Genomic DNA, 115,343 nt, shown 5'->3' with positions numbered 1-115,343 from the left:
TAACTTTTTTAAAAGTGATGAATCTTGGTGCTTACAGTCAAGAGGCAGGGCGTAAACAGCTGATGTACTGATACAGCTCAAAATGAGACCAGACAAGAGTGTTTTAATTTGATTAAATTCTGTATTCAACAGCATGATCGCTTATACTTTCACAATGTTTGCATACGTACTATAGCGAAAGAGAAAGTACGAATACAAGATTTTTAAATTTTAAAAACTGCAAAAGGAGCTAAGAATGATCATACCGATTCGTATTGGGCAGGGAATGGATGTACATGCTTTTGAAGAAGGTGATTTTGTAACTTTGGCAGGCGTTCAAATTCCACATACGCATGGTTTAAAAGCACATTCTGATGGTGATGTCGTGTTACACGCATTATGTGATGCTTTATTGGGTGCATTGGCTTTAGGGGATATTGGACAGCATTTCCCAGACACAGATGCTGAATTTAAAGGTGCGGATAGCCGTAAACTTTTAAAACATGTTTATCAATTAATTTTAGACCGTGGTTATAAATTAAATAATGCCGATATTACTGTGGCATGTGAACGGCCTAAATTAGCCAAACACAATTTGGAAATGCGTCAAAGTATTGCAGATGTGTTAGATGTTGATGTGACTCAAATTAGTGTTAAAGCAACAACCACAGAGAAATTGGGTTTTACTGGTCGTCAGGAAGGTATTTTATCCACTGCAACAGTCTTAATTTCACATTTAGCAAAGTAATTATTTTTATATTTTAGATCTCTTACTTATCTATCTACTGAGAAATAATGATGAAGTGGTAGATAAGTTTTGATGTTTTCTGATTTTAATGCGCTATAGTCAAATTTTAGCTACAAAAAAAGCCCTTTAAAGGGCTCTTTTCATATGCAAAAATTAGTTAGCTAACGCTTTAACTTGTGCATTCAAGCGGCTCTTGTGACGAGCAGCTTTGTTTTTATGGATGATACCTTTATCCGCCATACGGTCAATAACTGGAACTGCAGCTTTATAAGCTTCAGTTGCAGCAGCATATTCACCAGTAGCGATAGCAGCGATTGTGCGTTTGATATAAGTACGTACCATTGAACGCAAGCTTGCGTTGTGTTTACGTGCTTTAACGTTTTGACGAGCACGTTTTTTTGCTTGAGCAGAGTTTGCCACTCGTGCACTCCTTGAATTAGATGGGTCTGGGCGGGCTGAAACCACATCTGAAAACCACATCAGAGGATTATCACCAGCCCGTAAACAAGTGCCATATTGTGATTAAAGAGGCCAGTAAAGTCAAGTGTTGACATGCTTTGACAACATTTTTGTTGAAGAAAAATTTGAAATAAAACGTTAGATTAGTAATAAATCTAGGAGATTGTTTAAAAAATGACTAATTCGATAAAAAATGCGATTGTGATTGGAGCAACAGGCTTAGTGGGGCAACGTCTCATTGAACAGCTCAATTTATTGGCTGATTGTGAAAAAATTACAGTTGTTGTACGACGAGAAAATCCTGACTTTTTAAAATTTAAAAAAGTTGAACAATTTGTATTGGATGACTTCCTTCTACTCAATGATCAAGATGTCAGCGGTTACACCCATGCATTCAGTTGTTTGGGAACGACTATTAAAAAGGCAGGTTCTAAAGAAGCTTTCTATAATATTGATTTTGAGATCAATGCACATTTTGCAGATTTATTTGAAATGACTGAAACCCATTTACTTTTAGTCAGTGCGATGGGGGCAAAAGCCAGCTCACCAATTTTTTATAATCAAGTGAAAGGTGAACTTGAGGACTATATACAAAAGTTGAATTTATATCGTTTTTCAATTATTCGCCCATCGTTACTCCTTGGTGATCGAAATGAAAAGCGATTCTTGGAAGATGTAACGCAAAAGCTGTATGGTAAATTTTCGCATTTGGTACCCAATTCTTTTAAATATAAGCCAGTGACAGCACAACAAGTGGCTCATACTATGGTCGAGGCTGCTCAAACACAAACTCAAAAAATTGAAATTTATGATAATTTGCGTATACAAAATAGCAAATAATGGAGTGATAACGTGACTACAGTACCTTTTGTAACTTGTGATTTATTAGATGATCACCCAGACCAAGACATTCAAACCTTGATCCCATCTCTAGATGGCAAATTTTTTAGAAGTTATGGGGCTCGTAAAACCTTTGGCGGTCAAATCGTGACAGTCAAGTGTTTTGAAGATAATTCACGAGTGAAAGAGTTACTTGCTACAGATGGAACAGGCAAGGTTTTGGTTGTCGATGGTGGAGCATCCATGCGTTGTGCCCTGATGGGTGACATGATTGCAGAGTCAGCGGTTAAGCATCACTGGAATGGTGTGGTGATTTACGGTTGTGTACGTGATGTAGATGCGCTAGTTGAACTTGATCTAGGTGTCCATGCATTGGCTTCAATTCCACAAAAAAGCAATCGTAAAGGCATAGGTGAGGTCGATATTCCTGTGTATTTTGGTAGTGTCACTTTCAATTCTGGTGAATATATCTATGCAGATAACAATGGAATTGTGGTTTCAAAAGAAAAAATAGTGGATTTATAAAAAGCTTTATTTAAGCGAAAACAATCGTCTAGGGGGTATACAATGGTGCATCATCAAATTAAAGTTGTACAAGCTTTGGCTTCATCACTGACTGAGGGAGGCCGTGGTGTAACAGGAACTCCGTTTCCAAACCAGCCAGAAAAGGCTTTAAAGTTATATGAGTTTGAGGGTTCACCATTTTGCCGCCGTGTACGAGAAGTAATGACCTTGCTCAATTTGGATTATGAAGTCTATCCATGCCCTAAAGGTGGGACCAAATATCGTCAGGTTGTAAAAGAAAAAGGTGGAAAATTGCGTTTTCCGTATTTCATTGATGAAAACACGGGAACAGCAATGTACGAATCGCAAAAGATTGTTGATTACTTATTTAAGCATTATGGTAAAACAGGCAAAACACCAAAGAAATATTCTCATTATCCTAAATACCCAACGGTCGCTATGGTGGGAACCATTATTAATGGTGCACGCGGGGTTTGGGTTAATAAAAAAATTGTTGATCGTGCAAGTCCAGCGCAATTATTGGAATTATGGGGGTTTGAAGCCAGCCCCTATACACGTGTTGTGCGTGGTGTGTTAACTGAATTAGAAATTCCATTTATCTTTCATAATGTGGCTAAAGAGTGTTGGCAAGATCTAGGCCCAGCAGTTTTACGTTTAAAACCGGGTAAATATGTTCCTTTGGTGGGTGGCAAACGTGAAAAAATTATTCCAGTTATGGATCGCGCAAAGCAAGACATTCAAGTGCCTTATTTAGAAGATCCAAATACAGGTGAAAAACTCTTTGAGTCAGCAGCAATCGTACGTTATTTACAGAAACAATATGGTTAACTCTATGTGTCAAAAGCACCGAACATAGGTGCTTTTAATTGAAGGATAAATGTGGATTTACAAGAAAATTATCTTGAATATCGAAATCATATAAATACTTTAAAGACTGACCAAGGCTATATAAAGTATATTTTGAAAATTCAGCAGATCATGCATCAACGGCAGTTGGTATCTTGTATGAGTGATTCAAAATGGCTCAAACTTCTGCATGCAATGACAGACTTGGATTTTCCACCTGCATTTATTGTCAAATTGGTGACTGAAAATAGAGATCTACAAGCTGAAGATCAATTTGTGAAGAAAATTCCGTGGTATTTGGGTGATTGGCATCCTTTCTATCACGATGCTATGCCTGTATTTATTGGAATTGAATATTTAATTGTAAAGCCTATGCTAAGCAAGCCGAGGGGAAGATTGATCGATGATTTGATTTTAGATCAAACAGATCAATTTCGTACTTTATTGCAGCGTTTGAATATTGTGTTTGATGAAAAAAATAGTTGTTTTAAAATTTATGCTTATCACTCAAAGTAATTTTAAAAATAATGACAATAAATGTGTCTGAATAAAAAAGTCAAAACTTATTGCTTTAATCATTTTTCGCAACATTTCTATCCATATAAATATTGTGAATTAGTGGATTGTTAACGATAAAAACTTAAGCTTTAAAACAGCCTATGTTAGATTGTAACCAATAGAATATTTTGAGATAAATTATGACTTCAACTCGAATTCAACCTGTTATGAATCGTCCAGGGGAAAATGCCTTATTTATTGTTTTAGGATTAAGGCTTGGGGCTGAAGTAATAGATACAGTAATCGATTTTGCAGCAAATTTTTCAGCATTAACACGTAGTTTAACCAACCGTTATCCAGATGCACAATTTAGTGCAGTCATGGGATTTGGGGCAAATGCGTGGGAACGTTTATTTCCTGATCAGGCTAAACCACAAGAATTAGAACAGTTTAAAGAAATTAAAGGGCCAAAATATACGGCTGTTTCAACAGAAGGCGATTTGTTTTTCCATATTCGTGCTGATCGCCAAGCGTTGTGTTTTGAAATGGCAGATATGATCAATACGCAATTAAAAGCCGTAAGTTATCCAGTGGATGAAGTGAATGGTTTTCGATATTTTGACGGTAGAGCGATTATTGGCTTTGTCGATGGGACAGAAAACCCAGAGCCTGAAATTGCAGCTGAATATGCGCTGGTGGGTGATGAAGATCCAGACTTTAAAGGTGGCAGTTATGCATTTATTCAAAAATATATGCATGATATGGATAAGTGGCGTGCGCTCAGTGATGAAGAACAAGAAAAAGTCATCGGACGTAAAAAGTTTAATGATGTTGAGTTGAGTGATGATGTAAAGCCGAAAACAGCACACAATGTAGTGAGTAAGGCGCATGATGCAGATGGCAATGAAATTAAAATCATGCGTGCAAATATGCCGTTTTCAAATCCATCTAAAAATGAATATGGCACCTTCTTTATTGGTTATGCACGCAAATTTAGTGTCACTCGACAAATGTTAGAGCATATGTTTCAAGGTGATGAAGAAGGTAATTTAGATCGTTTATTAGATTTTAGTACAGCAGTGACAGGAACCTTATTCTTTGTGCCTACTGTCGATTTCTTAGATGATTTAGGCGACGAATAACGCTGATGGTTTATGTTCAGGTAATGGGTCGTTTTAAAACGGCCTTTTACTGCGAACTTTTGTCATCTTTGTTATGATGAATCTTTGATTTAATTGAGTTTTAATGATGTTTGATAAAATTGCAGCATTATTTAAGGGCAATAAAAACGGTCCTGAACAAGTTTTTCTACAAGAAAATAATATTCAAATTGATGCTGAGCATGGTTTTATTGTAGATGGTATTGTTTTAAATCGTGAGTTATCTGAACGGCTGGAATACTTTTCTAACCGAAAACTCAATAATTTTGATGATTTAAAGGCTTTGTTCTATAAAACAATTTTGATCAATGAAAAGATTGATTTAGAAATCGCGACAAACAACTATGTGCAAAGACTTGGCAATACAGAAGAAAATTTAAAACAATTCAAACAAATTATTCAAAAACTCAATGATTATTATAAAACGTTTAAACGAGAAAAATAAATCAACTTAAGGCATGGATAACATTTGGTGGAATCGGAATATTTCACCAAAGAATGATGTGTGATGTTGCTTAGATTTTTAATTGTTATTAAATGGCTATTCTCAATTCATTTGCAAGAGCTTCCACAGGTCTATGATCCTGTGAGTATGTCTTGAGGCTGATGTGAATTCTATCCTGATGAAGAAATGCTGTTGTTGAGTCACTGCGCAGATAAATAGAATAAACAAAATCACTCAACTGAATAAAGTCATCATGTTAAACTATTGCTCATGTCTTTTAGACCCTATGCGATTATGTTTAAACAAGAAATCTCTGACCTCAATTTAAAACAACTGAAAGCAGGCGAAAAACGCTGGATTGGCACAATGCTCGGTTCATCTGCAGCCTTATTGTTTAAGGAGATCGCAGAGAAATCGGATCAGCTCTTTGTATTGGTTGCAAAAAATAATCAGCACTTGGGACAGTTGGAAAGTGAATTAGAATTTTATGGGGTAAAACCAACAATATTTCCAGACTGGGAGATATTGCCATATGATCGTTTATCTCCGCACCAAGATATTGTCTCTGAAAGACTGTCGATACTTTCCAATATGCCACAAAAAGGTATTTTATTAATCTCTGCAACCACCTTGGCACAACGTGTTGCCCCTACATCATGGGTATTGGGTGAGCATTTTGATATCCGCGTTGGTCAGAAATTCGCATTAGAACAACAAAAATTAAAACTGGTTCAGGCAGGTTATCATCTGGTTGATACAGTTTATGATCATGGGGAGTTTGCGGTACGTGGTAGCATCATGGACATTTATGCCTCTGGGCAAAATGCGCCTATTCGTATTGATTTATTTGATGATGAAATAGACAGTTTAAAATTCTTTGACCCAGAAACCCAAAGAACAACAACAAAGTTAGAGCGTTTTACCGTACTTCCTGCAAAAGAATTTCCGTTAAAAGAAGCGCGTTCAACATTTCGTGATCGTTATGCAGAAAGTTTTCCAACTGCAAATCCCAAGAAAAACCCAATTTATCAAGATGTGTTAGAAGGCATTGCTTCTCCAGGATTAGATTTCTATTTCCCATTATTCTTTTCACAGCAAGCCATGCAAACACAAAGTTGTTTGGTATCGTACTTACCAAGCAATGCGATTGTCATTACAGATAAACACATTGATGAAGGATTGTTGATTTTTTGGACAGATGTGATGCGTCGTTACGAAGACCGACGCCATAATGCTGATCAACCGCTATTACCACCTGAAGAAATTTTTATACAACCGAATCAACTATTCGAATATTTAAATCAGTTTTCAAGAATTATTGCCTCAACAGAAGCAATTGAATTAAAAGCAGGCTGTATCAATTTGTCGGTTGAATTGCCGCCACGATTGCCTGTAGATCCTAAACAAGACCAGCCATTTAAAGCCGTTAAACAATATGTGGATGAGGCCAATCATCCAGTGTTACTGGTGGCTGAAAGTGCTGGACGTCGTGAAACTTTAAAAGATGCTTTACGTGCAAGTTTAGGTGAAATTCCAGTTGTTGAAAGTTTTGCTGTATTTCAACAATCTAATTTCTCTGTCGCGATTACCAATGCGCCTTTGGATCGTGGATTGGTCATCAGCAATGATCTATCGGTTATTTCTGAAAACCAACTGTATGAACACCGTGTAGTACAGCGCCGTAGAAAACGTCAACAAGAGGTTTCAGAAGAGTTTCTGATCCGAAGTCTGACGGAACTCAATATTGGTGCGCCAGTGGTGCATATTGATCATGGTGTCGGGCGTTATGCAGGCTTAGTCACCTTAAATATTGATGAACAAGACTATGAGTTTCTACAATTAAACTATGCAGATGATGCAAAAGTGTATGTTCCTGTCACCAATTTACACCTGATTAGCCGTTTTAGTGGTGGTGATCCTGATTTAGCACCTTTACATAAATTGGGTACAGATGCATGGAATAAAGCAAAACGTAAAGCACTTGAACAGATTCATGATGTGGCAGCTGAATTGTTACATATTCAAGCACGTCGTCAGTCTAAACCGGGGATTAGCTTTGAGTTGGATCAAAGTGCATATATGCAATTTTCCAGTGGCTTTGCTTATGAGGAAACATTGGATCAGGCCAATGCCATCGAAGCGACTCTATATGATATGCAACAAGCCAAACCAATGGATCGACTGGTTTGTGGTGATGTTGGCTTTGGTAAAACGGAAGTGGCGATGCGCGCGGCATTTGTTGCTGTTCAAAATAATAGGCAAGTGGCTGTCTTAGTACCTACCACCTTATTGGCACAACAGCATTTTGAATCATTTAAAGATCGCTTTGCCGATTGGCCAATTCGTATAGAGGTACTTTCGCGTTTTGGAACCAATAAAAGTCATACCAAAATTATTGAAGATTTAATCGATGGTAAAGTCGATATTGTCATCGGCACACATAAAATTCTTCAGGAAAATGTGCAGTTTAAAAACTTAGGTTTAATGATTGTCGATGAAGAACATCGTTTTGGGGTACGTGATAAAGAGCGTATCAAAGCCATGCGTGCAGATGTTGATATGTTAACCTTAACTGCAACACCAATTCCTCGTACATTGAATATGGCTTTTGGTGGGATGCGTGATCTTTCAATTATTGCCACACCACCCGCACGTCGTTTAGCTGTTAAAACTTTTGTCAATGAACAAACTAATGAAACCATGAAAGAGGCAATTCTGCGAGAATTGTTACGTGGTGGTCAGGTTTATATCTTGCACAATGAAGTAGATACCATAGAACGCGCTGCGGAAAATATTCGTCAACTTGTACCAGAGGCACGTGTCGCGGTTGCGCATGGTCAAATGCGTGAACGTGAACTTGAGCAAATCATGCAACAGTTCTATCACAAAGAATTTAACGTGCTGGTCTGTTCAACGATTATTGAAACGGGAATTGATGTTCCCAATGCCAATACGATTATTATTGAACGTGCAGACAAACTTGGCCTAGCCCAATTACATCAATTACGTGGTCGTGTTGGACGTTCACATCATCAAGCCTATGCATATTTGATGGTGCCATCGATTAAAGGCCTTAAAGGTGATGCCGAAAAACGTTTAGATGCCATTCAGAGAGCTTCAAATCTTGGCGCTGGCTTTATGTTGGCTACAGAAGACTTAGAGATCCGTGGTGCAGGTGAATTACTGGGTGAACAACAAAGCGGTTCAATGAATGCAATTGGTTATAGCCTATATATGGAAATGTTGGCCAAAGCGACCAAAGCAATTCAACAGGGCAAGACACCTAATTTTGATACACCACTTTCACTTACCTCTGAAATTACCCTGCATATGCCTGCTTTGATTCCCGATGAATATTTGGGCGATGTACATCATCGCCTTATGTTCTATAAACGTATTAGTAATACCGATACTCAGGATAAACTTGACAATATCCGTATGGAGCTGATTGATCGCTTTGGTGTACCGCCATTGCCGGTAAAACAACTGTTTAGTGTTCATCAAATTCGGGTTAAGGCTGAAGCCTTAGAAATTACCAAAATTGATATTGGGGCCAATGGTGGGGTGATCGAATTTTCACCTGATACACCTGTGCAAGCGATCAGTATTATTCAGCTAATGCAGAAGCATCCAACTTGGTTCCGTATGGAAGGTGGGCAACGTTTAAAAGTGATGGTGATGCTTGAAGAAAATGACAAGCGAATTCAGTTTATTCAGGATTTGTTAAACAATTTACTGACAGAATTAAAGCGTTAATTTATCAGGATTTTGAGCTTAAAAAATGCTCAATTTGAGATTAAAAGTGCTTATGAATTTTTTCTAGTAAATCACTTGAAAAAATTCTGTGATTCTTTAAAGTGTAATTGTGATCAGGTTCAAAACAAACTGTGTTTATTTGTACCAAAACACAAGATAACCAATATTCACACGAAAACCGATGTGTTAGTATTAGCCATCCTTTTAATTTTGCGTCATTTATAAAGATATGTTTAGTTTGCATCCACAACTTGCTCAAGATACTTTTTTTGTAGGCGATTTTCCGCTTTCAACATGTCGTTTAATGAATGATATGCAATTTCCGTGGCTGATTCTTATTCCACGTGTTCCTGGTATCACTGAGTTATATGAACTAAGTCAAGCTGACCAAGAGCAGTTTTTACGTGAATCAAGCTGGTTGTCTAGTCAGCTTTCTCGTGTTTTTCGTGCAGATAAAATGAATGTCGCTGCACTTGGAAATATGGTTCCGCAATTACATTTTCATCATGTAGTTCGTTATCAGAATGATGTAGCTTGGCCTAAACCTGTATTTGGCCTGCAAGCAGTTCCTTATAGCAATGAAGTATTAGCACACATGCGTCAAACACTGATGTTGGCGTTACGTGGTCAAGGTGAGATGCCATTCGATTGGCGTATGGATTAAGTGTAAACAGCACAAGGGAAGTGTTTAATAAAATGACATCCGAGGTAAAATATTTTGCCATTTGAACGTATGTTAGATAAAGAGCCAAAGCAATTTGAAATATTCCAGCGATTTATGGGGTATTTGATTATTGCTTTGGTGGTCATGGTTTATTATTTCACCTCCCCAATTGCAAATTATCAATTTTATGTTCCTTTTTTTATTGGCTTTATTTTTATTGTTAGCCCTAAATTATCGCGTTGGCTAGAATATTCATATGGCTCTAAGATTCGGAAGAATATTTATTTTTTAATTGATGTCATCGTTGTTTCTACCGCATTGGCTGCTGTACATTTAAGCCTCGTGGTAACTTTTGTATTGTTATTTGCACTGATCTATACAGCGATTAACAACAAAATTTCTTTTATGATGGGCTCTTTGGCAATTTTAGTTGCCTTTGTTGTGTTTTATACCAATATTATTTTTATCTTTGGTTTTTATGATTATTTTCAGCAAACCAGCCCTGAGCTATCAGTCCTGTCTTTTATTAGTATTATCTTGTTTGTAAACATCGGAAATTATTATCAAAATCGCCGTATCAAAAGTGTAGAAACCAAGAAAAACACCTATTTCAATGAAATGAATCGTTATATTGAGTTGTCAAATCAACTCAGTCGTTATGCGCCATTACAGCTTTGGCAGGCGATTATGCGTGGCGATACAGAAGCCAAGATTGAATATAAACGTAAAAAAATGACGGTTTTCTTTTCTGATATTCAAGGATTTACAGAATTATCAGAAACTTTGATTCCAGATGATTTGGCCTTTGTATTAAATGACTATTTAAGTCATATGACTGAAATTGCCAAACAATATGGTGCAACCATTGATAAATTTATGGGTGATGCAATCCTGATTTTCTTTGGTGATCCAGACTCACAAGGTGTGGAGCAGGATGCGAAAAACTGTATTGATATGTCGATTGCAATGCGCCAGCAGATGAAATTTCTCCGTGAACGTTGGGTGAAAATGGGCTATGCACCTTTACATATTCGTATGGGGGTAAGTACCGGTTATTGCCACGTTGGAAACTATGGTGCTGTACATCGTATGGCGTATACCATTGTGGGTCGTGATGCCAATTTAGCAGCGCGTTTGCAATATGCTGCAGATATCGATGAAATTTTGGTTTCAGATGAAACCTATAAGCTGATTAAAAACGATTATCTTTGTGCACCAAAAACCCCGATTGAACTGAAAGGGATTCAAGGTAAGGTACGCACTTGGCAAGTGATGGAAAAATACTCTGCAACCAAGAATGAAAATCAGCAATGGTTTGATTATGAGTATAAAGGCTTCCACTTGGTGCTGAATTTAGAAGAAGTGCAAAACTTTGAATATCCAGAGTTGGTGGAAGTATTAGAAAAAATGGTAGAACGGATTAAGGTTCAGCAAAAACTTACCAACTCTCAAGGCGTTGCAAAGCTTAATATTGAAGATGAAGTCAACTCAAATTATTTGTAAAATCATTAAATATTAAATTAAATACCTAAGCCATTAAAAATTGCCAAGACATTAAAAAACCACTCATAAAGAGTGGTTTTTGCCTATATGAAAAGCAACTTAGTGGTTTTCAGAAGCATGGTTAATTGTATACTTTGGAATTTCAACTTCCATATCTTCGTCTGTGATTTTGACTTGGCAAGACAGACGTGAATCGGGTTCTAAGCCCCAAGCGCGATCGAGTAAATCGGCTTCAATATCATCCATCTCTTCAAGCTCATCAAAGCCTTTACGTACAATCACATGGCATGTAGTACATGCTTTAGACATGTCACAGGCATGTTCGATTTTAATACCATTATCGAGTAAGCTTTGACACAGGTTCGCGTTTGGTTCAACTTCAAACTCAGCACCATTTGGACAAATTGTTGCATGAGGTAGTACTTTAATACGTGGCATAGTCGTTACCTTAAATTAGTTTGAGTTAGACCAATCATCAAGTTTGGTGCCTTTGAGTGCATGATCAATGTGTTGATTCATGCGTTCTGCTGCAAAGGCATCGCTATAAGTTTTTAACTGTTCAACAGCATGCTCAATCGATTTGATATCGTTTGTTTCAAGCTGGGCTTTTAAAGCTTCAGCGGCTTGGTTGAGCGCAGTCAGTTGTTCAGTACTGAGCAGGTTGGAGTCGACCTTTAACGCCTGTGTTAAGGCTTCAAGTTCACGCTGTGCTTCAACTTTAGTTTCATTGAGATGGCGAAGATTTTTATCTTCTTCAGCGAATTTATAACCTTCTAAAAGCAAGCGTTCAGTATCGGTCTCAGACAATCCATAAGAAGGTTTAATGTCGATTTGCGCATTGACCCCTGATGTGGTTTCTTTGGCTGAAACAGTAAGCAGGCCATCTGCATCGACCTGAAAAGTGACTTCAATACGTGCCTGACCCGCGGTCATTGGTGGGATACCATGTAATACAAAACGACCTAAGCTGCGGCAATGCTCAACTAAGTCGCGTTCGCCTTGCAAGACATGGATCAACATGGCCGTTTGACCATCTTGATAGGTGGTGAACTCTTGACGGCGTGCAACAGGAATGGCTGTATTACGTGAAATTAAACGTTCAACCAAACCGCCCATGGTTTCTAGACCAAGTGATAGCGGGGTAACATCTAACAGTAATGAACCATCTTTAGAATTTCCAATGAGTTGATTCGCAGTGATCGCAGCGCCAATCGCCACAACTTCATCAGGATTGATGGTACAAAGCGGCTCTTGCTTAAATACTTCACGAACCACTTTCTGTACAGCATAAGAGCGGGTTGAGCCACCAACAAGAACTACATTTTGAATATCATCGAGTTCAAGTTTTGCATCACGCATGACACGTTTACACACATTGATCGTCTTATCTAATGCCACTTGAATAATTTCTTCAAATGTCGTGCGATCTAGCGTGAGGTGATGTGTCAGAACTTTAATATCAACAGAGGTAGCATCACTGAGTGCTTCTTTGGCTTTACGCGCAGAAACGATAAAGTGCGCATATTCTGCATCATCTAAAGTTTCAATATTCAGTTGTTTTTTTGCCCATTTAACAATAAGGCGATCTAAGTCATCGCCACCCAGTGCGGTATGACCACCTGTAGCTAAAACTTCAAACACACCTTGAGAAAAGCGTAAAATAGACACATCAAATGTACCGCCACCTAAATCATAAATGACATAGTTGCGATCTGTTGTTAGATTGCTCTCTTGATCTAAGCCATATGCAACAGCTGCAGCGGTAGGTTCATTGAGTAAGCGTAATATATTTAAACCTGCGAGTTCAGCTGCATCACGTGTAGCTTGGCGTTGCGCTTCATCAAAGTAGGCTGGAACCGTAATAACAGCGCCATTCACCGGATTGCTTAAACTTTGTTCAGCGCGATCTTTCAGTTGTTTTAAAATTTCTGCAGAGATTTCTACAGGTGTTTTACGACCTTGAGCTGTTTCAAATGCTGGCATTTCATTATCAGCACCTGCAAGCTTGTAAGGGTGTTGAAATTTAACATCTGCTTTAGAACGGCCCATAAAGCGCTTAACAGAAACAATGGTATTTTTAGGGTCAGCAGTAATAAACGGTTTTGCTGCGTCGCCATATTCGGTCGAATTTTTAGAATAATGTACAATAGAAGGAAGTAACACGCGACCTTGCTCATCGTTCAGTACTTTGGCTTTGCCTGATAATACCGTAGCAACAAGAGAATGGGTTGTCCCTAAGTCGATACCAATCGCAATACGGTGTTCATGTGGCGCACTTGATTGTCCTGGTTCAGCAATTTGCAAGAGTGCCATTTGTCACATCCTTAAAATAAAAACTAAAAACAAATTCGGGTAAAACATATAATGAAAGTTAAAATTTAGAAATCATCATCTAAACTAAAATCTTCATCATCTAAAAGCTGATCTTCGGCTTTATCAATATCATTCATGACTTTTTGAAAGAATCGTAACTTGCGCACAGTGTCGCGTGCTTCAGCCCAATCTTCATCCTCAAAATCAATTTTGAATTCACGAACTAAGCCATCAATCCATTGTTGGACTTCTTTTTTTAAAGAATGCAATTGTTCAGTATTGGTTGCTTCATCAAGCTGCTCACGAATTTCTAAAGCAGATTGTAAGAACTCAAAATCACTAATTGATTGATCTAAGTGATGATCTTGCTTTTTGAGTGACAGTAGATAAGCAGCACGACTGTCTACATTGGATAAAGCTTTATATGCCTGATTAATTTCACTTGATTTAATCAAAGCTTTGTCTTTATCTTCAGCTTTATCAGGATGATATTGCTGTTGTAGTTTTAGGAAATTAGCTTTTAATGTCGCTAAATCAATATCGAGTGCTTCCGGGAGATCGAACAACTCAAAATGACTCATGGGAGATACTCATCCACGATGTTTTACAGGAAAACGGTGTAATTAAATGTGATTAAAACAGTGCAAGACACTGTTTTAACATGAGAAAAAGCAGGGCAGATTATACAGTGAAAGATTCACCACAGCCACATTCACCTTTTTTATTTGGGTTATTAAACTCGAAGCCTTCATTTAGACCATTTTTAACATAGTCCATTTCCATACCATCGAGATAAACCAAACTTTTTGGATCTACAAAAACTTTTACACCAAACTGCTCGAACATTTGATCATGAGTGTCGATATCATCAACAAACTCAAGTACATAAGCTAAGCCAGAACAGCCTGAAGTTTTCACACCAAGACGAATACCTTCACCCTTACCGCGATTCTTTAAGTAATTGCTGATATGAGTTGCAGCATTTTCAGTTAGATTGATCATGAAAACTCCGTTAAAAAATCATCTGCTAAATTTGACGAACAGATATTAGGCTTTAGTTTTCTTGCTACGGTAATCTTCAACAGCAGCTTTAATTGCATCTTCTGCAAGTACAGAACAGTGTACTTTTACAGGAGGAAGTGCAAGTTCAGTTGCGATGTCGATATTCTTAATCGCCTGTGCTTCGTCAAGCGTTTTACCTTTTAACCATTCGGTTACGAGTGAACTAGACGCAATTGCAGAGCCACAGCCATAAGTCTTAAAGCGAGCTTCTTCAATTACACCACTGTCATTCACTTGGATTTGTAAACGCATTACATCGCCACATGCAGGTGCACCCACCATACCTGTACCAACATTTTCTGCATTTTTATCCAACACACCAACATTACGAGGGTTTTCGTAATGATCTATTACTTTTTCGCTATAAGCCATGTTGCTTCTCCAAACCTCGGGGTCAGCGTTGATAATATGTATTTCTACAATCTAATTTGGTGGCATTTTACTGATTTTCAATAAAATGCCGCGTTTTGATTTCAAGGAACTTAGTGTTCAGCCCATTCAACTGAATTTAAGTCGATCCCTTCTTTGTACATATCCCAAAGCGGAGAAAGCTCACGCAATTTCTCAACAGCAGCTTTAGTAATCTTAATTACATGATCAATGTCTTCTTCAGTCGTATAGTGACCAAAGCTAAAACGAATTGAACTATGTGCTAACTCGTCAGAAAGACCGAGGGCACGAAGTACGTAAGAAGGTTCAAGTGTTGCAGATGTACATGCTGAACCAGAAGATACAGCAGCATCTTTTAACGCCATCATCAATGATTCACCTTCAACAAAGTTGAAGCTAACATTTAAGTAGTTTGCAACATTGTATACAGGGTGGCCATTTAAGAAGACTTGTTCTAAATCTTGTAAACCGTTCCAGAGTTTGTCACGGAGTACACGTAAACGTGTTTGTTCAGCTTGTAAAGATTTGCCAGCAAGCTCAAATGCTTCACCCATACCGACAATTTGATGGGTTGCAAGTGTACCTGAGCGCATACCACGTTCATGACCACCGCCATGAATTTGTGCTTTGATACGAACACGTGGGCTACGGCGTACAAATAAAGCACCAATGCCTTTAGGTCCATAAACTTTATGACCTGAGAAGCTCATCAAATCAACTTTCATGGTAGAAAGATCGATTTCAACTTTACCCGCAGCTTGTGCAGCATCTACATGGAAATAGGTTTTATTGGCACGTGTTAACTCACCAATTGCAGCAACATCTGTCACAGTACCAATTTCATTGTTAACCATCATCAATGAAACAAGTAGCGTATCTGGACGAAGTTCAGCTTGAACCATTTCTGGGGTAATTAAACCAGTTTTAGGTTCAGGTTCAAGATAGGTAATCTCAAAACCTTCTTCTTCTAATTCACGACAAGTATCTAAAATTGCTTTATGTTCAATTTTACTTGTGATGATGTGTTTGCGTTTAGAACCGTAAAACTGAGCAACACCTTTAAGGGCAAGGTTATCAGATTCAGTAGCACCAGAAGTCCAGACAATTTCGCGTGGATCAGCTTTTACTAAATTTGCGACTTGTTCACGTGCATATTCAACTTTTTCTTCAGCTTGCCATCCATAAGCATGTGAGCGAGAAGCAGCATTACCGAATGTACCATCAAAGGTTAAACACTCCATCATGCGTTCTGCTACTTGAGGATCAACAGGCGTAGTTGCTGCATAGTCAAGATAAATCGGACGTTTCATGTCAAATACCTGTAACCGATAAAAGGGCTGAATCAAGAGGTGCTGAATTTTGGCGAACCGCAACGGTTTGTACGTTGTCACGAGCTACTAAATCCGCAAGGGTGATTTTAGCTAAATAATCGGCAATATGGAGAGAGAGTTCTTGCCATAAATCGTGAGTTAAACACATTGCACCATTTTGGCAGTTGCCTTTGTGGTCACAACGAGTCGCATCAACAGTTTCATTTACAGCTTCAATAATTTCTAAGACAGTAATTTCTTCAGCATGGCGCGCTAAGTGATAACCGCCATTTGCTCCACGAACACTTGAAACTAAGCCATGACGTTTAAGTTTAGCGAACAATTGTTCAAGATAAGCGACAGATATCGTTTGGCGGGTTGCAATTTCTGCAAGCGTAATCGTTTGTTCAGGTGGCTGCAATGCTAAGTCAAGTAGTGCAGTCACTGCATAGCGACCGCGAGTAGTTAGGCGCATGATTCGATACACATGTTTTAGACTAGATGTATGAATTTTATGAATCCTGACTAAAATAGTCAAGTATTTTTAAGTTTAATTCTGACTAATTTAGTCAGAATTTATTACTTGAACAAAAATTACAGGAAAAATTCAATTTTTGTTCAAGTTTTATGAAAATATTTGCCAAAGATTATACACGACTAATGCCATAAATAGAAAGCCCAATACGCCTAAAGCCGTATATAAACGTTGTTGATTGAGCTGCAAGCGTTTAACACGATTTTGATATTGTTTCACTTCAACTTGGAGTGTGTTGATCTTAGAGCGTTGCTGATCAATCTTTTCAAGCAAAGGGGCAATGCGTTTTTTTGATGCTTTAGTCTGGCTGTCATCATCTGGATTGGTTAACCATTGCTTCCAGTCTGAAAGCAATTTAGGTGCAGTTAAGTGTACAACCAGATCACGAAACTGTTCCTTGAGCAGGTTATCGCCCTCCAGACGCATTTTTTTCATGCTACGACGATTAGCAAAGACAAAAATTTGGATGAAATCGATGAGTGTGCTACTCACAGAAAGGTCAATAGCTTTTTCTGGAGGCTGTAAATCAAAAAGAATACCACGATCTGTAAATTGAACATAAAAGTCAAAATAAGGAATATAACTATTCATTTTAATTGTAATCTGCTGTCCGACGAATTTTTTTGCCTGTAAGCGAACAACACGATCATGTTTTAATACGAAAGAATAAATGGTTTCCAATATAATCATGACAATGTTTAGCAACAAACGAGAATGACCTTGCTTTTGTTGCGATTCATTCATAAAAAATTCCTATAGCAAAACAGAGAGTCCGATCTCTAAATAAATTTGAAACAATCTCATCCATGACTTGAAACACAATATTTCCACAATGATATAAAAATTATCTTAATAACCATTGTCGAATTGCCAAGTGTTCCTTAACATTAAAACAATTACTTTGCTTTGTAGAACAGTTTAGCAAAAGGTTCAATAGTTTTATTTGATAATATAGCAATATTTTCTACATAATTTGGTCATATAGGTCATTACACGCTGGAGTTTGGGGTAAATGGAGCAAGATATGAAAAAGAGCAACAAAGAACAAACGGATCTTTATGAAGATCAAAATGAATTTGATGAATCTCAAATAAAGCCTAGAAATCATAAAAAGTCAGCATTAGATTTCAGAAAATATACAAAACAAATCTGGTTGGCAGGGTTGGGAGCGTTCTCCAGAGCCGAAGAAGAAGGCAATAAACTCTTTGATTCTCTAGTCAAGGTGGGTGAGGAGCTTGAATCCAAGACAGTTGAAGTCACAGATCAGACAGTCAATAAAGTCACTGAAAAAACCAAAGAGTCAGTTGCAGAAACCAAAGACAAGGTTGAAAAGCTTTTAGATCAGCGTGTAAATCATTCATTAAACAGAATTGGTTTAGTGACTGCTAAAGATCTTCAGCATTTGGAAAACTTGATCCTGCAACTCCACAATAAGGTCGATGCATTGGCTGAAGAGAACCAAAACTTACGCGACCAATTGCTAAAAAAAATGAAATAATTACCATTAATCCAAAAAAATCGTAAATTTTAGTCGTAATTTTTGTGAAAAGCGTGTTTGGAGTCTTGCGTTTCCCCCCAAAGCATTGCTATAAAGTCGTCATGGCCTTTGATCTACAGCCTTGGAACTTAAACAAACGATATAAGAGGACGTAATCTTCATGAATAAATCAGAATTAATCGATGCGATTGCAGAAAAAGGGGGATTGTCAAAGTCCGATGCTGGTAAAGCATTAGATGCGACTATTGCTTCAATTGGTGAAGCGCTTAAAAAAGGCGACACAGTGACTTTAGTCGGCTTTGGCACATTCAGTGTTAAAGACCGTGCTGCTCGTACTGGTCGTAACCCTAAAACTGGTGAAGAGCTTCAGATTAAAGCAAGCAAAGTACCTAGCTTTAAAGCTGGTAAAGGCTTAAAAGACTCAGTAGCTTAATCTGAGCTTGTTAAAAGCGCGCCTTTGTGGCGCGTTTTTTATGAAATATATTAAATTATCAGTGATTGCTCGTTCATTCATTTCACAATTTCAGTTAGAATCCTTACGAAATATAATATTGGAATACTCATGGAATCGTTTCGCACTCTCATAAGGGGCTGGTTTGGTAAAGTTCTCCTTGTGTTATTTTTAGCGCCATTTGCTGTGGTTGGTATTGAAGGCTATTTCAGCGGTGGGCAAAAAGCAGACGTAGCTAAAACTGTTAATGGTCAAGATATTTCTAAAAAAGAGTTAGAAACGGTTACAAAAGGCTATACAGATCAATTATTGGCAAATCCTGCTATACATGGGGATGAGTCTTTATTGAACAAAGAATTTATTGCAAATAAAGCACTTGATTACCTAATTAGCCAAAGTCTTTTAAGACAACAAGCTGATAAGTTAGGTGTGACTTTGAGCGATGCTCAAATTGAACAGAAAATTGCACAAATTCCTGCTTTTCAGGAAAATGGTAAATTTTCAAATACACTATATGCAAATTATTTACGTTCACAGGGTTTAACTAGCCAAGCATTTATCCAAAATATTCGCCAAGATTTTGCCTTAAGCATTTTGAGCTCTACAATTTCGGATAATGCACTGATCAGTAAATTGGATATCCAGCAAATTGCCAACCTGCAATCTGAACAACGTGAATTATTCTTATCAAGCGTTAAACTTGATGACTATAAAGCCAATGTTAAAGTGACCAATCAGGAAATTACGGATTATTACAACAAGCATCAAAATAAGTTTAAACAAGTTGCTTCAGTAGATGTGGACTATGTCGTGCTCAGCCCAGCGACATTGACACAGCCAAATGCGGCAGTGACTGATGCTGAATTACAACAAGCTTATACTCAGTTTGTAGAAAAATATAAGCAAAGTTTGAAGCGTGATGTTAAACATATTCTGATCACGACTGATTCTCGTACGCCTGAGCAAGCTGCTACACTTGCAAATGAAGTGTATGCAAAAATTCAGGCAGGTACGTCATTTGCTCAAGCTGCTGCGCAATATTCAGAAGACCCTGATTCTAAAGCGAAAGGTGGTGCACTTGCTGCCTATGCGCCAGGTGCCTTTGGTGATGATTTTGATAAAGCTGTGAACTCAACAAGTAATGGTCAAGTGTCTAAGCCTGTTAAAACTCAATTCGGTTATCATTTGATTGAAGTGAATACACCAGTAGATTCAGTACCATCGTTTGAGTCGAAAAAAGCTGAATTGACTGCTGAAGTTTTAAAGAATAAATCAGCCAACTATTTCTCAGACACTGTAAATAGTTTAAATGAGCAAGTGGTCAACAGTGATGCATTGGATGTGGTTTCACAAGCAGTGAAGACTGTTCAAGTCCAATCTGCAAATAATGTGAATTTAACGACAACCAATCCAGTTCTTGCTGATCCTGCTGTTAAATCTAAACTGTTTAATGATGATGTGAAAAGTGGAAATACGACGGCATCAAGTAATATCCAAACTGCCAATGGTGATGTTGTCTGGGTTAAAGTTCGTAAGTATCATCCAGCCGGCGTACAGCCTTTAGCGCAAGCAACTGCACGTGTAAAAGCACAATTGATTGAACAAAAAGCGTTTGATGCTGCGCATGCAAAATTAAATGCCATGATTGCGGATTTCAAAAAATTGCCGGCTCAAGAGGTTACTGCGAAATATCAGTCTAATTTTGTCCATGCTGGAACATTCACACGTTCAAAAGGCCTTAAGCGTGAGATTGAGCGCGTTGCCTTTAGCCAGCCAGTACCTAAAGCAGGCATGTGGTCTGTCAGCACTGCCAAGCTGCCAAATGAGTTAGTTGTTGTGGCTGTAGCGAATGTGAAAAAAGTAGATACTGCTCAGATGGATCCTGCTGAAGTTCAGCAACTTACGCAAATGTATCAGAAGTTCCGTGGTGAACAATTATTAGATGATTATTCGCGTTATTTAAAAGCACAAGCAAAAATTAAATAATTGATCTTCTCGGATTAAAAAAAGCGCCTCGGCGCTTTTTTTATGTGAAATGGAATATAGCGTGAGTACAGGAACTATATAACTAAGATGTGATTAGCGGCTGTCTCTAATCTTTTTTAGATCTGATTGCGATATTGGCTTGGGCTAAGTTCAAATTGTTTCTTAAATGCCTGGCTAAATGCAGTTTCAGATGAATATCCCACTTGGTGTGCAATCTGCTGAATAGGCAGTTGTCCCTGTTTGATTAGCTGGCTGGCAAGACGTAAGCGATGTTGTTGCAAGTAGGCTAAAGGTGTTTCCCCAATAATTTGATTAAATAAACTGGCAAATTTAGAACGCGACATACAACAGGTTTCAGCTAAGCTTTCTACGGTCCAGCTTTGTTCTGGACGGCTGTGAATGGCTGCAAGTGCATTTGAAAGTTCAGGATGTACCAGAGCATTTAACCAGTTATTGTGATCTTGCATTTGCTCAATATAGTCACGTACACACTCAATCATCAAAATACTGACGACGTGGTCCATAATTTTATTTTTACCTGCCATGGTTCTACGGGTTTCAGCAGAAACAAAATATAATCCAATTTTAAGCCATTCAGGTGCCTCATCACTCAAGGCATTTTGTATATGCAAATATGGTGGCAGTGCATTGATCAATGGACGAGCCATGATTGCATTCATATGGCATCGTACAGAAAGGATCAGGGTCTTTTCTGAGCTTCCTTGACCAAATTCAATTGCGTCTTGTCTTAATCCATCAAATAGTGATTCTATATTGAGGCTTTCAACTAACTGCGTGTCTAAATGATTTTTTACCGTGTGTGCTAATCCTGCTGGGATTAAAAACATATCGCCGGTTTGTAGTGCAACAGTCATTTTGGGTGAAAATTCTAAATAAGCATTTCCATACAGAACAATATGCGCGATCACGGCATCTTGTTTTGGGCTCTGAAACGACCAATCACCTTGAGCTTGAAGGTAAATATATTCTGAATGGTTGAGATGAATATCATCAAAAATTTTACTTAAAGCATCCATAGATTCAGTTCAAATTTCCTGTTCTCAAATAATAAAAATGTTTCATGCTATTAAAACATGTGCGCAAAGGACAAACTCTATGTTGAAGATGCCAAAGACTTTTTCATAGGTTTTATGGACGCTTACAACTGTCTTTAAGTTGAATTTTACATAAATATATAACTAAGTAGAAAGATAGGGAAGATATAGCCATGAATGCACCAGTTCAACTGACAGAGCAGCAATTGCAAGAATTAAAACCAAAGTCAGGTTTGGCACTTGATAAAAAGCGTTATCTTTGGATGATTAGCCCATCACTTCCAGTGATTGGCTTAGGAATTTTAGCGGGATATCATGTTGCACCTAAGCCACTGAAAAAAGTTTTTGCATTGGGTGGGCCACTGGTACTGCATGTGATTATTCCAGCCATTGATTCATTGATTGGTAAGGATAAAAACAATCCGACCAGTGAAGATGTAAAATTACTTGAGCAAGATCCGTATTATTCACGTTTGGTCAAATCCTTTATTCCGATTCAATATGTCGCCAATGTATATGCTTGTTATTTGGTGGGACGTAAACAAACATCACTTTTAGATAAGATTTTGCTTGGTGTTTCAATGGGTGCAATTAATGGTATTGCCATTAACACAGCACATGAGTTAAGCCATAAGCATGACCGTATGGACCATATTTTATCGCATTTGGCATTGGTTCCATCAGGTTATAACCATTTCCGTATCGAACATCCTTATGGACACCATAAACGCGCTGCGACGCCTGAAGATCCAGCTTCATCGCAAATGGGTGAAACCCTCTATGAGTTTTTACCACGTACCGTCATTGGCTCATTTAAATCAGCGATTGAAATTGAAACCAACCGTCTTAAACGTAAGGGCCTTGGATTCTGGTCTAAAGATAATGAGTTATTGCAAGGCTGGACAATGACCGCAGCATTCCATTCATCTATGGTCGGGTTATTTGGTAAAGGTATTTTGCCTTATTTGGCAACTCAGTCAGCTTATAGTATTACGTTGTTTGAGATCATTAATTATATTGAGCATTATGGTTTGTTGCGCCAAAAAGATGAAAATGGCAAATATGAACGCACAATGCCTGAGCATAGTTGGAACAATAACAACATCGTAACTAATTTATTCTTATATCAGTTACAACGTCATTCAGATCATCATGCCTTTCCGACACGCCCATTCCAAGCGTTACGTCACTTTGATGAAGCACCTGAATTACCAAGCGGTTATGCAAGTATGCTGTTGCCAGCGATGATCCCATCGTGGTGGTTTAAAATTATGGATAAGCGTGTATTTGATCATTACAAGGGTGATTTAAATAAGGCCAGTATTTATCCTAAACGCCGAGCAAGTATTTTCAAAAAATTTGGTGTCGTGGACAAATTGTTGAATAAGTAAAATTTAATTTTAAGATAAAAGCCCAGAATTGGGCTTTTATTGTTTTTGAGCATTAAAAATATCCCAGCATTTTTAAATGTTGACTAACGCTACTTTTAGTTGTGAGTCATCCTTGTTAAAGCATAAGCACTTGTCGCTCAATTTTAATGAATGTAAAAAAAAATCCCTGAAATACTATCTTTCTTTTTCTGTTTATTTCATAGTATTCAGCAATGGTATTTTAAATTTACAAATGTAATTTGGAACTTCGTATGAAATGGGAAGAAATAGGCAATCAACCGTGTTCAATTGCGCGTACATTATCTGTATTGGGTGATCGATGGACCATGCTTATTTTACGTAATGCTTTTATGGGTTTACGTCGTTTTGATGATTTTCAAGAAAATTTAGGTGTGACAAGACATGTATTGTCTGAACGGCTAAAACGTTTGGTTGAGCATGAAATATTGGTTAAAGTGGCTTATGTCGATCGACAAGAGCGTTATGAATATCGCTTAACTGAAAAGGGTTTAGATCTATATCCTATTTTATTAACCATGGTGGTATGGGCGGATAAATGGATGGATGAGGGTCTGGGAGCGCCTATGGTGTATCAACATACCGTCTGTGGTCATGAGTTTACTCCGATATTGGTTTGCTCAGAATGTCAGCAGGCGGTGAATGCGAGACAGGTGAAGCCAATCGTTACCTCTGCGTTTTTCCAATACTTAGCGCAGAAAAAATTAGCTTGATTGCTATTCCCTAGATGATTTTTCAATATTTATCATGAATTAATTTTAGATTAAGTTGTTGGTAAATTTCATAAAAATCTAAAGGCAGGGGCACTCATTATCTTTAGTGTTTGTGAAAATGTTTAGATGAAGCGTTGCAAGTAATTTGAACTTTTAATTACTGATATTGTTTTTGATTTTTGTTAACAAGATATAAAATATGTGATTGTTCAATTTTAAAAAGATATAATTTAAATTAATAAGTAAAAGTATGAAAAACAGTAACTGTAATCTTAGTTTAGAAAATAAGGTTTATTGCTTGATAAAGAATTTAGAGTTTTTTTTAACAGATAACTTTGATCAAGTCATTCACTTTTATATACTTATTTAACTGATGCAAAATTTTAATAATTTATAAAATATTTAATATGGAGTAATCGAATGGGAATTGGTTCAAGCCCAACAGTCGGAAGTACCTGTGATACGTGCCTACAGAAGTTTACGATTTATTTTCGAAGATGTGAAGATAACATATATGATGGAACTTATGGTTTTGATTGGTACAGACCAGAATACTTTAAAAAATTAACCAACTATAGACCGAATGCAACAACAAAATTTGGAAACAAAGTTGCTTTAGTCAGTGGTTCGATACAATCATTAAAAGCGACATATACCCAAGACCAAATTACCAAAATTAGCCCATTTGGCACAGAATATATCCCTGCATGGTTAGCAATGTACCCAAGCTCACAGGAGGATAGCAATAGTTCTAATCCTGTCAATCAAGGGGTTAGGCTTAATTTAGAGTTGAGACTATTAGATTCAGAAAATAATTTTTCATTAAAAAATGATGGAACAAAGATTAAGTTTGAAGTTTCAAATCCGAATATTATTATTGAACCAGCAGAGTTCAGTGTCGAAGATTTTATTTACGCCAAAAAAATGACCCGAGATTTAGGCGAAGATACTAAAAGAGAAGAAGAGATTTATTATCTAGCTTCAGAAATAGTGAATATTAAGTGCACAAGTGCTTTGCAAAAACATGAAGAAATCATTGTAACAGCAATAAAAGGAGAGACCCAAGAGAAAGTTGGGAAGCTAATGCTTTATCATAATGCTGTGATTCCTACTATATCAGTTATCTTTGTAGACGTTATAACTGATGGAAAAAAACCAAGCCGTTCACATGATTATGAAAATTTTTTAAAGCATAACTCATTTAACCAAGCTTTAATTAATGTAGAAATAAAAAATGCCCCAACATTTGATTTAAACAAATATCGTAGCAAAGACGATGATGTTAATATATCTTTGAATAAATTAAATATAAATGACACGGGTTATTTTTTAAGTGACTTAACTAAGTTTTATAAAAAATATCAAGATAAAAACTTAGCGACTAAAAATTATGTTTTCGTCACAACTGTAGAAATAAAGAATGCAGTTGGTGCTGGTGGTGACAGCGTTACTTTATTTAACTGTCCTCAAAATATATTTAATCAAGTCGTGGTACATGAATTAGGGCATCGTTTTGGATTAGATCATTTGTTTGAATCACAGAAAATTACATCCAAAGGATCGAGCTTTCAATTTATACAGGGTACTACAGCTAATTTTTTAGATTATGATCATTCGGATGGCGTAAATTTAAAAAATAAAACTGCAGTCAATCCAAATCAAACACTAAAATATTTTTTCAAATACCAATGGGATTTGCTCAGGAAGAAAGTGAAATAATTTATGCTATCGCCAGTTTAGATATTTACTCGCTATATTGATGGGTTTGATCTCATATTGAATTAAACGAATCAATTTTTATGGAGTGATCACAAACAATTTGCAGGTTTAGGGATACCTGCCAAACGGCTTAAATGGCGGGCAACCAGTCCTGTATTAAACTTGTCTTGTAGAACAGCATTATCAATTGCTGGGTTGATCGTTTTCATTAAAAATTTAATTAGTGGACGAGTTGCAGGTGAGTGGCCAAACTGGGTATAAAATTGACGTACTGCATGCAACACTTCAAAATGCCATGGGGTCAGTTGTAGATCTAAACTTTGTGCTAACTCTTGGGCAACCTGTTCATTCCAAATGGTGTAATCTACTAAATGACCATCTTGGTCTAACTCAAAGCTCATAAAACCACCTAAACAAAACAACTGAAACAATGTAACTTTTGATCAACAAAACATCAAAGATTGATTTTTAAAAAATCGAAGATAATTGACAACCTAGCCCACTATTTTAAACTGATACAGCGGTTAAAGTCTAAAACCAACTGAGCAAATTGTGGGTAAGAAATTGATTTAAAATTTTCAGGAATGGATTCAGATAAAATCTCAGCATCATTTTTAAGAAGATAAAGATTCTGTTTGTTTGTTAAACGCTGATCTGCTGCAAACAGTACCGCATCACCCATTAAAACAATGTGATCATGAGAACCATACAGTTGATCCAACTGATTCAAGATATGGTCTGTATGTATAAAAGAAGATTGAATTAAATAAAGTGTTTTATCTGACATTTGAACTTTCCATCCACAGCTTACCAATACAACACATGATCAAAAGACTGAATAAATTCAGCATTCAATTCTACAAATTCCAACTCTTGTTGTGATTGAGTAACAAAAGGCGAGGATTTATTCATATTTTCTACTAAAACTGGTGTTAAATCATAGAATTCAAAGCTATCGACCAGATTTGAAGCAAGCTTAAATACGTGATTTAATTGGCTAAAAGCCATTTCTGATTTAAGTAGGCTTAATCCAGCGTCTTTAAGTAACACTTTGACTTTACAGCCAAAAGTTGCAAGAACCATGGTTGCTGACAAACTTTCATGTACCTGCAATGTATTTAAATTTGCTTGGGTTATCACAACGAGCACAGTATTCACACAAATTACCTTTTAAATGCAACACGCTAATGGGATGATCAACTTAGAAATGAATGATACGATCTGTAGATTGAACGGCATCTGCAAGTTCGCCTAAACCCACAAGCTCAAAGCCTTTTGCAAGATTATCGGCTGGAATTTGGTGACGTTTGGCATTCTCTTGATCTGTTATCCCCCGCGCTAATGCAGCACTCACACAGACAGGAAGTCGAATTGAGAGTTTTTGCCATTCTACAGATAAATTACGTTGATCGTCAGGAACCCATTGCAAGTTGTTCGCAACTTGTACACCATCTTGATAAAAGAAAACACGAAATTCTTGATCTTCAGCTTGCAGTGCCTGCGCTAAACCCAATGCATGCCATGCATGAATTGAAGTCGGTGCTGCGGTGATTAGTAATAAAGTACTCATTTGATGGCGATTCACTTGGAGAATGGACAGTTTGCAACATTCAAACTTGATAATGATAGGTAGTATACAATGATTTTAGTGACTGGTGGTTTAGGCTTTATAGGCTCGCATGTGGTTTTAAGTTTGCTAGCTCAAGGGCAAGCGGTCGTCATTGTGGATAATCTAGCCAATGCCAATCTGCAATGCTTAGAGCGCTTAGAATTTATTACAGGAATGTATATTCCCTTTGTCAAAATTGATATTCGTAATACTCCCGCTTTAAATAAAGTATTTGAACAATATTCAATAGATACCGTTGTGCATTGTGCGGGATTTAAGTCCATTGAAGAGTCAAATCTAAAACCACTTGAATATTATAATGACAATCTCAGTTGTATTATGAGTTTATTACGCGCGATGCAGCGTACCGGTGTCAGAAATTTGGTACATCTTTCTAGCCTTATGGTTTATGCGCAATCAAGTTTAGAGCTGAATGAACAAACCGCATTTAATTATAGTTACCCTAATCCTTATATAAAATCTCAGCAAATGATTGAAGAAATCATTAAAGACACATTCAAAACTGATGAAGAATGGAAAATTGCCATTTTAAGGGTTTCAAATGTCGTCGGTGCATTTGAGCATGGTGTCTTGGGTGAGTTTGTTGCACCACTACCTAAAAATGTTGTTCCTTTGGCTTTACAAGTTGCGGCTCAACAACGTGATCTAATTGAAGTACAACGTAATTCAGAGACTGAGGATAAAACGACTGAGCGTAGCTTTGTGCATGTTCTTGACGTATGTGAAGCAATTAAATCAACTATTCTTTGGCTACATGAGCAGGGTAATGTTTATCAAAGTTTTGATATTGCAGGTCCTGTCTGTTCGATACAAAACCTGATCCACTTGATCGAAGAGGTTACGGCGAGTCAAATCCATCAAATTGATGCGGTGTATAAATTAGATGAACTGGATCAGGTTGCATCTACCAGCCAAAAAGCATTTGAGCTTTTAAAATGGAAAGCACAGCGCTCGCTTAAACAAATGATTGAAGATGAATGGCGTTTTTATCAAAATACCTTAAACAACCGATAAAAATCCAGAATAGATGATTATTGTAAATAATTATCATTTACATGTTTGGTTGATTTGTTTAGCATAATCGCTTCGCTGAAGCTGGTGTTTTTACGCAGATGTTGTCAAAACAAGCTTTAACTTGAAAATAAGATATGGATAAAGAAGAGGTTGAAAATGCAAACACGTATTGAACATGACACAATGGGCGATGTTGAAGTCCCAAGCGAAGCAATGTGGGGCGCACAAACTCAGCGAAGCGTAGAAAATTTTAAAATTGGTACAGAACATATGCCACGCCCGATGATTCGAGCGATGGGTCTGGTTAAAAAAGCAGCGGTAATAACCAATGCCAGCTTAAACCAAATTCCGCATGATCTGTCACAGTATATTGTCGATGCTGCCGATGAAGTAATTTCAGGCAAATGGGATTCACAATTTCCTTTGGTGGTTTGGCAAACAGGTTCAGGTACGCAAAGTAATATGAACTGTAATGAAGTCATTGCCAATATTGCCAATCAAAAATTAGGTAATCCATTAGGTTCGCAAAAGCCGGTGCATCCGAATGATCATGTCAATCGTGCGCAATCTACCAATGATTCATTTCCAACAGCGATTCATGTGGCTGCTGCGGTACAAATCAATGAGTTGCTTATTCCAGCAGTAAAACGTTTACGAGACACTTTACATCGCAAATCTGAAGCGTTTGACGATATTGTTAAGATTGGTCGGACTCATTTACAGGATGCAACACCGCTTACATTAGGTCAGGAATTCAGTGGCTATGTTTCACAGCTGGATCATGGACTAAAACGTTTACAACAGGCTTTGGTGTGGCTCTATGAGTTACCACTTGGTGGTACAGCTGTTGGTACAGGTTTAAATGCGCATCCTGAATATGCAGACAAAGCAGCGGAAGAATTAGCCAAACTGACGGGGTTACCATTTATAAGTAATCCCAATAAGTTTGAAGCACTTGCTGGTCGTGATGCTGCTGTATTTGCTTCTGGTTCATTGAAAACCTTAGCTGCGAGTTTAAATAAAATTGCCAATGATATACGTTGGTTAGCAAGTGGACCACGTTGTGGCTTGGGCGAGTTGCGTATTCCTGAGAATGAACCTGGTTCAAGCATCATGCCTGGTAAAGTCAACCCAACCCAATGTGAAGCAATGACCATGGTGGTTGCGCAAGTGATGGGGAATGACACCACGATTAACTTTGCAGGTGCAGCGGGGAATTTTGAACTGAATGTTTATATGCCTGTGATTGCATATAATCTTGTTCAGTCGATTCAATTGCTTGGCGATGCATGTAACAGCTTCGATGAACACTGTGCTGTAGGTATTGAACCAAATCGTGAAAAAATTGATTACTTCTTACATAATTCATTGATGTTGGTAACAGCACTGAATCCTGTGATTGGTTATGAAAATGCCGCTAAAGTTGCCAAAACGGCTTATAAAGAAGATAAGACTTTAAAAGAAGTCGCGATAGAACTTGGCTTTGTCACGGCTGAACAGTTTGATGAAGTGGTACAACCTGAAAAAATGGTACGTCCAAACGCGAAATAATGAGTTGTAAGCGACTATACTATTGATGATTTATTGAGAAAGCATCAGTCGTTTAAAAAAGCACCTTAAGGTGCTTTTTTATTTTGAATTTGGAGGAGTTATAGGACTCGCATTAACCATGTTTCTTCCGAGCTTTATGGTCACTTTTATTATGTGATGACCCTCTAATTGAGCGCCGTTTTCTCAAAATACTGAACAGCAGGTGAACGTGACATATAGGCTAAAGCCTGTTCTGTATCACCTTCATGAAGCGGATTAAACTTTGGAGAGGTCCAACGTAGAGTGGCTTTCCATAGGTATTTAATGGTCGGTAGGTGATCTGTTTTGGTTGCAGTTTTTTCAAACTCTCGAATAAAAGCAAAGAATCCACGGCGCATTAATTTTTGGATTTGTTGATGTTCAGTATCTTGTTGGCCCAGACTACGAGCAAAATCAACGAGGAAGTAAATAAAAAGCGGAAAAATTCCCATCATAATGATTTGTCTGGAAACATAAAAACCTAGCTTTTGTTGTAATAAATGCTCAAACAAATCATAAGCGACACAACGATGTTCAACTTCTTCCGCAAGATGCCAGCGGAATAAATCAGCCATAGCTGGATCTGCTTTATTCCAAGATTTGCTATCAAGCGTCCATTGCCCAATTGTACCTGTAAAGTGCTCGATCGCTGCAATAACACCTACACGAAAGATTAACCAATATTCGTCAAATTTTTTCCCTTTTAAAAAAGGAATTCCTAATGGTTTGTCACCTAATAAAATGTTGAAAACAAGATGGGCACGATTTAATGGTTCTTGTATGTCATAGCCATTTTCTCTTAAAAAGTCTTGTACTTTTTCATGTGCGCGTGCATGTGCAGCTTCTTGACGGACAAAGCCAATAACTTCTTGTTTTAATTTTTCATCTGTAATATGTGGGAGGGTTTTATTAAATACCCGACAAAACCAAAACTCACCCGCAGGCAAAAGCATATTGATACCATTGGCAATATGTGAACATAGTGGATCATCTGGCATCCAACATACAGAAGACTCAGAAAAATCGAAATATACTTTTCTTGCTTTAATTTGATGACTTTCCGTGATCATTGTGGTTATCCAACATGAAACTGTTAAGCGATTAAAAGTTTTTACCATTTAGAATAATTAGCGACCATATCCTTTGAGGACACTTTTTTTGTGATTTTTACTCTTTTGAATAGAAAATATTGCTTTATAAATTTGACGTTATTTATTTAAATTATTGATATTTTTATTTTTTATTTTAAAAATTCAGGAAATAAAGTTGTGAAAATCAATGTGGATAAGATGATATAAAAATAATTTTAATGTATTGAATCAGCTATAGAAATATCAAATTTCTATATTGGAATACTGAAATTTAAACTCAGCGATTATTCAACAAAAAGAAGGATAATTCACGAATTATTAATTGGTTTAGGTTGATGATTTTACTAAGTTTTATTTCATAAGCTCTGCATTGTTTTGGGGGTGTAATATTTGTTTTTTATTTATATATCATATATTTATAATTTAATTTAACCTGGGGTTGCTGTTAGTTTTATCGATTTTATTAACAATTTTTAATTTTATTTTTCAATAAAAATTAATTTATAGTGTCAGCTCAACTTTATAATATTGACTCAGGTATAACATGAATAAAAGAAAAGTTATTACAGTCTTCATTACAAGTGGCATGGTCACTTTTGCCATAGCCGCAACCACACTATCACCAAACCAGAATAACCAGAGTGGAATCATCCCAACAGGCTATGATGATCTGATATTTAGTGTATCTAATGGCAATTGGGTGAAGAATATTTCCTTACCGAATGTAGCAAAAGAAGGTGCCTTAATTACAATTCAATCAACTGCGGGTTATGACAGTGATATTGATTTAAGTAATGTAAATATTGAAAAAAAAGGCGTTCTCACGCTAAAGTCTGGAAACAGTTATCGTTTTAAATTTAGTAATGGAAAATGGGAGTTTTATGCGCCTGAAACTGCCAATTTTACGCCTGAAAAAAATGGCAATACTATTCCAGTATTTCAACAATCACAGGCTCAATATGTTGTAAGTGATGCTGCTTGGACTGATACAATTCATTTACCTCAAACAGGTCAGAATGGCCAGATTCTTGTGGTTAAGTCCAATGCGCTTAAATCCTCAAAAATTAATTCACAAAATGCTTTATTTCCGAGTACATTGGTTGTCAATAAAAATGATGCATATATCTTTCAATATAATCAAGAACTGAGTAAATGGGTTCCACTGTCTGTTCCGACACGTATTATCAACGTGATCAATGGTAATACTGCGGCATTAAATACCGCTTTGCAAAATTTAACTGCACCTAAAACAGAAATTCGTTTTGCTGATGGGGCGTGGGTGTCTTCATTAAAATTACCGCAAACAGCAAACGACCGAGATCGTATCATTGTTAGCTCAACTGCAAGCTGGCAATCAGTGATTGAAAATGAAAATACCAATACCACCGCAACCCTAAAAATCAACAAGGGCAATCGTTATGAGTTCATTTATATTGCAGATAAATCGTATTGGGTGTTGGCTTCGTCTCCTAAAACTGTATTCACTGCAAACACCGCTGCACAAGGTTTTACATTTAAAACCCCTGTTGTTGAAATAACCGCTGATAATGCACAATGGGCACCTGTTGTAAATTTGCCAGCGGCTCAGTCGGGTGACAAGGTCATCGTATCTAATTCTGCGGATACAGCGTTTACAGTTTCAGGTAGCAACATTAGTGCAAGTTTGAAAAAAGGCGATAAAATCCGTTTGATATTCAACAATGGGGTTTGGAACACCGATAGCTATCAGATTGATCTATTGCTTGTGAATAGCCCGGTAGTCAATGACAAACTCGGTGTAACTGCTGCAAAAATTCAAGCCCGTGAAGCACTTAGATTAACCAATGAAGCGCTTGAAAACTCGCAAGCAAAAGCCTACTACAAAGAAGTCGGATACTTGGATTATCGAATCCCTGGAACGACACTCGGTGATGCGATTAATTTAGGACGTTCAGATGCCACCGTACAAGCGGAAAGAACCAGAACAGGTGCTGATGCGATATATACCATTACAGATCATTCTGGTTGCGGTCTCGCCTATGTAAATAGCACACCTAGCAAGTACAACATGATCGGATCACATAACTATGGTTGTGGTATCACTGCAATGCGGCATGAGTTAGGGCATAACATGGGGCTAGGACATAGTTTTGATCGAACCACAGGTTATAACTGGGGATTTGGTCATCCTTTAGGTAGTACCATTATGGGTGGAAATCAAATTGGCTTATATTCAAGCCCAGATATCTATAGTCCTGAATATGGCGTGCGTTTAGGTGAAACTGACAAATTTGATGGCTTAAGAAAAATTAATGAGAATGTTGAAGCTATTTCAAAATTTTTAGTTGCGGTTAATCCATAATGAATAAACGGATATATCTCATTATTTCCGTTGTTTTAACTGTTTTGGTGGTTTCTTTGTTGGCTTGGTTCATCTCAGGTCAACAGGAGACAGCTGATACAGCTAAAGCGATTGCGTCTAAACAAAATGAACAAATCGATCAAGTGAATTCACCGAAACTAAATGCAAATCTTACTGAAACACAAGTATTGCAACGTATAAAAGACAGCCATGCTCGCCGTAAACTTGTAACGCTGGATGAGGACAAATTACGTGCAGGGATTTTCAATCAACAGATGTTCAATTTGAGTACTGTCGATACGGTGTCTATGCATAATCCCGTTCCTTTGACAGATGCACAAAAAAAAGATGGGCGAATATTTCTGAGGAATGATCTATATACCTTAGAGGCGAAGAATGTCGGTGATCAAATCGTGTTTAATGTGTCAGGCTATGGTTTAAACAGACGGGCTGTTATAGAACGAATAGAAGTAGATCCAGGTGAAGATATTGTTAGTTGGTCAGGCTCTCTAGAAGGAGGAGATCAAAATAATGAGAAGTTTCATATTACTCAAACCATTAAAGACAATTTTACCATGGGCACGATTACAGCAGATGGTAAAACCTATACCATTTTGATGAAAAATGGCTATGGATGGGTCAATGACGTTGCCAATGAATCTGCCGCACTTGAGGCAGCGGAAAAGGAGACGGATCATGTACATTAATTTTTTTAATCTAAAGACATGATTTATTCTCTAAACCTGAAGTAGCAATAAAATGAAAATAGTAATTACAGCGTCATAACAAAGATTTAGACACCTCGAAAGGTGTCTAAAATCATCATTTATTTAAAATTATTTACGTACTGAATCAAGTACTTCTTTGTTTGTCACAACTTCTTGTGCTTTTGAATAACTTTCAATCAGTAATTGATAAGCAGGGAAGATTTGAGTGTACACTTGAGCCCATTCAGCAGCATCTTCACGGTTCCAAGTTTGTTGAATTTCTGAAGCAACCGCCGCTGTATCCATCGGTACCGCACCTGCTTGAACCACACGTGCTAAGGTAATTTCTTGTGCCATTTTGCTATACGTACCTGATGCATCAACCACAACAAAAACTTTATAGCCATCAGCAATTGCACTAATCGCTGGAAAAGCCATACACACACTGGTAATCGTACCCGCAATAATCAGGGTCTTTTTACCTGTTGCTTTAACCGCTTCAACGAACTCTTGATTATGCCAAGCATTAATTTCACCTTTACGTGCGACATATTTTGCATGGGGCGCATTTGCGTGTATTTCAGGAATAAGTGGGCCATTGGGGCCTTGAGGAACTGAGGCCGTGGTAATGACAGGAATGTTTGATAATGATGCTATTTTCGCTAAGGCTGCTGCGCGTTGGCGTAGTTCTGTCATTGGCATATCAGCAACGGTTTGAAATAAACCACTTTGATGATCAATTAACAGCATAACGGAATCATTTACATCAATCACTGGGGCTTGGCCATTAAAATTAGCTGGAGTAGACATTTTATATATCCTTAGTTAAGCAATCATTTGCTGTTTTTAATACTAACAGTAGGACAAACATTGAATTATGCTATTTATATGACATATTGTCTTATGTAGAGAACAGTTGCGATATTTAAGGGGATATGATGAAAGACTTAAATGACCTGTATTATTTTACCAAAGTGATTGAATATGGCGGCTTTTCAGCTGCAAGTAATGCGTTGGGCGTGACCAAATCATTGTTAAGTCGAAGAGTTGCGGAATTGGAAAACCGTTTAGGAGTAAAACTACTCAATCGAACCACCAAAAGAATTTCGATTACAGATGTCGGGAACATATATTTACAACACTGTAAAGCAATGCTTGTGGAAGCTGAATCAGCTGATGAGGCAATCGCACTGTTAAGCGCAGAGCCGACTGGAATTGTAAAAATTTCTTGTCCTACAAATTTATTGCATATTAATGTCAGTAAAATGTTGAATAAATTTTTAGCACGTTATCCGAAAGTTAAATTGCATGTGGAAGCGACAAATAGAAAGGTAGACTTGTTTAATGAACGTTATGACGTTGCAATTCGAATCAGACCCTTACCTTTAAAAGATAGTGATTTGATTGTACGTAGCCTATCCATTTCAAAACAATTTATTGTCGCAAGCCCTGATTTGTTGAATCAAAATTTCTTGATTAAAACACCAGGAGAATTAACAAGATTGCCTATTTTAATGATGGAGTCTTTGTCCTTTGAATATCATTGGGATCTTTATAATTCTAATAATGAATTATATGTGGTTAAGGATGAGCCGAGGCTAACCACTACTGATTTAAGTGCATTGCATTTAGCGACCTTAGATGGCTTGGGAATTGCAAAACTACCGGAATTAATTATTGCTGAAGACTTAAAAGCGGGCAGGCTAGTTAAAGTGATTCCTGAGTGGGAACCGATGCCAGAGCTTATTCATTTGGCCTATACTTCTAGAAGAGGTCTATTACCATCGGTAAAAGCTTTAATCGAGTTTTTGGTCACTGAGTTTGACCAGGTTTAGTTCTTTACAAGAATCAGCTTTATTCGCCCACCAGAATCTTTGATCGACAACAGGTGAATACTGCAATTGGCATTGAATAAACTGTCATAATTGTTAAAATGCATTTCTTTCGCTGTTTTCATGTTGTTTTTATTTTGTATTTAGGCTGCAAGATGATCAATAACGTTATAATAAACAGTATTTTAATTAAGGATTTTTTAATGTTATCAATTTATTTAACAGATGTTCAGGAAAATGTGCAGTTTAAAGATTACCCTGGTGAGCACCCTGTTAAATTTATTTTAAATTTCAAAAAGATTTTTCCAAGTGTAATGGAAATTTTACTCCCAGTACTTCCTGATGATGAAGACTTGGATAAAATGACTTGGGAATCCACAACTGAAGATTTTGAGATTTTTAAGAAACTCCTTACAGGTTGGGGCGTGATTGAGTTACGTTTACAAGCGATTAGCCAATATAAAAATAAAAATTTTGCAGATCAATTGCTTAAACAAGCTCAAGCCAAACGTAAAGAATTTGCAAAAAAGCAGCAACAATTGTCTACGGTTGAACTGGACTACTTATTTATGCATGAAACACATGCATTGATTGACGCTGAATTGGTTGAGTTAGGTGAAAAATTCTATTTACCTACTTTGCGAGATATTTGGAAAAATTCTGTACCTGCCAAAGTGCTGAATGCTAATTTCTAGTCAAAAATTAGCAATAGATTGAAATGCTCAAATTCATGCATAAAAGGCAGTTTTAAACTGCCTTTTATTTTTTTATTCATCTGTTTAAATTCTTTAAATTGTAGGCCCAAGCGTATAAAACATAAAAAATAGAATAAATATTGAACTGATGATACTTAATATATTTAAAACTTTCATTTTCTAACCAATTGCGATATCTAAATTTTGAGTGGAAACATTTTTAATGCTTAGATTTTATTCGGCAGTTGTTTAAGCATGATGACAATGATTTAAATGAGTTCATTCATTAGCAAGTCTGAATGATTCGATTTTAAATGTTAGTACTTCTTATTCAATCTTCTTTATTACGTGTTTGTAGGATAAAACTTCTGATTGTGGCTAAAATTATCTCAGTCTTCGTTATGAAAGTCGAAAATAGATTCACTATTATCCTTCATGCTTTACGATGTATACATCTCATGCTCAATTTTAAACTACAACGCAAGCCAGTTATGAAATGTCAACAGCCCCTTATATTTCTCCTAATTCACTTTTGCTTAGAAACATATGACAAAAGTAGATATTTCTAGCAAGTTTTTTTATGTTGTAATACTTTCGATTTTAATCAATTCATACTTGTTATGATTTTTTAAAATATCTTGATAATCTTTTTTAAAGTATCGGATTTCCCCGGGGATATATCCAAGGATATTCAGCAATGTCGAATAATTTTTTAGATTTAATTCATAAACGCCGTACAATTTATGCGATTGGACGTAATGTTAATCAATCTCCTGAGCATCTTACTGATTTGATTCAGCAAGCGATCAAGCAAAGTCCATCTTCTTTTAACTCGCAATCATCTCGGGCAGTGATCTTGTTTAATGCTGAACATGAGAAGTTCTGGAACTTTGTAAAAGTTCAACTGAAAGCTTATGCCAAAGATGAAGCAAGTGCCTTAAAAACAGAGACTAAAATGGACAGCTTTATCGCAGGCTTTGGTACCGTTCTTTTCTTTGAAGATTTAGAGGTGATCCAAAACTTACAGGAAAAATTTCCAGCATATGCAGAAAACTTTCCGATTTGGGCTGAACACTCTACAGCAATCGCACAATTTTCAACGTGGACAGCCTTAAATAGTGACGGTATTGGTGCATCCTTACAGCACTATAATCCAATTGTCGATGAACAAGTTCATGCGGAATGGGATATACCCAAAACTTGGAAACTTCGTGCACAGTTGGTATTTGGTTCAATTGAAGCGGCGGCGGCTGAAAAAGCCTATATCGATGATGCTGTGCGTTTTAAAGTGTTTAAATAATTGTTTTATTTTCTCTAGCTTCTTGGCTTGCTCAGCCAAGAAGCTTTGGTATTGAAAAGGCTAATCAATCTATTGATCTAATTATACAAAGTGTCGGTTATCTGGACCCAATTTCAATTCGCAGATTGTTTAGAAAGAAAATCGGCTTAACACCCTTAGAATATCGTTGTAGATTCAGTCGTCGGGTATAAGCTTTTCAATTGAATTTAGCTTGAAAGTTGAGCTGGTGCTATTTACTCACTAAAAGCTGAGGCGACGATGGATGCTTTTTTAAGTTTTATTGATCATTGCTATATAACAAACAAATCATTAAAAAAGAAAACGATTTCCAAAAAAGTGCTAAAGAGGCTTTGATTTAAAATTTAAATGTACTATAGTAAAGCTAGAAAAGTTGAGTAATATGCTTGGTTTTTATGCAGTTGATTCTTTATTTCAAGTTAAAGATCTACAGTTAAAAGCAAACTTATACTTTTTTCTATCTCTCTCAATATGAGCAATCAATTGTGTTAAGAAGCAGTGGTCTGTTGCTGGCATTTGCGACAGTATTTTTACAGCTTGCGGTTTTTTTACAGCCGTTATTACCTGAGCAGTATCAAATTGCTCCGGTCTGTGAAGACATCACTCAAGCTTTATTGCGACCAACACATGCACATCTTCATCATGAGCAAGAATCTAGTTTTATTCATCACTATTTGCATTTAGATCAAGCCCAGCAAGCAAGCAGTTCAAGTCATGATCATCATGATATTAACCATCAATGTCAGTATTGTGTGGTATATGGCAATTTAGTGATGCCACCAGAAATTGGCGTAAAAGAAATCCTAGTGCGTATTCAAGTACGTTTAATGGCTTATGTTGAAAACTTTCAGCATGTCTATTTTCAATTACAACGCCTGTTTCTGATTCCTCAAGGGCGAGCCCCACCTGTAGTCTTTGCATAACACATTCACCGATCCATAGGTTTAGCATTTTTAAATAAAGGCTTTAAAGCCATGCGATCGTATTTCGAATTTATTGTGTAGAGAATGATCATGATTTTTCAAAATTTCCTCGATTTGCAGGAAAGCAGCCTTTGCATGCTATTTTTAGCATTGTTTAAAAATACAGCAAAAAGAAAACAACAGATTGTACTGAATGTTCAGACGTATGCTGAGTTTGTACAACAAAAAATGTTTATCAATGTATTCAAAACTCAATCTTTACCAACTTTACCAATGAATAAGGTGATGTCATGGATCTAGGATTAACTGCTTTAGAATTGGCGCGTATTCAGTTTGCTTTTACTGTTTCTTTCCATATTATTTTTCCTTCAATTTCTATCGGGCTTGCAAGCTTTTTAGCTGTACTTGAATGGCGCTGGTTAAAAACTCAAAATCCTGTTTACCAAGATTTATTTAAATTCTGGGTGAAAATTTTTGCTGTCGCTTTTGGGATGGGCGTGGTTTCTGGTGTGGTGATGAGTTATCAGTTTGGAACAAACTGGAGTGAATTTTCACGTGTTGCAGGCTCGGTAACTGGTCCATTACTGGCTTATGAAGTGTTGAGTGCATTTTTCTTAGAAGCTGGTTTCCTTGGCATTATGCTCTTTGGTTGGGGGCGAGTAGGTCCTCGGGCGCATTTCTTTGCAACGGCTATGGTGGCCATTGGTACCTGTATTTCAATGTTTTGGATTTTATCTTCAAACAGTTGGATGCAAACACCACAAGGCTTTAGCATCGAAAATGGGATTATCGTGCCGCAAGATTGGTTTGCAATTGTGTTTAACCCCTCATTTCCTTACCGTTTAGCCCATATGGCTGCAGCAGCATTCCTTGTTTCAGCCTTGCTAGTGGCTGCAACTGCTGCTTGGCATTTATTAAAAGGACGCCGTGAAGCATTAATCAAAAAATCGTTTTCTATGGCATTGTGGATGATTCTGGTCCTTGCACCATTACAGGTTCTGATTGGTGATAATCACGGTCTAAATACCTTAAAACATCAGCCTGCTAAACTTGCAGCGATTGAAGGGCATTGGGAAACCAACAAAGGTGAGGGCATGCCGCTATATCTGTTTGGTATTCCTGATATGCAGGCAGAAGAAACCAAATATGCTATCGGTATTCCAAATCTTGGCAGCTTAATCATGACCCATACGCTGGATGGTGAGGTAAAAGGCTTAAAAGAGTTTGCACCTGAAGATCGTCCTAATTCTACCGTGGTGTTCTGGAGTTTTAGAATCATGGTTGGAATGGGCATGCTGATGATTCTACTTGCCGTGATGGCATTGTTTCTACGCAAAGGCGGCAAGCTTTATGAAAACAAATGGTTACACCGTTTTGCTTTTGCTATGGGACCTTCAGGATTTATTGCATTGCTCGCAGGCTGGTTTACCACAGAGGTTGGTCGTCAGCCGTGGGTGGTATATGGTGTGATGCGAACCAAAGATGCTTTATCTCCAGTATCTGCGGAACAAGTTGGTCTCACTTTGATTATTTTCGTTGTGGTGTATTGCATCGTATTTGGCATAGGCATTTACTATATGTTGAAATTGATGCACAAAGGTCCACAATTTATCTACGCCACACCAGAAAGCGTAGCGCATAGTGAAGAAGCGGTTATTTTGGCCTCTAAACGTCCATTGACGAGTGTTGAAGATAGCGTTGATTCCAATGAACAGGAGCGTAAATAATGATTGATTTATCTCTGATTTGGATTGTCATTATCGCCATTGGTGTATTCATTTATGTGGTACTAGATGGTTTTGATTTAGGGATTGGGATTTTATTTCCCTTTGTTAAGGATCAACACGAACGTGATGTGATGATGAACACCGTTGCGCCTGTTTGGGATGGTAATGAAACCTGGATGGTACTGGGCGGTGCAGCATTATATGCAGCGTTTCCAATGGTCTATGCCACTGTATTATCCGCGTTATATATGCCAGTTATCCTTATGGTGATTGCTTTAATTTTCCGTGGTGTGGCTTTTGAGTTTCGTTTTAAAGCCAATCGAACCAAGCATTTATGGGACAAAGCATTTATTGGTGGTTCAATTCTTGCTAGCTTTTTCCAAGGGATGATTCTTGGTGCATATATCCAAGGGATTAAAGTTGAAAATCATATGTATGCAGGTGGTGGTTTAGACTGGTTATCGCCGTTTACTGTGTTTACAGGTATTGGTGTCGTTGTGCTTTATGCAGCATTGGGTTGTGGATGGTTAATTTTTAAAACTGAACTTGATTTACAAGATCGTATGTATCAGTTGATGCCTAAATTAATCGTTGCTTTGTTTGTTATCTTTGGGGCAGTCAGTATTTATACCCCGATGGCGCATCCTGAAATTGCAGCACGCTGGTTTAGCCAACCACAATTGATGTATTTTAGTCCTGTACCAATATTGGTGGTGCTGTTTACTTTCCTTGTGCTTCGCGCATGTAAAAAGCGTTATGAACTAAGCCCATTCCTTTATACCTTGGCTTTGGTTTTCCTTGCTTATACTGGGTTTATCATCAGTTTGTGGCCTTATGTGATTCCGCCATCAGTGACTATCTGGGAAGCTGCTGCGCCACAGAGCAGTCAATTGTTTGCTTTAATTGGCGCATTGATTTTAATTCCAATTATTTTGATCTATACCGGGCTTTCATATTGGGTGTTCCGAGACAAAGTTCGAATTGGTGATGAAGGTTATCACTAAACTTAAAAGTAGCATGTTTAATCTTTTGGCTTGAGTAAAAAATAGCCTAAGTAAGATTAAACATGCAGTAGGGTAAAAAAATTAAAGGTTTAAATGAGGTAAGCAAGTATGAAACTATCTCAAACGCAATGGTTTGTCGTGTTATGGCTAGGTGGATTTCTAACATTGGCACTTATTGCTGGTTTTTTTAGAATGTTGATTCAGTTGGCCTACTAAGGTTTTGCTAAAGTAAAAATGAGGAACGCAGTTCCTCATTTTCTGTTTTTCATTAACTATTGAGATAATAGACTGAAATAAAAATATGAATCACAGTAATGGCAACAATGAAAATAATCTTAAAATAATAAAATAGCCTAAGCAAGATTATAGGAATGCAATTGGATTTTATCTTTTATAATGACATAAAAAGTACTTTATCTAATTTAAACTGGATTTTATGTCATATTTGGATCATTTTCTTGCCAAGATGAATGGTTAAATACCGATTCATTATGTTCAATGTTTTCATTATCCATAATATATAAATGGCTGGCATTGTTGAATTTTAGTTTTTGAGTATATCTAGAAAGAAATAGGGTTCTAATTGACGAATTTCTGTGGGTTTAAGACCCGCATCTAACAAGTATTTTTCTCTATTTTCGAGAACATCACGGACATCCTTAATACATGCTCTGGCTTGATCTAGGTTTAGTCCAAAGGCATTGCTACGACTGATAAGGTTGTCATAGCTTCCAAACCGTCCATCATTGCCTAAAACCAGAGCATGTTCATTTGGAAATGAGCTTGGCATACCATGAGGTAAAACATCAAAAAGCGGGCTTAGGGCATAATGTTGCTTTTTCATGTCATACATTAAAAAACCATGATTTTTTAAATGATCGTCAGTATTGCTAATCATGATATTCAGCACCATCCGCTTATAGAGTTCTTTTTGATTACTGATAGCATCAAAACAAATCTGACTACAGACTTTGGCAATACTCATATAGGACATTTTAGGATCTCCTATACGAATTTTCTGAATATTGAGCAAACTATTGGCACTGATATAGTGTTTTTTACGTTCAGGGCAGTTTCGATCAAAGCGTTCAACTAAGAGAATAGGGCGACCCGCACATTCTGTTAGTTCGGCATTACATGTGTTGAGCCCCATGTCTCGTGCCATATTCAGCGAAGCATATTCAACTTTACAGGTATCAAACAAATCATCACTTTTATTAAATTTAGCAATCCATTCTTTATTTTTATACATCACAAGGGTTTTGGGTCTGGCTCCGCCCATTGAAGCCCCGTTATATAACAGCTTATTTAATTCGAGTTGCTCAAGTTTCATCTCAAACGGATCTCGTTTTTTTTCGATGAGTTCAGTAATTTGTATAAAAGTTTCTAATTCTTTATATTGAATGATATTTGAATTATTTTTTATATGCGATTTAGACAAGCTTCCAACAATACAGCCGACTGAATTTCCTTGTGAAGCGAGTAACCATTCTAATTGGTTTAATGGTGTTCTACGGTGTAAGGCATTGGTTAAGCGTTTACCCCAATTGTCTGGTGTTGCATCTGCAAGTACACCAAAACCATCTTTAGAAATAGTTTCATATGGTTTGTTATAAGACTGAAAGCTTAGATTAAGTGGATCTAAAGGGAAGGCATCTGCACGTTGTAAGTATGATTGACCATAAAGAAAGCGATAAATCGGCTTTTCATAAGAATAGTGTGCAGCAATTGTTGGCTGGGAGCCCGTATCTATGAAAACATAACATCCTTTAACTTCATCCATGTTCATTTACCTATCAGAAATCATCACTAATCACAGACTGTTTCTTTAATCTTGCACGTACTGAACTATTACGATTTTCGAGTGCTAAGCCAACTTCATCCAACTCAGGATTCGCGAGTGAGCCTAGGGTATGTTCAAGGCCAAAGATCACTAAAACTGAAATCACATTTTTTAGGCTGGTACTTGGATCACCTTTTTCCATACGTGAGATCGTTCGGTTATCTACATGAATGCGATTGGCCAAATCATGAATGGTCATATTACGTCGAAGTCGGGCTTTTTTGATATTCGTCCCAATTTGAGTCAACATGTCTTCCACACCATCAAGCATAAAATTATGCGCCGAAGTCCTCATAGCAATATCATCCAAAACATGACATAAAATGTATATTATCATGGTTAATGTAGATTTTATGTCTTATTTTTATAATTTGAATTCAATGTATGAAATGTCGAATGGAATAGATAAGTGGCTTAATTTCACCTACTAGAATGAAGAAAATCATTAGAAATAGGGATGATCGTACGTGAGCGGCTTAACCGCATGCTAAATCCAATCGTTTATAAAATAGCCTAAGCAAAAATTTTAGAAATTTCTTCTCTTAAATAAATATGCCTAGAATTTTCATTTAGCGCACCATGCCAATAAATTCCCATATTTAATACAGGTAGATCAATAGGATGCTCAAAAATATTGATACTTTGATCAACTTGTAAATGTGCCAGTATCTGCTTTGGAATGGTTAACATCGCATCAGGATATTGTGCTAAAACTTGCAGGGCAGTTGAATAATGCTGACAACGCATAAAAATCTGACGACGAAATTGCGCTTGATTTAAATATATATCCTCTAAAAGCAAACCAGTACGGCGTGAAGAAACACCGATATGAGGTGATGCAAAATACAGTTCAGAATTGATATTTGTATGCTGAGAACAAATCACAAAATGATCTTGAACCAAATTTTGATAATTAATTTTATCGCCATAATTTTGTTCTAGATCAATGACAAAATCGACTTGTTGAGCAGCTAAATCAGCAATTACATTTTTGCGGTCAAGCTTGGTACTTAGAAACTGAATGGTTAAATTCAATTTTTGAAAATGATAAATCAATTTAGGAAAAATAATCGGTTCAATTTCATCATGTATAGCAATACGTAAGGTTTGTACTGAACTGGGATCAAACTGTTGTTTTTGTTTTGAGATATTTTGAAAAGCAAATAAAGCATTTTGTACAGATGGATAAATCTGTTCAGCAAAAGGGGTAGGCAGCATTTTACTCCCAGCGCGAACAAATAAATCATCTTGCAAATGCTGCCTAAGTCTTTGTAAAGCATGACTCGCAGCAGACTGAGTAATGCATAAAATTTTTGCCGCTTTTGAAATATTTCTTTGCTCATAAATGGTGATAAAAAGTGGATATAAATTAATATCAATATGATTGAAAATCGACATATCAAGATTGGTTTTATTATGAAGCATATTCATAGTGAGGTATTGAATTAAATCATTTGGTTCATAATAGGTTTTCAGCTAAGGTAAAGTAAAGAGTCACTATTCAAATATTTATCCATATATTTACAGGAAGATAAGCATGTTTGAACTTTCAGCACGTGCGCAAGAATTTGTAGAACGTACCAAAGCCTTTATTAAAAATGAAATTGAACCTGTAGAAGCTGATTTTTGGAATGAAGTCCATCATCTGAATCAAGGCGGTGATTGGACAAAATGGCAATGGCCAGCACAACTTGAAGTCCTGAAAAATAAAGCAAAAGCTGCTGGACTTTGGAACATGTTTCTACCAGATCCAGTATTGGGTGCAGGTTTATCTGTACAGGAATATGCCCATATCGCAGAACTGTCAGGCCGTAGTTTAATCGCACCCACAGTATTTAATTGTAATGCTCCAGATAGTGGCAATATGGAAGTGCTATGGCGTTATGGTTCAGATCAACAAAAACAACAATGGCTTAAGCCGTTATTAGAAGGAAAAATCCGTTCAGTATTCTGTATGACTGAGCCAGCAGTTGCTTCATCGGACGCAACCAATATGCAGGCAACTGCAGTTGTGGATGGTGATGAAATTGTATTGAATGGTCGTAAATGGTGGTCTTCAGGTTTGGGAGATCCAAATGCGAAAATTATTATCTTTATGGCGCATACGCCTGATGAAAGCAAAGATCGTCATCATCAACATTCCATGGTTTTAGTGCCTGTAGATACTCAAGGCGTGACCATTGAACGTATGTTACCCGTGTTTGGGGATTATGATGCGCCACATGGTCACGGCGAAATTAGTTTTAATCAAGTTCGTGTACCTGTAAGTAATTTTATTGGTGGTGCTGGACAAGGGTTTGAAATTGCACAAGGGCGTCTAGGTCCGGGTCGTATTCATCATTGTATGCGATGCATTGGTGCTGCTGAAAAAGCATTAGAATTAATGATTGATCGAGGAATGAGTCGAACTGCTTTTGGTAAAGAAGTGCTTAAATTAGGTGGAAATTTAGAACGTGTGGCAGATGCTCGTGTTGCGATTGATCAAGCACGACTGTTAACCCTGTATGCGGCGTATAAAATGGATACTCAAGGGACTATGGCTGCGCTTACCGAGATTTCAGCCATTAAAGTTGTTGCACCTTCAGTTCTTGAAAAAGTAGTTGATATGGCCATTCAAATTCATGGTGGCATGGGCGTATCACGAGATACACCTTTAACAGGATTCTTTGCTCAAGCCCGCAGTTTACGTTTAGCGGATGGCCCAGATGAAGTGCATAAAGGGATGATTGCAAAATTAGAATTAAAAAAACGAGGTTATGGCTCGCGTAAAAAATAACAATTTGCTGATAAAAAATAACTGCTTTATGTTAGAGGTGTTATATATAAAGTAGTGAGCAAGTGAAGTTTTTAGTTAAAAGTATCATTCTTTATAGATGTATGGTTTAAAACATAAGATTCAGGGAAATAATATGTCAGTCATTGATATTGGTGGAAATATACGTGAAGGCGAGGAGCTGGACATTCGTGCTGTCGGAAATTGGCTCATTGAAAATGGATCTGAAATTTCAGGCAATGTAGATGTGACTCAATATTCTGGCGGAGCTTCAAACTGGACCTATCGTTTAAAATATGACAATGCTGATTTAATTTTACGTCGTCCACCCAAAGGGACAAAGGCGAAATCTGCACATGATATGGCGCGTGAATATCATGTACAAAAATGGCTTGCACCATACTACCCAGTTCTTCCTGAAATGGTCGCGCTGTGTCAGGATGAATCCGTAATTGGTTGTGACTTCTATGTGATGAAACGCATTGAAGGTATTATTCCGCGTGCCAAACTGCCCCCTGAGCTGAATTTTACTCAACAGCAAGTGCATGAATTATGTATTAATGTCTTAGACAAGCTGATTGAATTACATCAAGTTCCATATCAAGGCACCGAACTCGAAAAACTTGGAAAAGGTGATGGGTATTGCCGTCGTCAAGTTGAAGGTTGGGATGCACGTTATGAAAAGGCGCACACCATCAATGTGCCGAGTTTTAAATTTGTACGTAAATGGCTTAATGAAAATATTCCTGCTGACTCAAACACGTGTTTGATTCACAATGATTGGCGTTTTGATAATGTCATTCTTGACCCTAAAAACCCAACCCAAGTGATTGGTGTATTGGATTGGGAAATGGCAACTATTGGTGATCCTCTTATGGATTTAGGTTCTGCTTTGGCCTATTGGGTGGAAGATACAGACAACCAAATTTTTAAATCAACCCGTCGCCAGCCTACACATTTAAAAGGGATGCTTACCCGTAAAGAAGTGGTTGAATATTATTTAGAAAAAACCGGATTAAAACCTGATAATTGGGCATTCTACGAAGTATTTGGTATTTTCCGTTTAGCTGTAATCGCACAGCAAATTTATTATCGTTACTATCATAAACAAACAGATAATCCTGCTTTTAAAGATTTTTGGATTGTGATTCATGCCTTACATATTCGTGCATTAAAACTTATCGGTTTACAAAAAATTGAAGCCAATGAAGTTGCACAGAAATATCTTGAAAAATTTAAGGAAATTTTAGGAAAATGACCACAATCTACCTCGTTCGTCATGGACAAGCGTCATTTGGTGCAGAGAGTTATGACAAACTTTCACCCAATGGCGAGTTACAAGCCAAACTATTGGGGCAATATCTCGATAAAATTTTGAAAGAAGAGCCTTATGTGGTTGCAGGTTCAATGTTACGCCATCAGCAAACAGCAAGTTTTGCTTTGGCTGAAAGTTTTTCCGATGCTCAAATTGTGACTGACCATCATTGGAATGAATTTAACCACCAACAAGTTTTTGCTCAATATGATCCGCGTTTTAATCAACCGCATCTACTTCAACAAGATGTTGCCAAAGAAAAAAGTCCACGTGCCTATTTGGCAAAAATTTTTGAAGGGGCAATTGACCGTTGGACTGGTGGTGAATATCACCATGAGTATGACGAATCTTGGCCAGATTTTAAAAACCGTGTAGAAACGGCTTTACAGAATTTATGTGATGAGTTAGTGAAAACCAAACCTCGCTATGCAATCGTATTTACTTCTGGCGGAGTTATTTCAGTTGTTGCAGGAAAACTCTTGGAGTTAAGTGCCAATAAAACCTTTGCATTGAATTGGGCAATTGCCAATACCAGTTTAACGACATTAAGACTGGTGGGAAATGAACCGCAATTACTGAGTCTGAATGAACATCATTTTATTAAGGCTGAAGATCCGCAATTATTGACGTGGATTTAAAGTCGCACTTTTAGAAATATAAAAACAGTTTAAGGAATTTGTCATGGCAAAAACCATTTTAATCACAGGCGCAAGTTCTGGAATTGGTGCAGGAATGGCACGAGAATTTGCGCAAAAAGGTTATAACTTAGCCGTCTGTGCGCGTCGTTTAGAGCGTTTAGAAAGCTTAAAACAAGAGTTGGAGTCTAAATATGGTATCAAAGTAATTGCCAAAACTTTAGATGTGACCAACTATGAGCAAGTTTTTCAAGTCTTTCGAGCTTTTAAGCAGGACTTTGGTAAGCTCGATCGTATTATTGTCAATGCAGGTGTTGGTGATGGTCGTCGTATTGGCAATGGTAAATTTGAGATTAACCGTGCAACTGTAGAAACCAATTTCATTTCTGCATTGGCACAGTGTGAAGCCGCTGTTGAAATATTCCGTGAGCAAAAGTTTGGTCATCTGGTTGTGATTTCTTCTATGAGTGCACTTCGTGGTATGCCTAAACACTTGACCGCATATGGAGCAAGTAAAGCTGGTGTAGCTGCTTTAGCGGAAGGGATACGTGCTGAGTTAATTGACACGAAAATTAAAGTTTCTACGATTTTCCCTGGTTATATTCGTACTGAAATTAATGAAGGGGCAAAAAAGCTGCCGTTTGAGGTCGATGTTGAAACAGGTTCTCATTTATTGGTTAAAGCAATTGAAAAACAACCTGTTAAAGCTTATGTACCACAATGGCCTTGGTTACCGATAGGACTAGCCATGAAAATATTGCCATTAAAAATTGTAAATAAACTTGGTTAAGCTTTAAAAAGACCCAACAAGGGTCTTTTTTATTGCATTGCATAGATAAAGCTTTAGAATCTAACTGGATAAAAAATAATGAGAATTTTAACATGTTTATCGTATTGGGTTTTTTCCTGACCAGCTTTTTAGTTTTTCTTGCGCGTATCTTGTATCTCTTCTTTTTTGAAAAGCACTGTGAAATTCAACAATGCCTTATGCAAATCGATGATATTCAAAAGTTAATGTATCTTGGTATCATTTTAATCGGGACCTATAATGCCTATTTGATGACCAAAAGTAGAAAGTATGCGGTTTTAATTTTTGAGTTTATTGGTACATTTATATTTGCTTTTGCCTTAAATTTTGTTGATTTAGCCCAATAGCAACTTGGCCATACAATTAAGTAAAATCGAGATTGAACTTTATGATTTTAATATTGCGACAAACTATATCTGACTCTGACTGATTTTGAGATAGCTTTGTTGGATTGGTACCCAAATATGCTTTTAAAAATTTCGACCATTGCTCTCGTTCCAGCATTAATTATTCAAGGTTATCACGTCAAGAAAAATACACCTCGATTAGCTGAACCTCAAGGATTGCGAAAAGGTGTTATAGGACAAGGAAAAGCACTATCTATTTTAATTTTGGGTGACTCTGCTGCCGCAGGTGTGGGGGTTGAAGATCAACGTGAAGCTTTATTGGGGTGTTTACTTGATGAATTAGCCTCTAATTTTGAAGTCACTTATCAATTAGAAGCAAAAACAGGGGATAGCACCTTAGAAATTTTGCAAAGAACCAAGCAATTAGACAATCAGCAGTTTGATGTTGTGATTACATCGGTTGGAGTAAACGATGTCACAAAACTTATTTCACCACAAAAATGGATTCAGCAACAAAAGGGGCTTTATACAGAAATTGAAGCTAAGTTTTTACCAAAGATGATTTTAGTCACAGGTGTTCCCCCAATGAATCTGTTTCCAGCATTACCAAATCCATTGGGATGGCTGTTTGGACAGTATTCGAGTGCAATGAATCAGAAGTTAGCCCACTTCATCGAAAATAAAATCAATTATCAATTGATTCGTTTTGATTTAGCCCATTTTAAAACTTTAAATTTACAAATGGCACGTGATGGTTTTCACCCGAGTCAGGAAATTTATCAAATTTGGGCAAAACAAATTTCACGGTGTATTTTTAGAAAATTTAGCTAATACAATGTTCAAATATCTATCTTTAACTATAACAAAAGACTAAAAGTACGATTCAAAAAATATCAACGCCATTCATAAAAAACTATTTTATTGATTTCATTAGAAAAAAATAATTAACTAAAATCACTATCTTGTAACTTTACACTGAATATTTTCTTTTTCTTTGTAATAGTTTAAAGCAATATCTAAGTCTGAAAGTAATTTAGCTTCAGTATAGTTCTCTGGATTTAATTTAAGTAAATTTGGCATGTAATTCGATTTGTATTCTTTAGGATAATCTTGACATACGATTCTGGTCTTATCATCCAATGTCGTATTTGGATCATCAAGTTGATCAAGATATTTACTAATCATTTCATCTGATTGTTCAAATTGTGCAGTGAGGGTGGGTCGATCTGTTTGCGCAGTTGCATGCTGCTCAGGCTCTTTATTGCAAGCAGACAGGGCAATGATCAAGAATAATGCTGTAAAAAGTTTAATGTTCATAACGAATTGATTTTTAATGTTAAGAAAAAGTTTTCGGTTGTATAAAGTCAGTTAATATTTAGATAAACCTTAAAGAACCTTAACTATCAAATATATTACCGAGATATGCAATGATTTTTATTACCATATCTTGAAATTGTTACAAATTCAAGATATTTGATGATTTTATTTGAACTTTCCGATTAAAAACAGCACATCGCCAAGTTTTGTATTTTTTATATGGGTGGAATTGACGCAACGACTTTTATTAGAACTAAGAATGTTGATTAAGGCTTTGTTCTATATGAAATTTATAGTAATTTTTTAAAACCAGTAATCACAGCAGAAATAAAAATTGCCCTCGTCATAAAAATATTTGATACAAAATAGCATTGTCAGAATGTTGTTAAAATTTATTTAAAAATAATAGCTTAGAGGTAAAGTTGAAAAAATCAGCTAATGTGTTGTGTTAAATAAATTTTTTGTAAGGTTTATTTCTGATCTCAACCTGAGTATCTTATCCCCAAAATATTAAGAGGGTATTTCATGAAAAAAATATTCATTATTGCTTTAACAACCTTAGCATCAAGTTTCTCCTTTGCAGAGAACTTACAGTGTGAAAAAAGCTATGAGATTTTTAATAAGCAAGCTGACAAGGAAGTCGAAATACTAAAAAATGGTTCACTTGATGATGTTCTAAAATTTTATGATCAGATTGAATATGACCGTAAACTTAAATCCAAGCATCAAGGAAAAACCTTTTCTTCAGCTGACTGGATCAGTGATGCTGAGTATAGAGAAGACATTAAAACAATACAGGATTTAGCTAAAGATGGTTCTTATAAAAGTATAGATTCTTCCTTTTTAAAACCAAAGTTAAATTATATCTCCAGTGTAGGTGAAATTTGTGTTGTTCCTATGCGATTACAAGATGAATTTTTCAAAAAACCTATGCTGACTGAGGCGGACGTTATTTTTGTACGCGACATTCAAACAAATGAATGGCGAAGATTTATTTATTTAGGCGTTGAAAATAAAAAGGATTTTAATGAATTCTTTCCAGATTTTCCTAAAACCACAAGATTACCTAAAATGTTAATAGATAACAAAGATTTTGCAGAGAGCACTTCAGAACTTACGTTCTTAATGTTACAAGAAATGGGTATTGAAATAACTGATGAAGTAAAAGAAATGGTTCAAGCTGAATCAGAACCTTTGAGAGTTAAGTTAAACGAGAATGGCTACTGATTTTTATTGTGTAAGTTGTATTTAAAATACTTAAATGAATTGCACCCTTAACAAGTTGGATCCTTTTAGCTTCATTCAAAGGGTGCTTTGATTTAATATCTATATCAAGATAGATAATTTAACTCATCTGAAATATTAAAATCTTCAAGTGATGGATTATTTTAATGTTGACTCTTATACTATATACCCAATTCTAGGTATATTTATCTATTATTATTCTAGATATATTAATTTTTTATTTTCGAAAAATGGAAGGTTAAAATGTCAAATGAATCACAAATTACCATTACGTTTCCTGAAGGGTCTGTATTAACAGCAACTGCAACAGATACTCCATCGACATCTACTGGCTTTAGTGTTAAGGCTCAAGGTACAGGATCTTTTACAGGTTTAAGCTATACAGTTTCTGCACATACAAAAGGCACATTAGAGGCAAAAATAAAAGTTATGGCTATTACATCTGAAGATGTAAAAAAATTAAATGATTTGGTTCTAAGTATGGTAAATGCATCAACTCAAAAAGAATTTAAAGAGTATGAAAAAACACATGCAAGTGCCAATCTCAGTATTTGGTCATTTTGGAGTGCTGGCGCATCAGCCTCTTATGATAAAACAACTGAAAATATGCAGAAAAGTGGATTAAATGAAGAACAGATTACAACCATTATTAATAAAATGTTTGAAATAGCTAAGAGTCAATCGAGTGTAAAATTAAAGTTTGAGATTGATAATAGTCAAAATGATTATTCCGTTAGTGGTGATCTACAGCTATATACTATTGGAGGAACTATACAGACCGAAAAAGGGACAACAGAATTTAGATTTCTTGCGGATAAAGGAACAGCAGGAAAAGGCTCAGATACAGCACCAGCCGAAGGTGAAATAATTCCATTGTCATAATTTTTTAATAACACTAATAGACTTCTTGCTTAAATTTGATTTTAGTAGTCCTTAAGCTTAATAAAAACTTATAGATAATTACTATTTTAATTTTTAACTAATGCAAGAAGTTTAATATTAATAATATGAGGAATATAGAATGTTAAAATCATATATTAAAAAAGCTATAGTACTTATCACAATATTTTCGAGCTCTGCAGTATTCTCAGCATATTTGGATTTTTCATCAAATTGGAATGCTGTAAGTACAATTCCTATGTCAAAAAGAACAGCCTCTAGTGTGGTTAATTCTTGCCCTACTGTGCAAAATTATGCAATGAAAAAGGGAGATCGTTCCGGAGCAATGGTTGTGGCAGGCCCGCACACATCTAATACTGACGAGCATTTACATTTAACGGTTCGTCTATATAACAATGGTATTCATGAAAGAACTTGCCATGTTTATGTTGATCAAAAAGGAAATTTTACAAGTTGCAAATGTTTTTATACTTAATCGTTATTTCAGTAATATAGCTGATCCAGCAGGCTTGTTTATCAATTGCACTCAGATAATGAACATCTTAAAAGACCTGTCAGTTTTTCCTAAATTGGAAAAGTAATTTACAGGCTTAAGTAATTATTTTTAAAAGATAATACATGGTTACAAACGCTCATTTTCTGAATTGATTTTGAGCGTTTGAGGTTTGTATTTCCTGTTTATTCCAATGTACAAAATATCAGTAGCGATGTCTTAAATGGTATGGAACTTTTTCTGATATATCATTGTGAGGATTAATGCCAGCATTGTACAAAGCATAATAATCATTGATAGATTCATAAGTGGATTAAAATTAAAGCTATGACTGATCGGCACCACAATTAAGCAAATTAAGAATTGAATAGCACCTTGAAGTGCACTTGCAGTACCCGCACGTTGACCTTGTTGAGATAATGCCAATGCATTACTGTTTGCACTTACCAATCCAAGACCTGCGACAAGACCAAACAATCCGAGCATGGTTGAGGATAGACTGACCAAATCATATCGAGGCGAGATAAATAGCCAAACCGCACTCATCACTTGGATAAGAATACCGAGTAATAAAATTCTTATAAGGCTAAATCGACCAATCAGACGAAGATTGATTTGCGAGAAAATAATCAAGCCAGCGGCATTTATACTGAAATAATAACCGAAATTTTCAGGTTTTATCTGGAATTGATCAATTAAAATCGCTGGTGCAGCGGCAATATAAGAAAAGAATGCTGCATAAGACAAACTACCTATAAGTGTAGGGGTTAAAAAACTTTTGTCCCGACAAACATGGAAATAATTGATAAAAATATCGCCAACATGAAGAGATTTTCTTTTATGGTCATTCAGTGTTTCTTCAAAATAAAAATGCACAAGAACAATATTGATGACACCAAAACAGGCAAGGAAAATGAAAATACTTTGCCATCCCCAATTGACTAAAAGCCATCCACCTAATATCGGGGCAAGAATTGGTGCCAGCCCCATCATGAGCATCATGCTGGATAAAGCTCTTGCTGACTGTTTAGGTGTTAATCGATCACGAATCGCTGCACGAACCATTGCCATTCCAACGCAACCACCTAAAGCTTGCAATACTCTTGTCATTAACAATTGATTTATTTGTGTGGTAAAAATACACAAAACAGATGCAATCACAAATAAAGTTAATCCAAAATATAGCGGTGGTTTACGACCAAATCGATCACTAATCGGGCCATAAACAAGTTGACCGATGACTAAACCTAAAAAATATGCGGGCAATGATGATGACACGACACTAGTTGTCACACCAAACTCTACAGCAATTTCAGGAAATGCAGGTAAATACATATCTATTGACATAGGGCCGAGCAAGGTTAAAAAGCTTAAAATACTGATCCATGCTAGGGTATAAGGTTTTGTTTCAGAGGGGTTATCAGTTGATTTCTGTATATGGGGTGATCGAGGCATAATCTTACCTAAATGATGATCTTCCGCAGAATGGATGAAAAAAATAGCGTCACTCAGATTTATGCATTGTGCTCATTGCTTAAAATAAGAAGCATTTCATCCATTTTGGGAATGTCTAGATATAATGTATTCGCTAATTTAAATTCAGCTGACGTGCATTTATTTCTGAGATTCATTACCGAAATGACAAGCAAAGGTTTGCACCACGATTTTATTGTTTTTCACAATCAGCGTATCCGTGGCCATTTTTGCATTGGGCGCTGACCAGCGAATATAGGCGACGTCACCATAGACTGTTTTTTCTTCTATGCTAATTTCACGTGTACCTTCAGGGAAAAAATCCCGATATACGTTTATAAATGTTTCTCGAATCTGATCGGTACCACGTATTACCGTATCGGTTCCATTGATAATGATGGCATCAGGTGCATAATCTTGAACAGTTAAGTCTACATCACCTAAGCGGAAAGCATTTAGATGCCTTTCTAAAACAGCTAAAGTTTCAGTTATTTCTCGATTTTCAGTATTTTGTATATTCACAGTATTCATAAATAGATCTCCAACATTGCTCTAGATAGGGGCCGTATCTAACGACTGATCAATACATTATTGTTGTATTGAAGCATCCCTTGTAGCTACAGAACAGTTGAAACACTTATTCTGATTTGTTGAAAATCTGCCAATGAAACTAATTTTTAATTGAAAGTGTTGTGTTTTTTCCCATATTCAAAGCGGATAGTTGTTGATTCAATTTTAGTTGTTCAAATTTAAGCGCAATAAAATCGATAAAACATCTAGTTTTTGCGGGCATGTGCTTTTTGCTAGAAAAATAAAGATTGGTATTTCCTAAATCTGCATACCAGTCAGGTAGGATTCTAATTAAAGTTCCATCTTCTATATATTTTCTTGCATGAGCAGTGGATATCGCAGCAACACCTAATCCTAAAGCGGCGCCTTGATGTAATGCACTTGGATCATCTGCGATAAGTTTTTCATTTAAATTTAAGTAAAACTCTTGTTTATTTGGACCTGTGAATTGATATTCATGTAACTTACCTGTTTGAGGGGATTTCATGACAATGCCATCCCATTCGGAGATTTGCGCTGGATGATTGGGCCGTGTTTTATGTTTTAAATAATCAGGTGAGGCAACAATAATCATGTGCAGCGGGGACAGTGGTCTGATAATGATGCCTTGACCTAATTTAATCCCACTTCCAATTGCCACATCAAAATTATCTGTTATTAAGTTGACCTGTCTGTTAGATAAGTGCCACTCAAGTTTGATATCTGGATAGTTGCTAATAAATTCAGGCATCAATGGCAGGATATATTCCACCCCAAATCCAGCACTTAAACTGACTTTTAAAATGCCTTTGGGCTTGCTCGAATCAACATTAAATTCTGAAATAGTTGTCTGAATACTATTTAAACTGTCTCGAATACTGATAAAAAAGTGTTCACCACCTTCCGTCAATTTAAGATTTCTGGTACTTCGATGAAAAAGTCGAGCACCTAAATTTTGCTCTAACTGCGCTACATTTCGAGACACTGCAGCAGGTGTTAGGCTTAAATGTCGTGCTGCGGCAGAAAAACTTCCATATTCTGCACTTTTTATAAATGATTCGAGATTAGACAGCGTTTCCATATTCTATTTTCAATTTTTACTTGAAAAAGATTATAGCAAAAGCATTCTACTTCACAATGAGTACTGATTTTATAGTCGGGAGACTTTAATGAAAGAGTAATGTGAAATATTAAATAAATTATCGCTGGTTGGAAAAGTTGCGTTAGTTACCGGTGGGTCGCGAAGTATTGGTGCTGAAATTGTCAAAACGCTAGCCGCCCATGGCGCTATAGTTGCTTTTACGTATCATTCTTCGCAAATCAAAGCTGAGGAATTGATTAAAGAAATTGAGTTTCATGGTGGACAAGCCATAGCGATAAAGGCAGATTCAGGAAACCCTGAAATGTTAAGCAAAGCGATAGAAGACGTTGCTAAAAAATTTCATAAAATTGATATATTAATTAACAATGCTGGAATAAGTCATTTAGGCAGTCTAGAGTCAGTATCAATCAGTGCTTTCGAGCGATTGGTGGCTGTCAATATTACGGGGGTATTTTTGGCCACACGTGAAAGTTTAAAACATATGGGGAAAGGTGGAAGAATAATAAATATAGGCAGCACGATGGTCAATTATTCTGGTTTTAGTGGAGCATCAATTTATATTCTTACAAAAGGTGCAATCACTGGATTTTCACGAGGATTAGTCAGGGAGCTTGGCGTTAAAGGTATTACAATTAATACCATTCACCCTGGTCCAACCAATACTGATATGAACCCTATAGATGGACCAATAGCAAGCCTACTACTGCCTAATATCCCCGTAGGTCGATATGGAGAGGGCATTGATATTGCGAATTCTGTTTTATTTTTAGCGAGTGAAGAAGCTAGCTATATTAGCGGTGCTGAATTAAGTGTCGATGGTGGTTTTATTGCTTAATTCCTTTGAATCAAAATAAAATTTATATGTCCAGTAGTTAGAAAATGAATTGAAATTTTCTATTCCATATCTATGGAAAAGCCCTCTATTTATAGAGGGTTAAAAACAATTCACAAATCATACTTTTCGATAGATTATTTAGGATAAGAAGCAAGCCTTTAAATAAAATAGCATCTATCGGATAAACAGGTTGAATGTGCTGTATAAAAAAGAGTATTCCGAATTTTCAGTAAAAAATTTGAAAGTACAAATTAGAGATACCAAAAGGCATAGGTAAAAAATTAAAATCCAGATAAAATCATTAAAATTTTCACTAAATTATAAACTTTGGTTCTTTTAATAAATGACTGATATCGAAATAGAAACCCACCCACTCAAACCATTTCTTCCTACAAATGCCAAGCTATTGATGCTTGGTAGCTTTCCACCGCCTCAAAGCAGATGGAAGATGGATTTTTATTATCCGAATTATCAAAATGATATGTGGCGAATTTTTGGGCTTATTTTCTTTGATAATAAAGATCACTTTTTAGATTTACCTAATAAAAATTTTAAGGAACAACATATTCGTGAATTCTTAATCGAAAAAGGTATCGCAATTTTTGATACGGCGTATCAAGTTATTCGCCTAAAAGGAAATGCCTCAGATAAATTCCTACAGATTAAAACCCCCACAGACCTATCACAGCTTTTAGCGCAAATTCCTGAATGTAACAGCATCATGACCACTGGAGATAAGGCAACAGATACCCTGATGTTATCTATGCCTGAAGAAACTGAAAAGCCACAGATAGGGCAATCCTCACAAGCTATATTTGCTGAACGAGAGATATGTTTATATCGGATGCCTTCTTCATCAAGAGCGTATCCATTAGCACTGGATAAGAAGGCAGAGGCATATAAGAACTTATTTAAAGAAATAGGCTTACTTTAAGTAAGTTTAAAACTCATAATAATGCTTTAAGCCTTTCCATTTTCTATGTAAATCGTTTTGCCAAAGCAACACAGATCACAACTGCAAAACAAACAACAATCATTGCAAAACTTACATGCTCACCCAATAGAACCGCTGAAAGCATTAAACCAATAAACGGTTGTACCAATTGAATTTGTCCAACTTTGGCAATTCCGCCCAACGCTAAACCTTTGTACCAAAAAATAAAGCCAATCAACATACTAAACAGTGACACATAGATTAAACCAATTGTTTCAGGCCAATGAATATTTGCAAAGCTTGATGGTAGGTAATATAGACTTGAGATAAGCATTAAGGGTAATGCAACGACTAAAGCCCAACAAATCACTTGCCATCCACCCAGTTCTCTTGAAAGCTTTCCACCTTCAGCATAACCCAATCCACAGACAACAATTGATGCAAGCATATAGAGATCACCCACACTAAAACTTAAATTACGGTTTTCATAGAACATAAATCCAACCACAATGGCGCTGCCAATTAAGGCAAATAACCAAAATTGTGTAGCTGGTTTTTCACCCCCGCGTAAAACTGCAAAAATTGCAGTCGATAAAGGCAAGAGACCAACAAAGACAATAGCATGTGCCGAGGATACTGTTTGTAAAGCCAATGCGGTAAATAGAGGAAAACCAATCACCACACCTAAAGCTACAATAACCAATGATTTAAATTGGGCAAAAGAGGGTTTTGATTGCTGTAAAATAAACAGGCAGATTAAAGCAATACTTCCTGCAATCGCTGCCCGAGCTGTGGTTAAAAATTCTGGACTAAACCCCATGACGGCAATGCGGGTTGCAGGCAAAGAGCCAGCAAAAATCGCTACACCAATAAAACCATTTAGCCAGCCAATATTTGTTTTATCCATCATCAATTACTCAGTCAATTTATAATGATTTAAGCGCTATTTACTGGAAATATATATGTACACTACAGTACAATTTTAAATAACTGTTATGCTATTTTTACCAGTACAATTCTACTCAATCTAACGAGTTTTTTCAGATTTCTTATCTTTAAAATATGTGGTTTTAAATGGCAAAAACTAAAATTGAACAAACAGTGCTGATGATTAAAAATCAAATTTCGAATAAAAGTTTGATTGCAGGTTCACGCTTACCTTCAGTCCGACAGTTTGCTACACAAACAAACTGTTCTGTTTCAACGATCGTTGAAGCCTATGCCAGATTAGTTGCGGAAGGTGTTTTAGAATCTCGTCTTGGTTCTGGTTACTATGTATTAGGTAAAGCTGAACCGATGCAAATGATTGATACTGAAATACAGTATCAACGTGAAATAGATCCTTTATGGATTTCAAGGCAGTCATTAGAGGCGAAGACGGATGTGCTAAAACCGGGTTGTGGCTGGTTACCCACTACTTGGATGCCTGAACAATCAATCCGTAAAGCGTTAAAACAAGCTGCTAAGTCTGAAATCATCATGCTCACCGATTATGCAACACCGCATGGACATTTGGAGTTGCGTAAATTTATTGCCAGAAAAAAAGAACTGTATGATTTAAAATTCAAACTGAATCAAATTCTTATTACTGACTCAGCAACCCAGTCCATTGATTTAATTTTCAGACACCTGCTTAGCGCAGGTGATGTGATCTTGATTGATGATCCTTGCTATTTTAATTTCCGCGCTTTGATTAAGGCCCATCATTTAAAAGCCGTTCCAATTCCGTTTACAGAAACGGGACCAGATGTAGAGAAATTTGAACAAGCACTGAATTTAAAGCCAAAAATCTATTTAACCAATTCAGGGATTCATAACCCAACAGGAGCCACGATTTCGCTACAAACGGTTTATCAAATTTCCAAGCTGGTTGAGAAAACTGATTTATTGATTATTGAAGATGAAATTTTTGCTGATTTTGAATATACACCCGCACCACGTTATGCTTCATTAGCCGGTTTTAAACATGTCATTCAGATTGGCAGTTTTACCAAAACCCTTTCAGCAGCGATTCGTTGCGGTTATATCATTGCGGAGACTGAGCTGATTGATCAATTAATAGATTTAAGAATTGCGACCAACTTTAGCAATAGTCATTTAAATGCAGAAATTATTTATCAGGCTTTAATGGACAGCAGTTATCCTAAACATTTAGATTGGTTAAAGAAACATTTGCTTAAAGTCAGCAATGAAATGATGCAAAAGTTGGGGCAACTCGGTATAAAACCGTGGATTGTGCCAACAGCAGGGATTTTTTTATGGTGCAAATTGCCAGATGGTATACATGCGGCGGAATTATCAAAATTATGTCTCAAACAGGGCGTAATTCTTGCACCGGGTAATTCTTTTAGCCAAGCTGAAAATGCAGGACAGTTCATGCGCTTTAATGTTGCACAATGCGTGGATAAAAAGGTCTTTGATATCTTAGCAATGTCAATTCAGCAGTTAAAAATAAATAACTTACAAAGTTAGCGAAAATCCTTTTCCTTATTGCTTTAAAATATGGGTAAATAGTAAGCAAATTTATATTGATTTCAGTGGAATAATTATAATGAGTGTTCAGGATGTACCAAGTCCAATTGATTTAAAAAATCCGCAAGATGCTTTGCAATGGGCTAATGAAGCCAATGAAAAACGCCCATGGCGTTATGAGTTTTTTGACTATTATGTGAATTTAATTCAAAAAGCAGCCAAAGAGAAACACTATCAAACTGATCAAAACGCGCAGTTCAATATTTTAGAAATAGGTTCAGGTCCTGGTTTTCTTGCCAAACATTTACTTAGCCAGTGTGCTGATATTGAATATACAGCGCTAGATTTCTCTGATGCAATGCATGATCTTTCTAAAAGTAAGCTACTTTCTTCTGAGTCAGGCAGAGTGCAATATCTGATTGCTGATTTTAAAAATGAAGATTGGCGCGATCAGCTTGGACAATATGATGCCATCATTATTCATCAAGCTTTACATGAGTTACGCCATAAAAACTATGCAAATCAATTTCATCAACAAGTAAAGACATTATTAAAACGTGATGCTCTGTATTTGGTCTGTGACCATATTTTTGCATCAGATGCGATGAGCAATAATGACTTGTATATGTCGAAACATGAACATTTTCAAAGCTTAAAATATGCAGGCTTTACTGACATAGAACTGGTTAAAGAGATCAAAGGACTCTGTCTGTTTGAGTGTTATTTATAGTCTTAAGATTGTAATACATTTAGTATGCAGGTTGTCATTACATTAAACTTACATCATCCATTCAAGTGGCAAATATGAGACGCTATACATGACAAATCGTTGGAATCGTGTTGTTTCAGGGTCAACTTTATATTCAATCACTTTGCCATCAGCACGATGATCTAACCAGATCAGCTCACCTTGCGGATTAAGTTTTAACTCATAAGCAACCCTAAATAGGGTTTGATCCAATAGATTTGAAATTTGTTCCTGTAAAGGATCTGATTGAACAACCAGTCCAACTTCGGTATTGATATTGAATGATCTTGGATCTAGGTTAAATGAACCAATAAAGACTTTGTCATCAATATTGATAAATTTTGCATGCAAACTGGATTTATTTTTGCCTTTTTTCGGAATGATATTTCCTGTGAGGACCTCATACCAAGTACGGCGATTGCGTTCTATATAGGGTTTAAATTCATAAAGTTTTGCGCCTCCTTTAAGCAGGTCAACTCGATACTTTTGATAAAACGCATGGACAAGCGCAACATCATTTGCCATAAAGGAGTTGGTTAAAATTCTCACTTTGACATTTTGTTTAGGGAATTGGTTAATAAAATCCGTCCCATTTTTTGTAGGAACAAAATAAGCGGCAATCAAATCCATTTCTTGTTTGGGGTCACCCAAATGTTGGTGAATTTGGTGTGAAATTAATTCATTGCCGTGTGCTTGTCCTAAACTTTTCTTTGGAGAATCTGCCAGAAAATCGGCATAAGCCCAATTGATTTTATTTTGATTAAGCTCATTGGCGAGTTCTTTCTGCTCAAGATTTACTTTTTCATCTGTCGTATGTTCAGCTTGTTCAAGTCGTTCAAAGCTTTTTCGCAAAGTTAATAAATCGTGTTCAGAACCTTTATGAATAAATTGATCAATCGGATAGCTTAATTGAAAATTCCAAAAATCGGTAAAAACTTCATTTGCACGATTGACCGCTTTACCAAAAAATAAAATATCCATATCGGTAAACTGGAAAGATTCATTGGCATCAAAATATTCACTGCTGATATTTCGCCCGCCTGTCACAGCAATTGCACCATCAGCAATAATTAATTTATTGTGCATTCGATGGTTGATTCTGTTCATTCTAAAAATATAATCCATTACACGAAAGTGTCGGAATTTATAAGGATTGTATAATTTGATCGAAATGTTTGGATGTCTTAGCAATGCACTTAATTGTCGATCTATTTTTGTTCCATTTTGATCATCGATTAATAAGCGTACTTTTACACCGCGGTCAGCAGCTTTAAGCAATTCGTGTAGCATTAAATTGCCAATAAAATCATCTGCCCAAATATAGTATTGTAAATCAAGTGTATATTTGGCTTTTCGAATCAGATGGATACGTGACGCTATACTTTGGAAAGCATCATTCATGGCTAAATATGCAGTGAGCCCTTGAGTAAGCATCTGTTTTGCTTCAGGCTCATTGATCCATTGCTCTGCATATACTTTAACTTGTTGTTCTTGTTCTGGTTGATTCATAGGTAAACTGCATCCAGTGATTGAAAAAGCCAAAATAACGAAGGCAAGTGAAGTCTTTGAATGATTCATTCTTTCAATGAGTACTTTAAATTTTACTAAATCATATCATCAAGTTAATGGTTGAATCTGTAAAGAGAAAAAGGTTACTGTAGTCCAACTGTTAAAACACAAACCTATTAGGATATTTAGCTATGAAATCACGTGCTGCTGTTGCATTTGGTCCAGGAAAACCTTTAGAAATTGTGGAAATTGATGTTGCTCCCCCACAAAAAGGCGAAGTCCTTGTTAAAATTACCCATACAGGGGTTTGTCATACAGATGCATTTACTTTATCAGGTGATGATCCAGAAGGCGTATTTCCAGCAGTTTTAGGTCATGAAGGGGCTGGTATTGTTGTCGAAGTTGGTGAAGGGGTAACTTCAGTAAAACCTGGGGATCATGTGATTCCTTTATATACGGCAGAATGTGGCGAATGCTTATTCTGTAAATCAGGCAAAACCAACCTGTGTACAGCCGTCCGTGCTACTCAAGGTAAAGGGGTTATGCCTGATGGAACGACACGTTTTTCTTATAATGGTGAACCTATTTACCACTATATGGGGTGTTCAACTTTTAGTGAATATACTGTCGTTGCTGAAGTTTCATTGGCTAAAATTAACCCAGAGGCAAATCCTGAACATGTTTGTTTACTGGGTTGTGGTGTAACGACAGGGATTGGTGCAGTCCATAACACGGCAAAAGTACAAGAAGGCGATTCAGTTGCTGTATTTGGTTTAGGTGGTATTGGTTTGGCTGTTGTACAAGGTGCGCGCCAAGCGAAAGCAGGCCGTATCATTGTTGTTGATACCAATCCTGAAAAATTTAAATTGGCAGAAGAGTTTGGTGCGACTGATTTCGTTAATCCCAAAGACTATGACAAACCTGTTCAAGAAGTGATTGTTGAAATGACAGGTTGGGGTGTAGACCATTCATTTGAATGTATCGGCAATGTCAATGTAATGCGTTCAGCACTTGAATGTGCTCATCGTGGTTGGGGACAATCAGTTATCATTGGTGTAGCAGGTGCAGGTCAAGAAATTTCTACCCGTCCGTTCCAGCTTGTGACTGGTCGTACATGGAAAGGAACCGCATTTGGTGGGGTAAAAGGCCGTACACAATTGCCGGGTATGGTTGAAGATGCGATGAAAGGTGATATTCAACTTGCACCTTTTGTTACCCATACAATGGGCTTAGATAAAATTAATGAAGCATTTGATTTAATGCATGAAGGTAAATCAATCCGTACAGTGATTAACTTTTAAGCTTAAATACTGAGCACGACCAAGAACCAGTGATACATCATGTATCACTGGTTTTTATTTGCATGATAAATGTATGAGTTTTATATACTAATTTTCTAAGCTTATCTTTTTTTGTTATGTTATGGCTTTAAAGCAAAAAATCAAAATAGGTCGTCTTATGAAAAATGTTGCAATTTTAGGTCTTGGTATCATGGCTTTAACTGTATCAGCATGTTCTTCGCTTCAAACCAATGCAACGCAAGATCAAACAGCACAAAACACTCAAACGACATGTGTTGCTGAACGCGCAACTCAATTGATTGGACAAAATGATATGTCTGAAGCGAAAATTAAGCAGCTTACACAGGCATCAATCGTACGTAAAGTTGCGCCAAATCAAGGGGTAACTATGGATTATCGTATTGAACGTGTGACGGTAACTGTAGATCCTGCGACCAAAAAAATTACCCAAGCGACTTGTGGTTAATGACACAAATTTAAGTCTTATATGATTGAATAAATACTGATTTATTCAATCATCATTTTAAAGTTTAATTTAACAAATTCGCTTCATCTATTCGACATAGAACAATCATTATAAAAAACTAAAATAACAATGTTTTGCTACTGAGTGACAGATAATACTTGCTTAAAGCAGTTTTTTTGTTATGTTTTAAGCTGTACTTTTAGATGTGTAGCGTTAGAGCACAAGACTTTAATTCATTAGCTATTATTAAAACCTTATGAAAAGACTATTTTTAATCCTATTTGCGATTTTGATATCAAACTCAATATTTGCTCAGAGTGAAAACTATAAAATTGCCATGGACAATTTTATAAACAACTATAATGCTGATCAGTATGAAAAAATTTATGATGAATTTTCTGCTGAAATGAAAAAGACATTGCCACTTGAAAAGACAAAGCAATTTTTCTCAGGATTAAAATCTCAGGCAGGAAAAATTGAAAGTAAAGAATTTCTCAGCAATCAACAAGGAACTTATCAAAGTTATAAAACCAAGTTTGAGAAAATGGTGTTAACGGTCAATATTTCGCTTGATCAAGAAAATCATATCAAGGGACTTATTATGAAGCCTAATGAAGTCCAAAAAGAGATAAACAGTAGTAATACTGTGAATGCACTTAACGCTTATCCAAAAGAAATCTCAGACATCATTTTTTCGAATAGCCAAAATTTTCCAAATAATACGCAACTTTCTATTGCAGTCGTTCAAAATCAAAAAGTGAAATATTATGGGGTTATCAAAACTGATGGCAAGATCAAACCGATTGAAAACCAGAATAAGGTTTTTGAAATTGGTTCTATTACGAAAGTTTTTACATCGACCGTTTTAGCTTCGCTTGTTGATGAAGGAAAAATTAAATTAACAGATGAAATCAATCCATTTTATCCATCTTTAAAATTTAAAAATAACACTCAACTGAATTTTAAAGACTTGGCTAATCATACCTCCGGTTTACCACGCTTACCTGAGAATCTAGATTTATCGAATCAAAGCAATCCCTACAAAGATTATGGTAAAAGTCAGATTGAATAATACCTTAAAGATGATTTGAAAATTGAAAATGAGCCTGAAAAAAAATATGTTTATTCTAATTTAGGGGCGGGGTTATTAGGCTATACGCTTGGCGTATCACAAGGAAAAAGCTTTCAAACATTATTACAAAAGAGAATTTTTGATAAATACACAATGAAAAACTCATTTGTAAACTCGCAAAATCTAGATAATAAGTTAGTAAAGGGACAAAATCCTGATGGACAAATCGTATCAAATTGGGATTTTGACGTTTTGTTTGGTGCTGGCGGGCTATTATCAACCACAGAGGATTTAGCAAAATTTGCAATCGCACAATTCGATCCTAAAAATACCGAATTGACTTTAACGCGTACACCGACCTTTGAAATGAACAAAGATATGAAAATCGGTTTAGCTTGGCATTTGTTGAAATCACAAAAAGGAAAAGATTTGGTTTGGCACAATGGCGGAACTGGTGGCTATTCATCTTCAATGGCTATAAATGTTGAGGATAAGACTGCTGTTATTGTGCTATCTAACCTCTCAGCTTTTCATCCAAAAACGAAAAACATTGATAAATTATGTTTTCAGCTTATAGATGAGAAGCAAAAATAATATTTGGATTTTGCATATGGGGAGGCTTAACACTGCAAATATTTTGAGTAGATTGGAAGTTTGCTTTTAGCTTGTGATAGCTGGATTGAAATAAAAAATACAAGTTTTGTCCCTCAATTGAAATTCATATTCTTGTCGTTATATGTCACTTTAGAGAGATACTAAAATGAAATACAGGGAAATTGAACCAAATGGATTTTTGAGTAATTTTGTGAAGTGTTTTTGGTATTACGAAACTATGGGAATAGATGTTCAGCATACCATTTTGCCAGATGGTTACTTTGACTTAATTATCGAGTTCGTAGATGGAAATTTAACAAAAGTAAAACTGACTGGAATATGGACAAGACCAAAAGACATACAAATTTCTAAAAACACCAAGTTCTTTGCAATCAGATTCAAGCTGTTAGCCCTTGAGTATATATTTAGAACACCGATAAAATCTATTTTAGATATGACGATAAATTTACCTGAGTTTTTTTGGAGAATTGACGAGTATCATTCAGACGAGTTTGATAAATTTGTTTCTGAAATAACGAACAATTTAGACGCTTCAATAAAATTCTTAAAGCCCATTGATCGCAGAAAATTAAAACTATTTGAAATCGTGTATCAAAAAAAATCTACATCGGTGTCTGAAATTTCCAATAGCATTTTTTGGAGTAGCAGGCAAATAAATAGATATTTTCAATCCAATTTCGGTATTACATTCAAGGAATTTTTAAGTATTGTACGTTGCAATGCGACTTACCCAGAAATTTCAAATGGTAATCTAAATCCAAATTCTGACTATTTTGATCTAGCGCATTTTATCAAAGAAATTAAAAAATATACTGGGGTAACGCCCAAAGCGTTAAGTAAAAACAAAAACGACCGATTTTTACAATTATCAAAAATGGATGAAAGGCAATAATTCTATAACTTACATTTAAAGATGAATTAAAAATGAAAATTTGCAAAATTTCTCCAAACTTTGAAGTGACTGATATTAAAAAAACAACGGCTTTTTACACAGAAAACCTAGGCTTTAATCTGATCATGGCGGTTCCGGAATCACAAGATGGAATCGATCAAACTTTTCTAGAAAATAAAGAATATGTTTATGCTCTGGTACAGAGGGATAACGTGGAATTTATGTTTCAACGTTCTGATACCTTTAAAAATGATGTTGTTTTTTCAAAAGGGCTAGCTATTGGAGCAACAGTATCTTTTTATATGGAAGTAGAGGGTATTAATGAATTTTATTTAGCACTAAAGCATAAAAATCTTCAGCTCACTGAACTAAAAACAACATGGTATGGTATGCAAGAATTCTATTTAAAAGATCTGAATGGCTATATTCTTGGCTTTGCTGAAAAAGTTGGATAAATGCCTTACAACATCAATTTAACATCTTGACCAATGAAATCCGCCATATGGGCAATAAACCATTGGCGGAAAGTTTTTCAAAATGATCAGAATGAAATAATACTTTTAACTCAGTAAAAATGCTTCATTTATTCCAGCTTGCTTAACAAAACAATCATCATGAGAGACCAGAATGACAGCACCTTTAAATTGCTCAATGGCTTGCGCAAGTAATTCTCGTGACTCGATGTCTAAGTGATTTTCAGGTTCATCCAATAACAATAAATCAATATTTTGATGATGCTGACTTATTCCAAGTAATGCAACTTTAAGTTTTTCACCACCACTGAGTTGCCCCAATTTTAAGAGTGCTTTTTCGCGGCGGATCCGCAGTTGACCTAATAAATTTCGCCATTCGACCTCCAGCAGATCTGGATTAAATTTCGCTAAATTCTCGATCACAGAAAGATCATCATTGAGTAAACTAAAATTTTGATCCAAATATAAACTTTGCCCAGTAAAGAAAATTTCAGTACTTTGTGATTGATCAATTATTTTTAATAAGGTGGATTTACCCACGCCATTTGCCCCTTTAAGCTGGATTTTTTCACCGGCTTGGAGTGACAACTTTATGTTCTGTGTGGTGGCATAAGGCAATTGTAAATCGTGAATTCTTAAAATTTCACCTTGCTTAGATGATTGAAATTGAAAGTCAAATCGTTGTGGTTTAATTTTTTCTAATGCTGTTTGTTTCTCCTGTAAACTGCTCTGTGTTTCATTAGCTTGGCGAATTTGCTGTGCACGTAATTTCCCAAAACTTTGCCCAGCTTGCTCTTTTTTAAAATCCAGTAGGATCTTGGCTTGAGAGTTCGAGTCACGCAATTGAGCACCTTTACGTTGACGCTTTTGTGCTTTCATTAAACTATCATGCTGTTGTTGCTTTAACTGTTTAAATTCACGTTTTTCTTGTTGAATAGACTGAGTTAAGGCATGGATTTGTTGTAAGTGCTGTTGAACATAATCAGCATAATTTCCCGAAACATGCTGCAAACCTTGCGCGGTTAAAGCGTAAATATGCTGCACTTGATTCAGCAATTGAAGATCATGACTAATAATACAAACACCCGCTTTATGTGCCTGAATCGATTCAATTAGCCATTTTCTTGCCATGGTATCTAAATGATTACTTGGCTCATCTAAAAGTAGATAATGATCTTGCTTTAGAAATAAGCGACACAAAGCCAGCTTGGTTTTTTGACCTTCACTTAAGTATTGTATGGGAAAATTTAAATCAAGCGGCAGTTGTGCATTGCTTAAAATTTGTTGCCATTTTTGAGGTAAATCCCAACAGTTTTCCACCAAATCATAATCTTCAAAACTTGCACTACTGTTTTCAATACGTTCAAAAGCATTATGTAGATGAGCAATGTCTAAAGCTTCAGCTATAGTTTTGGCATCTAGTCGTTGTAATTGTGCTAAATAATCATGTTGGATATGCCATGTAATTTGACCTGAATAGGCTAAATCTGAATGCTGTTGTAGGTGTAATAGTTTAAAAAGTAATGATTTTCCCAAACCATTACGGCCAATCACAGCAGAAGTTTGCCCTGAAAAAAGCACAAAATTTAGTTGCGTAAACATTGTTTGGGTGGGGAATGCCAAACTCAAATTTGAAATAATACATGCTTGTTGCATTCAATGATCCTCATATAGAGGATGCACAAAATAGTATGTAATAAAAGCTTTAAATAACAGTAGATTATTTAATTTATCGTAAATAAGGTATCAGAACCAAAAGATAAGCGTAGCCTTGAGTAGAATCTATTTTGCACATCAAAAATTAAATAAATAATGATGAGAAAATGACTTACTTCATTGGCGTTACTCTTTTAAGAAAGGGGATAAGAATGCTTATTGTATAAAAATAAATCTGTATGTCAATGTTAAGCTTTTAAAATACTCATTTAAAAAAGAATCATCTCAAAAACTTAACTCCCTTATGAAAAGGGAGTTAAGTGGCAGTTGATTGATTCAATCAACGCTTATCAATTTATTTAAGCAGTTGCTTTAATGACTTCTGCAACAGATGTTGCTACATAATCAATATTTTTTAAATTTAAGCCCGCTGCACACATACGGCCACTACGTAGCAAATAAATGGCATATTGATCTTTCAATATATCCACTTGTTCAGCAGTTAAACCTGTATAGCTAAACATGCCTTGTTGTTCTGTAAGGTAATCAAAATTACGACCAGGTAAAGCAGTAGTTAATTTTGCTTTTAATAGTTCGCGCATTTGGATGATACGCTCACGCATTTCTTTAAGTTCTGCATGCCATTTTTCAGTTAATGTTACATCATTCAATACATTATCAACCACTAAGGCACCCGTTGTAGGTGGGCTTGAGTAGATACGGCGTACAGTTGCTTTAAGCTGACCTAAAACTTTTTGTGCAGTTGCTTGGTCATCACAAATAAAGCTTAAGCCACCAACACGCTCACCATATAGTGAGAAAATTTTAGAGAATGAATTGCTAATAATGAAATTCAATCCTGACTTGTCTAAAGCACGAATTGCATAAGCATCTTCTTCTAAGCCTTGACCAAAACCTTGGTAAGCAATATCGAGGAATGGAATTAAATCACGTGCTTTCAATACTTCAATCACACGATCCCATTCAGCAGGTGTTAAATCTGCGCCTGTTGGGTTATGGCAACAAGGGTGAAGGAGAACAATGCCTTTTGCAGGGATTTTCTGTAAATCCTCTAACATGCCTTCAATATTGACACCATTGGTTGCTGCATCAAAATAACGGTAGAAATGTGAATTGATTCCCGCACCATTAAAAATCGCAATATGGTTTTCCCACGTCGGTTGGCTCACCCAAACATCAGATTCAGGAAAGTATTTTTTTAGAAAATCTGCACCAACTTTAAGTGCACCAGAACCGCCTAGGGTTTGAATGGTCACTGCACGGCCATCTTTACGTGCTTGGCTATCTGCACCTAAAACCAATTTCTGGGTTGCTTCGTTATAAGACTTTGAACCATCCATCGGTAAATAAAGCTTTACCTTGTCATTGCTTGGTTCAATATTTTTCAAAGCCGCTTTTACAGCGTCTAACTGAGGAACAATTGTGTCCTCATTATAATAAAGACCAATACTTAAATTTACTTTGTGTGTCCGTTCATCCTTACCAAAGGCTTCCATTAGAGAAAGAATTGGATCACCTGCATAAGGATCTACATGTTGAAACATGGTCTAAAGTCCTAAATCAATCGAAAAAATCAAGTCTGATAATATAGGTAATTCAAACCCCGACTCAACAGTAGATAGAGGTTTATTTTTTATTATTTATTCAACTTTAGATTAAGGCCACCGCTCATTTGTCTATATTTATAGCCAAATGTGTATTCTCTACAAAATAGAGGATAAATAAGATAAAACTTAAACAGTGTATCAAGTGTGGTATTGGAAGAGAGATAGTTAAGATATTGATTGTTTTTAAGTCGCAGTATTGTTAATGAATGATAAAGCTATTGTTCTGCATTTCTCTTCTTGTCATCATAGTGCAAGCGCAATATTTAAATTCTGGATGGTTTTTAATGTTACTGAATTATCAATACGATCAAGCTCAAGATAGCCATGGGACTCAAAAAACCACACTGGTATTGATTCACGGGTTATTTGGAAGTTTAAGTAATTTGGGCATTATTGCACGTGAATTTCAAGGTAAATTCAACTTATTGCAAATTGATGTTCGAAATCATGGCCATTCTGCACATTCAGATGAAATGAATTATCAATTGATGGCTCAGGATGTTTTGGAAACACTTGATCATTTAAATATTGAAAAGTTTATTGCGATTGGACATTCTATGGGTGGAAAAATTGCAATGAAACTTGCAGATTTAGCGCAAGATCGTATGCAAAAAATGATTGTCTTGGATATGACACCTTTTGCATATCAAGAAAATCACCATGATCAAATTTTTAAAGCCTTATTTGCGGTTGAAAATCCACAGATTGAATCTCGTAAAGAAGCTACAGAGATTATGCGTCAATACTTAAAAGAAGAAATGGTGATTCAATTTTTATTAAAATCATTCAGTAAGGGGAAATGGCTGTTTAATGTCCAAGCCTTATTTAATCATTATGCTGATATTTTAAGCTGGGAAAATCAGCAGGTGAATCCTATTCCAGCATTGTTTATTAAAGGTGGAAACTCACCCTATATTTCAAAAGCTGAACATTTTTCTGCAATCGAAACCCAGTTTAGTCATAGCCAAGTTAAAGTCATTGAACAAGTCGGGCACTGGTTACATGCTGAAAAACCGGCTGTAGTCAATCAAATGATCTCTGGGTTTATAGAATGAAGTTTTAGGCTCTGAATAAATTAAAACAGCATATTTAAAGGTAATATGCTGTTTATAAATAATTGTTTTATAAGCACTACCAGTTCTTTAGTCCAGTAAGGTCAAGAAACTGTCTTGGTTTTGAATTTTCCATTGAGTACTAGATATGAAATTAGACCTAAAACCAAACCCCAAAATGCACCCCCAACACCAAATAAACTGATATTGGCCGTCGTTGCGAGAAAGGTAATGAGTGAGGCTTCTCGGCAATCAATATCACTCATCGCATTTGCAAGACTTCCAGCAATTGTACCTAATAATGCAAGTCCTGCTAGAGTACTTATAAAAGCGACTGGAAACGCTGCAAAGACAGCTGCTAACGTTACACCAAAAATTCCAACAAAAATATAAAATACACCTGCGGCAATCCCTGAAATCCAGCGTTTTGAAGGATCTTCGTGGGATTCCTTTCCAGTGCAAATTGCAGCAGTGATCGCAGCAAGATTAAACGCATGTGAACCAAACGGAGCCATGAGGAACGAACCTAAGCCTGTCACGATAAGAATCGGTTTAGCATTGGTGTGAAAACCATCATTTTTAAGAACCAGTAAACCTGGCATATATTGTCCTGTTAAGGTAATTAAAAATAAAGGTAAGGCAACACTCAGTATCGAGTTTATAGAAAAAGTTGGCGTGGTAAAAATAGGCGAGGCTAATTTTAGTTCAAATCCAGAGAAATCAATCCGTGATTGTAAAAGTAAGAAAATAAAGCCAAAAATCAAGACACTAATAATGGCAAATCTTGTAGAAAAACGCTTGGTGATCAGGTAAATAAAAAATAATGAAATAGCCAAAAAAGGATCAATTGTCATATTGGTAAAGGCTGCAATCCCAAATTGCAATAAAATACCTGCCAAGAGACCAGATGCAATACCCGCTGGAATTAGACCAATCAATTTTTCAAAATAGCCCGTGATTCCCAAGAACACAAATGCCAGTGCAGAAAGTAAATATGCGCCAATTGCTTCGGAATATGGCAAGGTTACAAGCGTCGTAATTAAAAATGCAGCGGCAGGCGTAGACCATGCAGTGATAATGGGTTCGCGGGTATACCAACTTAATAATATTCCTGTGATACCAACCCCAATAGAAATAGACCATACCCATGAGGCAGTGAGTTCAGGGCTAAGACCAGCCATCTGCGCAGCTTGGAAGATTAAAATAAAGGTACCACCATAATTAACAATGACCGAAATTAAACCAGCCATAATGGGGGGAAGAAAATCATTAGAATGATGCTGAAAAGACATAAACTCTACCCCTAAGATTTTAAAAAGAAGTAGTAGAGTGTATTTTTAATGTGGTATTGCCATAAGATACACTTTTAATATTTTTTAAGGTACCAGTTTGGTGATATGATTTTATCTTCTGCCCCTTTTACTTAACTCTGGTAAAGGTGAAGGAGTTAAGAATGGTTTTTATATTGCTAAATACAATGAGAGTAGTGCTTTGAATGCAGCGAAGAAAAATACCCTCAATTTAGGTTTCTTAATGATTTTTTGAATTTCATAGATCGTACAATATAAACAGTTATTACAATTAAAAAACTATTGAAACAAGAGTTCAATAATAAATATGAGTTTATCCTCTAAGATTGAATACTAAATGAATTTTTCGATAGGATAAGAGTATGAGCCATAGTAATCAACTCACCATATTTGATGTCTTAAAGTTTAGTCATGAAAAGCAAAGAGAATTATCTGATAAATTAATTGAAACCAGTGGCAACTCAGAAGAAAGAAAGCATTATTTCTTATTACTGAAAAATGAATTATTTGCACATGCAGTGGCTGAAGACAGGTATTTTTACATACCTCTTATGATGACAGATGCAGGTTTGAATATTACAAGGCATGCTCTGTCTGAGCATCACGAAATTGATGAGCTACTTGAGCAACTTACTGAAAAAGAACTCAATAATCCGAGTTGGTTACGTATAGCAAATCAGCTACGAAAGCTTGTACATCATCATTTAGATGAAGAAGAGCATAAATTTTTCCAGCAATCTGGCAAAATTTTAAAAGATGATGAAAAAGTAAGCTTAGCTAAAAAGTATCAACGTGAATATGATAAATATATTTATAAAGACAAAACGAGTTTAATTAATTAATGATTTAAACTTTTTTTAAATTTAGTTAGATAGATAAGCCAGATTTGAAAACTGATGATTTGATGACAAGAATGCCAATCAAATTGATTGGCATTCCTTAAATAGCAAATTATTTTAGGTAAAAGCTATAATGTTTGCCACTCATTTCTTGCTTCTTCTGAATTTTTATTCAAAATTACGTTTCCATCTTTAATTTCACTCACCCAACTTAATGGAATCAGATGATGTTCATTATGTTCATCATCACTTCGAGTCAATTTAATTGAATCTTATCCCTCAAGATGATCGACCTTACCGATCTGTGTACCACATGAAGCAATTACTGAAGCATGTTCTTTAATATCGTTTGCATTAACGTTACTCATAATGTTTGCTCATCTATTGTTCAAGTTGAAATATCAGTCTAAGACATTTAAAAATTAGTGATGTAAGTATTTTTAAGCTTTAAGTTTTGTTGGGTTAATAATGTAAGGTTTATAGATTTATTTAATTTATAAATGTCATTTTTGAATAAATATATAAAATTAAAAATAATGTGATTCTGTTCTCAATTAATTAATTTTGTTATGCTTTATTCATTTGTTTTTTGTGATTTAATTATAATTAATAAGCTTTATTGAGGTTCTTTTTGATTATTTTTTTTTGTTTTGGTCTTAATGGGGTTGTTTAAAAGCATTGCTATAAATTTATGTTTTGTAATGTTTTATTTTTAAATAATTAACGGTAAGGTTTTAATGTGTTGTATTGTAATTTGATGTTATTTATTTAAAAATTTCTAAAACGACAATACTCAATAGGGATGGTGTTTTTAGCTAATTTTATTTTAATTTGGTTAATTTAATTTTGTACAAACCTTTCTTGAAACTATAACAAATAGCAATATTAAATAAAAATATTTGATCCAGGATGATTATCGTTGATTGATTAATTGAATTAATAACTTTTATCAAAATAGAGGATTAAATATGTCAAATTCTAATATAGATAACGAAGTAGTTAAGAATCTCAGTAAAGAACAACGTGACCAATTGAATGCCGATCCAATTTCCGGTGAGCCAGGAGCACACCCAATCGGGACAGGTGTTGGAGTCGCAGGCGGTGCAGTAAGTGGTGCAGCTATTGGAGCTGTTGGCGGACCTGTAGGTGCTGCAGTCGGTGGGGTAGTAGGTGCAGTTGTTGGAGGATTAGCGGGAAAAAGCATTTCTGAAGCTGTAAATCCAACTGATGAAGATATTTATTGGCGTGAAACTTACAACACTCGCCCTTATTATAAAGACACGATTAACTTATATGATAATGTAGATTACGATCGTGATTATCGTGATGCATATCAGCTAGGGTACACTTCTAGAAGCAATTACCCTTATGAAACAAAGTTTGAAGAAGTTGAAGCAGATCTTAAGCTTCAATGGGAAAAAACCAAAAGAGAGTCTCGTTTAAAATGGGAAGAAGCAAAGCATGCAGTAAAAGATGCTTGGGATCGAGTAACTCGTTAACAGATTCTCAAAAAAATAGCCCTTCAATGTAAGGGCTATTTTTTGTCACTAGTAAACAAATGGCAGCAATCCACTACAACCATTAATTGTGGTAACATATTGAAAATACAAGTGAATGCAACGACATGCAATCTATGCCAATCCAATACAAACTGAGTGGATTCTACTTTTGGTATTATTCAATAGTTGGAACTTTTTTGCCGTATTGGAGCTTATATCTTCAAGATCAAGGATTTAATTATCAAGAAATCGGATTGCTGTCCTCTATAGCCATTTTAACCCGTATATTTGCACCCTTTATTTGGGGATTTATCGCAGATAAAACGGGCAAACGAATGTTGTGGGTTCGTGTGGCAACTTGGATGGAAGCTACAATCTGGTTTTTGATTTTTATTATTCCCAACAATATGCAATCAATTGCATTTCTGATGTTGATTTTTAGCTTCTTTCAAAATGCCATACTTGCGCAATTTGAAGGTGTAACGCTGTTTTGGCTGGGTAATCAACATACAGCATTGTATGGGAAAATTAGAAAATGGGGCTCTATTGGATTTATTATTGGCGTATTTAGTATCGGTGCGATTTTAGAAGTTATTGCAATTCAATATTTACCAATGATGTTGTTATGTATTGCCTTTACAGCTTTTATTTGGTCCTTTTTGATTAAGGAACCCAGCACAGCACCGAGTGCACAAAAAATATTAGAACCATTGCTTCCCATTCTAAAAAGACCAGTGGTTTTTTCATTTTTTATCATTGAATTTATTATGCTTTTTGCACAAGCACCATTTTATAGTTTTTATAGTAATTATTTAAAACTAGCTGGTTACAGTACAACTCAGATTGGCTTTTTATGGTCAGTTGGTGTGATTGCTGAAATTATCATGTTTAACTATGCAAATTTCTTCCTAAATCGTTTTTCATGGCGAAGTTTAGTCGCACTTTGTTTAATCATGACCAGCATTCGATTTATTTTGGCAGGTTTATTTTCAGAAAGTTTCATTATTCAATTTATTTCTCAAACTTTTCATGCATTTAGTTTTGGTTTATTTCATATTATTGCAATGCGGGTCATTTTGCAGAACTTTGCAGCCAAACAACAGGGCAGAGGGCAAGCACTATACAGTACCATGTGGGGACTTGGCGTTGCATCTGGCAGTATCTTAGCTGGGCAATATTGGGAAAAATTATCAGGAGAATATATTTTTATTATTGCTGGATTTTCAGCCTTGCTTGGCCTGCTATTGATTAATTTTTTACCTAAAACCTTACAAATGATTCAAAGATAAATGAATCTCTTTGCAGAAAAGAGATTCAGAACATTCAAAACGATACTGTACGGGTTAATTTAGTAAATAGACAATGAGGTGTACAATAAAAGGTCCAACCAATACCATAAAAATACCAGCTAAAACCATGGTTAAACTGGCAATAACACCTTCATCTTTATCACGCATATAAGCTTTACTTGTACCAAAACCATGTGCTGCATTACCCAAAGACGCACCTTGTGCAAAGCTTGATTTCAGTCTTAATCCACCCAATACCAAATCACCAATTAACATACCAGTCACCCCAGTAATCATGGTGAATAAAATCACCAGTTCAACAGAACCGCCGATATGGGTTGTTAGTTCCATTGCAAATGGTGTAGAGATTGAACGAGCCATTAGACTATAGGTTGTTGTTTGGTCAAAATGAAATAACTTGGCAAGGTAGAATGCACTGATCATTCCAGCAAGCATACCAATGACCACACCCATAGAAATTGAAATGAGATGTTCTTTAATGATTTGGCGATATTCAAAAATTGGGATTGCAAAGGCAACAGTTGCAGGCCCTAACATCCATATAATCCACTGACTATCAAGCATATAAGCATCATAAGAAACATGTGCTGATAGTAAAATGGTGATTAAAACAATCGGAACCAAAATTGCTGGAGATAAAATTAAATATGGAAATTTACGATAAAGTTTTTTGACCAACACATACGCGACTAATGTGATCACTACACAAGATATTGAAATGGCAGACATTATTTATCTCCCTGTAATACATGTACGGTTTTATGAACATGACGTTGTTTCAACTTCCGCTCTAGTTTAAAACCTATATGCACACTATAAGCAGTAAATACCATCACACAAATTGTGCCCAGTACAACCACAACAATCAGTTGCCAACCCTCAGTGATAAATAGGTTTTTATATTTCATTAACCCGATAAAACAAGGAATAAAAAATAGTACCAATTCACCTAGAATGAAATCTGAGCCTGATTTAATCCAATTTAACTTAAAAATACCTGTCATGAGCCCAATCAAAACCATAAATAAGCCAATCACAGCTGCCGAAATAGGTAAATTAAATTGCTTTTGAATGATTGAACCAATCCACCAAATCAAAATTAAAAGCCCAATTTGCAATGTGACTTTATAAATTGATGAAATTTGATGGCTTTGAGTACGCGTAGACATTTTATTGCAGATATTTAAAAAAGATGAGTTATTTTAGTTGCAAACATCACAGCATATTATGAATAATTAAACCATAATTATGCGTTTTTGGAATAATTTGTGGACATTAAAAATCTTAAAATTTTTGTGGAAATCGTCAATTCTGAAAGTTTTACTTTGGCTGCTGATCGTTTGTTTATGACACAGCCTACAATCAGTAAATCTATTAAACATTTAGAAGAAGAACTTGGCACAGCTTTGTTTAAAAAAGGTGAAGCTGGAAGAAAAAGGGAAGTTGTACTTACTTATATTGGTGAATTAATTTATCTACACGCTTTAAATATCTTAAATGAACAAAAGCAAATATTTGAAAATATAGATCAAGTACAGCAGTTAAAAAAAGGTAAATTAACCATAGGCTTACCACCATTAGGTTCGGTATTACTCAGTCCTTTAATTGCTTTATTTCATCAGAATTATCCTGATATTCAATTGAAATTCTTAGAAGTTGGTGCCAATGGTATTGAGGAAGCAATTGCTGATAAAAGTATTGATGTTGGGATTTTACTCGGTAATTTAAGACCAAGTTTTGCGGCAATTCCTGTGATAGATTCACCAATGTGTTTATTGGCTAAGAAAAATTCACATTGGAATCAAAGAGATTCAGTAAATTTGCATGAACTTAAAGAAGAAACTTTTTTACTTTACGCTGATTCTTTTACATTAAATAAGATGATTATACAGGCTGCAAATTCTGTAGGTTTTGAACCAAAAGTGGTGTGTAAAAGTAGCCAGTGGGACTTTATCACCAAAATGGTGGAGTTTAATATGGGAATCGCCATATTGCCCAAAATTTATTGTGATCAGCTAGATCAGGGGAAGTTTTGCTCAGCAATCCTTAATGAGCCTAAATTACATTGGACATTGAGTATGGCTTGGAATACGACTGTAGCAATGAGTCCTGCAACAAAAGCTTGGTTAACGATTGTAGAGATGCATCGAGATAAAATTCATTTTTAGATTGATCGATAGCTTTTAAGTCTTAATAAATTGAGATTGGCGTGGCTCAGGTTAAATTTTATAAAAATTAAAACATATGTATATCAGTGCCTTAATATACATTATTTCGCATAATGTATATTATGTTAAATAAGATATCTAAGAGTTTTAACTTCTATTTATGTGTGCTAGTATTTGAAAAAACTATCATTCTACAGAGTCTGCTAATGAGTTTAGATCAAGCGAATTTACTTAAAGCTTGGCAACATTACATTGAAATTACAGGATGCGAAAAATCAAAAATACCTGTTAAAACAATCAATAATTGTCAAAATATTATATTCACTCATTCGGATTTCATTGAGAACCCTAAAAGTAATGGCGTATTTATTGAAATACAACCTAGTAAAATTGCTCATTTAAAAGAAAAGTTTGTTATATTTGATGAAGATACGAAAAAAGATAAACTCATTGATCCACTATCTTTTGCATTCCCTCTTTTAACTATGCATGAGAAAAACCAATCTTTTTATTTACCTATTTTTGTTATAGATCTACCTGCAGATTTTTTTGATTTCAGAGAACTTCACTGGTTTTGATATATCTTCAAATCTACCTAATTTTGTGAAAGTTAATATTTCAGTATTAACAAACTATTTTGATGTTGATGCCGATCAAATTGATGAATCTAGAAATATAATTGATTTAATAGGATTGATTTGCGAAACTACTTTTATTGATTTTGAATCCATGTACTTTGGTTTTATTGAATGGGCAAATGAGAAATTAGTCATTAAAAATAATAATTTTAAAAATATATTCTTTGCTAGAAATACCAGTGGATTAATTTATTCTTCAAAAAATGATGATGTCAATACAAGTGATCTTGAAGACTTTAAATTTATTCTCCATGAAATAGAAATTCACGGCGAAAATTGCGTGTCGAGTAAATATCCACTGCTGAATGAGTATTTAACCAAAATTGGTGGTGATAAATCGGTCGTGGTTCAACAGCCTGTACATCTTGTTAAGACCTATGGGTTGTTCGAAAGCAAATATTCTTTAGGTCGTGGACAGTTTCAAGCAATCCAAGCAGCAAACATTAAGCCTGAACTTCCATTGATTGCAGTGCAAGGGGCTCCAGGCACTGGTAAGACTACCCTATTCAAGTCTTTAATCGCACAGCAAGTTACTGCTCGTGCATTATCAGTCATTTCAGGTAATGACCAAAATCTTAATATGTTGGTATGTTCAACGGCCATTAAAGCAGTTGATAATGTCATTGCAGATCTTAAAGCTGAAGATTTTACACAAAATCTAAATTGGCTTTGGCTTCATGGTGGTGCTAAAGCTAAATTGGATATGGAAATTCAATCACGTTTAGCACCTCATATTGCTGATCTCGAACTTAAGGAATTTGATGAGATTCAATATCTTGAATTAAAAGATCAGATATTGAATCTCAAAAAAAATATTGATGCGATTGGTAAAAGATTTCTTACTGAAAAATCAACATTAAATTTATCAAAAGCCAAAATTCCCTTTATTACGTCTTTGAATGATTACAATTCTACGGAGCTATTCTTCGAATTATCAAAATATCAAACAGCAAAAAGTATAAATCTTGATGAACAATATAGGTATGACTCATATAGTACCGATCAGTTAACTGATATTCAGTCAAAACTTAAAGTTGAAGTTGCTGATTTAGAAAAAGAAATATCTCAATTTAAAGAAGCTTTAGCACATGTTGAGAATTTACTGGCATATTGGCCTAAAAAGTTTAATCCTTCCCAATTTTCAGACTGGATGCTTAATAAAAAAGTCAGAGGTTCATTTTCTCTATCATTTGGCGATTTCTTCAAATTACAGTTTCTAAAAATTATCACAATATTTTCTCCAGCAAAAATCAATCTGATGGATGCATGTGAAACCTTAACTAAGCATGATCTGTTACTAGATTTAGAACAAAACCTGACTCACATCAATAATCAGCTTATGATCATCAATCAGATGTTGCTTGCCTCATTATATACTCAAGAATTTAATTCTTTATATCAATCGTTCACAAAGGAATACACCGGCTGCAATGACTTAAGCGATATATTTAGGCTTAAAGCCATTAGTGAGAACCGTAAAATTTTTGAGTTGTCGATACAGTTTCTCTATCAAGAACAATTACGGTGTAAGGTTGAAGTTGTACAAGCCTTGAATCATTGGTTGGCCATGTTGTCTAGTGATAATGTACCAACGCCACATTATGGCAAATTTATAAAAGATTCTGAAAAATTCTATCAGTTAATTTCTTTGGCTTATCCAGTTGTAGCAACAACATTGGCATCAGTTTTCAAAATGTCTGGCTTTAAAAAGCTACAGCAGTTAAATGGTACAAAACCATGGAATCTAGCTTTGCTCGATGAGGCGGGAATGGTATCGGTAGAGAACCTCGTCCCGATTGTTGCTCGAAGTAATAAAGCTATGATTGTTGGTGATCCTCTTCAGCTGGAACCTATACGCACAATCTCAAAACCATCAGAACAAAAAATTTATAAAGAATACTTTTATTGTCATGATGATGAGTATGCAATGTTAGGTCCTGGTCAGGTGACCACATATCATAGAGCTTCAGGAACCTTGTCTGGTGAAATAAGTGATATTGGTGATGGCATTATTTTAGATGAACATCGACGTTGCCAAGAGCCAATTGCTCAACTTTTTATTGATATAGCAAAATATAAAGGCTTAAGCATATCTTCATTCACACCAAGTGAGCGAATTCAGAAAGCGTTTGAAGGTATAGGGGCACATCATTTGATGTTCTACCATGTAGATGGTGCTAGACACTCAGGGAAAACTAATCTGGATGAAGTAAAAGGCATTGGTGAGCTTTTAGATCAGTTGGAACAGGCTGGGTATAATCTTACTTGTGATATTGGGATCATTACGCCCTATGCGGATCAAAAGCGTCAATTGATTAGTGCTTATGGTCAACGTATGGAGCAAAACAAACTGGCCAAGATAGGTACAATCCATCAGTTCCAAGGTGTTGGTTTTGAAGTGATCATCTTTAGTCCCGTGATATTTGAACAGGCTGATAGTGCAGTATTCCTTAATTCTCGACCAAATATACTGAACGTGGCTGTTTCTCGCGCTAAGCAGCAGTTCATTGTGGTTGGCAACTACCATAAACTAAAAGACTCAAAAGGTTCTTTAGGTTTAATTGCTGAGCGTACATCTTCGGACTTTTACCTAGAGCTTGGTAATCAAAGTCCAAGCTTTAAAGATTATGAAACAAGTTTTGCTGTCAAAAAGCATATCTACGATGTTCAGCATGTGAAAGCCTTTGAATACTATCTTCAAAATAGTCAGAAAAGTATTGTTATTGTCGTGCCATGGATTCGTAAACCTTATAACATATCAACGCAGCAACAACTCGAATTGCTGAAGATGGCCAAACGTCGTGGGATCAACATTAAAATCTATTATGGCTACAGTAATCTTGAGCTTAATCATAAAGATGATAACGATGAACAGTTAGTCCAAGATTATATTACTGCGTTAGGTGCTGATAATGTGATAAGACTGCCTCAGGGTACACATGAGAAGGTTTTGTTAATTGATGATCGTGTTCTTGTCGTGGGAAGTTGGAACTGGCTATCGAATGCATATTACAAATGGTATGAAAACCAGCAAAACGGAAAGTCACAGTTAGCGATACGCCGTGAAACAAGTATTATCATTATGGATCGAAAGATCATAACGGAATATAAGGCACATAATCTTATTGCATGCATTTAACGAGACAGAAAACTACCATACGATGAGCTAATTATTTTATTTTGCTGTAAAGCTCTTAATGAATGAATATTGGTAAAATTAAGTTGTTGTTTTAGCTTTTGAAGTCGCATAATGAAACCATTATGTTAAATAGAATATTGTGTAAGTTGTCTACTCACATGTTGTTTGCAATGTCCTGCAATGGCTATCTAATTATTAGAATTTGACTAATTTATATTTAGAAAAAAGTTATCTAGAAAATAAGCTGTAATTTTTTATGTTAATTACGCTTAAATTCCAACCCTCTCATTTTTCAACAAGCTCAGGTTATAATGGTGGTCTCCCGAAATATGGTTGATCTATTATGAACGCCTCCAATGACCCTCTACATGGCAAAAAACTTGCTGACATTTTGGATGAATTATTGGATTACTACGATGGCTTTGAAGGCTTAAGTCGTAAAATTGAAATTAGATGTTTTTGCATAGATCCAAGTGTTAAGTCATCATTGAGATTCTTACGTACTACCCCATGGGCACGTGAAAAAGTAGAAAGCTTATATTTGTATGTCTTACGCCAAAAAGCCAAACAGAAATCGTAAACAAAATATTTTATAAATTGTTATTTTAGTGTTCTAAGTAATTAAATTTATTGTTTATTAAAAATAAATTTAATTGTGAAATAAATTCTAAGTGAACATAAGTTAATTAAAATATCAGAGACAGTGGCTACACAATGCTGTTGTTGCTACAGCTCAGCAACGTGAATTATGATCTTAGAAATTCACGTTGCCGACTATCTTAAGCAACATAATATAAGTTATGCAGAAATCAGATCGCTACTCGACTTTGTATGGTGATGACTTCAATGTACTTTCGTGTTTGCTTCAGTTAAATAAGCTTTCTTCGATGTCTTATTCCATAAACACAGTTCTTGCCCTGTTTTGTTTTTCATATGTGCTTGCGGATATTTTCCTTGAATCAAGAGTGCTGAATATCCAACACGATCATCAAACAGCATGACATTGCTTACTGTCTTGGCATTTTTAAGTTGACTTGCTTTTATACAAGCCGCTTTTATTTCCTGATCATGCTTGTTCCATGCCTGCTCGGAACTTCCGAAAGCTACGCTAGTCGCAGCAGAACTTGCCACAAAACCTAAAATAGAAAGATATTTTAAAAATATACGATATCTTAATATCATGATGATTGTCCTGTAAATTCGAGTGTCTGGATCTATACTGAAACAATCTGATGAGATAATCTAGCAATTTACACATGCTGTAACAGCAGATATTCAGGATTACACATATCTCTGAAAAGTTGTCCGTGATTTAGATTTTAAAATATAGATCAAAGACTTAAAAATAGTTCTATTCTATAGAAGCATTACCTGACTCACGTGATTCCATACAGTGATCAATATTTCTCGCGTCTTATCGCTTGCCGAAATTATAATTATGACTATTAATTAAAGCGCTAACTTTGCTGTGTGGCCCTGTCTATGTGATGCATCTATAGCTGTGATCTTGAAAAACCCATCCCTTTTTAAATATATATCTTGCGCTTTGTCTATTTTTATATATGATTGAGTAATCACTCAATTAATATATTTGTCTATGGCCCGTCCTCGTAGTGAAGATAAACGTAATGCAATTTTAAATGCTGCTATTGAAACATTGGCAGAACTTGGAGAGCGCGCATCTACTTCAAAAATAGCCAAAGTCGCTGGTGTAGCAGAAGGTACTTTATTTACTTATTTCAGTAATAAAGAGGAATTACTCAACCAATTATACCTTTCGCTAAAGGCCGAACTGCGTCAGGTCATAATGCTGAATTATCCGAACAACTCAGACCTACAAAGCCAAATGTTTTATATCTGGCAAAGCTATTTGGACTGGAGTTTAGATGCCCCGCTCAAACGTAAAGTGATGGCACAGTTGTCGACTTCAGAACAAATTACAGAGCAGAGTAAACACATTGGTATGCAAACTTTTTGTGATTTTACTAGGACTATTCAAGAACATATCGATGACGGCAAATTAAGAGATTATCCACCCTTGTTTATTGGTTCGATTTTGGGTGCACTTGCCGAAGTCACACTCAACTTTATTGCCCAAGACACTTCTCAAGCTGATCTTTATCGGAAGTCAGGTTTTGAAGCGTTTTGGCATGCAGTTTCAATGTAGATAAAGACTAAAGTAAGGATAAGGATGTGCAGCATTCTTATTTTTTTAAATTAATTAATGAGTGATTAAATACTCATTTAAATAAATCAAAATAAGCACTTATCTCAAGTTCTTATTTACAGATATAGCTTGTTCCACTCAAGGAAAATAAAATGACAATTTCAAACGCAACAGACTTGCCTTCTCCCGTCATGTCATCACAGCAATACAATGGAAAATATAGCAATACACGGCCGAATCTGCACACACATTCTTTCGGAAAAACGCTAGGCTTAATGTGGAAATTTTTATTTAACAAACCGAAAAATACGGTGCCAAATCGAGAAATTCCTGTGTTAAGTTTATCAAAAGAACAACTCATGAGTGCCCCAGACCGTTCTCTATTTCGTCTTGGGCATTCGACCATTTTATTAAAATTGCGTAATGAATTTTGGTTAACCGATCCTGTTTTTTCTGAGCGTGCCTCGCCTTTTCAATGGATTGGCCCAAAGCGTTTTCACCAACCACCGATTAGCATTGCGGACTTACCTCCCATTAAAGGCGTGATTTTGTCGCATAACCACTATGACCATCTCGACTACCATGCAGTAATCCAACTCAAAGACAAAGTTGAACACTTCTTAACACCACATGGTGTTGGTGACACACTGATTAAATGGGGCGTGCCAGCAGAAAGGGTTCAGCAACTTGACTGGTGGGAAACAACCCATGTAGATGGTCTTAAGCTGATTGCTACCCCTGCCCATCATTTTTCAGGCCGTGGTATGGGTGATAGCAACGCAACGCTTTGGGCATCGTGGGTGATTATTGATAATGATCTACGGGTGTTTTTTAGTGGCGATACTGGTTATTTCGATGGGTTTAAAGAGATTGGACATCGTTATGGTCCTTTCGATCTTACCATGCTAGAAACTGGGGCCTATGATCCAGAATGGCCAGATGTTCACATGCAACCTGAGCAAACTTTACAAGCGCATATCGATTTAAAAGGACGTCATTTGTTGCCTGTCCATAATGGGACTTTTGACTTGGCGCTTCATGCTTGGGACGATCCATTTGAACGAATTGTGGCTTTGGCTCATCAAAACGACTTAGCGATTAGTACGCCTCAAATGGGTGAAGTATTGAACTTAAACCAGCCAAATGTCGAAAATTATTGGTGGCGTTCGTAATTTCTTCAATCATTTTAAATTATTTATGTCCCTCAATTCTCATTTAAAGGTATTTAAATTCAGTGATATAGCCCTATTGTTTTCCTCTATATTTTCTTTTAATAAAACTAGGACTAACTTTGTCTTAGTTTTATTATTGACTTAAAACACAGACTGCATTAGTCTGTGTTTGTAATTGATCAATTATGAAATGAAATGGCTTATATCACTAGTAGCGTCGAGTATGCGATTCACTGTCTTCTTTTTCTTGTAAATAATGAAGATAAACCATTGAGTAGTAAGGATTTAGCTGAATTGCAAGGCGTCTCTCCTAGCTTTATGGCCAAGATATTTCCTAAACTTGAAAAGGCAAAACTTGTTTTGGCGCAAGAAGGTGTTCGTGGCGGGTATTTACTGGCCCGATCTGCTCACGAAATCAGTTTTCTTGATATTGTGAATGCAATTGAAGGTGAAAAACCGCTTTTTGAATGCCAAGAAGTACGTGGAAAATGTGCGGTCTTTAACAATGCCCCACCCGATTGGGCAACCAGTGGTGTGTGTGCAGTGCATGCAGTTATGCTACAGGCTGAAAAAGCCATGCGAGATGCTTTAGGTGCTCATACACTTGGTGATATTGCAGACCGTTTTGGCCGTTATGCACCTGATGTATTTTTTAGTGATGTAAATGGCTGGATCAATAAACGCATCGAAGGAAGAACAGCAAAAATGCGGAAAAGTAAAATATCACGGGATACGCCCGACTAATGAGCTTATAGGGCATTCATCCCTAAGGTAAAACCTCTCTAAACGTTTTAAACGCCTTCTCAGATTTTTCGGACAGTCAGAGAAAGGATTCGCTCACCCAAAATTTTGGGATGAGCTGGAATTTACATGTCCGAAAACCTATCAAAAGGATAATCAAATGAGTAAGCGTATTATTATTGCAGGTTCTGGCTTTGCTGGCTTATGGGCTGCACTTGCCGCACAACGAGCAATTCATTTGGCTGCGCAAGAACAAAATATTGAAGTGCTGATGGTTTCCCCGAGTCCGAATGTTGATATTCGTCCTCGTCTTTATGAAGCTGTACTTGAAAATATGTATCCTGATATATTAGACATATTAAATGTCGTTGACGTTAAATATGTCGCTGGCTGGGTAAATGAAGTGAATGCTGCGGCCCAAAATCTTGTGATTACAACGATCCACGGCGATCAACAAAGCTTAAGTTATGACCGTTTTATTTTGGCAACGGGAAGTACTGGCTATATGCCGCCTATATCTGGTCTTAAAGACTATGGATTTAGTGTCAGCACTTTAGCAGATGCTGAAAAACTAGATCAGCATCTTAAAAGTTTAGCCAATAAGCCTGTAAGTGCGGCACGTAATACCGTAGTCGTTGCTGGTGGTGGACTGACTGGGCTTGAAACAGTTGCCGAAATGCCTGAACGCCTGCGTAGCATTTTAGCTGAAACTGATATTCGTGTGGTTTTAGTCGATTCATCAATAGAAATTGGTGCAGCATTGGGTGACGAAGCTGCAGTGGTAATTCGAGAAGCTCTTAGCGAACTCGGCGTTGAAGGTAAAGCTGGGCTACGCGTTACTGCACTTGATGCTTCTGGAGTAACACTTTCTAACGGCGAAAGAATTGAAACAGAAACTGTCATTTGGACTGCGGGCATGCGAGCGAACTCGTTGACCTCTCAAATTGTAGGTGAAAAAGATAATTTAGGTCGTATTTTAGGTGATGCTTATTTACATGCACCAGAGGCCAAAAATATTTTTGTGACGGGTGATACTGTAAAAGTTCCAACCGACAATTTAGGTAATTTTAACGTGATGTCATGTCAGCATGCCATGAGCCTAGGCCGCGTAGCGGGTTACAATGCCGCGGCAGAATTGGTTGATTTGCCATTACATGTGTATAGCCAACCAAAGTATGTGACTTGTGTCGACTTAGGCCCATGGGGAGCACTTTACACTGAAGGATGGGATCGAAAAGTTCAATTTGTGCGCCACGAGGCGAAAAAAATTAAGCAAGAAATTAATACGGTATGGATTTATCCGCCAGTTGCAGACCGTGAAGCTGTTTTTGCTATAGCAAATCCTGATTTTGTAATTGTTCCTTAAAATTAGTTTTGCTAAAGCAGATCATTTTATTTAACTCACCTAAAAGTAAAGCCATCACTGATTTTGCTTTTAGGTTTTTTTGAGTCATTAAGTTATGACTTTTCTAACTCTTCTATTATCACTAAAGCCGTTTTTTTAGCAGAAAATGTGTTTTGTCCTGTAATTAATGTATGTTGAGATCATTGTCATTAGTACATGAACTTAATTTACTATTTTTGAAAATTATCAGTTTAAATTATTAAATTTAATAAGTATGTTTCTCCTTTCCTTATAATTATGAACTAGATTTTATATAAACATAAGTTAACTAAGATATCCAAGACTGTGGCTAGACAACACTATTGTTGCCACAGCTCAGTAACGTGATGATCCAAGATTATACATCACGTTACTGAGTATCCTAATGCACATAATATAAGTAAGGACCTTACATCATTTATTAGGAGAAACTTTCAATCTTATAGATACCTTACGTACCAAAAAGAAAAATAATGGAACAAAGAAAATTGAAAGCAATGTGCCGGATATCATCCCTCCTGTTACAGCTATACCAATTTCTCTTCTACTCGCTGCACCAGCTCCTGTTGAAACTGCCAGTGGTAAAACACCAGCAACAAATGCCAATGAGGTCATGATAATGGGTCTTAATCTTTGGCCTGCACCCTCAATAACAGCTTCTATTAATGACTGACCCTCTGCTAGTTTCGCTGCTGCGAACTCTACAATAAGAATCGCATTTTTAGCTGAAAGACCAATGGTTGTCAGCATCGCGACCTGAAAATAAATGTCATTAACATATCCTGCAATACTGGCTGCAATAACAGCACCAATTAATCCAAGAGGGATAACAAGCAAAACGGAGAATGGAATTGACCAACTCTCATATAATGCAGCTAAGCATAAAAAAATAAATATGATAGATGCCAAATATAACCAAATCGTCTGACCACTCGCTAACTTTTCTTGATAAGACAAGCCACTCCATTGAAGACTAAAGCCTTGTTGTTGATCAATTAACTGTTGCATTTTATTCATTGCAGCCCCTGAACTTTCACCAGTTGCGGCAGAACCTTGAAGCTGAACAGATGAAAGACCATTAAAACGTTGCAACATCTGCGGTCCCATTTGCCAATTAACAGATGAGAAACTAGCAAATGGTGTCATCGCTCCTGTCGTTCCTCTTACATACCACTGACCAATGTCTTGTGGTAATGACCTATATGCCGCATCACCTTGTAAATAAACGCGTTTGACACGACCTCTATCAATGAAGTCATTAATATATGAACCACCCCATGCAGTTGATAAAGTACTACTAATATCAGTCTGTGCTAAACCGAATGCACTTGCCTTACGTTGATCAATATTGACTTGTAATTGAGATTTATCTTCGAGTCCATTTAATCGAACCGCGGCAAGTCCAGAATCTGCACTTGCCTCTTTTAGAACCGTACTTTGCGCAGCTAACAAAGCATCTCGCCCTTTACCCTCAGCATCTTGCATCCATAATTCAAAACCACTGGATTGACCTAATCCACGTACCGCTGATGGAGAAAGTACTTGAACCCGCGCTTGTTTCATTGAGCGAAAATGTGCATTTGCACGAGAAATAATTGCCTCGGCAGTATTATTCTCTCCCTTACGATCATCCCAATGTTTTAGACTGGCAAATGCCATACCTACATTCTGACCACTACCAGCATTATTTCGTCCCATAACCATAAAAATAACGTTCAAGTTATCTTTCTCATTCGTCATGAAATACTCTGAAATTTGGTTACCTATTTCTTGGGTTTCAGCTAAGGTCGAGCCCACAGGCGTACTAAATTGGACCATGACAGAACCCTGATCTTCTTGTGGGAGGAAGCCCGTATTCATTCGTGTGTATTGCCACCCTAATAAAGCAGTGATCACAACAAATAAAACCATAAATATTTTAGGTTTACTGATGATCTTAACGAGTAAATTACGGTATTTGGACTGACTTAGCTCTACTTTTTGATTGAACCAAGTAAAGAAACGTCTCTTTTTACGCTGATGATTGTTAGGTCTAAGTAAAGTAGCACATAAGGCTGGAGATAAAGTTAGGGCAACCACAGCAGAAAGCACCATCGCTGAGACTAATGTCACAGAAAACTGCCGATAAATCATCCCTACGGAGCCACCAAAAAAAGCCATTGGTAGAAATACAGCAGACAAGACCATTGCGATACCAACTAAGGCACCTGAAATTTCTTTCATAGAAATAAGCGTAGCTTCTTTTGGATCAAGACCTTGCTCATGCATTACACGCTCAACATTTTCTACAACAACAATGGCATCATCAACCAAGAGTCCAATCGCCAATACCATCGCGAACAATGTCAATGTGTTAATGGTATAACCCAATACACTCAGAATTCCAAAGGTACCTAACAAAACCACTGGAACAGCAATTGCAGGAATTAATGTGGCGCGCCAACTTTGCAAAAACACGAACATCACAATAATGACAAGGAAGATTGCCTCAGCTAGGGTCTTAATCACGCCTTGAACAGATGCTTCTACAAATGGAGTACTATCACGTGGATAAGCCACCTTTAAACCTGCTGGCATGGATGCTGTTAATCTTGAAACCTCTGCTTTAACACGTTCAGCTGTTTCAAGGGCATTTGCACCTGACGCTAACTGAATTGACATACCTGAAGCATATTTACCATTCAATCTCGTGGTAGTCTGATAACTTTCTGCGCCTCGTTCGACACGAGCAACATCTTTTAGCAATACTACACTGCCATTTGGCTCAGTCCGCAAAATAATATTTTCAAATTGACTTACCGTTTGTAAACGAGACAATGCAGTAACAGTTGCATTTAAAGCTTGGTTTTCTTTAGTCGGTAAAGCTCCAAGCTCACCTGCTGTGATTTGAGTATTTTGAGCTTCAATAGCAACTCTAACATCGGATGGCATCAAGCTATAACTATTTAGCTTATGCGGATCAAGCCATATTCGCATCGCATATTGCGCACCAAATACTGTGATCTCACCAACCCCATCTACCCGACTTAGTGGGTCTTGAAGTGTACTTACCATGTAATCAGATATATCAACATCTGATCTTGCACCACTTTCATCATAAAGAGCAAAAACTAACAGACTATCTCCTTGAGACTTTGTAACGGTTATGCCCTGTTGTTGAACTTCTTGTGGTAAACGACTCAATGCCTGATTTACTGCGTTCTGTACCTGAACTTGAGCTGTATCTGGATTCGTATTTTGATCAAAACTCAAACTAATACGAGCCTGACCAGCTGAACTACTTGTAGATGAAAAATAAAGTAAACCATCAATTCCCTTAATTTGTTGCTCTAATATTTGAGTAACACTATCTTCAACTGTACTGGCTGATGCACCAGGATAGTTTGCTGTTACATTTACACCGGGAGGTGCAATATCAGGATATTGCTCAACAGATAAAGTGAAAATGGAAATTGCACCCATCGCCATAATGCATATGGACAGTACCCAAGCGAATATCGGACGAGCGATAAAGAAACTAGACAGCATACGAAAATTCCTCAGCGAATGGGTGTAGGTTCAACGGCCATACCTGCACTTAATCCTTGCAGACCTTCGACAACAACTTTATCTCCAGAACGCAAACCAGATAATACTAACCATCGATTGTCTATGGCTTCGCCTAAAGTAATCGCTCTTTGTTCAATTTTATTCCCTTGTCCAATAACCCATACAAATACCTCACCATCAGCATTTCTAATTTCAATCCCTTGGGGAATTAATAAACTTTTTGGACGTGGTCCTGTACCAAGTTGTGCCCGCACATACATTCCTGGCAATAAAGATTGATTCGGATTTGCAAATGAAGCTCTTAATGTGACACTCCCAGTTGCTTCATCTACGGTGATATCGCTAAACTTAAAAATTCCCTTTTCTTGATAGTTCATTCCATTATTCAACTCCAAACTTACAGTTAACTCCTCGGGCTCTATCCCATCTTCTGTAAGTTGTTTCCGAAGCGCCATATATTCATCACTGGATTGAGTTAAATCTACATACATTGGATCTAAATTCTGAATAGTTACTAGAGCATCTACTTGACTAGATGTTACAAGGGCTCCACGTGTAATCGCAGATCGACCGATTCTCCCCGAAATTGGAGCTGTGATTTGAGTATAGTTAAGATTGGTTTGTGCAGTTTTTAACAATGCTTTATTAACGTTCACTGCAGCCTTTGCTTGCGCATAAGTTGCTCTCGCATCATCAAGCTCCTGACGACTAACACCATTGACACTAATTAATTGCTCATAACGTTCAGCTTGAAGGCGAGTTGAATTTACAGTTGCCTGAGCCAATTCAAAATTACCTAATGCCTCTGCAAGACTATCTCGATAAAGCGTTGAATCAATTTTATAAAGCGGCTGCCCCTTTTTAACATATGAACCCTCTTGGAAAAGCTGTGCAACAACTACACCATTTACTTGAGGTCTAACTTGTGAGACTTCAGATGCAACTGTCCGGCCAGCTAATACTCGGTCAGTCTCTATAGTTTCAGGAGTTATGGTTATCACACTCACCTGCTGTGTTGCTTTTTTTACAGGTTGGTCTGAATCACACCCATTTATAAAAGGGAGTAAAACAACGGAAAAAAATATTTTATAACAAGTAAATCTCAAATCAGGCATATCTAGAACCATAGACTTATAGATAATTTATTTACTTTACTGTAAAGTAAATAATATTGATAGGTTGAAAATTGTAATTAACCAGAATCTTGCTTTTGATCAGATGAATCATATGTTGATAACAAGGTAGGCTTCTAAACAAATGGGACGAGTTAATACTGAGCATTGAGTTAGGAATCCTTAAGCATCTATGGTTTTGCTTTAAGAATTCCAATAAATTGCTTCAAATTCTAGAAAGAAACCATCAATTAGACAGAATAATTGGGTACTATCTAACATAAGGACTGGGTTGTGAGTTTTGTGTGGTAACTCAACTGATGGCTCTATCCTCTTTTTTAAGTCAATTTCTTATCCGCGATTCAGGTTAATTATGTTAAAGAAAAGTCGAGGACGTCCTTCTAAAGCTCGTCCAAATATTATTTTGGCAGCACGTGAGCAATTTCTTGAACATGGTTTAGATGTAAGTTTAGATAAAATTGCGATAAAAGCAGGAACTACGAGACAGACACTTTATAATCACTTCCCAACAAAAACAGCTCTACTCATTGAAATTTTTGAGAACTTCAAAGCAGAAATGGAAACACCATTTGATGAGAAGAATAATTTAAATGAAATAATGATGTTAGAGCAGCTATTAATACAAATTGGCCAAACTGTTCAAAATCATTTCTACAATACCAACGTAATTCGTCTTCAAAGGTTAATCATTATAGCATTAGTAGAAATGCCAGAAATACTTGAGCAGGTTCAACAACGTACGTATGGAAGTATCAAAAAATCGATGATCAATATTCTCGAAACAGCTAACAATGCGGGAATTATCAAAATTTCAAATTCTGAAGCAGCAGCTAAAGCGTTCCTTGGCGCTGTTATGGGCTATGCGTATCCTGCAACGTTATTAGGTGGTGCAGTTCCCACTTCTGAAGAGTTACAACAGTTGAATGAAGAAGCCTGCCGAATTTTTCTAAGCGCGTGGCATTTTAAAATTGAAATGGATAGCTCGAAATAATTAGATTAAGCAAACATAAATTCAATAAAATTAATCGTGTATCTAATCATTAGATTATTCTATTCAGCCTTATAAACTCATTGATAAGGCTGAACTAAGGTCATCATCATGAATTAAACTGAACGAGTGATACCGCCATCTACACGAATATTTTGCCCTGTGATATAACCTGCGCCTTGTGAAGCAAGAAAACTGATAGTTGCAGCAATTTCTTTACTGGTACCATAGCGTTGCAACGGCACAGATTGGCGACGTTGTTCGGTTTCAGGCAAACTATCAATCCATCCTGGTAAGATATTATTCACACGAATATTTTTTGCCGCATATTGATCCGCTAAAATCTTAGTAAACGAAGCCAGTCCTGCACGAAAAATAGCTGAGGTCGGAAACAGGTCACTGGGTTCAAATGTCCACGCACTCGAAATATTGATAATCACCCCTGCATTCTGCTTTTCCATGATCGGAATGACTAAGCGAGTGGCGCGAATAATATTCATTAAATAAGTATCTAAACCTAAATGCCATTGTTCATCAGTGATTTCCAAAATAGGTGCACGTGGACCGTGTCCTGAACTATTGACTAAAACATCAATCCTCCCCCATTTTTGATATGTTTGCTCAATCAGCTTGTTGATATCAGCTGTAGATTGATTGGTACCTGTCACACCAATGCCATCGAGTTGTTTAGCAAGCTCTTCTCCTCTACCTGAAGAAGAAAGAATACCCACATGGTAGCCATCTTGATGTAATTTTCGTGCGGCTGCTGCCCCCATACCACTTCCACCAGCCATGATTAATGCTACTTTTTCTACAGTCATTTGTGCTATCCTCTAAATGTTTTATGATCGAATATATATAAATACTGCAACTAGAATAGCATTAAGCTCCGTTGATCTGGTTTGACCTTTTCTCTTAATTGAATGTAGAAAAACTATAGTATGACGCTACTCAATCGCTTACCACCTTTGAACGCATTAAAGGCCTTTGAGGCCGCCAGTCGGCATTTAAATTTTAAATTCGCTGCCGAAGAGTTACATGTCACTCAAAGTGCAATTGCGCAGCATGTCCGTCATTTAGAAGAAGAATTGGGAATAAAGTTATTTGAGAGACATTCGAAAGGCGTAAACTTAACAGCGAATGGTCGAAAATATGCCGCGAGCATTACTCAGGCTTTTAGTTTAATTTTTGAGGCAACTCAATCGTTTCACCATTCAAATCAGCAGATTACATTGAGTGTTACACCAACTTTTGCAGCGAAATGGTTAATTCCTCGATTAAATCAATTTAGACAATCTCATCCTGATATTGACTTGCAGATTTTGGCTACAGAACGAGTTTCCCATTTTCAAAATGATGCTGTTGATTTGGCAATTCGTTATGGTAAACCACCATTTGGTACAAGTTTAAATACTGAATTACTGTTGCAAGACACCTTTATTGCGGTGGCAAGTCCTAAGTTAATCAAGTCACTTAAGCTATCAAATCAGGAATCTTTAGAGATCAGCACCTTAGACCAGTTCACCTTATTACATGATGCACATAATCTTTGGCCGCATTTTATTGAGAAATTAAAATTCAAGAATACGCAAAATCTATTTAAAAATATCCGCTTTAATCAGACTGCACTTGCGATTGATGCTGCTATTGCTGCTCAAGGAATTACTTTAACCCATCCAATATTTGTACACTCAGAGTTAGCGTCTGGAATACTGGTTAAAGTTTTTCCACAGGAGTTAGCCATGGAAACAGGATTTTATGTCGTTTATCCACGTCATACCGTTGGTGCTGAAGCCTTATCGAAAGTTCATCATTGGCTAATTACTCAATTTGATCAGCCAAAAGCGTCTGATTAAATTCATGTTGAAGATGAGGCTTAGCATTAAGCTTCAGCTGAACGTTGACAATATTTTTGACAAGAAATACTACGAAGGTATTGGTGCAAACTCTATGAATTGGGGTACACCAAGAAATGCCACATTAAGTGTCCGCTATAATTTTTAATCCATTTTAAATTAAACCCTCTATTTTATTAGAGGGTTTCTTCTATAGTCTTGCTATATTGGATATTTAAGGTCTCATTTTACGATAAAGTATAATGAAATTAAGCTATCGCACACTGCGCAATAGCCAAAGCCTCATCCAAATCCGCTTTTAAATCGTCTACATGTTCAAGTCCTGCATGTAGGCGCACCAAATATCCACGACTAGGCAAATGACTTTGAGTGCGATAAGGTGTTCCAACTGGCAAAATCAGACTTTCAAATCCACCCCATGACAAGCCGATGTGGAAAAGCTTTAAAGAATCAAAGAAAGCCTCAACAAAACACGGATTGTTTTGTTTTAAATAAAAAGAAAATAAGCCTGTAGAACCAGAGAAGCTCTGTTGCCATAGTTTATGATATGGATTCATTACTAAAGCTGGATGATTTACCAGATCAATTGCAGGATGTTCATTTAGATAATGAGCGAGTATTACGCCATTCTCTTCATGCTGTTTTAAGCGAACGGCTAAACTACGCAACCCACGTGATGCTAGATAAATATCATCTGGACTTGTCGTTTCACCAAAAAAATGTACAACTTTATTTAATTGCTCTATGGATGCTGCATTTGCTGTTGCAGTTCCCATGAGAATGTCAGAATGCCCACCAATATATTTTGTGACAGCCTGAATTGAGACATCTGCTCCATGTTTTAAAGGTTGAAAAAACAATGGCGTTGCCCAAGAGTTATCTACTAAAACCTTGGCATTCATTCGATGGCTTATTTCTGAGATTGCGGCAATATCGCTAATTTCAAAAGTAATTGAACCTGGTGACTCTACAAAGACCACACTGGTTTTTTGATTAATTTTGTTGTTTAACTCATCTAAATTACATGAGTTAAAGTATTCAACATGGATTCCCAGTTTGGGCAACATACTGTCTGCAAAACTTCGTGTTGGCCCGTAAATATTATCAGCAATCAGAACATGATCACCTGCTGCAACAAATGCCATTAATGCATGAGTACAAGCCGATAGTCCAGATGGGAAAACCATGCATCCTGCACCACCTTCTAATGCATTAATTGCACTTTCAAAAGACTTTGCTGTAGCAGCACCAAAACGGCCATAATGTTTATAAACACCACCATTTTGCTTATGATCTTCCCATTCTTTAAAACTATCGACGACGATAGTTGAGCCTCGATAAACAGGTGTGTTCACCAAACCATCAAAACGCTGAGGGGTTCTTCCCAAATTTATGACTTGTGTACAAAAGTGATTCATAGCAGCACCAGCATGATTTCTAACAAATATTTCTACAACCAATGATAGATAAAATGCATAGAATTTATATTTTAAATAAATCACTATTTTTTTAAAAATATAGAATATAAATCCGTATTTGAATATTTAATGGGAATTTTATTCCCATAATGACATGATAAGGTAAATATTCATAATGTGGCTGATTGATATGTTCAATGCGTTATTGAGTAGTTTTTAAAGTCATTTACTTAGAAAATATGCCTAGCAAATTTACTTTGTTAAATGTTGATTTAATTTTATATTGTTATAAAGGGAGATAGTACGATTCTTTCTTAGTAAAATGCGGAACAAATCAACCATAAAATAAATACATCTTATTGAGACCTAGCTTTGATTTTTATGGAAAAACATCAATGATCAAAGAAAATTTAAAGGTAATTCAGTCGTATATTTAATTTGTTCCATCGCAAAACTGGAGCTCACGTCAGTAAGGCCAGAAATTTGAATTATTTTTTTATACACTTTGTCATACTCAAGCACATCGGGTACAGCGACTTTTAACAAATAATCAGTCTCTCCAGCCATCCGATACACTTCTATAACTTCATCGATTGTGTGGATATGATTGTGAAATTTTTCAATCCATTCTGCATTATGTTGTGCTGTTTTAATAAAAACCATGACAATCACATTGATATTTAGTTTTTTACGATCTAATAAAGCAACTTTGGCGCGAATGATGCCTTCTTCTTCCATTTTATGAATGCGTCGCCAACATGCTGTATTACTTAATCCAATACGATCTGCGATATCGCCAATCGCCCAAGTACAATCTTTTTGTAATAGTTCCAAAATCCCACGATCGTATTTATCTAGCTGTAATTTCATGCAGTTCACTTTATATAAGAAATTAAAAAAATGAGTCACTGATTTATCTATTATTGGAATGATATTCTATTTTTGACAAGATAAATAGATTTTTAATTCTTAATGCTGATTACTTGAAACTCTCATTCAAATAAAGATTAGTTCAGATAAGTTATGGCTCTATTCACTGTTTTTTAACGCATTGCAAATAAGAATACGGCGTTATAGCGATTGGAAAAGTTCTTGTAGTGTTTGGATAAACCATGTTCTGGCTTCTATGTCATCTCGATGGTTATACCAATTGGCACTCACATTAAACGGTTTAACTGAAAACGGTAATTCAAAAATATTGACATCACCATTACGCGCATATACTTTTGCTGCCCGTGATGGCAAAGTCACTAATAATTCAGAACTGGTCACAACATCTTGTAAAACACTAAAATGAGGAAGCTCAAGCATGATTTTTCTTTTTAAGCCTAGTTCTTTCAGTCTTTGATCAATTTCAATGTGACCTGTTGAAGATTTAATAGCCGCATGATTTTCTTGAAAATATTGTTCTAAACTCAGTGTATCCCTTATACGTGGATGGTACTTATGCGCAATGCACATATAGCGTTCTTCAAATAAATTTCGTGATTCAATTTTAGGCATAACGGTATAACTACTATTGAATACAGCAACATCTAAAAAACCTTCAGTCAGCCATTCTTCTACTTTATGTGATTGAATTTCTTCGATTTCCACCTTAATAAATGGTGCTTCTTTAGAAAGATATTGAATTAACGAAGGTAACAGACATATTTCACCTAAATCAGATAAGCCTAAACGAAATATCCGAGTTGAGGTTTTTGGGTCAAAGTATTTAGACGCTGTAATTGCCATTTCAATATCGGTAATTGCTTGCCTAAAGCTTGGGTATAAACTTTGTGCCAACTTGGTCGGTTTGACTCCAAATTTGTCTCGTTCAAATAAAGGATCATTTAAAAATTTACGTAGGCGATTTAGATTATAGGTGACAGAAGGTTGGCTTAAATTGAGGCGTTCGGCCGCGTGACTAATATTTTTAGTTTCAAAAACGATAATAAAAACTTTAATAAGACTTAGATCAATCAATTGTCATATCTCTATTGAATGAGGGAGGTAGACCTCCCTACTCTACTTTTAGATTTGTAGCGCTTTCACCGCCAATTTTGTTTTTTTCAAGCGTAAGTGAATCATTGAAACACTCATTACTGCAATAATACAGGGGATTGATAATGCAATAAAATTATAATTAATTGGCAAACTTAAGCTTAATAGCCAACCACATAAGATTGGCCCTAAAATTGCGCCTAAGCGCCCCACACCTAAAGCCATTCCTAAGCCTGTTGCACGAATATTGGACGAATAAAATTGGGACATATACGCCAATAATAAGATTTGCCCACCAATTGATGCAGCACCTGCAACAGCAATACAAAAATAAAGAATGATCGTCGGTAAATTATAACTCAGTAAAATTAATGCGATCGCACCACTTAAAAACAGTGAGCATAATACCTTTGCAAGATTAAAACGATCCGCTAAGTAGCCACCACAAATTGCGCCAAGCATTCCCCCAATATTTAAAGCCAATAGAAAAACCAAACTGGTCGATAAATCATAGCCTGCTTCTACCATTAATTTAGGTAACCAATTGCCTAAAGCATAGACCAGTACAAGCGCCATAAATACGCTGCCCCAGAATAAGAGTGTTACCATCCCACGATTTTCTGCAAATAAATCCTTGATCGGGGTTTTAGAGGTAGATTGATTGTCTTGATGAAGACCAATTTGAGTCTGAGACGTATAGGTAATATTGCCGTCAATTTGTTTAAGGATCTCAATGGCTTGGTCGGTTTTATCACGGCGTACCAAATAATCAATCGATTCGGGTAACAGCTTCCAGATTATGGGAATGAGTAAAAGTGGTGTACCTCCTAGAATAAACATAATTTTCCAACCAAATTGCGGGACTAGCCACATTCCTAATAAAGCTGAACACATCCCACCGACTGCATAGCCACTAAACATTAAGGAAACCAAGGTTGAGCGTAGTTTTTTAGGTGCATATTCCGTCATCAAGGCGATTACATTTGGCATGACCCCGCCTAAACCCAAACCAGCCAAAAACCGAAAGATTCCAAAACTTTGTGGATTATTGGCATAACCACAAAGTAAAGTAAAACCACTGAATAAACAGATACATAAAATAATTAATTTTTTGCGGCTAAATCCATAGCTTTCTAATTTATCACTCAGGCTACCGAAAATAATTGCACCAAACATCATCCCAAATAAGGCGACACTGCCCAGAAATCCAGCCGTAATGCTGTCAATTTTCCATTCTGCCATCAACTTGGGTAAAGCAACACCGTAAATCACTAGATCATAACCATCAAAGATAATAATCAATGCACTGAGTAGAATCACCCGCCAATGAATGGCTTTTAATTTAGCATGATCAATAATTTCATTTGCATTTATGATTTGCATAATAGACCTCCCTGGTCATATTGTCCTGTTTGTAATCTTTGTTGTTTAAGTCGTCATTTCAGTGTGCTGTAGTTGTTTTGCTAATGCTGCTTTAGCTGTCTGAATATCATCTTCAAGCGAATGCTGCCACAACCAGTCAAAACGCTGTGCCAAATGTTGGCCTATTGATTCAAAATCAGGATATTTCGATGAATATAGCTCATAGATTTCACCTGATTCACGCGAGGTATTTTGAACTTTTACGGCGCGCGCTAATCGAACTTGCTCATAGATTTCTGATACAGCTTTGATAGATTCAGATGTCAGCTCAGGGTTTTCTAATAATTTAGCTAAAATCAAAGCATCCTCTAGACCTTGTCCGGCACCAGCACCTTGATGCGGTAACATGGCATGAGCAGCATCGCCAATCAAAATCACATTATTGCTTTTGTTTTTATATGTTTCTAAAGGTTGAATTTCATGTAATGCCCAAATTGTTGGTGAGTCGATCAGATCCAATAATGCCTTACAGCTCTCGCTCCAGTCTGCAAAATCAGCCAGCATCGTTTGTTTTGAAACAGGCGATGTCCATGGTGTATTCTCTGCTAATACGGTTTGAGTGCGATCCGACTTAAATGCGACAATGTTAATTTCTTCACCCTGACGGATTGGGAAAGTTAAGATATGTTTATCTTTCCCTAAAAGCATTTGCGGTACATCGGCAATTTCGGCATCATTTCCCAGTTTTGCAATGGCTTGCTTAAAATCTTGAAATTTAATAATTCCACGATATGCCCAAGTCCCTGAAAACTGAGGTTCAACACGCGCTAATTGATTAGAGTCAAGCACATGATTTCGAACAACTGACCGAATTCCATCACAACCAATCACATAATCAAATGTAATATGTTGACCATCTATAAAGTGAATTGTCGCTTGTTCTTCATCTGCCTCAATTTCTTGTACACGTTTATTAAAATGTACATTTGTTAAAGGCACCAACGGAATTAAACGATCGAGAAAATCTGCACGATGTACCGAAGACTGTCCGACTTGTGGCGCAATAGATGCAGATAGATACTCATCGGTATAACCATTACGCCATTGAAACCAAATATCGGTGTATGGTGTCTTTACATGATCTGCAATAGATTCATACTCTTGGCTTAGACCTAATAATTGAATGGCTTTAACTGCATTGGCACCAAACGAAATCCCTGCACCAATTTCAGAAAACTGTGATGCAGACTCAAAGAGATGCACATCTAAATGTTTATTTTTGACCAATTGAGTCGTGAGTGCTAAGCCCGCAATACCACCACCAATCACAGCAACTCTAATTTTTTTGTCCATTTTTAGCATTCCTTACTAAATTGCTTAGAATTCTATAATTGGTTATTTTTTAGAATAAATCCAATTTATAATTTTAGGTTTATACTATCTAAATTTTTGATATTTAGCTAAAATTGCTATTGCCACTCAATCTGTTCTCTCTTACTTTCAATATACAAAGCTATGCTCACGATAAGACGATATTGGTGACGTTTTTGAAATAAAGCTCACTATCAGTGACGAAAAGATGATTTAACTTAAGTAGACTTAAATAGATTAATTTTGAGAGTTAATAAAATCTTCTCTATATTTTTGAGGGGATTTATTTGTTGAAAACTTAAACCAAGTGATGAACGCATTACTTGTATAGAACCCTAAAGATTTGGAAATGTGTGAAATTTTATGGTCATAATTTTCTAGATATTTTTTAGCTAATTCAAACCTGACCTCATCCAAAATTAAGCTATATTTAGTATTTTCCTCATGCAATCTTCGACTTAGTGTACGAACACCTATTTCAAGTTTTTCAGCAATAAATTCACGTGAAAAATTTCCATTGCTATAAAGTTGAGAATATAAAAGTGATCGAATATTGTTGGAAAAAAAACTTATTTCGCCTGATTCTTTAATAATTGATTTTGCAAAACTTTCTATATTTTCATATAAAGCACGATTGGCAGTGACTAACGGAAGTTCTAAAGCATTTTTAGATAAAATAATAGCCGATTCTGATTGTCCAAAGTATACCGGACATTTAAAAAAATCATTATAGAATTTATTGTCTGAACGATTTGAAATATCATGCTTAAAGTGGACAGCTTTTAAAATGTCCGTGCTATCACTTTTGATTAGATAAAGAATTTTAGCCCACCACGCTAATTTATATTCAGTTGCATATCTAACGAAATCGGCCCCACCAAAAAAGCACTTCCACTCTAACATGATGTCTTCAGTGCTTTTATTTAACTCAATTTTTCCAATACTTCCATTTAACTCAAAAGTATTTTTCGAAAGTTTCAATCGCATTCTGTAGTGATGAACTAATTTCGATTAGATAGCCAAGTACACCATTTGCTAAAGAATTATTTTTTTCAAAGAATTTTAGTACAACTAAAGAGTCTTTTGAATTCTTATATAGATATAAAATAATTTTTTCAAAATGTATGAATGAGATAAATGAATTTGGGTCAATAAGAGAAACTTCATTTAAATTGCATTGATCAAGTAACGCTTCTCTTCTCACATTGAAGAAGTCACAATTATCTAGAACGTGAAGAATTAAACCAACTCGAATTTTACCAGTTGACATAGTGTGCGTACCCAATATTCCTCCACATTTATGATTACATAAATTCAATCATTCATATAGCAATTCACATGTGATGATAATTATAAGGAATATATTAAATGCATTCAACCATGTTAATAATCACATGGTTTTAAATAATAATTATTTAATCTGAATCATGACAAGGCATTGTTAGGTCTATTTTAATTGATATTTTGTAAGTTTCAATATTTCATCTTGGTGGATTTAGTATATTGAAGTAATTAGCATTTTATTATTTTTGATTTCTGCCAAACCATTACTTATTTAGGCGTTTAAATCAGTATTTATTTTTTAAAAACAATAACTTGTATTTAAATATGTATGCTTTATTGTGTCGTTCATTGTTCCAAAAAAAATATTTCATGGTAAATTAATGTCAAATTTAAGATTTTTATTAATTTTAATTTTTTAAATATGAATTTTATATAAGGGATTTATTCATGTTTTAAATATAAAGTATTTTATTTAATTTTTGAATTTATTTTACATCTTTCATTTTTTATGCAAGACACCATTAATATGTTACTTGCAATGAATCTATTTTAGCTTGCATTACTAGGGATACGTATGCTTTCTACAACTAAATTATACTTGAGTACAGCAATACTCTCGACATTTGCTTTATCTGCAATGGCACAACAGAGTGTTGTCCCTACTGCTATGTTAGATGATACTTTTCTCGTAAAAACTCAGAATGAACGTCCTAATCAGGAACCATCAATTTTTAGGCCAATACAAGAAAAAAATACTCAACAACGTTTAAATGAACTAAAAAAACGTTTTGGCCATTCACCTAATATTATTGTCATTTTATTAGATGATGTGGGTTGGGGAGATTTGGGCGTGTATGGCGGTGGAGTTGCAACCGGTGCTGCAACTCCCAACATGGATCGTATGGCTAAAGAAGGATTACAGTTAATGAATGCCTATTCGCAGCCCTCATGTACTCCTACTCGTGCCACTATATTAACTGGTCAGCTACCAATTAGAACTGGTTTGTTACGTCCAATGTTACCCGGCGAAGGTAGTCATGAACGTGGTATAGACCCTAGCACGACCCTACCTCAAAAGCTTAAAAATGCCGGCTATATAACCCAAGCTATAGGTAAATGGCATTTAGGTACTGCGAAAGAGGCTCAACCACAAAATGTAGGCTTTGACGACTATTATGGGATATTGACCTCTTCTGATGACTATACTGCGTGGCGTGAGTCTTGGCGTAATCCAGAATTGATGCTAGATCCAGTTCGTAAAGCTTGGGCCGCTGAAGCAGAAACTATGGCTATTGTACAAGCCTCTAAAGGTCAGGAAGCAAAACAAGTATTCCCGATTAATAATGATTCTATTCGTTTGGTAGATGAAAAACTTACTGATAAAGCTATTAATTTCATAACTGAAATGAAAGATAGCAAAAAGCCGTTCTTTTTATATATGGGGGCTCGTTGTTGTCATAACGATAATTACCCTCACCCTGATTTTGCTGGTAAATCTCTCGCTAAATATCCCTATAAAGATGCTTTAGTAGAGATTGATTACAGAGTTGGGCAAATTCGTACAGCACTTGAAAAATCAGGTCAGTTAGAAAATACACTCATTATTTTAACGAGTGATAATGGTCCATTCACTGAAGCTTTTCCTGACACAGGTTTCACTCCTTTCAGAGGAGCCAAGGCAACAAGTTATGAAGGTGGCGTTCGTGTACCTGGTATCGCATTCTGGCCCGGGGTGATTAAGCCTGGCCGTGTTTCAGAAGGTCTATTTGATTTAACAGACATTTATGCAACTTCTTTAGGGCTAGCTGGGGCCTCTGAGCAGATGCCGAATGATCGCTATATGGACACAATTGACCAATCCTCTTTTCTGTTAGCGGACAATGGAAAATCTCGTCGTCGAATTCAATATTACTGGGCGAATGACAACTTTATGGGGATTCGTATCGCGGAATATAAGTTGTTAGTAAAGGAGCAAAGTTTTAATCTATCAGATACTTGGCCACAAATGAGTCCATTCCAAGGTACAGCACAACCTCTTCTTTATGGTGGTAAAATTTTTAATTTGTTAATTGATGCTAAAGAAGAAAATGCGATGGCTCCATTAAAACAACCGCAAATTCCCGTTTTAAAAGAAGCTGTAATGCGACATCTTGAAACCATGAAGAAATATAAAACCCCGGTGCCATTTAGATGAGTATTTTAAATCAACAAACGAACCTAAGTGAAAAAAATACGAATGGTATGATATATCTCACGGGTGGTACTTATATGATGGGGTCAAATAAACATTATCCAGAAGAAGCCCCTGAACACTATGTTAGTGTTTCCCCTTTTTGGATAGATGAAGCCCCAGTTACAAATCAGCAATTCAGTGAGTTTGTAAAAGCTACAGGTCACGTGACATTTGCAGAATTAGCGCCTAATCCAAGTGATTATCCTGGAGCTCCTCTTCATATGCTACAACCTGGTTCACTTTTATTTTCTCCTCCAGAACATCTCGTTAACTTAAATGATTGGTCTCAATGGTGGGAGTTTAAATTTGGAGCAACATGGTGTCATCCTCTGGGTCCTGATTCTACGATAGACGGTTTAGAGGACCATCCTGTTGTACATATTGCTTATAACGATGCTCATGCTTATGCAACATGGTTGGGAAAATCATTACCAACTGAAGCAGAATGGGAGTTTGCTGCTAGAGGGGCTCGTAAAGGATGTGAGTTTGCTTGGGGAGATGAACTTATACCAAATGGTCAGTATATGGCGAATACTTGGCAAGGAATTTTCCCTTATAAGAATTCATTGCAAGATGGTTTCGCTCGTACATCACCAATAAAAGCATTTCCACCTAATGATTATGGGCTATATGACATGATTGGTAATGTATGGGAATGGACCAGTGATTTTTGGACAGTTGTGCATCAGCAAAACCCTACTAAATCTTGTTGTATTCCTCATAATCCACGTGGTGGTAAAGAAACGGATAGTTACGATCCTTCGATGCCTGAAATTTTGATTCCGCGGCGAGTTTTAAAGGGGGGCTCTCATCTATGTGCTCCAAATTACTGCCAAAGATATAGACCAGCAGCTCGGCATGCAGAAGCAATTGATACTTCAACTAGCCATATTGGTTTCAGGTGTGTCGTGCGTAAATGACACATAGGTAAAAAATATTGCGTTAATAATTTATAAAAAACATTTTATCCATACCTGATTTTTTTTACTTATGATTAATTGAAACAGGTATGCCCCAAAAGGAATTTGGAGGCTCTAAATGCATTCACATATTAAACAACCTACTTTTTTGATATTAGTAACACTAACATTCTTCAATGATTGCGTTGCGGCCGGTCTTGATCGCTCTGGCCAATCAATCACAGATTTTTTCCAAGAAGGGATCTATGCTTCAATTTCATATAATTACTCTATACCACATATCGATGGAGATGATACGGGTCTAAGTTCACAGGGGAAATTTAATGAAATACCGAATCTAAGCAGAAAAAGTTCATCATTTCGTTCTGGTTTGAAATTTGATCTAAATGAAAAAATTAGCCTTGGACTAATCTACGATCAACCCTTTAGTATTAGTCTAAAACATCATGGTCAAAATGACTTTGTTTCTCAAACTGAACATGGTGTACAAGGAACTCAAGCTAATCTGGATAGCAATAATTTAACTGGATTAGTTGGTCTAAATATCAATAAGAATTTTGGTATTTTCGCGGGTCCTGCGATAGAAGAAGTTGCAGGTCAAGTAAAATTAAGAGGACAAATTTACAAAAACATTGCAAATTATGATGCTGAACTACTTTCAGATTATTCAACGGGTTGGGTAGCAGGATTTAATATTAAAAAGCCTGAAGTTGGTCTAAAAAGTTCTTTAACATATCGCTCAGAGATAGAACATGATGCAAAAGGAGCAGAGCAATTTACAGCAATCAATCAGAATGTTTATTTATCGAATGTGAAATTTATTTCTCCCAAGTCTGTGAATTTTGATTTTCAAACAGGTTTAAGCAAAACAACACAATTAACAACGAATCTTCGTTGGGTTCCTTGGAGTAATTTTGAATTTAAACCACCTAAGTTAGCAGAACGTACAGCACCTGCAACATTAAATCGATCAGGCTATCCTTTAATCAATTATAAAAAAGATCAATGGTCTGCTCAAATTGGCTTAGGTCAAAAAATTACAGACAAAATTTCTCTTTCAGCATCAATCCTTTGGGATTCAGGGTTAGGAAACCCTGCTAATGCACTTGGTCCAATTGATGGTTATTGGGGAACAGGCTTAGGGGCTCAATATAAATTTTTACCTAATTGGGCAATATCTATTAGTGGGAGATATTTATGGTTGGGAGATGCTCAAGCTGCACGTCAAAATGGTGATATTGTCGGTATCTTTGCTGACAATCATAGTTACTCTTTAGGATTTAAATTAACTTATCAAAAAAGATAGTGATATAAACAACGATTCTAAGAACAAGAGTCATATTGCATGACTCTTGTTTAAAGCATCATTAAACTTTTGATTGGACAGTATTTAATTATTTAAGCATTTTAATATAGACTTCAATAGCTTATCATTTTGAATGTCCAATAAGCTCAAGTTTCTTTAAAAACCCAAAGTCCACGAGAGTTGTGCAGTACGTGGTGCGCCAAGAAATAAATAGTCATCGCCTAAGAAACTCCCCGCATCGCGCCAGTATTTTTTATTAAACACGTTATCAACATTAAATCGAAGTGTATTGTCATAACCATAAGCACGGAAGTTATAAGCTGTACCTACATCAAACACGCTATAGCCTGATACTTTTACTGTACCCGTTTTATTGGCATATTTACTGCTACTGTATTGTATGCCAGCCAATAAACGTAAGCCATCTACTTGTGGTACTCGATAAGACAGATGACTGGCAAAACGGACACTCGGTACATTTTGAGTTTGATGACCTTGATAATCAGCCACTTGTATTTCTTTTAAACGTGAACGAGTTAAAGCTAAAGAAGAAGTCATATCTAGATTTTGCCCTAAGCGTCCCTGTAAACCCAATTCTAAGCCAAGGTTATGTTGCTTACCATCCGTGACAAAGTAATTGTCTGCGTTGGTGTATTGATTGTCTTGGGTTAAATCGAATAATGCCGCGGTAAACAGTAATGTTTGCCATTGCTGCTTAAGACCCAACTCATACTGAGTTGAATTTATCGGTGCTAAAGTTTTAAAAGCATTACCTTCAATACCTTGATCAGGAATACCAGTAGCAAACCAAGGGGCTTGTCCGCCATCACTTAAGCCTTTGGCATAAGAAGCATAGAGGTGGGTATGTTCCCAAGGTTGATACATCAACGCAAACTGCGGCAAGAAACGATTAAAATTGGTCTCTCGGATGTTGTTTGCATCCACATCATAGGCATTTTCATTTAAATGCATCAGTTTACCGCCCAACAAAACTGACCATTCAGTGTTTAAGTCAATCTGGTCCAGTAAGTTCAGTGCAGTTTGTTGACTGTCTAATGATTTATAATGTGTACCTAAAGTTTTATCAGTAGGCGCATACGTTATAGGATCATTATAAATATTTCCTGTACCGACCAATTCATTGATTGCATTATATTGTGTATGCCGTTTCCCTGTATGCGAGAGTTCTAAACTTAGCGTATGTTGCCAAGCCCCTGTGCTAAACTTGCCGTTTAAGCCTGCTTTAAATTGATTGGTTAAGAAGCTGTCGTCTGGATTACGGAAATCATAAATATCATAATTACCATTTTGATCAAAAGTATTACCTAAACCTGTCGTTTGGCAAGTACTGCTATAACAACCCCACGGAAATGCTGAATAATCATCAATCACGACACGGCTTTGTGCAGCAGACAGATTTGTTGTCCAGTTGTCATTGACTTGGTAAATATATTTTAAGCTGGCATTTAGGCTTTCATTGGTCACTGGTTTACTCCAGCTTTGATAGCCAAGTAAACGATCCCATTTAACCCCAGCGGGTACAGTTGTACCATCTAGTAACTGATAACCTGCGACTGAGCGCTGACGTTGACGCTGTGATTCAATATCAAATTCAAATTTTGAGCGATCTGAAATCTTCCAGTCTAACGCCAAAGCGCCAAACAAACGCTGCCCATCTGCATGCTCAACATAAGGATGAATTTCTTCTTTGGCCAGATTCAGTCGATAGCCAAACTGCTGCTCTTCTCCCAACCAGCCACCCAAGTCAGTTGCAACACGATTGCCGCCATGACTATCTACTTCAACGGTAATAGCACGAATGTCTTCTGGACGTTTAGTGACATAATTGATGACACCACCCGGTGTTGACATCCCACTTTGAATCGCACTCATACCCTTTAGAATTTCAACTTGTGCTTTGTTCTCAAGCGCTACATTTTGCTCGCCACGCAACAAATGACCATTGAGTAAATAACTTGATCCAAGATTTAACCCAAAACCACGCATAATAAAGTTTGGATAATAACCAATGGGCGCATAACCATCACCGATTGCTGCATCATTTTTAACAACATCCGTCAGGGTTTTTGCATGTTGGTCAGCAATACGTTCCGCGGTGACTGTACTGATAGATGCAGGGATCTCAGCAAGATTTTGCTGAGTAAATCCTGATAAATTTACCTTGGGTTGATAATAAGCAGTTGGTGTTGTTTCTTCTGTTTGAACGCTTACTTTAATCGTTTTAAGTTGCTGTGTATCTTTTTCAGTATCAGCATGTGCCAATGCTGAACTTAGCCCTAGACATGAAAATGAACCAACCGCCAGTAGTGCTTTTTGTAAACGAGAAAATGGATACGTTTTCACAGTAATTGCCTAACCCCAAAAGATAATCTTACAGCCTCAATTTATGCGCATGAGTATTCACAATTTTTTCTCATTGAACAAGCATTTCTATAAGATATTTAAGCTTTAAAGAACACTTTGATATGACCTTGAAAATAAATAAGCATTTTTGAAGAGAAATTAAAACTTCGCCAAAGCATCAAGATGTTGCTGGAAATCACCTTCCGTCCCTACAGCATTTACATGATCGAAGTAGTCATACCAACCACTTGCTTGAATACCTGTTAACAATGCATCCCGTGCCTGTTGATTTGGAAAGCGCCAAATCCCCATAAAGCGATGATGACTACTTTGATCAACGGCAGTATCAATCTCGGTGAGTGTTAAAAGCTCAACACCTAGACTAGACAAGCCTCCCATAGCTGCGCCAACATCAGCCAAATATTGTTGACGCTCTTGTATAGGTAAAGCTTGCCAAACTGCATTGGGTGTATAGAGTTCAATTAGATAGTGATTCATGATTTTTCCTTGATTTAATTCAACGTTTTATATCGATAATTTAAAAAGATTTTTATGTAGATATTTTATCAGCGTTTATCAACAAGATTTTTCGCTACTTTCTCAAGTAAACCTGTTAATTGCTCACGCTCAGCTTGGGTTAAACCAGCAAACAGGCTGGCAATCCAGCGACTATGCTGATCAAACACAGTTTTTGCGACTTGTTTGCCCTTTACCGTCAGTCGAATACATAACGCGCGACGATCTTCTGGATCTGCATGACGTTCTACCAATTGTTCACGTTCTAAGCCATCCAGTAGTCCAGTGACTGTGGCACGGGTAATTCCCGCTTGTTCAGCTAAAGTTTTAGGCGCTACAGCATCATTAGCTGCATCAAGGAGAAATAAAAGCACAAATCTCCCTTCAGATAAGCCATAAGGCGCAAGCTGTGCGGCACAGTCTCGATCAATAGTTGAAGCGAGTGAAAGCGTTTGAAAACAGAGGCGTAAATTTTCAATATCTACCATTTTACGGCGTTGCGCTTCATGCAAAAGCGCGGTGTATTTCTGTTCTAGATTCATTTAGTATTTAACCATATAGTATGGTGGCTAACTATATATTGAATATTTTAGCTGTGTCAAGATTGATTCTTTACCAAAAAAAACAGTGCTTAAATTGATCGATTTTAATTGGACTAAAACAGATTTTTTCAGATTAAATTTTTATGTTTACTTTATCTCGTGTTAAATCGATAAAATAATCCTTAACATTATTTTGAATAGGATAGAAGCTAGCTCATAAAGTTTCATAATTTATTGAAATATATCGTTAAAGTTTAATTTATTCGTAAATTAAAATCTATTCAATATTGCCCTTTCAACGTGATGAAACGCCCATTTATTTGCCGTAAAGCAATGTTTAAAACTCAACAAAATAAGTCGCAATCATACGATGTATCTTCCAAGTCCTATATTCATCACTTATACATTTTTATTGCTGATTTATTTCTAAGCATTTTAAGATGAAACCAGATATTGATCTAAATTTTTAAGGGAAAAATCAATGATTTGCAAAAGCATTTGTTCTGAATAACCATCTCTGGCTTGAACGGATAATCCATGTAGCACTAGTCCGTAATATTGCCCTAATATTTCAGGGTCAGCATGTTCTAATAATTGTCCCTCTACTTTCGCCTGTTTAAAGCGCTTAACCAGACTTTGACCACGTTCAATACGTTGTTGCTTCATCCAGTCTAAAAGACCTTGATTTTCCTGACTTAATACACTTGCAGATGATACAACCATACAGCCATATGAATGATTATTCTGGGTATAAAGTTTGATTGCATCTTGAAATAATTGGCTGATCGCATCCTTAATATTTGCTTGTTGTAAAGCGTGGATCGCAAAGCCGCCTTCATTTTCTTCGTAGTGTATAACAGCTTCTCGAAACAACGCTTCTTTAGAGCCAAAGGCTTTATAAATACGCGCGGAAGCAATACCTAAGACCTCGACTAAATCTGACATCGAAGTCCCTTCATAGCCATGTTGCCAGAAAAAATCACGCGCTTGAATCAATGCTTTTTCCCTATCAAATTCTCTTGGTCTACCAGCCATAACGACGCTTCAATCCGATTTAGTGTTTTTTATTATCATTCGAAAAAATAAATTTCGCAAATAAATCAATAGGATTTGTTGGAGAGGCTGCCCTTTTTTAGCTTCTTTTTTAAAAACTTGTTGTTTTTATTCAAAAGAAAGCCTATTGTTTGTTGATCGATAACTAATTGAGTTTAGCTATGCAAACCATCAAAGGTCCAAGTATTCATCTCGCACAATTCAGTGATGATATTTTCCCATTTAATAATTTAGAGGGCATTGCCGCATGGGTTTCCGATAAAGGCTTTAAGGCTGTACAACTGCCAGCATGGGACAAGCGTTTATTTGATGTTAATTTAGCAGCCACAAGCCAAGATTATTGCGATGAAATACAAGGAATTTTACAAAATAATGGTTTAGAAATTAGTGAGTTGACAACGCATATTTTTGGCCAACTTATGGCTGTGCATCCAGCTTATGATGCTTTATGTGATGGTTTTGCACCTTCACATTTACATGGAAATTCAGTAGCTAGAACTCAATGGGCTGAACAACAAATGTTGGCTTCTGTTCAAGCATCTGCCCGCTTAGGTTTGCAAGATATGGGAACTTTTTCAGGTTCACTGGCATGGCCTTATATCTTTCCTTTTCCTCAACGCCCCGCTGGACTTATTGAAACCGCTTTTGATGAACTTGCACGTCGTTGGATGCCGATCCTCAATGTTTGTGATGAACATAATGTCAATCTGTGCTACGAGATTCATCCTGGCGAAGACTTACATGATGGCATTTCCTTTGAAATGTTCTTAGAACGGACACACCACCATCCACGTTGTCAGATTCTTTTTGACCCGAGTCATTTTATCTTGCAACAACTGAACTATTTGGAATACATCGATATCTATAAAGATTTTATTCGGATGTTCCATGTTAAAGATGCGGAGTTTAACCCGACAGGTCGCCAAGGGATGTATGGGGGCTATCAAAATTGGGGAGATCGTGCAGGTCGATTCCGCTCTACTGGAGATGGTCAGGTTGATTTCAAAGCAATTTTCTCAAAATTGGCACATAACGACTATCAGGGCTGGGCAACTTTGGAATGGGAATGTTGCTTAAAAAATAAAGAGGATGGTGCAAGTGAAGGTGCTGAGTTTATTCAACAGCATATTATCCATGTTACTGATAAAACCTTTGATGATTTTGCCGCAGCGCCTGTCAATCAATTGCAAATAAATCAACTTTTGGGTATCTAAGGCAGCGATTGGAATTCACTATGACAACCATTACAACACATGAAAATTTAGTTGATCAATTTCAGCATCATTACATCCATATAGACAGTAAAAAGCTTCATTATGTCTCTACAGGTCGTGGTCCTGTCGTATTACTTATCCCCGGTTGGCCACAAACATGGTATGCATGGCGAAATGTAATGAGCGTATTGGCGGACAATGGTTATCAGGCAATTGCTGTGGATCCACCGGGAACAGGATATTCTGTCCCGCTGAATGGAAGTTATGATACGGGGCGAATTGCGACAATTTTATCCAGCTTAATGTCAAAACTTGGACATGATACTTATTCAGTGATTGGTCACGATATCGGGATGTGGGTTGCTTATGCACTTGCAGCTGATTTTCCCCAATCTGTTACTTCTCTGGCTGTGACTGAAGCCGTTATTCCCGGATTGGCAACGCCACCGCCTATTTTTGTTTCAGCTGATGAAAATATTTTTCTATGGCATTTCATGTTTAATCAAGTGATGGACTTACCTGAAGCTTTGGTCAGTGGACGTGAAGAAACTTATCTTAATTATATTTTTGATAAGTGGTCGTGGCACAGAGATAAAGTCGCCGCTGCAACTTATATTGAGGCTTATAAAGTATCGGGACGTTTAACGGCAGGCTTTAATTACTATCGTTCAATCCCCGAAACCATTCGTCAAAATAAAATCCGCGCAACTAAAAATCTAGAAATGCCTGTATTGGCGATTGGCGCAGAACAAGCAACCAATGATGCACCTTATGAAACCATGAAAAAAGTTGCACCGCATTTAACCAGTGCAATTGTCAAAGATTGTGGTCATTTTATTATGGAGGAACAACCCGAAGCGTTTTGTTCCCTGATTTTAGAATTTCTACAACAGGAGCAATAAGATGTCTTTAGACCATCAAATTGCAGACTGGCTTAACGCTAGACCTGTTGCAACAGCTGCAAATACACTTTGTGAATTAAGAGCACAGGTAAATCAGGACATCATACAACAGCAAGGTATTGAGCAAGATTCCAGCTATCAAACCAGTTTTTGGATTACAACTTCTGATCAAGCTCAAATCCAAGTTCGGGTATATACGCCCTATGCTTTGGTACAGCTACAAAGCAACCCAGCTTTAGTATTTGCCCACGGTGGTGGATGGTGTTTGGGGAGTTTAGATGCATGGGATCGTTCATGCCGTTTACTGGCAGAATCAACACAGCATGTTATCTTTTCAGTGGATTATCGCCTAGCGCCTGAATTTAAATTTCCAGTACCGCTGACAGATTTTTTTACAGCACTTCGTTATATTCAAGAACATGCTTTAAGTTTAGGGCTTGATCAAAATCGTATTGCTGTGGGTGGTGATAGTGCGGGAGCTAACCTTGCAGCGGCTGCATGCTTACTCGCTAAAGCGCATCCAGAAATCAAAATTAGTCAACAACTGCTGTTTTATCCAGCCTTAGATGCCACGATGCAGGGTAAATCCTATGAAACTTATGCGGATGGTTATGACTTAACCACTGCAACAATGGTGTATTGTTGGGATCAATATTTAAATAGTGATTCTGACAAAACCAATGAGCTGGTGAGTCCTCTACTGGCACAATCATTACAAGGCTTACCTGAGGCAACAATTTTTGTCTGTGAATATGATCCACTGCGTCATGATGGCGAACAATATGCTGAAAGATTGAGAGCGGCTGGAGTCTCG

At 36.4% G+C, this 115,343-nt stretch carries 111 protein-coding genes and 5 pseudogenes (2 of these 116 running past the window's edge); 67 read left to right on the top strand and 49 right to left on the bottom strand.

The annotated features are described in order from the left end of the window. Positions 1 to 135, bottom strand: the 5' end (the start) of a protein-coding gene (locus FY049_RS07195; RefSeq protein ID WP_446083430.1) for an A1S_1983 family putative colistin resistance protein. Its footprint begins 516 nt before the window's first position; 135 of the gene's 651 nt are visible here — the first part of the coding sequence; the start codon lies at positions 133 to 135; the stop codon falls past the left edge of the window. 100 nt (positions 136 to 235) lie between these two features. On the opposite strand from FY049_RS07195, the gene ispF reads away from it, so the two are divergent. Beyond that, positions 236 to 727: a 2-C-methyl-D-erythritol 2,4-cyclodiphosphate synthase gene (ispF, locus tag FY049_RS07190; protein WP_004720660.1), complete on the top strand. Its 492-nt coding sequence runs from the start codon at positions 236 to 238 to the stop codon at positions 725 to 727. Between the two features lie 153 nt (positions 728 to 880). Here ispF and rpsT read toward each other — a convergent pair whose 3' ends face one another. After that, the gene (rpsT, locus tag FY049_RS07185; RefSeq protein ID WP_004720657.1) at positions 881 to 1,147 is read right to left on the bottom strand and encodes a 30S ribosomal protein S20; all 267 of its coding nucleotides are present in this window, start codon (positions 1,145 to 1,147) and stop codon (positions 881 to 883) included. Between the two features lie 213 nt (positions 1,148 to 1,360). Here rpsT and FY049_RS07180 point away from each other — a divergent pair, with 213 nt between their 5' ends. The 9 genes from FY049_RS07180 (at position 1,361) to FY049_RS07140 (ending at position 11,423) form a co-directional block, all read left to right on the top strand. Then, positions 1,361 to 2,026 (top strand): nucleoside-diphosphate sugar epimerase, encoded by a 666-nt coding sequence (locus FY049_RS07180; protein WP_166782527.1) that lies wholly within the window; start codon positions 1,361 to 1,363, stop codon positions 2,024 to 2,026. Positions 2,027 to 2,038: 12 nt separating this feature from the next. Beyond that, positions 2,039 to 2,551 (top strand): ribonuclease E activity regulator RraA, encoded by a 513-nt coding sequence (gene rraA / locus FY049_RS07175; RefSeq protein WP_056511003.1) that lies wholly within the window; start codon positions 2,039 to 2,041, stop codon positions 2,549 to 2,551. Positions 2,552 to 2,593: 42 nt separating this feature from the next. Beyond that, entirely contained in the window at positions 2,594 to 3,379 is a 786-nt protein-coding gene (locus FY049_RS07170) for a glutathione S-transferase N-terminal domain-containing protein (protein ID WP_056511006.1), read from the top strand. 150 nt (positions 3,380 to 3,529) lie between these two features. Then, entirely contained in the window at positions 3,530 to 3,913 is a 384-nt protein-coding gene (locus FY049_RS07165; protein ID WP_324099797.1) for a DUF6678 family protein, read from the top strand. Positions 3,914 to 4,095: 182 nt separating this feature from the next. After that, positions 4,096 to 5,037 (top strand): Dyp-type peroxidase, encoded by a 942-nt coding sequence (locus FY049_RS07160; protein WP_004720648.1) that lies wholly within the window; start codon positions 4,096 to 4,098, stop codon positions 5,035 to 5,037. Between the two features lie 106 nt (positions 5,038 to 5,143). Further along, complete coding sequence (locus FY049_RS07155; RefSeq protein ID WP_105712715.1) at positions 5,144 to 5,500, top strand: hypothetical protein; 357 nt, start codon at positions 5,144 to 5,146, stop codon at positions 5,498 to 5,500. 294 nt (positions 5,501 to 5,794) lie between these two features. Continuing rightward, complete coding sequence (mfd, locus tag FY049_RS07150) at positions 5,795 to 9,256, top strand: transcription-repair coupling factor (protein WP_446083498.1); 3,462 nt, start codon at positions 5,795 to 5,797, stop codon at positions 9,254 to 9,256. 229 nt (positions 9,257 to 9,485) lie between these two features. Beyond that, complete coding sequence (locus FY049_RS07145) at positions 9,486 to 9,920, top strand: HIT domain-containing protein (protein ID WP_004720642.1); 435 nt, start codon at positions 9,486 to 9,488, stop codon at positions 9,918 to 9,920. 54 nt (positions 9,921 to 9,974) lie between these two features. After that, the gene (locus tag FY049_RS07140) at positions 9,975 to 11,423 is read left to right on the top strand and encodes an adenylate/guanylate cyclase domain-containing protein (protein ID WP_004720640.1); all 1,449 of its coding nucleotides are present in this window, start codon (positions 9,975 to 9,977) and stop codon (positions 11,421 to 11,423) included. A 99-nt stretch (positions 11,424 to 11,522) separates the two neighbouring features. On the opposite strand, the gene fdx is transcribed toward FY049_RS07140, so the two are convergent. The 8 genes from fdx to FY049_RS07100 all read right to left on the bottom strand — a co-directional run bounded on the left by fdx (position 11,523) and on the right by FY049_RS07100 (position 17,777). After that, positions 11,523 to 11,861: an ISC system 2Fe-2S type ferredoxin gene (gene fdx, locus FY049_RS07135; protein WP_004720638.1), complete on the bottom strand. Its 339-nt coding sequence runs from the start codon at positions 11,859 to 11,861 to the stop codon at positions 11,523 to 11,525. A gap of 15 nt (positions 11,862 to 11,876) precedes the next feature. Continuing rightward, positions 11,877 to 13,736 (bottom strand): Fe-S protein assembly chaperone HscA, encoded by a 1,860-nt coding sequence (gene hscA / locus FY049_RS07130; protein WP_224965446.1) that lies wholly within the window; start codon positions 13,734 to 13,736, stop codon positions 11,877 to 11,879. Between the two features lie 65 nt (positions 13,737 to 13,801). Continuing rightward, positions 13,802 to 14,317 carry a Fe-S protein assembly co-chaperone HscB gene (gene hscB / locus FY049_RS07125; protein ID WP_004720634.1) on the bottom strand — a complete coding sequence of 172 codons (516 nt, stop codon included), beginning with the start codon at positions 14,315 to 14,317 and terminating at the stop codon, positions 13,802 to 13,804. 100 nt (positions 14,318 to 14,417) lie between these two features. Then, positions 14,418 to 14,738: an iron-sulfur cluster assembly protein IscA gene (iscA, locus tag FY049_RS07120; protein ID WP_034610390.1), complete on the bottom strand. Its 321-nt coding sequence runs from the start codon at positions 14,736 to 14,738 to the stop codon at positions 14,418 to 14,420. Between the two features lie 45 nt (positions 14,739 to 14,783). After that, positions 14,784 to 15,170: a Fe-S cluster assembly scaffold IscU gene (gene iscU / locus FY049_RS07115; RefSeq protein ID WP_004720629.1), complete on the bottom strand. Its 387-nt coding sequence runs from the start codon at positions 15,168 to 15,170 to the stop codon at positions 14,784 to 14,786. 110 nt (positions 15,171 to 15,280) lie between these two features. Beyond that, the gene (locus tag FY049_RS07110; protein ID WP_004720627.1) at positions 15,281 to 16,498 is read right to left on the bottom strand and encodes an IscS subfamily cysteine desulfurase; all 1,218 of its coding nucleotides are present in this window, start codon (positions 16,496 to 16,498) and stop codon (positions 15,281 to 15,283) included. Between the two features lies 1 nt (position 16,499). After that, positions 16,500 to 16,973, bottom strand: a complete 474-nt coding sequence (locus FY049_RS07105) for an Rrf2 family transcriptional regulator (RefSeq protein ID WP_004720625.1) — start codon at positions 16,971 to 16,973, stop codon at positions 16,500 to 16,502. 150 nt (positions 16,974 to 17,123) lie between these two features. Continuing rightward, a complete protein-coding gene (locus FY049_RS07100) occupies positions 17,124 to 17,777 on the bottom strand; it encodes a hypothetical protein (RefSeq protein WP_004720623.1) in 654 nt (217 codons plus the stop codon). A 268-nt stretch (positions 17,778 to 18,045) separates the two neighbouring features. Between FY049_RS07100 and FY049_RS07095 the strand changes: the two genes are divergently transcribed. The 3 genes from FY049_RS07095 (at position 18,046) to FY049_RS07085 (ending at position 20,968) form a co-directional block, all read left to right on the top strand. Continuing rightward, entirely contained in the window at positions 18,046 to 18,531 is a 486-nt protein-coding gene (locus tag FY049_RS07095) for a phasin family protein (protein WP_004821389.1), read from the top strand. Between the two features lie 160 nt (positions 18,532 to 18,691). Continuing rightward, positions 18,692 to 18,964, top strand: coding sequence for an HU family DNA-binding protein (locus FY049_RS07090; protein ID WP_004720620.1), 273 nt, complete (start codon positions 18,692 to 18,694; stop codon positions 18,962 to 18,964). A 129-nt stretch (positions 18,965 to 19,093) separates the two neighbouring features. Then, positions 19,094 to 20,968: a SurA N-terminal domain-containing protein gene (locus tag FY049_RS07085; protein WP_434277329.1), complete on the top strand. Its 1,875-nt coding sequence runs from the start codon at positions 19,094 to 19,096 to the stop codon at positions 20,966 to 20,968. Positions 20,969 to 21,084: 116 nt separating this feature from the next. On the opposite strand, the gene FY049_RS07080 is transcribed toward FY049_RS07085, so the two are convergent. Further along, positions 21,085 to 22,005, bottom strand: coding sequence for an AraC family transcriptional regulator (locus FY049_RS07080; protein ID WP_004720615.1), 921 nt, complete (start codon positions 22,003 to 22,005; stop codon positions 21,085 to 21,087). Between the two features lie 191 nt (positions 22,006 to 22,196). Between FY049_RS07080 and FY049_RS07075 the strand changes: the two genes are divergently transcribed. From FY049_RS07075 to FY049_RS07065, 3 genes are all read left to right on the top strand, one after another. Then, positions 22,197 to 23,414 carry an alkane 1-monooxygenase gene (locus FY049_RS07075; protein ID WP_056511027.1) on the top strand — a complete coding sequence of 406 codons (1,218 nt, stop codon included), beginning with the start codon at positions 22,197 to 22,199 and terminating at the stop codon, positions 23,412 to 23,414. Positions 23,415 to 23,665: 251 nt separating this feature from the next. Continuing rightward, the gene (locus tag FY049_RS07070) at positions 23,666 to 24,145 is read left to right on the top strand and encodes a winged helix-turn-helix transcriptional regulator (RefSeq protein WP_446083429.1); all 480 of its coding nucleotides are present in this window, start codon (positions 23,666 to 23,668) and stop codon (positions 24,143 to 24,145) included. Between the two features lie 420 nt (positions 24,146 to 24,565). After that, on the top strand, positions 24,566 to 25,864 hold the full coding sequence (locus tag FY049_RS07065; RefSeq protein WP_446083428.1) for a reprolysin-like metallopeptidase: 1,299 nt from the start codon (positions 24,566 to 24,568) through the stop codon (positions 25,862 to 25,864). An 89-nt stretch (positions 25,865 to 25,953) separates the two neighbouring features. Here the strand turns inward: FY049_RS07065 and FY049_RS07060 are convergent, their stop codons facing one another. From FY049_RS07060 to tusD, 4 genes are all read right to left on the bottom strand, one after another. Then, positions 25,954 to 26,265, bottom strand: coding sequence for a TusE/DsrC/DsvC family sulfur relay protein (locus tag FY049_RS07060; RefSeq protein ID WP_004821403.1), 312 nt, complete (start codon positions 26,263 to 26,265; stop codon positions 25,954 to 25,956). A 101-nt stretch (positions 26,266 to 26,366) separates the two neighbouring features. Further along, positions 26,367 to 26,651 carry a DsrH/TusB family sulfur metabolism protein gene (locus FY049_RS07055; protein WP_446083427.1) on the bottom strand — a complete coding sequence of 95 codons (285 nt, stop codon included), beginning with the start codon at positions 26,649 to 26,651 and terminating at the stop codon, positions 26,367 to 26,369. A gap of 20 nt (positions 26,652 to 26,671) precedes the next feature. Continuing rightward, positions 26,672 to 27,022, bottom strand: a complete 351-nt coding sequence (locus FY049_RS07050; protein WP_262780112.1) for a hypothetical protein — start codon at positions 27,020 to 27,022, stop codon at positions 26,672 to 26,674. A gap of 43 nt (positions 27,023 to 27,065) precedes the next feature. Beyond that, entirely contained in the window at positions 27,066 to 27,434 is a 369-nt protein-coding gene (gene tusD / locus FY049_RS07045; RefSeq protein ID WP_446083426.1) for a sulfurtransferase complex subunit TusD, read from the bottom strand. A gap of 69 nt (positions 27,435 to 27,503) precedes the next feature. Between tusD and FY049_RS07040 the strand changes: the two genes are divergently transcribed. Together FY049_RS07040 and fumC are read left to right on the top strand one after the other, a co-directional pair. Beyond that, on the top strand, positions 27,504 to 28,508 hold the full coding sequence (locus tag FY049_RS07040) for an SDR family NAD(P)-dependent oxidoreductase (protein ID WP_056511042.1): 1,005 nt from the start codon (positions 27,504 to 27,506) through the stop codon (positions 28,506 to 28,508). Between the two features lie 156 nt (positions 28,509 to 28,664). Next, positions 28,665 to 30,059 carry a class II fumarate hydratase gene (gene fumC / locus FY049_RS07035; RefSeq protein WP_224965452.1) on the top strand — a complete coding sequence of 465 codons (1,395 nt, stop codon included), beginning with the start codon at positions 28,665 to 28,667 and terminating at the stop codon, positions 30,057 to 30,059. A 164-nt stretch (positions 30,060 to 30,223) separates the two neighbouring features. Here the strand turns inward: fumC and FY049_RS07030 are convergent, their stop codons facing one another. Next, positions 30,224 to 31,147, bottom strand: coding sequence for a metal-dependent hydrolase (locus tag FY049_RS07030; protein WP_446083425.1), 924 nt, complete (start codon positions 31,145 to 31,147; stop codon positions 30,224 to 30,226). Between the two features lie 565 nt (positions 31,148 to 31,712). On the opposite strand from FY049_RS07030, the gene cpaA reads away from it, so the two are divergent. Both cpaA and cpaB read left to right on the top strand, forming a co-directional pair. Then, positions 31,713 to 33,509 (top strand): metalloendopeptidase CpaA, encoded by a 1,797-nt coding sequence (gene cpaA / locus FY049_RS07025; protein ID WP_446083424.1) that lies wholly within the window; start codon positions 31,713 to 31,715, stop codon positions 33,507 to 33,509. Next, on the top strand, positions 33,509 to 34,216 hold the full coding sequence (gene cpaB, locus FY049_RS07020; RefSeq protein WP_224965454.1) for a metalloprotease secretion chaperone CpaB: 708 nt from the start codon (positions 33,509 to 33,511) through the stop codon (positions 34,214 to 34,216). Before cpaA ends, cpaB begins: the two co-directional genes overlap by 1 nt. A 129-nt stretch (positions 34,217 to 34,345) precedes the next feature. Here the strand turns inward: cpaB and FY049_RS07015 are convergent, their stop codons facing one another. Continuing rightward, the gene (locus FY049_RS07015) at positions 34,346 to 35,026 is read right to left on the bottom strand and encodes a hydrolase (RefSeq protein ID WP_056511050.1); all 681 of its coding nucleotides are present in this window, start codon (positions 35,024 to 35,026) and stop codon (positions 34,346 to 34,348) included. A 128-nt stretch (positions 35,027 to 35,154) separates the two neighbouring features. Between FY049_RS07015 and FY049_RS07010 the strand changes: the two genes are divergently transcribed. From FY049_RS07010 to FY049_RS06970, 9 genes and pseudogenes are all read left to right on the top strand, one after another. Continuing rightward, the gene (locus FY049_RS07010; RefSeq protein WP_056511052.1) at positions 35,155 to 36,051 is read left to right on the top strand and encodes a LysR substrate-binding domain-containing protein; all 897 of its coding nucleotides are present in this window, start codon (positions 35,155 to 35,157) and stop codon (positions 36,049 to 36,051) included. A 200-nt stretch (positions 36,052 to 36,251) separates the two neighbouring features. After that, complete coding sequence (locus FY049_RS07005; protein WP_004720580.1) at positions 36,252 to 36,743, top strand: hypothetical protein; 492 nt, start codon at positions 36,252 to 36,254, stop codon at positions 36,741 to 36,743. 697 nt (positions 36,744 to 37,440) lie between these two features. Beyond that, on the top strand, positions 37,441 to 38,043 hold the full coding sequence (locus FY049_RS07000; RefSeq protein WP_224965456.1) for a nitroreductase family protein: 603 nt from the start codon (positions 37,441 to 37,443) through the stop codon (positions 38,041 to 38,043). Between the two features lie 71 nt (positions 38,044 to 38,114). Then, a pseudogene (locus FY049_RS06995) lies at positions 38,115 to 38,234 on the top strand (GlxA family transcriptional regulator); the annotation flags it as partial. A 312-nt stretch (positions 38,235 to 38,546) separates the two neighbouring features. After that, positions 38,547 to 38,984 (top strand): DUF2946 domain-containing protein, encoded by a 438-nt coding sequence (locus FY049_RS06990; protein WP_004720578.1) that lies wholly within the window; start codon positions 38,547 to 38,549, stop codon positions 38,982 to 38,984. A 90-nt stretch (positions 38,985 to 39,074) separates the two neighbouring features. After that, positions 39,075 to 39,284 carry a hypothetical protein gene (locus tag FY049_RS06985; RefSeq protein ID WP_224965457.1) on the top strand — a complete coding sequence of 70 codons (210 nt, stop codon included), beginning with the start codon at positions 39,075 to 39,077 and terminating at the stop codon, positions 39,282 to 39,284. Continuing rightward, positions 39,275 to 40,711: a cytochrome ubiquinol oxidase subunit I gene (locus FY049_RS06980; RefSeq protein ID WP_446083423.1), complete on the top strand. Its 1,437-nt coding sequence runs from the start codon at positions 39,275 to 39,277 to the stop codon at positions 40,709 to 40,711. Before FY049_RS06985 ends, FY049_RS06980 begins: the two co-directional genes overlap by 10 nt. Continuing rightward, the gene (cydB, locus tag FY049_RS06975; protein WP_004821432.1) at positions 40,711 to 41,715 is read left to right on the top strand and encodes a cytochrome d ubiquinol oxidase subunit II; all 1,005 of its coding nucleotides are present in this window, start codon (positions 40,711 to 40,713) and stop codon (positions 41,713 to 41,715) included. The genes FY049_RS06980 and cydB overlap by 1 nt, the downstream gene beginning before the upstream one ends. A gap of 108 nt (positions 41,716 to 41,823) precedes the next feature. Further along, a complete protein-coding gene (locus FY049_RS06970; RefSeq protein ID WP_004720571.1) occupies positions 41,824 to 41,931 on the top strand; it encodes a hypothetical protein in 108 nt (35 codons plus the stop codon). Positions 41,932 to 42,259: 328 nt separating this feature from the next. On the opposite strand, the gene FY049_RS06965 is transcribed toward FY049_RS06970, so the two are convergent. From FY049_RS06965 to FY049_RS06955, 3 genes are all read right to left on the bottom strand, one after another. Then, positions 42,260 to 43,498: a type II toxin-antitoxin system HipA family toxin gene (locus tag FY049_RS06965; protein WP_446083422.1), complete on the bottom strand. Its 1,239-nt coding sequence runs from the start codon at positions 43,496 to 43,498 to the stop codon at positions 42,260 to 42,262. A 13-nt stretch (positions 43,499 to 43,511) separates the two neighbouring features. After that, positions 43,512 to 43,853 carry a helix-turn-helix transcriptional regulator gene (locus FY049_RS06960; protein ID WP_051065603.1) on the bottom strand — a complete coding sequence of 114 codons (342 nt, stop codon included), beginning with the start codon at positions 43,851 to 43,853 and terminating at the stop codon, positions 43,512 to 43,514. A gap of 218 nt (positions 43,854 to 44,071) precedes the next feature. Continuing rightward, positions 44,072 to 44,989 carry a LysR family transcriptional regulator gene (locus FY049_RS06955; RefSeq protein WP_446083421.1) on the bottom strand — a complete coding sequence of 306 codons (918 nt, stop codon included), beginning with the start codon at positions 44,987 to 44,989 and terminating at the stop codon, positions 44,072 to 44,074. A gap of 106 nt (positions 44,990 to 45,095) precedes the next feature. On the opposite strand from FY049_RS06955, the gene FY049_RS06950 reads away from it, so the two are divergent. From FY049_RS06950 to FY049_RS06925, 6 genes are all read left to right on the top strand, one after another. Then, entirely contained in the window at positions 45,096 to 46,334 is a 1,239-nt protein-coding gene (locus FY049_RS06950) for an acyl-CoA dehydrogenase family protein (protein WP_004821461.1), read from the top strand. A gap of 133 nt (positions 46,335 to 46,467) precedes the next feature. After that, positions 46,468 to 47,589, top strand: coding sequence for a phosphotransferase family protein (locus FY049_RS06945; RefSeq protein WP_446083420.1), 1,122 nt, complete (start codon positions 46,468 to 46,470; stop codon positions 47,587 to 47,589). After that, positions 47,586 to 48,284, top strand: a complete 699-nt coding sequence (locus tag FY049_RS06940) for a histidine phosphatase family protein (RefSeq protein ID WP_004720559.1) — start codon at positions 47,586 to 47,588, stop codon at positions 48,282 to 48,284. Before FY049_RS06945 ends, FY049_RS06940 begins: the two co-directional genes overlap by 4 nt. 43 nt (positions 48,285 to 48,327) lie before the next feature. Then, complete coding sequence (locus FY049_RS06935) at positions 48,328 to 49,071, top strand: SDR family oxidoreductase (protein WP_004720558.1); 744 nt, start codon at positions 48,328 to 48,330, stop codon at positions 49,069 to 49,071. Positions 49,072 to 49,163: 92 nt separating this feature from the next. After that, on the top strand, positions 49,164 to 49,436 hold the full coding sequence (locus tag FY049_RS06930) for a hypothetical protein (RefSeq protein ID WP_004720555.1): 273 nt from the start codon (positions 49,164 to 49,166) through the stop codon (positions 49,434 to 49,436). A gap of 117 nt (positions 49,437 to 49,553) precedes the next feature. Continuing rightward, positions 49,554 to 50,267 (top strand): SGNH/GDSL hydrolase family protein, encoded by a 714-nt coding sequence (locus FY049_RS06925; protein WP_333666146.1) that lies wholly within the window; start codon positions 49,554 to 49,556, stop codon positions 50,265 to 50,267. 126 nt (positions 50,268 to 50,393) lie between these two features. On the opposite strand, the gene FY049_RS06920 is transcribed toward FY049_RS06925, so the two are convergent. Then, the gene (locus FY049_RS06920) at positions 50,394 to 50,753 is read right to left on the bottom strand and encodes a hypothetical protein (protein WP_333666144.1); all 360 of its coding nucleotides are present in this window, start codon (positions 50,751 to 50,753) and stop codon (positions 50,394 to 50,396) included. Between the two features lie 525 nt (positions 50,754 to 51,278). Here FY049_RS06920 and FY049_RS06915 point away from each other — a divergent pair. The 3 genes from FY049_RS06915 (at position 51,279) to FY049_RS06905 (ending at position 53,373) form a co-directional block, all read left to right on the top strand. After that, positions 51,279 to 51,980, top strand: coding sequence for a hypothetical protein (locus FY049_RS06915; RefSeq protein ID WP_419257890.1), 702 nt, complete (start codon positions 51,279 to 51,281; stop codon positions 51,978 to 51,980). A 261-nt stretch (positions 51,981 to 52,241) separates the two neighbouring features. Next, positions 52,242 to 52,880: a hypothetical protein gene (locus FY049_RS06910; RefSeq protein ID WP_446083419.1), complete on the top strand. Its 639-nt coding sequence runs from the start codon at positions 52,242 to 52,244 to the stop codon at positions 52,878 to 52,880. A 139-nt stretch (positions 52,881 to 53,019) separates the two neighbouring features. Further along, positions 53,020 to 53,373, top strand: a complete 354-nt coding sequence (locus FY049_RS06905) for a hypothetical protein (protein ID WP_224965464.1) — start codon at positions 53,020 to 53,022, stop codon at positions 53,371 to 53,373. 237 nt (positions 53,374 to 53,610) lie between these two features. On the opposite strand, the gene FY049_RS06900 is transcribed toward FY049_RS06905, so the two are convergent. From FY049_RS06900 to FY049_RS06890, 3 genes are all read right to left on the bottom strand, one after another. Further along, positions 53,611 to 54,846, bottom strand: a complete 1,236-nt coding sequence (locus tag FY049_RS06900) for a Bcr/CflA family multidrug efflux MFS transporter (protein ID WP_151803162.1) — start codon at positions 54,844 to 54,846, stop codon at positions 53,611 to 53,613. Between the two features lie 159 nt (positions 54,847 to 55,005). Then, positions 55,006 to 55,395: a YybH family protein gene (locus FY049_RS06895; protein ID WP_105712659.1), complete on the bottom strand. Its 390-nt coding sequence runs from the start codon at positions 55,393 to 55,395 to the stop codon at positions 55,006 to 55,008. A 139-nt stretch (positions 55,396 to 55,534) separates the two neighbouring features. Beyond that, a complete protein-coding gene (locus FY049_RS06890) occupies positions 55,535 to 56,494 on the bottom strand; it encodes a LysR family transcriptional regulator (protein ID WP_333666136.1) in 960 nt (319 codons plus the stop codon). A gap of 106 nt (positions 56,495 to 56,600) precedes the next feature. On the opposite strand from FY049_RS06890, the gene FY049_RS06885 reads away from it, so the two are divergent. Both FY049_RS06885 and FY049_RS06880 read left to right on the top strand, forming a co-directional pair. Then, positions 56,601 to 57,350 (top strand): 3-oxoacyl-ACP reductase family protein, encoded by a 750-nt coding sequence (locus FY049_RS06885; RefSeq protein WP_262780234.1) that lies wholly within the window; start codon positions 56,601 to 56,603, stop codon positions 57,348 to 57,350. A 343-nt stretch (positions 57,351 to 57,693) separates the two neighbouring features. Continuing rightward, entirely contained in the window at positions 57,694 to 58,284 is a 591-nt protein-coding gene (locus FY049_RS06880) for a uracil-DNA glycosylase family protein (protein ID WP_056511095.1), read from the top strand. 43 nt (positions 58,285 to 58,327) lie between these two features. Here the strand turns inward: FY049_RS06880 and FY049_RS06875 are convergent, their stop codons facing one another. After that, complete coding sequence (locus FY049_RS06875) at positions 58,328 to 59,191, bottom strand: DMT family transporter (RefSeq protein ID WP_446083497.1); 864 nt, start codon at positions 59,189 to 59,191, stop codon at positions 58,328 to 58,330. 167 nt (positions 59,192 to 59,358) lie between these two features. On the opposite strand from FY049_RS06875, the gene FY049_RS06870 reads away from it, so the two are divergent. Both FY049_RS06870 and FY049_RS06865 read left to right on the top strand, forming a co-directional pair. Continuing rightward, entirely contained in the window at positions 59,359 to 60,756 is a 1,398-nt protein-coding gene (locus tag FY049_RS06870; RefSeq protein WP_446083418.1) for an aminotransferase-like domain-containing protein, read from the top strand. Between the two features lie 79 nt (positions 60,757 to 60,835). Continuing rightward, the gene (locus tag FY049_RS06865; protein ID WP_446083417.1) at positions 60,836 to 61,486 is read left to right on the top strand and encodes a class I SAM-dependent methyltransferase; all 651 of its coding nucleotides are present in this window, start codon (positions 60,836 to 60,838) and stop codon (positions 61,484 to 61,486) included. A gap of 48 nt (positions 61,487 to 61,534) precedes the next feature. On the opposite strand, the gene FY049_RS06860 is transcribed toward FY049_RS06865, so the two are convergent. Continuing rightward, complete coding sequence (locus tag FY049_RS06860) at positions 61,535 to 63,013, bottom strand: phospholipase D family protein (RefSeq protein ID WP_446083416.1); 1,479 nt, start codon at positions 63,011 to 63,013, stop codon at positions 61,535 to 61,537. Positions 63,014 to 63,204: 191 nt separating this feature from the next. Between FY049_RS06860 and FY049_RS06855 the strand changes: the two genes are divergently transcribed. From FY049_RS06855 to FY049_RS06835, 5 genes and pseudogenes are all read left to right on the top strand, one after another. After that, positions 63,205 to 64,314, top strand: coding sequence for an S-(hydroxymethyl)glutathione dehydrogenase/class III alcohol dehydrogenase (locus FY049_RS06855; protein WP_004720535.1), 1,110 nt, complete (start codon positions 63,205 to 63,207; stop codon positions 64,312 to 64,314). A gap of 157 nt (positions 64,315 to 64,471) precedes the next feature. Beyond that, entirely contained in the window at positions 64,472 to 64,780 is a 309-nt protein-coding gene (locus tag FY049_RS06850; protein WP_224965470.1) for an I78 family peptidase inhibitor, read from the top strand. Between the two features lie 256 nt (positions 64,781 to 65,036). Beyond that, positions 65,037 to 66,446: pseudogene (locus tag FY049_RS06845) on the top strand (serine hydrolase). 166 nt (positions 66,447 to 66,612) lie between these two features. After that, the gene (locus FY049_RS06840) at positions 66,613 to 67,359 is read left to right on the top strand and encodes a DUF6597 domain-containing transcriptional factor (protein WP_446083415.1); all 747 of its coding nucleotides are present in this window, start codon (positions 66,613 to 66,615) and stop codon (positions 67,357 to 67,359) included. A gap of 32 nt (positions 67,360 to 67,391) precedes the next feature. Continuing rightward, positions 67,392 to 67,814 carry a VOC family protein gene (locus FY049_RS06835; RefSeq protein ID WP_224965472.1) on the top strand — a complete coding sequence of 141 codons (423 nt, stop codon included), beginning with the start codon at positions 67,392 to 67,394 and terminating at the stop codon, positions 67,812 to 67,814. A 105-nt stretch (positions 67,815 to 67,919) separates the two neighbouring features. Here the strand turns inward: FY049_RS06835 and FY049_RS06830 are convergent, their stop codons facing one another. Continuing rightward, complete coding sequence (locus FY049_RS06830) at positions 67,920 to 69,488, bottom strand: ATP-binding cassette domain-containing protein (protein WP_446083414.1); 1,569 nt, start codon at positions 69,486 to 69,488, stop codon at positions 67,920 to 67,922. A gap of 359 nt (positions 69,489 to 69,847) precedes the next feature. Beyond that, positions 69,848 to 71,053, bottom strand: a complete 1,206-nt coding sequence (locus tag FY049_RS06825) for an amino acid aminotransferase (RefSeq protein WP_446083413.1) — start codon at positions 71,051 to 71,053, stop codon at positions 69,848 to 69,850. Between the two features lie 347 nt (positions 71,054 to 71,400). On the opposite strand from FY049_RS06825, the gene FY049_RS06820 reads away from it, so the two are divergent. Further along, on the top strand, positions 71,401 to 72,171 hold the full coding sequence (locus FY049_RS06820; RefSeq protein WP_446083412.1) for an alpha/beta fold hydrolase: 771 nt from the start codon (positions 71,401 to 71,403) through the stop codon (positions 72,169 to 72,171). Between the two features lie 101 nt (positions 72,172 to 72,272). On the opposite strand, the gene FY049_RS06815 is transcribed toward FY049_RS06820, so the two are convergent. Further along, positions 72,273 to 73,460, bottom strand: a complete 1,188-nt coding sequence (locus FY049_RS06815) for a benzoate/H(+) symporter BenE family transporter (RefSeq protein ID WP_446083411.1) — start codon at positions 73,458 to 73,460, stop codon at positions 72,273 to 72,275. A gap of 380 nt (positions 73,461 to 73,840) precedes the next feature. Between FY049_RS06815 and FY049_RS06810 the strand changes: the two genes are divergently transcribed. Then, positions 73,841 to 74,320, top strand: a complete 480-nt coding sequence (locus FY049_RS06810) for a hemerythrin domain-containing protein (protein WP_446083410.1) — start codon at positions 73,841 to 73,843, stop codon at positions 74,318 to 74,320. 125 nt (positions 74,321 to 74,445) lie between these two features. Here the strand turns inward: FY049_RS06810 and FY049_RS06805 are convergent. Continuing rightward, positions 74,446 to 74,685, bottom strand: a pseudogene (locus tag FY049_RS06805) (DUF2171 domain-containing protein). Between the two features lie 600 nt (positions 74,686 to 75,285). Between FY049_RS06805 and FY049_RS06800 the strand changes: the two are divergent. Together FY049_RS06800 and FY049_RS06795 are read left to right on the top strand one after the other, a co-directional pair. Further along, positions 75,286 to 75,816 carry a hypothetical protein gene (locus FY049_RS06800; RefSeq protein WP_446083409.1) on the top strand — a complete coding sequence of 177 codons (531 nt, stop codon included), beginning with the start codon at positions 75,286 to 75,288 and terminating at the stop codon, positions 75,814 to 75,816. Positions 75,817 to 75,941: 125 nt separating this feature from the next. Continuing rightward, positions 75,942 to 77,105, top strand: a complete 1,164-nt coding sequence (locus FY049_RS06795; protein WP_446083408.1) for an MFS transporter — start codon at positions 75,942 to 75,944, stop codon at positions 77,103 to 77,105. Positions 77,106 to 77,159: 54 nt separating this feature from the next. Here the strand turns inward: FY049_RS06795 and FY049_RS06790 are convergent, their stop codons facing one another. Both FY049_RS06790 and FY049_RS06785 read right to left on the bottom strand, forming a co-directional pair. After that, complete coding sequence (locus FY049_RS06790; RefSeq protein ID WP_419303447.1) at positions 77,160 to 77,855, bottom strand: LrgB family protein; 696 nt, start codon at positions 77,853 to 77,855, stop codon at positions 77,160 to 77,162. Then, the gene (locus FY049_RS06785) at positions 77,855 to 78,295 is read right to left on the bottom strand and encodes a CidA/LrgA family protein (protein ID WP_004821498.1); all 441 of its coding nucleotides are present in this window, start codon (positions 78,293 to 78,295) and stop codon (positions 77,855 to 77,857) included. The genes FY049_RS06790 and FY049_RS06785 overlap by 1 nt, the downstream gene beginning before the upstream one ends. A gap of 99 nt (positions 78,296 to 78,394) precedes the next feature. Here FY049_RS06785 and FY049_RS06780 point away from each other — a divergent pair, with 99 nt between their 5' ends. The 4 genes from FY049_RS06780 to FY049_RS06765 all read left to right on the top strand — a co-directional run bounded on the left by FY049_RS06780 (position 78,395) and on the right by FY049_RS06765 (position 83,651). After that, the gene (locus tag FY049_RS06780; RefSeq protein WP_262780264.1) at positions 78,395 to 79,294 is read left to right on the top strand and encodes a LysR family transcriptional regulator; all 900 of its coding nucleotides are present in this window, start codon (positions 78,395 to 78,397) and stop codon (positions 79,292 to 79,294) included. Between the two features lie 206 nt (positions 79,295 to 79,500). Beyond that, positions 79,501 to 79,872: a hypothetical protein gene (locus tag FY049_RS06775; RefSeq protein WP_446083407.1), complete on the top strand. Its 372-nt coding sequence runs from the start codon at positions 79,501 to 79,503 to the stop codon at positions 79,870 to 79,872. Then, positions 79,844 to 83,071, top strand: coding sequence for an AAA domain-containing protein (locus FY049_RS06770; protein ID WP_446083406.1), 3,228 nt, complete (start codon positions 79,844 to 79,846; stop codon positions 83,069 to 83,071). The genes FY049_RS06775 and FY049_RS06770 overlap by 29 nt, the downstream gene beginning before the upstream one ends. 343 nt (positions 83,072 to 83,414) lie before the next feature. Further along, positions 83,415 to 83,651 (top strand): VF530 family protein, encoded by a 237-nt coding sequence (locus FY049_RS06765; protein WP_004720475.1) that lies wholly within the window; start codon positions 83,415 to 83,417, stop codon positions 83,649 to 83,651. Between the two features lie 263 nt (positions 83,652 to 83,914). Here FY049_RS06765 and FY049_RS06760 read toward each other — a convergent pair whose 3' ends face one another. Continuing rightward, the gene (locus tag FY049_RS06760; RefSeq protein ID WP_166782497.1) at positions 83,915 to 84,253 is read right to left on the bottom strand and encodes a hypothetical protein; all 339 of its coding nucleotides are present in this window, start codon (positions 84,251 to 84,253) and stop codon (positions 83,915 to 83,917) included. A gap of 415 nt (positions 84,254 to 84,668) precedes the next feature. On the opposite strand from FY049_RS06760, the gene FY049_RS06755 reads away from it, so the two are divergent. The 4 genes from FY049_RS06755 (at position 84,669) to FY049_RS06740 (ending at position 88,517) form a co-directional block, all read left to right on the top strand. Further along, positions 84,669 to 85,238 carry a TetR/AcrR family transcriptional regulator gene (locus FY049_RS06755; RefSeq protein ID WP_234623478.1) on the top strand — a complete coding sequence of 190 codons (570 nt, stop codon included), beginning with the start codon at positions 84,669 to 84,671 and terminating at the stop codon, positions 85,236 to 85,238. Between the two features lie 152 nt (positions 85,239 to 85,390). Next, positions 85,391 to 86,410 carry an MBL fold metallo-hydrolase gene (locus FY049_RS06750; RefSeq protein ID WP_446083405.1) on the top strand — a complete coding sequence of 340 codons (1,020 nt, stop codon included), beginning with the start codon at positions 85,391 to 85,393 and terminating at the stop codon, positions 86,408 to 86,410. A 195-nt stretch (positions 86,411 to 86,605) separates the two neighbouring features. Beyond that, positions 86,606 to 87,154, top strand: coding sequence for an RrF2 family transcriptional regulator (locus FY049_RS06745; RefSeq protein WP_303576094.1), 549 nt, complete (start codon positions 86,606 to 86,608; stop codon positions 87,152 to 87,154). A gap of 157 nt (positions 87,155 to 87,311) precedes the next feature. Continuing rightward, positions 87,312 to 88,517 (top strand): NAD(P)/FAD-dependent oxidoreductase, encoded by a 1,206-nt coding sequence (locus tag FY049_RS06740; RefSeq protein ID WP_419355013.1) that lies wholly within the window; start codon positions 87,312 to 87,314, stop codon positions 88,515 to 88,517. Positions 88,518 to 88,609: 92 nt separating this feature from the next. On the opposite strand, the pseudogene FY049_RS06735 reads toward FY049_RS06740, so the two are convergent. The 4 genes and pseudogenes from FY049_RS06735 to FY049_RS06720 all read right to left on the bottom strand — a co-directional run. Continuing rightward, positions 88,610 to 88,684 (bottom strand): annotated as a pseudogene (locus tag FY049_RS06735) (type 1 glutamine amidotransferase domain-containing protein); the annotation flags it as partial. Positions 88,685 to 88,949: 265 nt separating this feature from the next. After that, positions 88,950 to 92,063: a multidrug efflux RND transporter permease subunit AdeE gene (gene adeE / locus FY049_RS06730; RefSeq protein WP_446083404.1), complete on the bottom strand. Its 3,114-nt coding sequence runs from the start codon at positions 92,061 to 92,063 to the stop codon at positions 88,950 to 88,952. Between the two features lie 11 nt (positions 92,064 to 92,074). Continuing rightward, positions 92,075 to 93,199 carry an efflux RND transporter periplasmic adaptor subunit gene (locus FY049_RS06725; RefSeq protein WP_446083403.1) on the bottom strand — a complete coding sequence of 375 codons (1,125 nt, stop codon included), beginning with the start codon at positions 93,197 to 93,199 and terminating at the stop codon, positions 92,075 to 92,077. 172 nt (positions 93,200 to 93,371) lie between these two features. After that, positions 93,372 to 93,478, bottom strand: a pseudogene (locus tag FY049_RS06720) (IS982 family transposase); the annotation flags it as partial. Positions 93,479 to 93,569: 91 nt separating this feature from the next. Here FY049_RS06720 and FY049_RS06715 point away from each other — a divergent pair. Next, the gene (locus FY049_RS06715; protein ID WP_446083402.1) at positions 93,570 to 94,208 is read left to right on the top strand and encodes a TetR/AcrR family transcriptional regulator; all 639 of its coding nucleotides are present in this window, start codon (positions 93,570 to 93,572) and stop codon (positions 94,206 to 94,208) included. Between the two features lie 113 nt (positions 94,209 to 94,321). Here the strand turns inward: FY049_RS06715 and FY049_RS06710 are convergent, their stop codons facing one another. Beyond that, the gene (locus tag FY049_RS06710; RefSeq protein WP_262780279.1) at positions 94,322 to 95,026 is read right to left on the bottom strand and encodes an SDR family oxidoreductase; all 705 of its coding nucleotides are present in this window, start codon (positions 95,024 to 95,026) and stop codon (positions 94,322 to 94,324) included. A gap of 120 nt (positions 95,027 to 95,146) precedes the next feature. Between FY049_RS06710 and FY049_RS06705 the strand changes: the two genes are divergently transcribed. Continuing rightward, positions 95,147 to 96,061, top strand: coding sequence for a LysR substrate-binding domain-containing protein (locus tag FY049_RS06705; RefSeq protein ID WP_333669477.1), 915 nt, complete (start codon positions 95,147 to 95,149; stop codon positions 96,059 to 96,061). Between the two features lie 248 nt (positions 96,062 to 96,309). Here FY049_RS06705 and metC read toward each other — a convergent pair whose 3' ends face one another. From metC to FY049_RS06670, 7 genes are all read right to left on the bottom strand, one after another. Beyond that, positions 96,310 to 97,479 carry a cystathionine beta-lyase gene (gene metC / locus FY049_RS06700; RefSeq protein ID WP_446083401.1) on the bottom strand — a complete coding sequence of 390 codons (1,170 nt, stop codon included), beginning with the start codon at positions 97,477 to 97,479 and terminating at the stop codon, positions 96,310 to 96,312. 399 nt (positions 97,480 to 97,878) lie between these two features. Beyond that, on the bottom strand, positions 97,879 to 98,349 hold the full coding sequence (locus FY049_RS06695; protein WP_004720411.1) for an Lrp/AsnC family transcriptional regulator: 471 nt from the start codon (positions 98,347 to 98,349) through the stop codon (positions 97,879 to 97,881). A 201-nt stretch (positions 98,350 to 98,550) separates the two neighbouring features. Beyond that, on the bottom strand, positions 98,551 to 99,444 hold the full coding sequence (locus FY049_RS06690; protein WP_081409302.1) for a LysR family transcriptional regulator: 894 nt from the start codon (positions 99,442 to 99,444) through the stop codon (positions 98,551 to 98,553). Positions 99,445 to 99,492: 48 nt separating this feature from the next. Beyond that, a complete protein-coding gene (locus FY049_RS06685) occupies positions 99,493 to 100,845 on the bottom strand; it encodes an MFS transporter (protein ID WP_105712619.1) in 1,353 nt (450 codons plus the stop codon). A gap of 45 nt (positions 100,846 to 100,890) precedes the next feature. Beyond that, on the bottom strand, positions 100,891 to 102,177 hold the full coding sequence (gene salA / locus FY049_RS06680) for a salicylate 1-monooxygenase (RefSeq protein WP_446083400.1): 1,287 nt from the start codon (positions 102,175 to 102,177) through the stop codon (positions 100,891 to 100,893). A gap of 255 nt (positions 102,178 to 102,432) precedes the next feature. Further along, on the bottom strand, positions 102,433 to 103,182 hold the full coding sequence (locus FY049_RS06675; protein WP_446083399.1) for a helix-turn-helix domain-containing protein: 750 nt from the start codon (positions 103,180 to 103,182) through the stop codon (positions 102,433 to 102,435). Continuing rightward, entirely contained in the window at positions 103,151 to 103,465 is a 315-nt protein-coding gene (locus FY049_RS06670; protein WP_446083398.1) for a hypothetical protein, read from the bottom strand. Before FY049_RS06670 ends, FY049_RS06675 begins: the two co-directional genes overlap by 32 nt. Positions 103,466 to 104,053: 588 nt before the next feature. On the opposite strand from FY049_RS06670, the gene FY049_RS06665 reads away from it, so the two are divergent. The 3 genes from FY049_RS06665 to FY049_RS06655 all read left to right on the top strand — a co-directional run bounded on the left by FY049_RS06665 (position 104,054) and on the right by FY049_RS06655 (position 107,938). Continuing rightward, the gene (locus tag FY049_RS06665; RefSeq protein ID WP_446083397.1) at positions 104,054 to 105,673 is read left to right on the top strand and encodes an arylsulfatase; all 1,620 of its coding nucleotides are present in this window, start codon (positions 104,054 to 104,056) and stop codon (positions 105,671 to 105,673) included. Then, a complete protein-coding gene (locus FY049_RS06660) occupies positions 105,670 to 106,632 on the top strand; it encodes a formylglycine-generating enzyme family protein (protein ID WP_197724414.1) in 963 nt (320 codons plus the stop codon). The genes FY049_RS06665 and FY049_RS06660 overlap by 4 nt, the downstream gene beginning before the upstream one ends. 118 nt (positions 106,633 to 106,750) lie before the next feature. After that, positions 106,751 to 107,938 (top strand): outer membrane protein transport protein, encoded by a 1,188-nt coding sequence (locus FY049_RS06655; RefSeq protein WP_105712615.1) that lies wholly within the window; start codon positions 106,751 to 106,753, stop codon positions 107,936 to 107,938. A 156-nt stretch (positions 107,939 to 108,094) separates the two neighbouring features. Here FY049_RS06655 and FY049_RS06650 read toward each other — a convergent pair whose 3' ends face one another. The 4 genes from FY049_RS06650 to FY049_RS06635 form a co-directional block, all read right to left on the bottom strand. Further along, the gene (locus FY049_RS06650; protein ID WP_446083396.1) at positions 108,095 to 110,302 is read right to left on the bottom strand and encodes a TonB-dependent siderophore receptor; all 2,208 of its coding nucleotides are present in this window, start codon (positions 110,300 to 110,302) and stop codon (positions 108,095 to 108,097) included. A 159-nt stretch (positions 110,303 to 110,461) separates the two neighbouring features. Next, positions 110,462 to 110,800 (bottom strand): DUF6616 family protein, encoded by a 339-nt coding sequence (locus FY049_RS06645; RefSeq protein WP_262780294.1) that lies wholly within the window; start codon positions 110,798 to 110,800, stop codon positions 110,462 to 110,464. A gap of 68 nt (positions 110,801 to 110,868) precedes the next feature. Beyond that, complete coding sequence (locus tag FY049_RS06640) at positions 110,869 to 111,360, bottom strand: MarR family winged helix-turn-helix transcriptional regulator (protein ID WP_151957307.1); 492 nt, start codon at positions 111,358 to 111,360, stop codon at positions 110,869 to 110,871. 435 nt (positions 111,361 to 111,795) lie between these two features. After that, complete coding sequence (locus FY049_RS06635; RefSeq protein WP_056511186.1) at positions 111,796 to 112,395, bottom strand: TetR/AcrR family transcriptional regulator; 600 nt, start codon at positions 112,393 to 112,395, stop codon at positions 111,796 to 111,798. Between the two features lie 179 nt (positions 112,396 to 112,574). Between FY049_RS06635 and FY049_RS06630 the strand changes: the two genes are divergently transcribed. The 3 genes in view from FY049_RS06630 to FY049_RS06620 are tightly spaced (at most 20 nt apart) and all read left to right on the top strand, a layout consistent with a single transcriptional unit that may run on beyond the window. After that, positions 112,575 to 113,627: a sugar phosphate isomerase/epimerase family protein gene (locus FY049_RS06630; protein ID WP_446083395.1), complete on the top strand. Its 1,053-nt coding sequence runs from the start codon at positions 112,575 to 112,577 to the stop codon at positions 113,625 to 113,627. 20 nt (positions 113,628 to 113,647) lie between these two features. Continuing rightward, entirely contained in the window at positions 113,648 to 114,529 is an 882-nt protein-coding gene (locus FY049_RS06625; protein ID WP_419301686.1) for an alpha/beta fold hydrolase, read from the top strand. 1 nt (position 114,530) lies between these two features. Then, positions 114,531 to 115,343 carry the 5' portion of an alpha/beta hydrolase gene (locus FY049_RS06620; protein WP_327857171.1) on the top strand. 99 nt of this gene lie beyond the right edge of the window, so 813 of the gene's 912 nt are visible here — the first part of the coding sequence; it begins with the start codon at positions 114,531 to 114,533; the stop codon falls past the right edge of the window.

It is taken from the genome of Acinetobacter sp. 1125_18A, assembly GCF_052824985.1.
The sequence above is the reverse complement of the archived record's forward strand: the minus strand, read 5'-3'. Positions and strand labels throughout refer to the sequence as shown.

What these genes read in the sequence shown, in the direction of transcription:
- ispF (WP_004720660.1), top strand. Translation starts at nt 236, where the DNA reads ATGATCATACCGATTCGTATTGGGCAGGGAATGGATGTACATGCTTTT.
- FY049_RS07180 (WP_166782527.1), top strand. Translation starts at nt 1,361, where the DNA reads ATGACTAATTCGATAAAAAATGCGATTGTGATTGGAGCAACAGGCTTA.
- FY049_RS07170 (WP_056511006.1), top strand. Translation starts at nt 2,594, where the DNA reads ATGGTGCATCATCAAATTAAAGTTGTACAAGCTTTGGCTTCATCACTG.
- FY049_RS07165 (WP_324099797.1), top strand. Translation starts at nt 3,530, where the DNA reads ATGCATCAACGGCAGTTGGTATCTTGTATGAGTGATTCAAAATGGCTC.
- FY049_RS07160 (WP_004720648.1), top strand. Translation starts at nt 4,096, where the DNA reads ATGACTTCAACTCGAATTCAACCTGTTATGAATCGTCCAGGGGAAAAT.
- FY049_RS07155 (WP_105712715.1), top strand. Translation starts at nt 5,144, where the DNA reads ATGTTTGATAAAATTGCAGCATTATTTAAGGGCAATAAAAACGGTCCT.
- mfd (WP_446083498.1), top strand. Translation starts at nt 5,795, where the DNA reads ATGTTTAAACAAGAAATCTCTGACCTCAATTTAAAACAACTGAAAGCA.
- FY049_RS07145 (WP_004720642.1), top strand. Translation starts at nt 9,486, where the DNA reads ATGTTTAGTTTGCATCCACAACTTGCTCAAGATACTTTTTTTGTAGGC.
- fdx (WP_004720638.1), bottom strand. Translation starts at nt 11,861, where the DNA reads ATGCCACGTATTAAAGTACTACCTCATGCAACAATTTGTCCAAATGGT.
- hscA (WP_224965446.1), bottom strand. Translation starts at nt 13,736, where the DNA reads ATGGCACTCTTGCAAATTGCTGAACCAGGACAATCAAGTGCGCCACAT.
- hscB (WP_004720634.1), bottom strand. Translation starts at nt 14,317, where the DNA reads ATGAGTCATTTTGAGTTGTTCGATCTCCCGGAAGCACTCGATATTGAT.
- iscA (WP_034610390.1), bottom strand. Translation starts at nt 14,738, where the DNA reads ATGATCAATCTAACTGAAAATGCTGCAACTCATATCAGCAATTACTTA.
- iscU (WP_004720629.1), bottom strand. Translation starts at nt 15,170, where the DNA reads ATGGCTTATAGCGAAAAAGTAATAGATCATTACGAAAACCCTCGTAAT.
- FY049_RS07110 (WP_004720627.1), bottom strand. Translation starts at nt 16,498, where the DNA reads ATGAAACGTCCGATTTATCTTGACTATGCAGCAACTACGCCTGTTGAT.
- FY049_RS07105 (WP_004720625.1), bottom strand. Translation starts at nt 16,973, where the DNA reads ATGCGCCTAACTACTCGCGGTCGCTATGCAGTGACTGCACTACTTGAC.
- FY049_RS07100 (WP_004720623.1), bottom strand. Translation starts at nt 17,777, where the DNA reads ATGAATGAATCGCAACAAAAGCAAGGTCATTCTCGTTTGTTGCTAAAC.
- FY049_RS07095 (WP_004821389.1), top strand. Translation starts at nt 18,046, where the DNA reads ATGGAGCAAGATATGAAAAAGAGCAACAAAGAACAAACGGATCTTTAT.
- FY049_RS07090 (WP_004720620.1), top strand. Translation starts at nt 18,692, where the DNA reads ATGAATAAATCAGAATTAATCGATGCGATTGCAGAAAAAGGGGGATTG.
- FY049_RS07085 (WP_434277329.1), top strand. Translation starts at nt 19,094, where the DNA reads ATGGAATCGTTTCGCACTCTCATAAGGGGCTGGTTTGGTAAAGTTCTC.
- FY049_RS07080 (WP_004720615.1), bottom strand. Translation starts at nt 22,005, where the DNA reads ATGGATGCTTTAAGTAAAATTTTTGATGATATTCATCTCAACCATTCA.
- FY049_RS07075 (WP_056511027.1), top strand. Translation starts at nt 22,197, where the DNA reads ATGAATGCACCAGTTCAACTGACAGAGCAGCAATTGCAAGAATTAAAA.
- FY049_RS07070 (WP_446083429.1), top strand. Translation starts at nt 23,666, where the DNA reads ATGAAATGGGAAGAAATAGGCAATCAACCGTGTTCAATTGCGCGTACA.
- FY049_RS07065 (WP_446083428.1), top strand. Translation starts at nt 24,566, where the DNA reads ATGGGAATTGGTTCAAGCCCAACAGTCGGAAGTACCTGTGATACGTGC.
- FY049_RS07060 (WP_004821403.1), bottom strand. Translation starts at nt 26,265, where the DNA reads ATGAGCTTTGAGTTAGACCAAGATGGTCATTTAGTAGATTACACCATT.
- FY049_RS07055 (WP_446083427.1), bottom strand. Translation starts at nt 26,651, where the DNA reads ATGTCAGATAAAACACTTTATTTAATTCAATCTTCTTTTATACATACA.
- tusD (WP_446083426.1), bottom strand. Translation starts at nt 27,434, where the DNA reads ATGAGTACTTTATTACTAATCACCGCAGCACCGACTTCAATTCATGCA.
- FY049_RS07040 (WP_056511042.1), top strand. Translation starts at nt 27,504, where the DNA reads ATGATTTTAGTGACTGGTGGTTTAGGCTTTATAGGCTCGCATGTGGTT.
- fumC (WP_224965452.1), top strand. Translation starts at nt 28,665, where the DNA reads ATGCAAACACGTATTGAACATGACACAATGGGCGATGTTGAAGTCCCA.
- FY049_RS07030 (WP_446083425.1), bottom strand. Translation starts at nt 31,147, where the DNA reads ATGATCACGGAAAGTCATCAAATTAAAGCAAGAAAAGTATATTTCGAT.
- cpaA (WP_446083424.1), top strand. Translation starts at nt 31,713, where the DNA reads ATGAATAAAAGAAAAGTTATTACAGTCTTCATTACAAGTGGCATGGTC.
- cpaB (WP_224965454.1), top strand. Translation starts at nt 33,509, where the DNA reads ATGAATAAACGGATATATCTCATTATTTCCGTTGTTTTAACTGTTTTG.
- FY049_RS07015 (WP_056511050.1), bottom strand. Translation starts at nt 35,026, where the DNA reads ATGTCTACTCCAGCTAATTTTAATGGCCAAGCCCCAGTGATTGATGTA.
- FY049_RS07010 (WP_056511052.1), top strand. Translation starts at nt 35,155, where the DNA reads ATGAAAGACTTAAATGACCTGTATTATTTTACCAAAGTGATTGAATAT.
- FY049_RS07005 (WP_004720580.1), top strand. Translation starts at nt 36,252, where the DNA reads ATGTTATCAATTTATTTAACAGATGTTCAGGAAAATGTGCAGTTTAAA.
- FY049_RS07000 (WP_224965456.1), top strand. Translation starts at nt 37,441, where the DNA reads ATGTCGAATAATTTTTTAGATTTAATTCATAAACGCCGTACAATTTAT.
- FY049_RS06985 (WP_224965457.1), top strand. Translation starts at nt 39,075, where the DNA reads ATGATTTTTCAAAATTTCCTCGATTTGCAGGAAAGCAGCCTTTGCATG.
- FY049_RS06980 (WP_446083423.1), top strand. Translation starts at nt 39,275, where the DNA reads ATGGATCTAGGATTAACTGCTTTAGAATTGGCGCGTATTCAGTTTGCT.
- cydB (WP_004821432.1), top strand. Translation starts at nt 40,711, where the DNA reads ATGATTGATTTATCTCTGATTTGGATTGTCATTATCGCCATTGGTGTA.
- FY049_RS06970 (WP_004720571.1), top strand. Translation starts at nt 41,824, where the DNA reads ATGAAACTATCTCAAACGCAATGGTTTGTCGTGTTATGGCTAGGTGGA.
- FY049_RS06965 (WP_446083422.1), bottom strand. Translation starts at nt 43,498, where the DNA reads ATGGATGAAGTTAAAGGATGTTATGTTTTCATAGATACGGGCTCCCAG.
- FY049_RS06960 (WP_051065603.1), bottom strand. Translation starts at nt 43,853, where the DNA reads ATGAGGACTTCGGCGCATAATTTTATGCTTGATGGTGTGGAAGACATG.
- FY049_RS06955 (WP_446083421.1), bottom strand. Translation starts at nt 44,989, where the DNA reads ATGAATATGCTTCATAATAAAACCAATCTTGATATGTCGATTTTCAAT.
- FY049_RS06950 (WP_004821461.1), top strand. Translation starts at nt 45,096, where the DNA reads ATGTTTGAACTTTCAGCACGTGCGCAAGAATTTGTAGAACGTACCAAA.
- FY049_RS06945 (WP_446083420.1), top strand. Translation starts at nt 46,468, where the DNA reads ATGTCAGTCATTGATATTGGTGGAAATATACGTGAAGGCGAGGAGCTG.
- FY049_RS06940 (WP_004720559.1), top strand. Translation starts at nt 47,586, where the DNA reads ATGACCACAATCTACCTCGTTCGTCATGGACAAGCGTCATTTGGTGCA.
- FY049_RS06935 (WP_004720558.1), top strand. Translation starts at nt 48,328, where the DNA reads ATGGCAAAAACCATTTTAATCACAGGCGCAAGTTCTGGAATTGGTGCA.
- FY049_RS06930 (WP_004720555.1), top strand. Translation starts at nt 49,164, where the DNA reads ATGTTTATCGTATTGGGTTTTTTCCTGACCAGCTTTTTAGTTTTTCTT.
- FY049_RS06925 (WP_333666146.1), top strand. Translation starts at nt 49,554, where the DNA reads ATGCTTTTAAAAATTTCGACCATTGCTCTCGTTCCAGCATTAATTATT.
- FY049_RS06920 (WP_333666144.1), bottom strand. Translation starts at nt 50,753, where the DNA reads ATGAACATTAAACTTTTTACAGCATTATTCTTGATCATTGCCCTGTCT.
- FY049_RS06915 (WP_419257890.1), top strand. Translation starts at nt 51,279, where the DNA reads ATGAAAAAAATATTCATTATTGCTTTAACAACCTTAGCATCAAGTTTC.
- FY049_RS06910 (WP_446083419.1), top strand. Translation starts at nt 52,242, where the DNA reads ATGTCAAATGAATCACAAATTACCATTACGTTTCCTGAAGGGTCTGTA.
- FY049_RS06905 (WP_224965464.1), top strand. Translation starts at nt 53,020, where the DNA reads ATGTTAAAATCATATATTAAAAAAGCTATAGTACTTATCACAATATTT.
- FY049_RS06900 (WP_151803162.1), bottom strand. Translation starts at nt 54,846, where the DNA reads ATGCCTCGATCACCCCATATACAGAAATCAACTGATAACCCCTCTGAA.
- FY049_RS06895 (WP_105712659.1), bottom strand. Translation starts at nt 55,395, where the DNA reads ATGAATACTGTGAATATACAAAATACTGAAAATCGAGAAATAACTGAA.
- FY049_RS06890 (WP_333666136.1), bottom strand. Translation starts at nt 56,494, where the DNA reads ATGGAAACGCTGTCTAATCTCGAATCATTTATAAAAAGTGCAGAATAT.
- FY049_RS06880 (WP_056511095.1), top strand. Translation starts at nt 57,694, where the DNA reads ATGACTGATATCGAAATAGAAACCCACCCACTCAAACCATTTCTTCCT.
- FY049_RS06875 (WP_446083497.1), bottom strand. Translation starts at nt 59,191, where the DNA reads ATGGATAAAACAAATATTGGCTGGCTAAATGGTTTTATTGGTGTAGCG.
- FY049_RS06870 (WP_446083418.1), top strand. Translation starts at nt 59,359, where the DNA reads ATGGCAAAAACTAAAATTGAACAAACAGTGCTGATGATTAAAAATCAA.
- FY049_RS06865 (WP_446083417.1), top strand. Translation starts at nt 60,836, where the DNA reads ATGAGTGTTCAGGATGTACCAAGTCCAATTGATTTAAAAAATCCGCAA.
- FY049_RS06860 (WP_446083416.1), bottom strand. Translation starts at nt 63,013, where the DNA reads ATGAATCAACCAGAACAAGAACAACAAGTTAAAGTATATGCAGAGCAA.
- FY049_RS06855 (WP_004720535.1), top strand. Translation starts at nt 63,205, where the DNA reads ATGAAATCACGTGCTGCTGTTGCATTTGGTCCAGGAAAACCTTTAGAA.
- FY049_RS06850 (WP_224965470.1), top strand. Translation starts at nt 64,472, where the DNA reads ATGAAAAATGTTGCAATTTTAGGTCTTGGTATCATGGCTTTAACTGTA.
- FY049_RS06840 (WP_446083415.1), top strand. Translation starts at nt 66,613, where the DNA reads ATGAAATACAGGGAAATTGAACCAAATGGATTTTTGAGTAATTTTGTG.
- FY049_RS06835 (WP_224965472.1), top strand. Translation starts at nt 67,392, where the DNA reads ATGAAAATTTGCAAAATTTCTCCAAACTTTGAAGTGACTGATATTAAA.
- FY049_RS06830 (WP_446083414.1), bottom strand. Translation starts at nt 69,488, where the DNA reads ATGCAACAAGCATGTATTATTTCAAATTTGAGTTTGGCATTCCCCACC.
- FY049_RS06825 (WP_446083413.1), bottom strand. Translation starts at nt 71,053, where the DNA reads ATGTTTCAACATGTAGATCCTTATGCAGGTGATCCAATTCTTTCTCTA.
- FY049_RS06820 (WP_446083412.1), top strand. Translation starts at nt 71,401, where the DNA reads ATGTTACTGAATTATCAATACGATCAAGCTCAAGATAGCCATGGGACT.
- FY049_RS06815 (WP_446083411.1), bottom strand. Translation starts at nt 73,460, where the DNA reads ATGTCTTTTCAGCATCATTCTAATGATTTTCTTCCCCCCATTATGGCT.
- FY049_RS06810 (WP_446083410.1), top strand. Translation starts at nt 73,841, where the DNA reads ATGAGCCATAGTAATCAACTCACCATATTTGATGTCTTAAAGTTTAGT.
- FY049_RS06800 (WP_446083409.1), top strand. Translation starts at nt 75,286, where the DNA reads ATGTCAAATTCTAATATAGATAACGAAGTAGTTAAGAATCTCAGTAAA.
- FY049_RS06795 (WP_446083408.1), top strand. Translation starts at nt 75,942, where the DNA reads ATGCAATCTATGCCAATCCAATACAAACTGAGTGGATTCTACTTTTGG.
- FY049_RS06790 (WP_419303447.1), bottom strand. Translation starts at nt 77,855, where the DNA reads ATGTCTGCCATTTCAATATCTTGTGTAGTGATCACATTAGTCGCGTAT.
- FY049_RS06785 (WP_004821498.1), bottom strand. Translation starts at nt 78,295, where the DNA reads ATGTCTACGCGTACTCAAAGCCATCAAATTTCATCAATTTATAAAGTC.
- FY049_RS06775 (WP_446083407.1), top strand. Translation starts at nt 79,501, where the DNA reads ATGAGTTTAGATCAAGCGAATTTACTTAAAGCTTGGCAACATTACATT.
- FY049_RS06765 (WP_004720475.1), top strand. Translation starts at nt 83,415, where the DNA reads ATGAACGCCTCCAATGACCCTCTACATGGCAAAAAACTTGCTGACATT.
- FY049_RS06760 (WP_166782497.1), bottom strand. Translation starts at nt 84,253, where the DNA reads ATGATATTAAGATATCGTATATTTTTAAAATATCTTTCTATTTTAGGT.
- FY049_RS06755 (WP_234623478.1), top strand. Translation starts at nt 84,669, where the DNA reads ATGGCCCGTCCTCGTAGTGAAGATAAACGTAATGCAATTTTAAATGCT.
- FY049_RS06750 (WP_446083405.1), top strand. Translation starts at nt 85,391, where the DNA reads ATGACAATTTCAAACGCAACAGACTTGCCTTCTCCCGTCATGTCATCA.
- FY049_RS06745 (WP_303576094.1), top strand. Translation starts at nt 86,606, where the DNA reads ATGGCTTATATCACTAGTAGCGTCGAGTATGCGATTCACTGTCTTCTT.
- FY049_RS06740 (WP_419355013.1), top strand. Translation starts at nt 87,312, where the DNA reads ATGAGTAAGCGTATTATTATTGCAGGTTCTGGCTTTGCTGGCTTATGG.
- adeE (WP_446083404.1), bottom strand. Translation starts at nt 92,063, where the DNA reads ATGCTGTCTAGTTTCTTTATCGCTCGTCCGATATTCGCTTGGGTACTG.
- FY049_RS06725 (WP_446083403.1), bottom strand. Translation starts at nt 93,199, where the DNA reads ATGCCTGATTTGAGATTTACTTGTTATAAAATATTTTTTTCCGTTGTT.
- FY049_RS06715 (WP_446083402.1), top strand. Translation starts at nt 93,570, where the DNA reads ATGTTAAAGAAAAGTCGAGGACGTCCTTCTAAAGCTCGTCCAAATATT.
- FY049_RS06710 (WP_262780279.1), bottom strand. Translation starts at nt 95,026, where the DNA reads ATGACTGTAGAAAAAGTAGCATTAATCATGGCTGGTGGAAGTGGTATG.
- FY049_RS06705 (WP_333669477.1), top strand. Translation starts at nt 95,147, where the DNA reads ATGACGCTACTCAATCGCTTACCACCTTTGAACGCATTAAAGGCCTTT.
- metC (WP_446083401.1), bottom strand. Translation starts at nt 97,479, where the DNA reads ATGAATCACTTTTGTACACAAGTCATAAATTTGGGAAGAACCCCTCAG.
- FY049_RS06695 (WP_004720411.1), bottom strand. Translation starts at nt 98,349, where the DNA reads ATGAAATTACAGCTAGATAAATACGATCGTGGGATTTTGGAACTATTA.
- FY049_RS06685 (WP_105712619.1), bottom strand. Translation starts at nt 100,845, where the DNA reads ATGCAAATCATAAATGCAAATGAAATTATTGATCATGCTAAATTAAAA.
- salA (WP_446083400.1), bottom strand. Translation starts at nt 102,177, where the DNA reads ATGGACAAAAAAATTAGAGTTGCTGTGATTGGTGGTGGTATTGCGGGC.
- FY049_RS06675 (WP_446083399.1), bottom strand. Translation starts at nt 103,182, where the DNA reads ATGCGATTGAAACTTTCGAAAAATACTTTTGAGTTAAATGGAAGTATT.
- FY049_RS06670 (WP_446083398.1), bottom strand. Translation starts at nt 103,465, where the DNA reads ATGTCAACTGGTAAAATTCGAGTTGGTTTAATTCTTCACGTTCTAGAT.
- FY049_RS06665 (WP_446083397.1), top strand. Translation starts at nt 104,054, where the DNA reads ATGCTTTCTACAACTAAATTATACTTGAGTACAGCAATACTCTCGACA.
- FY049_RS06660 (WP_197724414.1), top strand. Translation starts at nt 105,670, where the DNA reads ATGAGTATTTTAAATCAACAAACGAACCTAAGTGAAAAAAATACGAAT.
- FY049_RS06655 (WP_105712615.1), top strand. Translation starts at nt 106,751, where the DNA reads ATGCATTCACATATTAAACAACCTACTTTTTTGATATTAGTAACACTA.
- FY049_RS06645 (WP_262780294.1), bottom strand. Translation starts at nt 110,800, where the DNA reads ATGAATCACTATCTAATTGAACTCTATACACCCAATGCAGTTTGGCAA.
- FY049_RS06640 (WP_151957307.1), bottom strand. Translation starts at nt 111,360, where the DNA reads ATGAATCTAGAACAGAAATACACCGCGCTTTTGCATGAAGCGCAACGC.
- FY049_RS06635 (WP_056511186.1), bottom strand. Translation starts at nt 112,395, where the DNA reads ATGGCTGGTAGACCAAGAGAATTTGATAGGGAAAAAGCATTGATTCAA.
- FY049_RS06630 (WP_446083395.1), top strand. Translation starts at nt 112,575, where the DNA reads ATGCAAACCATCAAAGGTCCAAGTATTCATCTCGCACAATTCAGTGAT.
- FY049_RS06625 (WP_419301686.1), top strand. Translation starts at nt 113,648, where the DNA reads ATGACAACCATTACAACACATGAAAATTTAGTTGATCAATTTCAGCAT.